This window comes from Winogradskyella sp. 4-2091 (assembly GCF_045765065.1).
Classification (GTDB): Bacteria; Bacteroidota; Bacteroidia; order Flavobacteriales; family Flavobacteriaceae; genus Winogradskyella.
In genome coordinates this window covers 1-80,799 of record NZ_JBJKOD010000014.1, presented here as the reverse complement: position 1 = coordinate 80,799, position 80,799 = coordinate 1, and the positions used below count along the sequence as shown (strand labels likewise).

The 80,799-nt window shown below is 32.3% G+C and carries 70 protein-coding genes, 5 tRNA genes and 1 other RNA gene; 51 read left to right on the top strand and 25 right to left on the bottom strand.

The genetic code is table 11. The features are described from left to right. Window positions 1-61: 61 nt before the first annotated feature. Window positions 62-458: a transfer-messenger RNA gene (ssrA, locus tag ACJBCC_RS15145) on the bottom strand. Between the two features lie 481 nt (window positions 459-939). On the opposite strand from ssrA, the gene ACJBCC_RS15140 reads away from it, so the two are divergent. From ACJBCC_RS15140 to ACJBCC_RS15130, 3 genes are all read left to right on the top strand, one after another. After that, window positions 940-5,199: a LamG-like jellyroll fold domain-containing protein gene (locus ACJBCC_RS15140; protein ID WP_407557645.1), complete on the top strand. Its 4,260-nt coding sequence runs from the start codon at window positions 940-942 to the stop codon at window positions 5,197-5,199. Between the two features lie 164 nt (window positions 5,200-5,363). Beyond that, window positions 5,364-6,566 carry an NAD(P)-dependent oxidoreductase gene (locus ACJBCC_RS15135; RefSeq protein ID WP_299102961.1) on the top strand — a complete coding sequence of 401 codons (1,203 nt, stop codon included), beginning with the start codon at window positions 5,364-5,366 and terminating at the stop codon, window positions 6,564-6,566. After that, window positions 6,556-7,353: an SDR family oxidoreductase gene (locus ACJBCC_RS15130; protein ID WP_299102964.1), complete on the top strand. Its 798-nt coding sequence runs from the start codon at window positions 6,556-6,558 to the stop codon at window positions 7,351-7,353. Before ACJBCC_RS15135 ends, ACJBCC_RS15130 begins: the two co-directional genes overlap by 11 nt. Window positions 7,354-7,358: 5 nt before the next feature. Here the strand turns inward: ACJBCC_RS15130 and ACJBCC_RS15125 are convergent, their stop codons facing one another. The 11 genes from ACJBCC_RS15125 to ACJBCC_RS15075 all read right to left on the bottom strand — a co-directional run bounded on the left by ACJBCC_RS15125 (window position 7,359) and on the right by ACJBCC_RS15075 (window position 14,196). Then, window positions 7,359-8,060, bottom strand: coding sequence for a hypothetical protein (locus ACJBCC_RS15125; protein WP_299102966.1), 702 nt, complete (start codon window positions 8,058-8,060; stop codon window positions 7,359-7,361). An 11-nt stretch (window positions 8,061-8,071) separates the two neighbouring features. Next, complete coding sequence (locus tag ACJBCC_RS15120; RefSeq protein ID WP_407557644.1) at window positions 8,072-8,737, bottom strand: DUF1361 domain-containing protein; 666 nt, start codon at window positions 8,735-8,737, stop codon at window positions 8,072-8,074. Further along, the gene (locus tag ACJBCC_RS15115; protein WP_299102970.1) at window positions 8,734-9,132 is read right to left on the bottom strand and encodes a DUF2809 domain-containing protein; all 399 of its coding nucleotides are present in this window, start codon (window positions 9,130-9,132) and stop codon (window positions 8,734-8,736) included. Before ACJBCC_RS15115 ends, ACJBCC_RS15120 begins: the two co-directional genes overlap by 4 nt. Window positions 9,133-9,147: 15 nt before the next feature. Next, a complete protein-coding gene (locus ACJBCC_RS15110) occupies window positions 9,148-9,762 on the bottom strand; it encodes a vancomycin high temperature exclusion protein (RefSeq protein WP_299102972.1) in 615 nt (204 codons plus the stop codon). After that, window positions 9,759-10,277 (bottom strand): Coq4 family protein, encoded by a 519-nt coding sequence (locus tag ACJBCC_RS15105; RefSeq protein ID WP_299102975.1) that lies wholly within the window; start codon window positions 10,275-10,277, stop codon window positions 9,759-9,761. The genes ACJBCC_RS15110 and ACJBCC_RS15105 overlap by 4 nt, the downstream gene beginning before the upstream one ends. Beyond that, window positions 10,274-10,606: a hypothetical protein gene (locus tag ACJBCC_RS15100; RefSeq protein ID WP_299102977.1), complete on the bottom strand. Its 333-nt coding sequence runs from the start codon at window positions 10,604-10,606 to the stop codon at window positions 10,274-10,276. Before ACJBCC_RS15100 ends, ACJBCC_RS15105 begins: the two co-directional genes overlap by 4 nt. A 1-nt stretch (window position 10,607) precedes the next feature. Then, a complete protein-coding gene (locus tag ACJBCC_RS15095; protein WP_299102979.1) occupies window positions 10,608-12,002 on the bottom strand; it encodes a DUF4173 domain-containing protein in 1,395 nt (464 codons plus the stop codon). A 92-nt stretch (window positions 12,003-12,094) separates the two neighbouring features. After that, window positions 12,095-12,859, bottom strand: coding sequence for an oxygenase MpaB family protein (locus tag ACJBCC_RS15090; RefSeq protein WP_299102981.1), 765 nt, complete (start codon window positions 12,857-12,859; stop codon window positions 12,095-12,097). Window positions 12,860-12,874: 15 nt separating this feature from the next. Then, window positions 12,875-13,168 carry a transcriptional regulator gene (locus ACJBCC_RS15085; protein WP_299102983.1) on the bottom strand — a complete coding sequence of 98 codons (294 nt, stop codon included), beginning with the start codon at window positions 13,166-13,168 and terminating at the stop codon, window positions 12,875-12,877. A gap of 29 nt (window positions 13,169-13,197) precedes the next feature. Then, entirely contained in the window at window positions 13,198-13,572 is a 375-nt protein-coding gene (locus tag ACJBCC_RS15080) for a hypothetical protein (protein WP_299102985.1), read from the bottom strand. A gap of 12 nt (window positions 13,573-13,584) precedes the next feature. Continuing rightward, window positions 13,585-14,196, bottom strand: coding sequence for a hypothetical protein (locus tag ACJBCC_RS15075; RefSeq protein ID WP_407557643.1), 612 nt, complete (start codon window positions 14,194-14,196; stop codon window positions 13,585-13,587). Window positions 14,197-14,303: 107 nt separating this feature from the next. Between ACJBCC_RS15075 and ACJBCC_RS15070 the strand changes: the two genes are divergently transcribed. After that, a complete protein-coding gene (locus ACJBCC_RS15070) occupies window positions 14,304-14,657 on the top strand; it encodes a hypothetical protein (protein ID WP_299102989.1) in 354 nt (117 codons plus the stop codon). 11 nt (window positions 14,658-14,668) lie between these two features. Then, on the top strand, window positions 14,669-15,043 hold the full coding sequence (locus tag ACJBCC_RS15065) for a DUF1801 domain-containing protein (protein WP_407557642.1): 375 nt from the start codon (window positions 14,669-14,671) through the stop codon (window positions 15,041-15,043). A 5-nt stretch (window positions 15,044-15,048) separates the two neighbouring features. On the opposite strand, the gene ACJBCC_RS15060 is transcribed toward ACJBCC_RS15065, so the two are convergent. The 4 genes from ACJBCC_RS15060 to ACJBCC_RS15045 form a co-directional block, all read right to left on the bottom strand. Then, on the bottom strand, window positions 15,049-15,273 hold the full coding sequence (locus tag ACJBCC_RS15060) for a hypothetical protein (protein ID WP_299102993.1): 225 nt from the start codon (window positions 15,271-15,273) through the stop codon (window positions 15,049-15,051). A gap of 6 nt (window positions 15,274-15,279) precedes the next feature. Then, entirely contained in the window at window positions 15,280-16,098 is an 819-nt protein-coding gene (gene kdsA / locus ACJBCC_RS15055) for a 3-deoxy-8-phosphooctulonate synthase (RefSeq protein WP_407557641.1), read from the bottom strand. An 88-nt stretch (window positions 16,099-16,186) separates the two neighbouring features. Further along, window positions 16,187-16,660 (bottom strand): hypothetical protein, encoded by a 474-nt coding sequence (locus ACJBCC_RS15050; RefSeq protein ID WP_407557640.1) that lies wholly within the window; start codon window positions 16,658-16,660, stop codon window positions 16,187-16,189. Between the two features lie 249 nt (window positions 16,661-16,909). Further along, complete coding sequence (locus tag ACJBCC_RS15045) at window positions 16,910-17,269, bottom strand: hypothetical protein (RefSeq protein WP_299102999.1); 360 nt, start codon at window positions 17,267-17,269, stop codon at window positions 16,910-16,912. Between the two features lie 211 nt (window positions 17,270-17,480). Between ACJBCC_RS15045 and typA the strand changes: the two genes are divergently transcribed. From typA to ACJBCC_RS15010, 7 genes are all read left to right on the top strand, one after another. Beyond that, window positions 17,481-19,280: a translational GTPase TypA gene (gene typA, locus ACJBCC_RS15040; RefSeq protein WP_299103001.1), complete on the top strand. Its 1,800-nt coding sequence runs from the start codon at window positions 17,481-17,483 to the stop codon at window positions 19,278-19,280. Between the two features lie 148 nt (window positions 19,281-19,428). Further along, window positions 19,429-20,424 carry a GNAT family N-acetyltransferase gene (locus ACJBCC_RS15035; RefSeq protein WP_407557639.1) on the top strand — a complete coding sequence of 332 codons (996 nt, stop codon included), beginning with the start codon at window positions 19,429-19,431 and terminating at the stop codon, window positions 20,422-20,424. Between the two features lie 31 nt (window positions 20,425-20,455). Further along, window positions 20,456-21,901, top strand: a complete 1,446-nt coding sequence (locus tag ACJBCC_RS15030; RefSeq protein ID WP_407557638.1) for an MBOAT family O-acyltransferase — start codon at window positions 20,456-20,458, stop codon at window positions 21,899-21,901. A 2-nt stretch (window positions 21,902-21,903) separates the two neighbouring features. Continuing rightward, complete coding sequence (locus ACJBCC_RS15025) at window positions 21,904-22,821, top strand: hypothetical protein (protein ID WP_407557637.1); 918 nt, start codon at window positions 21,904-21,906, stop codon at window positions 22,819-22,821. 12 nt (window positions 22,822-22,833) lie between these two features. After that, window positions 22,834-23,928 (top strand): DegT/DnrJ/EryC1/StrS family aminotransferase, encoded by a 1,095-nt coding sequence (locus ACJBCC_RS15020; protein WP_407557636.1) that lies wholly within the window; start codon window positions 22,834-22,836, stop codon window positions 23,926-23,928. Then, complete coding sequence (locus ACJBCC_RS15015) at window positions 23,929-25,239, top strand: O-antigen translocase (protein ID WP_407557635.1); 1,311 nt, start codon at window positions 23,929-23,931, stop codon at window positions 25,237-25,239. It abuts the gene before it with no gap. Between the two features lie 3 nt (window positions 25,240-25,242). Continuing rightward, window positions 25,243-26,532, top strand: a complete 1,290-nt coding sequence (locus tag ACJBCC_RS15010; protein ID WP_407557634.1) for an O-antigen translocase — start codon at window positions 25,243-25,245, stop codon at window positions 26,530-26,532. Window positions 26,533-26,538: 6 nt separating this feature from the next. On the opposite strand, the gene ACJBCC_RS15005 is transcribed toward ACJBCC_RS15010, so the two are convergent. Further along, the gene (locus tag ACJBCC_RS15005) at window positions 26,539-27,681 is read right to left on the bottom strand and encodes a glycosyltransferase (protein ID WP_407557633.1); all 1,143 of its coding nucleotides are present in this window, start codon (window positions 27,679-27,681) and stop codon (window positions 26,539-26,541) included. A 44-nt stretch (window positions 27,682-27,725) separates the two neighbouring features. Between ACJBCC_RS15005 and ACJBCC_RS15000 the strand changes: the two genes are divergently transcribed. Both ACJBCC_RS15000 and ACJBCC_RS14995 read left to right on the top strand, forming a co-directional pair. Further along, window positions 27,726-28,820: a glycosyltransferase gene (locus ACJBCC_RS15000; RefSeq protein WP_407557632.1), complete on the top strand. Its 1,095-nt coding sequence runs from the start codon at window positions 27,726-27,728 to the stop codon at window positions 28,818-28,820. After that, on the top strand, window positions 28,820-29,230 hold the full coding sequence (locus ACJBCC_RS14995; RefSeq protein ID WP_299103018.1) for an FdtA/QdtA family cupin domain-containing protein: 411 nt from the start codon (window positions 28,820-28,822) through the stop codon (window positions 29,228-29,230). The genes ACJBCC_RS15000 and ACJBCC_RS14995 overlap by 1 nt, the downstream gene beginning before the upstream one ends. Here the strand turns inward: ACJBCC_RS14995 and ACJBCC_RS14990 are convergent. Both ACJBCC_RS14990 and ACJBCC_RS14985 read right to left on the bottom strand, forming a co-directional pair. Beyond that, the gene (locus ACJBCC_RS14990) at window positions 29,210-30,151 is read right to left on the bottom strand and encodes a glycosyltransferase family 2 protein (protein WP_299103020.1); all 942 of its coding nucleotides are present in this window, start codon (window positions 30,149-30,151) and stop codon (window positions 29,210-29,212) included. The genes ACJBCC_RS14995 and ACJBCC_RS14990 overlap by 21 nt on opposite strands. A gap of 1 nt (window position 30,152) precedes the next feature. Next, on the bottom strand, window positions 30,153-31,445 hold the full coding sequence (locus ACJBCC_RS14985; protein WP_407557631.1) for a hypothetical protein: 1,293 nt from the start codon (window positions 31,443-31,445) through the stop codon (window positions 30,153-30,155). 122 nt (window positions 31,446-31,567) lie between these two features. Between ACJBCC_RS14985 and ACJBCC_RS14980 the strand changes: the two genes are divergently transcribed. Next, window positions 31,568-32,401, top strand: coding sequence for a 2OG-Fe(II) oxygenase (locus ACJBCC_RS14980; protein WP_407557630.1), 834 nt, complete (start codon window positions 31,568-31,570; stop codon window positions 32,399-32,401). Here ACJBCC_RS14980 and ACJBCC_RS14975 read toward each other — a convergent pair. Beyond that, window positions 32,398-33,267, bottom strand: coding sequence for a hypothetical protein (locus tag ACJBCC_RS14975; protein WP_407557629.1), 870 nt, complete (start codon window positions 33,265-33,267; stop codon window positions 32,398-32,400). The genes ACJBCC_RS14980 and ACJBCC_RS14975 overlap by 4 nt on opposite strands. Before the next feature lie 3 nt (window positions 33,268-33,270). Continuing rightward, on the bottom strand, window positions 33,271-33,954 hold the full coding sequence (locus ACJBCC_RS14970; RefSeq protein WP_407557628.1) for a cell division ATP-binding protein FtsE: 684 nt from the start codon (window positions 33,952-33,954) through the stop codon (window positions 33,271-33,273). A 238-nt stretch (window positions 33,955-34,192) separates the two neighbouring features. On the opposite strand from ACJBCC_RS14970, the gene ACJBCC_RS14965 reads away from it, so the two are divergent. The 3 genes from ACJBCC_RS14965 to ACJBCC_RS14955 all read left to right on the top strand — a co-directional run bounded on the left by ACJBCC_RS14965 (window position 34,193) and on the right by ACJBCC_RS14955 (window position 40,782). Further along, the gene (locus ACJBCC_RS14965) at window positions 34,193-37,213 is read left to right on the top strand and encodes a tetratricopeptide repeat protein (protein WP_407557627.1); all 3,021 of its coding nucleotides are present in this window, start codon (window positions 34,193-34,195) and stop codon (window positions 37,211-37,213) included. A 60-nt stretch (window positions 37,214-37,273) separates the two neighbouring features. Beyond that, window positions 37,274-38,995: a TonB-dependent receptor gene (locus ACJBCC_RS14960; protein WP_407557626.1), complete on the top strand. Its 1,722-nt coding sequence runs from the start codon at window positions 37,274-37,276 to the stop codon at window positions 38,993-38,995. Between the two features lie 167 nt (window positions 38,996-39,162). Then, window positions 39,163-40,782, top strand: coding sequence for an amidohydrolase (locus ACJBCC_RS14955; protein WP_407557625.1), 1,620 nt, complete (start codon window positions 39,163-39,165; stop codon window positions 40,780-40,782). A gap of 177 nt (window positions 40,783-40,959) precedes the next feature. Here ACJBCC_RS14955 and ACJBCC_RS14950 read toward each other — a convergent pair whose 3' ends face one another. Beyond that, window positions 40,960-41,658, bottom strand: a complete 699-nt coding sequence (locus ACJBCC_RS14950; protein ID WP_407557624.1) for a class I SAM-dependent methyltransferase — start codon at window positions 41,656-41,658, stop codon at window positions 40,960-40,962. 70 nt (window positions 41,659-41,728) lie between these two features. Between ACJBCC_RS14950 and ACJBCC_RS14945 the strand changes: the two genes are divergently transcribed. From ACJBCC_RS14945 to ACJBCC_RS14925, 5 genes are all read left to right on the top strand, one after another. Beyond that, a complete protein-coding gene (locus ACJBCC_RS14945; protein WP_407557623.1) occupies window positions 41,729-42,223 on the top strand; it encodes a YkgJ family cysteine cluster protein in 495 nt (164 codons plus the stop codon). Between the two features lie 50 nt (window positions 42,224-42,273). Beyond that, window positions 42,274-43,170, top strand: a complete 897-nt coding sequence (locus tag ACJBCC_RS14940) for a hypothetical protein (RefSeq protein ID WP_407557622.1) — start codon at window positions 42,274-42,276, stop codon at window positions 43,168-43,170. Beyond that, the gene (locus ACJBCC_RS14935; protein WP_407557621.1) at window positions 43,171-44,013 is read left to right on the top strand and encodes a sterol desaturase family protein; all 843 of its coding nucleotides are present in this window, start codon (window positions 43,171-43,173) and stop codon (window positions 44,011-44,013) included. Window positions 44,014-44,041: 28 nt separating this feature from the next. Further along, a complete protein-coding gene (locus ACJBCC_RS14930) occupies window positions 44,042-44,875 on the top strand; it encodes a glycerophosphodiester phosphodiesterase (protein WP_407557620.1) in 834 nt (277 codons plus the stop codon). A 162-nt stretch (window positions 44,876-45,037) separates the two neighbouring features. Beyond that, window positions 45,038-45,205, top strand: coding sequence for a hypothetical protein (locus ACJBCC_RS14925; protein WP_299103042.1), 168 nt, complete (start codon window positions 45,038-45,040; stop codon window positions 45,203-45,205). On the opposite strand, the gene ACJBCC_RS14920 is transcribed toward ACJBCC_RS14925, so the two are convergent. Next, on the bottom strand, window positions 45,191-46,540 hold the full coding sequence (locus ACJBCC_RS14920; protein ID WP_407557619.1) for an exo-beta-N-acetylmuramidase NamZ domain-containing protein: 1,350 nt from the start codon (window positions 46,538-46,540) through the stop codon (window positions 45,191-45,193). The two genes, ACJBCC_RS14925 and ACJBCC_RS14920, sit on opposite strands and share 15 nt — an antisense overlap. Window positions 46,541-46,549: 9 nt before the next feature. Here ACJBCC_RS14920 and ACJBCC_RS14915 point away from each other — a divergent pair, with 9 nt between their 5' ends. From ACJBCC_RS14915 to ACJBCC_RS14785, 27 genes are all read left to right on the top strand, one after another. Beyond that, window positions 46,550-47,782 (top strand): ABC transporter permease, encoded by a 1,233-nt coding sequence (locus tag ACJBCC_RS14915; RefSeq protein ID WP_299103045.1) that lies wholly within the window; start codon window positions 46,550-46,552, stop codon window positions 47,780-47,782. A 156-nt stretch (window positions 47,783-47,938) separates the two neighbouring features. Continuing rightward, window positions 47,939-48,919 (top strand): PLP-dependent cysteine synthase family protein, encoded by a 981-nt coding sequence (locus ACJBCC_RS14910; protein ID WP_407557618.1) that lies wholly within the window; start codon window positions 47,939-47,941, stop codon window positions 48,917-48,919. Between the two features lie 204 nt (window positions 48,920-49,123). Then, a complete protein-coding gene (locus ACJBCC_RS14905) occupies window positions 49,124-49,999 on the top strand; it encodes a T9SS type A sorting domain-containing protein (protein WP_407557617.1) in 876 nt (291 codons plus the stop codon). A 28-nt stretch (window positions 50,000-50,027) separates the two neighbouring features. Continuing rightward, a complete protein-coding gene (locus ACJBCC_RS14900; RefSeq protein ID WP_407557616.1) occupies window positions 50,028-51,302 on the top strand; it encodes a DUF2851 family protein in 1,275 nt (424 codons plus the stop codon). A gap of 14 nt (window positions 51,303-51,316) precedes the next feature. Continuing rightward, window positions 51,317-51,544 carry a PspC domain-containing protein gene (locus ACJBCC_RS14895; RefSeq protein WP_299103051.1) on the top strand — a complete coding sequence of 76 codons (228 nt, stop codon included), beginning with the start codon at window positions 51,317-51,319 and terminating at the stop codon, window positions 51,542-51,544. Between the two features lie 6 nt (window positions 51,545-51,550). Further along, complete coding sequence (locus ACJBCC_RS14890) at window positions 51,551-52,576, top strand: TrkA family potassium uptake protein (protein WP_299103053.1); 1,026 nt, start codon at window positions 51,551-51,553, stop codon at window positions 52,574-52,576. Window positions 52,577-52,669: 93 nt separating this feature from the next. Then, a complete protein-coding gene (locus tag ACJBCC_RS14885) occupies window positions 52,670-54,265 on the top strand; it encodes a sodium:alanine symporter family protein (protein ID WP_299103055.1) in 1,596 nt (531 codons plus the stop codon). A 22-nt stretch (window positions 54,266-54,287) separates the two neighbouring features. Beyond that, entirely contained in the window at window positions 54,288-55,175 is an 888-nt protein-coding gene (locus ACJBCC_RS14880) for a ComEA family DNA-binding protein (RefSeq protein ID WP_407557615.1), read from the top strand. 12 nt (window positions 55,176-55,187) lie between these two features. Then, complete coding sequence (locus tag ACJBCC_RS14875; protein ID WP_407557614.1) at window positions 55,188-56,354, top strand: acyl-CoA dehydrogenase family protein; 1,167 nt, start codon at window positions 55,188-55,190, stop codon at window positions 56,352-56,354. A gap of 227 nt (window positions 56,355-56,581) precedes the next feature. Next, a complete protein-coding gene (locus ACJBCC_RS14870; protein WP_407557613.1) occupies window positions 56,582-57,958 on the top strand; it encodes an alpha-amylase in 1,377 nt (458 codons plus the stop codon). 110 nt (window positions 57,959-58,068) lie between these two features. Beyond that, entirely contained in the window at window positions 58,069-58,959 is an 891-nt protein-coding gene (locus ACJBCC_RS14865) for a tyrosine-type recombinase/integrase (RefSeq protein WP_407557612.1), read from the top strand. An 84-nt stretch (window positions 58,960-59,043) separates the two neighbouring features. Beyond that, entirely contained in the window at window positions 59,044-59,346 is a 303-nt protein-coding gene (hpf, locus tag ACJBCC_RS14860) for a ribosome hibernation-promoting factor, HPF/YfiA family (RefSeq protein WP_299103065.1), read from the top strand. Window positions 59,347-59,461: 115 nt separating this feature from the next. Beyond that, window positions 59,462-59,535: transfer RNA gene (locus ACJBCC_RS14855), tRNA-Thr, on the top strand. A gap of 73 nt (window positions 59,536-59,608) precedes the next feature. Then, a tRNA-Tyr gene (locus ACJBCC_RS14850) sits at window positions 59,609-59,690 on the top strand. Between the two features lie 135 nt (window positions 59,691-59,825). Then, window positions 59,826-59,898: transfer RNA gene (locus ACJBCC_RS14845), tRNA-Gly, on the top strand. Window positions 59,899-59,965: 67 nt separating this feature from the next. Next, window positions 59,966-60,037, top strand: a tRNA-Thr gene (locus ACJBCC_RS14840). Between the two features lie 69 nt (window positions 60,038-60,106). Then, window positions 60,107-61,294, top strand: coding sequence for an elongation factor Tu (gene tuf / locus ACJBCC_RS14835; protein ID WP_299103067.1), 1,188 nt, complete (start codon window positions 60,107-60,109; stop codon window positions 61,292-61,294). A 62-nt stretch (window positions 61,295-61,356) separates the two neighbouring features. Next, a tRNA-Trp gene (locus ACJBCC_RS14830) sits at window positions 61,357-61,429 on the top strand. A gap of 47 nt (window positions 61,430-61,476) precedes the next feature. Beyond that, the gene (secE, locus tag ACJBCC_RS14825) at window positions 61,477-61,671 is read left to right on the top strand and encodes a preprotein translocase subunit SecE (protein ID WP_407557611.1); all 195 of its coding nucleotides are present in this window, start codon (window positions 61,477-61,479) and stop codon (window positions 61,669-61,671) included. An 18-nt stretch (window positions 61,672-61,689) separates the two neighbouring features. After that, window positions 61,690-62,235, top strand: a complete 546-nt coding sequence (gene nusG / locus ACJBCC_RS14820) for a transcription termination/antitermination protein NusG (protein WP_299103071.1) — start codon at window positions 61,690-61,692, stop codon at window positions 62,233-62,235. A gap of 66 nt (window positions 62,236-62,301) precedes the next feature. Then, window positions 62,302-62,742 carry a 50S ribosomal protein L11 gene (gene rplK / locus ACJBCC_RS14815; protein ID WP_299103073.1) on the top strand — a complete coding sequence of 147 codons (441 nt, stop codon included), beginning with the start codon at window positions 62,302-62,304 and terminating at the stop codon, window positions 62,740-62,742. Between the two features lie 11 nt (window positions 62,743-62,753). Then, window positions 62,754-63,443 (top strand): 50S ribosomal protein L1, encoded by a 690-nt coding sequence (rplA, locus tag ACJBCC_RS14810; protein ID WP_407557610.1) that lies wholly within the window; start codon window positions 62,754-62,756, stop codon window positions 63,441-63,443. 19 nt (window positions 63,444-63,462) lie between these two features. Next, the gene (gene rplJ, locus ACJBCC_RS14805; RefSeq protein ID WP_299103077.1) at window positions 63,463-63,984 is read left to right on the top strand and encodes a 50S ribosomal protein L10; all 522 of its coding nucleotides are present in this window, start codon (window positions 63,463-63,465) and stop codon (window positions 63,982-63,984) included. Between the two features lie 59 nt (window positions 63,985-64,043). After that, the gene (rplL, locus tag ACJBCC_RS14800) at window positions 64,044-64,418 is read left to right on the top strand and encodes a 50S ribosomal protein L7/L12 (protein WP_299103078.1); all 375 of its coding nucleotides are present in this window, start codon (window positions 64,044-64,046) and stop codon (window positions 64,416-64,418) included. A gap of 122 nt (window positions 64,419-64,540) precedes the next feature. Beyond that, on the top strand, window positions 64,541-68,353 hold the full coding sequence (rpoB, locus tag ACJBCC_RS14795; RefSeq protein ID WP_299103080.1) for a DNA-directed RNA polymerase subunit beta: 3,813 nt from the start codon (window positions 64,541-64,543) through the stop codon (window positions 68,351-68,353). Between the two features lie 72 nt (window positions 68,354-68,425). After that, window positions 68,426-72,727, top strand: coding sequence for a DNA-directed RNA polymerase subunit beta' (gene rpoC / locus ACJBCC_RS14790; protein ID WP_299103082.1), 4,302 nt, complete (start codon window positions 68,426-68,428; stop codon window positions 72,725-72,727). 118 nt (window positions 72,728-72,845) lie between these two features. After that, window positions 72,846-73,163, top strand: a complete 318-nt coding sequence (locus ACJBCC_RS14785; protein ID WP_299103084.1) for a DUF3467 domain-containing protein — start codon at window positions 72,846-72,848, stop codon at window positions 73,161-73,163. A 232-nt stretch (window positions 73,164-73,395) separates the two neighbouring features. Here ACJBCC_RS14785 and ACJBCC_RS14780 read toward each other — a convergent pair whose 3' ends face one another. Together ACJBCC_RS14780 and ACJBCC_RS14775 are read right to left on the bottom strand one after the other, a co-directional pair. Then, window positions 73,396-73,626 carry a (4Fe-4S)-binding protein gene (locus ACJBCC_RS14780; protein WP_299103087.1) on the bottom strand — a complete coding sequence of 77 codons (231 nt, stop codon included), beginning with the start codon at window positions 73,624-73,626 and terminating at the stop codon, window positions 73,396-73,398. A 128-nt stretch (window positions 73,627-73,754) separates the two neighbouring features. Beyond that, entirely contained in the window at window positions 73,755-75,344 is a 1,590-nt protein-coding gene (locus ACJBCC_RS14775; protein ID WP_299103089.1) for a peptide chain release factor 3, read from the bottom strand. 428 nt (window positions 75,345-75,772) lie between these two features. On the opposite strand from ACJBCC_RS14775, the gene ACJBCC_RS14770 reads away from it, so the two are divergent. Then, window positions 75,773-80,799, top strand: a 5,027-nt coding sequence (locus ACJBCC_RS14770) for a hypothetical protein (protein WP_407557609.1), incomplete at its 3' end; no start/stop codon positions are given.

Here is an 80,799-nt window from a genome sequence, read left to right as displayed (position 1 = left end):
TGACACCTATACAGCACCTCTAAAAAATAAAACCCTAATAACTAGATAGTTAAAAGGGCTTTTGTGGAGTCGGAGAGAATCGAACTCTCGTCCAAACAAGTAACCAAAGGGCTTTCTACACGTTTATTCTTTTCTTAGATTTTCGATTGCGAGCTGGTTAAAGACAACCCACTTACAACTTAGCTTCTTAATCTCGAAAGGGCATCAAAGCGCTACCCAATCTTAGTCAATTTTTACGATGCCTCAAAAAAGAACGCCACTAACCAAGGCTTTCTGGAGACATTTAGCCTTTCTACCTAGTAGAAATGAGCACGAAATCTTACTATAATTCAGATTATGCAGCTAAAGCGTAGTTATTCTCGCCGTTTAAAATTTGGTCTAGCCTTTTAGGTGTTTCAATGCCATTACACCACGTGCTTACCATTTAATTAATCTCGCTGTCAAAACCAGTCGACCCCAAAATTTTCTGCGAAAGCAGAAATCTCATAAATGATATATTATTTTTTGCGTTACCTTATCAGGTCGTGCTGTCTGCTAAATCTTTTGCTTAAAAAAGTAAAAGGATGCCGCTTCTATCCCTAACGCGCTACACCAAGAAACCTTATTAAAATTTCAAGGGCTGCAAAATTACTAAAAATACCAATGCAAATGCCATACCAAATTGGTTTTAAACGTATTTTAAGAAATAATGGCAGAATCATAAAAATCCTAAAGATTAAAAAAATAATTTTAACTCTTATAGTGACTGGTTTTGGTAAAAATAGATTTAAGGTTTATAAAATGTAAAGACTTAAACTATACTCAAATTGAGTATTTCAAATTATAAAAATCAGACTTAGTTTTACTTGCATCAAATATGCCTATTAAATGCGTATTGTTTTGTATGTAAAGATGTTATAATATTGTATGTCATACTTATACCATTCCTAACCAATTATCATGAAAAAACAAGTGCTACTTTCACTTGCCCTAATCATATCTACAACCTATCTAACGCTTAATGCCCAAAACTGGAATGAAATTATCAAAGCCACAGCTTCTGATGCTACTTTTAGTGACCAATTTGGCTATAGTGTCTCTATAGATGGTAATTATGCCATTGTTGGTGCCGCTTATGATAATACCGATTTTGGTACTGATACTGGCTCTGCCTATATTTTTGTGCGTTCAGGAGCCAATTGGATAGAACAAACTAAATTAATTGCATCTGATGCAGCTGCCGATGACCGATTTGGCTATAGTGTCTCCATAAATGGTGATTATGCCATTGTTGGTGCTCCCGTAAACGATGATAATGGTAGTTTTTCAGGCTCGACTTATGTGTTTATACGTTCAGGAAGCAGTTGGACAGAACAGGCTAAATTAATAGCTTCTGATGCTACTTCCTTTGATCAATTTGGAAATAGTGTATCAATAGATGGAGATTATGCTATTGTTGGTGCTTTCGGCAATGATGATGATGGCTCAGCTTCAGGTTCTGCATATATCTTTATGCGTTCAGGGAGTAATTGGACAGAGCAAACTAAATTAACAGCTTCTGATGCTTATGCTGATGATTGGTTTGGCTATAGTGTATCTGTAGATGATAATTATGTTATTGTTGGCGCTTCTCATGATGATGATGGAGGTAGTAACTCAGGTTCAGCTTACGTGTTTATGCGTTCAGGTGCTATTTGGACAGAACAAGCTAAATTATCGGCATCTGCTGATTCTAATGATCTTTTTGGAGATAGTGTGGGTATTGATGGAGATTATGCCATTGTCGGAGCTTTTGGAAATGATAGTGCAATTAGTAATACAGGTTCTGCATTCATTTTTATGCGTTCAGGCACCAATTGGACAATGCAAGCTGAATTAACAGCTTCTGATGCAGCAGCTTCTGATTTTTTTGGAAGAAGTGTAGCTATAGATGGTAAAACTGTTCTCATAGGAGCCACATTAAATGACGATTTAGGCAATGAGTCAGGTTCTGCATATCTATTTACACGTTCAGGTGCTATTTGGACAGAACAAGCCAAATTAACGGCATCTGATGGTTTAGCTAATGACCGATTTGGTAGCAGTGTCGCTATAAATGGTGGTAATCTAATTGTTGCTTCACGAAGTAATAGCAATAATGCAGGAGCTGCATACTTTTATGAATACGATGCAATTATTACAGATGTAGCTAACTTATCTGACATTACGGCAGAATGCGAAGCAACACCAGCAACACCTACAGCAAATAGTGGAGCAATTTCCGCAACCGCAGATGTTGCATTCCCAATTACAACACAAGGAACAACAGTTGTAACGTGGACTTATGATGATGGCAATGGGAATACTGAAAGTCAAACTCAAAATATTATTTTACAAGATGTTACAGCGCCTATTGTCAGTTGCGCTAATCAAACAATAAATTTAAATGCGTCAACATGCGACGATGAAATGATAATAATTTCACCAACACTAAATGAAAACTGTAGTGCATCAAATACAGCTTTAGATTTTGATGGTAATAATGATAGGGTCATCATTCCTACTAGTTCGTCTTTAAATTTTACAACAGAATTTTCTGTTCAAGCATGGATTTATCCAAGAGCAAATCGCTATACTAGAATTTTTACTAGATATTCTGGATCTGCAAGTGTTGCGGGTGAGATTGTCTTTGATACCTATGATGGTTCTAATCCTCCATATTTAGCAAATGGTAGAGGTTTAAGGTTGGTGTTTACAGGTACTGGTGGAGGTGGTGTTTTTAGTTCTAATGTCTTAAGTTTAAACACATGGAATCATGTAGCTGGTACTTATAATAATGGCGTCATTAAATTGTATGTCAATGGTGTTGAAATAAATTCCTCAACAACCGTATTTACTTCGATTCCTGCAAGTTCATTAGATTATGCAATTGGAGAAGATGTGAATGTCGGAGCATATGAGTTTTTTAATGGACAAATAGATGAATTAAGCATCTGGAACACCGCATTGAAGTCAACAGAAATAAACAATGGTTATAACAAACTTTTAAAAGGAACAGAGCCAGGTTTGGTTGCTTATTATAACTTTGAAGAAGATCCGCTAAGTTCTATTTTAACCGATAAATCTAGCAATGGAAATAATGGTGTTTTAACCAGTATGGATGTAAACACAGATTGGGTAACCTCTACAGCACCTATTACATCTGTAGTATTAACAAACGATATTACAGGCACTTCAGATGCATCAGGAATTTATCCGCCTGGAGATACCACTATAACTTGGACCGCTGAAGATACGCACGGCAATTCCGAGAGCTGCACGCAAATTATCACAGTCACAGGTAATGACACTTCATTGTCATTCTTATCTGGTGATAATTTAATATTAAGTCCAGCTTTTGATTCCAATATTTATAGCTACACATCAAATGTTTGTTCTAACACCAACAATACACTAGTAAGTGCAATTACAAATGATGAAAACGCTACAGTTATAGGTACAGGTAATGTAAACCTTAATATTGGTGAAAACAATATTATTGTTAGTGTAGAGAATGCTTGTGGAGAGCCAACAGATTATACTATTGTAGTAAGCCGTTCAACCACTGAAAGTGAAGTGTCTCTGTGGAATGGTTCTTTATCATCTGACTGGAATGAACCAAATAATTGGACACCAAATGTTATTCCATCAAAGTGTAGTGTGGTAACTATTCCAATTACATCTAATATTCCTATAGTTTCAGGAGTGGTCGAAATTGCAAAACTAAATTTGAATAGTGGTGCAAATATGGTTGTCCCTAATACAACAACTCTAAATATTACTGACGATTTAACGATGTACTCTCAATCCGATAGTTATTCTGGATTGGTAGTTAAGGGTTCAATATCTGTCGCAGGTAACACAAGCTATCATAGATATGTCAATTCTAATATCTTGGGTAATGATTTAATCTCACCACCACTTTCTAGTCAAACATGGTCTAGTTTTTTAAGTCCTGAAAATGCCACAACGTTATTAGATAATGGAGAATTACCAACGGTCTATGCGTTTGCACCTTTTGATAAAACGACTGGTGATTATGAAAATTACAACGAAAATACTATAGTAGATTTAATCAGTGGTAAAGGATATAGAGTGGCAACAGATTCTGGTGAAGCGTTGATTTTTACTGGGACTATTCCTAATGCTGTTAATATAAATATTTTAGATAGTGGACCATATTTTACAAAATGGAACCTTGTAGGTAATCCATATCCTTCTTATATTAATGTGCATTCTTTTTTAAATCACGAGGTCGATTTGGGCGTTTCAAACATAGATTTATTTGCTAATGCATCCGCAGCGATTTATGGTTACAATGCTTCTACAGAAAATAAATGGACTATTTATAACTTAGCGAATACAAATTCTTCGACTTTAATAGCGCCAGGTCAAGGATTTTACGTTGCTGCAGATGCTAATCATGTTACAGCCTACAATTTAGAATTTACTAAAGATATGCAAACCACAGGGACAAATGATGATTTTATTTTAGGGCGGAATACAGAATTAATTTACCTTAAGTTAGCTTTAAGTTCTAGCACAAGTACATTTAGTACTGAATTTTATTTCAACAATTATGCATCCCAAGGCTTAGATAAAGGTTTTGATGCAGAACTTTGGGGAACAGCAAATACAGGATTTAAAATTTATTCGCATTTGGTAGAAGATAATGTAGGAAAGACTATAGCATTACAGTCGCTAAACATGTCAGATCTTGCAGAGATTTCAATTCCTTTAGGCGTCAATGCTAATCAGGGTGAGCAAATTCATTTTAGTATTGCAGAAACTACGTTACCAGATTCAGTTAAAGTTTATCTAGATGATGCCCTTTTGAATACGTCAACTTTACTGAATAATGGAGCATATAGTATAGTGCCTACAACGAATATTTTTGGAACAGGTAGATTCTTTTTACGCACAACTGAAGAATCTTTGTCACTAGCAGAAATAGAATTAGATGAATTAAAGGTGTATTTTATAAAGGACTTTAGTTCTCTCATTATAGAAGGAAAATTAGCAAATAATACCGAAGTTGATATTTACGATTTACAAGGTCGAAAAGTATTAACAATGCCGCTCGACTCTGATAAACTCGAAAATCGAATCAATCTGTCTTTATTCACAACAGGTGTGTATATGGTTAAGATTAGAAGTAAATCACAGCAGAAATTATATAAGATTATAATTCATAATGACTAGATAAGTTCAATATATTTTATTTTTTAGTTGAACAATATTGGTGTTGAGATATTTTAAAGTGTCTTGTAAATAATCGCGGTTTAAATTGACAAATAATTTAAATCACACTATTTTCGTAAAAACTATAATTGTCCCACCTTTTAGGGATTAATAATTCTATTTACATGACATTCGCCATTATAAAAGAACGTAAAAACCCACCAGATAGACGTGTCGTTTTTTCGCCACAACATTTAGCAGAAGCAAGAACTCAATTTCCTGAAGCTACCTTTATTGTAGAATCTTCTGATATTAGAATTTTTCCAGATGAGGCTTATGCAAAATTAGGTTTCGAAGTTTTAGAAGATGTATCCCATGCAGATGTTATGATTGGTGTTAAGGAAGTGCCAATTGAAAAATTAATCCCAAATAAAAAATACTTTTATTTCTCTCATACCATAAAAAAGCAGCCTTATAACAGAAAGCTTTTAATTGCCATGTTAGAAAAAAATATAGAAATGTACGACCATGAAACTATCGTTAAAAAAAATAATGCCAGACTTATAGGGTTTGGTCGTTATGCAGGTTTAGTTGGTGCTTATAATGGTTTTAGAGTATTAGGATTAAGGGATAATTTATTCACTTTGCCTAAAGTTGAAACTTTAGCTGATTTAGATGAAGTAAAAGCAGAATTAGATAAAATTACCATCCCAAATATTAAAATATTATTAACAGGAACAGGTAAAGTAGCCCATGGTGCAAAAGAAATTTTGGATCATTTAGGCATTAAGCAAATTAGTGATGCGTTGTATTTAACAAGTCAATTTACAGAACCGGTTTATGTTATGGCAGATGTTATGGAATATGCTAAACGAAAAGATGGTATAGTAGGTGAGAGGTCAAAATTTTATAAAGACCCAACAGGTTACGTAAGCAACTTTATGCCATACGCAAAAGAAACAGATTACTTTATTGCAGGTCATTTTTATGGTAATAATGCACCTTATTTATTTACAAGAGAAGATGCTAAACATCCTGATTTTAGAATTAATCTCGTAGCAGACGTATCTTGTGATATCGATGGTCCTGTGGCAAGTACTATTAGACCTTCGACTATTGCAGACCCATTTTATGGTTATGATGCAATGACGGAAAAAGAAGTTGCTTTTAACGCTGATAATGCTATTACAGTAATGGCAGTGGATAATTTACCATGCGAATTGCCAAAGGATGCGAGTGAAGGTTTTGGGGAAACGTTTTTAAAATATGTGATACCTGCCTTCTATAATAATGATGTAGACGAAGTTTTAAAACGTGCTAAGATTACCGAAAATGGTAAATTAACTGAGCGTTTTAATTACTTGCAGGATTATATTAATGAAGAGTAAAAAAACAAAAATAGCTCTAGTTACAGGAGCGGCTTCGGGTTTAGGGTTTGAGTTAGCATTGTTACTAGCTAAAGATGCTTATACATTAATATTAATAGATATTGATGAGGATCGACTAAATGATGCAAAGAATAAAATACTCGATACTTATAATGCGACAAAAACAACTCTGATCCTTAAGGATTTAAGCTTACCAAATGCGGCAACTGAAATTTACAATGCTGTAAAAAATATAGAAATAGATGTCGTCATTAATAATGCAGGTTTTGGATTGTTTGGAACATTCTGCGATACAGATTGGGAACGTGAATCACAAATGTTGAATCTTCACATCATAACTACAACACATCTTTTAAAACTTATTTTACCAGATATGGTAAAACGTGGTTCTGGTAAAATCCTCAATCTATCTTCATTAGCAGCATTTCAGCCTGGTCCATTAATGGCATTATATTATGCCTCTAAAGGTTACATATTATCATTTTCAGAAGCAATATCTAATGAATTAAAAGGAACAGGTGTTACTGTAACGGCTTTGTGTCCTGGCCCTACGAAAACATCCTTTCAGAGTGTAGTGTCTGAGGACGCAGCAGAGAATAAAATAGCTTTTAATATGGCTTGTCCAAAAGAAGTCGCTTTGTATGGTTATAATGCTATGCAAAAAGGTAAAGTTGTTGCAATTCCTGGTACTATCAATAAATTTTTATCTGTGTTGCCTAGAATACTAACACGTAACAGAACAACGAAAATTGTTCGAAAAATTCAAGATAAGAATAGAGCCTCTTAATTTTTTTATAACGGTTGATAATCTATTACACTTAGGTTTCCATCTTTTAAATTGATATACTGATAATTAACGCGGTCGTGTTTATCAAATCCTCCGTTTTTATTAGTGTCCGAAATACTTTTAAAATATAATCTATTTAATTCTGGTATAACTTTCCAATACGCAATTTTAGCCAAATCTGGTGTTAGTTTTTTTAAATTTTTGCCATCAATAGTACTGATATAGAGTGCTTCAACATCTTCGGTGTTTATTTTAGAATCTTTATTAGTATCTGTGTCTCTAATTGTATAAATTAAATACTGAAGTCCGGTTTGTTCTTTAATATCTTTAAGAAATCTTACCGAAGTAATTTCAACTATTTCATCAGTTAAAGGTGTTAGTTTTTTAGAATTTAAGTGCTGGAATTTTAAATTGCTGAATTCGCCTCTAATAGAAAAATCATTATAATTTGAGACAGAAAATGAGTTATATCCTCGTTTACCAGAATAACTAGAAAATCTCGACTTGTATTCTGTAATATGTCCTATAGGGTGAATTAAATAGTCTGTACTATCGATTAAGATAGGTAAATCTGCAATTTCAATCTTAGAACTATCTTTTTTTACTTCAGTTTCTATAGTGGCATCATGATTGATTCTATTCGTTCGTCGTTCATCGCAATTAGACAGAGTTATAGCCAGTATGACGATTAAAATTATTGATTTCATGTTTTCGTTTTTTAATTGTTTTCTAAGGTATTTAAATTCTTAAACATCCAAAAGCCTACCACTAAGAATAGTCCAAATCCTATAGTAAAGAGCCAAGCTTCATAATGTTGAAAAGGTGCAATAATTATATTTATGATATCTATAAACAGTATTTGCGGACCACTTATAATTTCCCAAGAATTGTATCTTAAAAAACGACCTAGGTAAACACCAAATCCACATAAAAATAAAATAATAGTTGTAATTGTTTTTACTGGAAGTTTTTCAAATTTAGACGACATAAGATTTTGCATATCAATTAGCGATAAGTAAAATAAAAACAAGCCACTTAAAGCAAAAGATAAAACCACTAAGATATCTAACCATAAAAAAGTATTGTTGGCAGTTCTTAAATGTATTAAGTCGGTAATAATATATGGCGCATTTGGTAAGAAGGCTAACCAAACTAAAAAGCCAAATCCAAGCGTAACTTTACTTATATTTTTTTTGGTGCTGAGATACATGGTTATAGCATAAGGAATAATCGCTAAGAAGACATTCCAAATTAAAAATAAGTAGAAAAAAGACTTGTTCAATTTTATTCTTACCAATAAAGAGATACCACTAAATAATAAGGCAACACTAATTAATGATAAGGTTTTAAATTGCGATTGAATAACGTTTTTTATCAGATTCATAAGGTAATATTTTGAAGTGAATTATATCTTGTAATTGATTTCTCAACGATTAAAACAGTTACAATTCCTAAGGTATAAGCTACCAAATCTGTAAATTGAAATGTACTGCCAAAAATGAGTTTTGCAGTATAACTATCTTGTAAATTAAAGTAGGCTAAGAAGGGTGTGAGTTGGAGGAATTCAATACCAAAAGCAATTATGAGGACGACTAAACTAGAGGCCCAAACACTCATGTTAGTGCATCCTCTAATAATTGCATATAATAAAATAACCACGAGATAATCGCCAAACGTATGACGAATAAATCCTGTTTTTAGTGTGAAGGCAATAGCCAATTCTACCAGAAAAAGAAAGTGGGCTAGGCCTAAATAGTATTTGTTAAATTGAATTTTCATGATGTGATGTGTGTTTTATTTAATGGCTATTTTATCGCCTAAAAATTTTGGTTCTACATTAAATAATAAATCTAAACTCGCTTTTGCACGCGCTAAATATTCTCTCGCTGGTCGTTTAAAAACATCCTTTGCGTTATAAGCGATAGCATTAACATCAAAATGTTGTGCGATATAAATAGCACGTTCGTTATGAAATTTTTGAGAAATAATGGTAAGCGAATCTTGGCCAAATATTTCTTTGGCTCTCACTATCGAATCTAGCGTTCTAAAACCTGCATAATCTAAAAATATGCGCTCAGCCGGAATTCCTTTTTCAATTAAATCGTTTTTAAAATCTGTTGGCTCATCATAGTCTTTAAGGCTATTGTCTCCACTGACTAATATGTATTCAATTTTTCCTGCTTTGTAGAGTGCAACGGCTGCATCAACTCTGTGTTTATAAAACAGATTTATGTTACCACTAGGCGCCAAACGACTAGCACCAAGTACGAGTCCGACTTTGTTTTTTGGAATGCTGTCTACATCATCATAACTAAGTCCTTTAGCTTTGTAACCAACCCAATGAAAGGTGGTTAAAACACCAATAGTCATAATAATACCTGCTAGAATTAATAGTTTTAATTTTTTCATGCTGTACTTAGATTAAGATTGAATAGTTCGCTTTTTGAGAAAATGGCATCTCTAAAATCTGAAATTGAAACCTTTAATAATTTCTGATAATCGTAATGATGAAATGCATTTGCTGTCTTTCCTGTTTTAAAAGATGTGTAGTAATATTTATAATAATCAGGAAGAATAGCAATACCCAAAATTATGGCACCATACAAATACGGACTGCGTTTTCCGTTGCCATAGCAGAGGCATTGAAGTGCAATTTCATCTTCTACTTTGGTACTGTAGCCACACAGTACGTGGTAGCAGTCGTGTCGCTCTACTTTTGGGATGAGTTCAAAATTATTTTCATCTAAAAAATCGCCTAAATGTCTTCCAAACGAAGACATCGGATAGTTAAGTAAATCGGCTTTTGAGACCTTCCAAGGCTTATGGCTTTTAAACATTGAAGTATAGATACGTTGCGAATGTTCAAATAACCAAATGATGAGTTGCTTTCGTTTTTCTTTAAATATTTGGAATAGGTTGTTCATGGTAATTTGGGTTGATGCTGTTCTGTTAAATGTGTTGTGTTGTTGTATGTTTTTTTACAATGTTTCAACTTAAAATTCCATATCAAAAGCGCAAGACAGTAAACACCTAAAACGTAGTACATAGCAAAATAGGCGAAACCTGAACTGATAAGTATTGCGGTCAATATTGTGGTTAAAACTATGATGTAATACGGAAATTGATTTTTAAAAACATACTGTTTATCATTCGGTTTTTTTGAAAACCAAAACATACTAGAGATACTTATTCTAAGTATAACAAACGTAAATCCACCGCCAAATAAAATGGCAACTATTATTAATCCTGCCATATCACTTAGAATTGAGTTTAATATTGTCGTATTGTAATTCTTGCCAATTATTGTTTCTTAATTGATAGACATAGTTGTAGTATTTAGATTTTATCTGTTCTATTGAATCTTGGTCTAACGATTGAGAATTTAATTGTTCATTTAGTATAAACGTATTGTTGTTAGAGAGGTTTAATACATATTTAAAGTCCATAGATTTGGCGTGATTAAAATTGTAATCCGTAATGTGATAATCCCAATTTATAGTGCTAGAAACTATGAGAATAATAAAGGCAGCTTGCGTATTAACTCTAAACAAATACCAATTGTTTTTTATAGCACTTATTTTTAGTAGTGTGGTTACAAGACCTATAGTAGCAAGAATTAGATACACTAAAACGCCAATTCTTTTGTAGGTTAATCCAAAGTAGTAGATGTACTGACTGTTTTTAAATGTGATACTGAATACAAGAAGAATATTGAGGATAATCCAAGTGTAGGCTAAACGTTTTAGAGTTTGGTTTTGTTGATAGAAGTTGAGGTTTCCTCTAAAAACGTACAATAGAATCATAATGGCAATAAAAATGGATGCAATTAATGCATTAATGCCACTATGCACTTGTGCTGAAAAAAGCGAGGCTTTTATTTCGAAATCTGAAGTAATAAATGCAATATCAGTGATGAGATAGAGCACTATAAGAGCGTTTAATAATGAAATAAGAATAACACCAAGCTGATTTTCTTGCTTAAGTTTAGGAACAGAAAACGCGTTGGTTTTATGTAGATTGTTTTCTGTATTTAAATCTAATTCGGTAGCTGGTTCTACTTCAATGGGTGCATAGATATTATTGAATAAATAGTAACCCAAACCAGCAACTAACAACCATTGAATGTTGACGAAACTAAAATCTATCTTGTCAATAATGTTACTAAAAACAGGATTTCCTTCTTTATATAATCCAATAAATGTGATAAGAATTACAGCAGGAATCAGTATGATTTTTGCCCAATGTAAATAGTCTATCGGTTCTTTTTCTGCGTTATCATCGTCGTTTGATTTGGTTTCAGATATGGCAAAATTTCTATGAAAGAAACCGGCAATAGTGGTATACAATCCATTAAGCCAATTGATATAAATGGACGATTTAGTTTCAGAAAGATGGCCAATTAAAGTAAAGAATGAAACCACATTGGCAATAATAGAAAGTGTAGAACTATGAAAAAATATAGTTAAACCTGTAATAAGATACGCAACCGAATAGATTTGGGTTTTTCTGTTTTTAAAATGCGATTGATTATTAATAAACAGAATTACAACGGTAAGAATACTAAATAGAAAAAGGTTAAGTCCTATGGATTGGTCATAGAAGAAGGTGCTAAATAATAAGGCTGCGATAAAGAGTGCTAATTTTTTCATGTTTAATTATTTTAAAGTACTTTGTATTTCAAAGTAAATGATTAAAAAAAAGCGACATACTAATTGTAGTCGAAATATTGGGTTTCGTTAATTTATGTGGTTGTAATATTTAATCGTTTTATATCTTGTTTATAGGCTGTTGGTAAAATGATGTCCTTTAAAATCCAATCGAGTTTAAGACTTCTAAAAATTTTATAAACTGAAATTAATGGTTTCAATACGGATACTTTTCTCAATCTTAGTAAAACTCTAACAACATTAGGTAATAGTAATATTTGTGATTCTAATAATAAACGATACCTAAAAAGGCCTAAATGTTTTCGGTATTGTTGGTATAAGTCTTTAGTATAGTTTCCGTTTTTTAAATTTTCGTTTAAATGATTTTGTCTTTCAATTTTAAAATCGGAATAGGTTAGTGGTAGGTTTTTAATTCCCATTCTAGAACCAACATTGCCAAAAACGTTTAAAACTTCTTGTTTTTCTTCAAGTTGAAGTTCTCTTTCTAAAATTTCATAAGAACGAATCGAGTAATCAATCAGCATATATAAAACATCTTTATAAGCCCATTCTGGAATCTTTGTACCTCGTTTATTTTCAACTGAAGTGTGAATTGCCGTAATATGATTTATCGCTTTAATAGCATCATCTTTCTCAGAAAAAACAATGGCTTTGGCATAATTAACCGTAGAAAATAATCGCCCCAAAGGGTCAGATGGTAATTTGCCAGTAAAGTAGAGCCAATCGACTGCTTTGTTAGTGGCAAACTCAGCAGATGCACCAGCAAAGACCAAAAGAATGGTGTCGCTAGTTCCCCAGATTTCTCTGACTATTGAGTTTTTATGTACAAAGTTTTCCATCTAAATTTCTAAGAATTAGGTCTTGTTAATCAATTTTTCAAGCGCTTCAATGTGTTTTTTAAATTCTAATTTGCCAAGTTTAGTAGCACTATATCTTGTGTTTGGTTTTCTTCCAATAAATTGTTTTTCAACCAAAATATAGTCTGCTTTTTCTAATGCTTTGGTGTGGCTCGCTAAGTTACCATCTGTGGCGCCTAACAATTCCTTCAGCATTTTAAAATCGGCATGCTCATTAACCATAAGTACAGACATAATGCCTAGTCGTATTCTGTGGTCAAAAAGTTTATTTATGTTAGTAATTATACTCATAGTGTTTCCTGTAACTTCAGGAATAATTCTTAATTGTACGGTTTATCAAATTTACTTTCAATTAAAATAGTATCATTTAAAACGGTAATTTTTATTTCATCTTCAATCTGATAACCATTGGTATAATAGCCAAATGATTTAGAGATAATGGTATTGTTTTCAGTGTTTTTAAAGGCAATGAAATAACTACCATCTGTTTTTGCTTCGGTCATTGAGATGCTATATGCAATACTATTTCCTTTGTCTAGACTTATCGTTTCGTGATTAGCGTTTGGATTAATACTTAATGAATCAATTTTAAAATCACTCGCATTAGTAATAACAAATTTTCCTTTATTAAAATGACAAGATGTACAAAGTATTAATAGCACCACAGAAACAGAAAGTGTTTTAATTGATTTCATGTGTGTCCGATTTTAGTTGACATCATATTTAAAATGCATCCAAGTGCCATAAATAATATGCATTACACCAAAGCCAATTGCCCAAAGCCAAAATCCATAACCAGGATAATAACTCGCTATTAAGCCTAATATAATCTGAATATAACCTAAATATTGAATGTCGCCTATGCTATATTTTGAAGCACTAACTAATGCTAAACCATAAAAAATGAGCATTAAACCACCAGTTTGTCCATATCTACCTTGAGTTAAAATAATTAAACAATAAATACCACCAACGGTTAGCGGAATTAAAAAATTTAATAATAGACGCTTAGAGGAGCTGTCCCACATTTTGTCACCAGTTTTTTTAGCTTTTCTTGTGGTAAGAATTATACCAGTAACTGCACTCAAAATGGCTATCATCATTAAAACAGCCATGCAAGCCCAAAATACCCAACCATGAAATATATACAAAGTGCCACCACTTTCCGTCATTACTAACCAATAGGCAACAGCTGCACCAATAAGGGCATAAATGCCAGCGAGTACGCCAGATAAACCACTTAAAGAAATAAATCGCGACGATTTATTCATAAGATTTTTAATCTCACTAATGTCTTTTAGATAATCTTTATCGTTCATATTTAAAGTACTTTGAAATACAAAGTAAAATAAATAATTCGGTTTGAGCAAATTTATTTTGCAGTTTTAGCTAAATTTATAATCTAACTAATAACAAAAAACACGAAATGATCGGATTACTCTTAACAATAGCAAACATCTCTGGTGGTATTTTACTTGGTCTTGCAACACTAGATAAATGGGATGGTGAAAGCAATTTTTTTAATAACATAGCAGGCAAATTAGTACCATTTCAAACCGTAATAGGTGGTGCGCTTATTATTTTATCTATACTCACTTTTAGGGGAAGTTTACTTTTTAGCATTGTAAGCATTTTAGGAGGAATTCTTCTATTAACACATGTGTTTAGTAAAGTGCCCTCGTTAGAAACAAGTTTAAGAAAATTATCTGCAACGCTTATGCCCTTTAAAGCGGTAATTGGTATTGCATTACTTGTGATAGGAATTTTACGAATTTTTTAATCGAAATTAATTTGAATCCTGCTGAAGCGCACATTTTAAAACAACCAGAACCTTACAGGTCTATTTATTTGCATTTGCAAGTATTAATAGAGCATACGTTGCCAGAAGCAAACTTATTATACAAATGGCGATTGCCTTGTTATTATATTGATAAACGACCAATCTGTTATATAAATCAAAGTAAAGACTATGTAGACGTTGGGTTTTGGCATTCTGCACACTTATCTAAAAAATGGGATTCTTATTTGGTCACGGAAAAACGAAAAGTTGTGAAATCACTTCGTTATAAAACACAAGACGATATAGATGATTCTATATTTATTTCAATTTTAAAAGAAGTTGAAGGTATAAAACAGAAAGGTTTTTATAAGAAAGATGATTTATAGTGTGATTACATTTCGGCAGGAAAAAATAATAGTCGGAAAAATATGGCACCTACAAAAACTAATAGCAAAATTAACAAACTAGCAGCAACTATTTTTAATGGCCATTCCACTCCAGCTGTTACGTAAGAGCCATCATAAACGTCTTGAAGTATTTTATCACGCTCACTTTTCTTAGGATATTTTATTCTTAATATAATCCATCCTAAAATGTGATATAAAATATCTGCCAATGTTAATTATAGTCTGTTTATTGTTTTTCTAATAGCCACTAAGTTAGAAAGAAGTCCTTCTAAATTATCTAAGTGTAGCATGTTAGCTCCATCACTTTTTGCATTTGCAGGATCAAAGTGGGTTTCAATAAATAGACCATCTACATTATTTACAATGCCTGCTCTAGCAATGGTTTCAATCATATCTGGTCGTCCACCAGTCACGCCAATACTTTGATTAGGTTGTTGTAGCGAATGTGTAACATCTAAAACAGTAGGAGCAAATTCACGCATAGTAGGTATACCTCTAAAATCTACGATCATGTCTTGGTAACCAAACATGGTACCTCTATCTGTAATCCAAGCTTTTTCATTACCAGCGTCTTTTACTTTTTGTACAGCATGCTTCATGGCTTCCGGACTCATAAATTGTCCTTTTTTCAAATTGACCACTTTTCCTGTATTTGCTGCAGCAACTACTAAATCTGTTTGCCTAACCAAAAATGCAGGAATTTGCAATACATCTACATATTCTGCAGCCATTGCAGCATCAGAAGCTTCGTGTATATCTGTAACCGTCGGAACATCAAAAGTTTCAGAAACCTTTCTAAGTATTTTTAAAGCTTTTTCGTTTCCAATTCCCGTAAAACTATCAATTCTACTTCTATTGGCTTTTTTAAAACTGCCTTTGAAAATATAAGGAATTTCAAGTTTATTAGTAATGTTAATTACCTTTTCTGCGATGCGTAAAGCCATGTCTTCGCCTTCTATAGCGCATGGTCCACATAGTAAAAAGAAATTGTTAGAATCTGTATGTTTTAATTTAGGTATAAGTTTTAAATCCATATCAATTTAAAGGCAATAATTAGAATGCAAATATACTATTTAACTATAACTTTTAAACCTTAAAAGGATACAACATTTTCGTTAAAGACTATTCGCTAATTGCAAGGTATTCTACATTAACGATTTGGTATGTATCTGGTGGAAGAATCCCAAGTTCTATTTCGTATTCTCTATTCATTGAAAGAATGCAACTAGAATTCGCTGAAATCTCATTACAAGGTTCATCAGCATCTGCAGAGAGGTTTCCGGAGTATTTAAAATCTCCATTGTATATAGTTAATATAGGAAAGCCAGAAACATCAAAATTATTATGATTATTAAGCTGAATCTCATATTGAACTAATGTGGTGTTATTACCTGTATCTGGTACATAATTAAAACTTAATATTTGATAAGAAAAATTCTCTAAAACTGGCGCTTCGATAATTTCAGGCACTTCTGGTACTTCAAAATCACAGGACACTTCTTGCGTTATTATATGAGTATAGCTCTGACTACCCACAAAATATATTTGAGGAATTTCGATTATTTGGGTACATTCTTCTTCAGATGGGCAACCCATCAAAATTATAAAAAGTGGTAAGCAAATAATAGATTTTAGTTTTGTTAAATTTAAATTCAGAATTATCGTCACAGTTTTAGGATTAATTGTGTTAGCCTAGAAATATACAATTTTGACGGCTGTGATGTTATCCTTTTTATGAAATTTAGTTTCAAAGTTACAAAGTTACAAAGTTTCAAAGTTTCAAAGTTTCAAAGTTTCAAAGTTTCAAAGTTGAATTTATTTTTTCCATAAGTGAATAACCAATTCTCAAAAAACCTTATTCATACTATTTCTAATCATCCAAAGTGACATCACAAAATTTCCAATTACAAGAATACCACCAAGAAACAGTAATTTTTCAATGGTTTCTGTCCAATTTAATATGTGCAATAGATTAAAAACATAGGCAAAGAATAAGTAAGATGATAAACAAACAAATACAATTCCTAAAGAGAAATTCAGTTGTCTACTTGGTTTTATAAGTTGCCAAACAAAAGGAATACCAAAGAGTAAAATAGGATAGGCAGAAATACCTTCTAGTTTATTTATTGTTGTAAACCAATATATGATTATGGCAATGAAATAGAGGTATGGGACAAATTTGGTGAATTTGTTAATGCTTTGCATGCGTTAATTATTAAGGGTTATAATTATTCAACATTTAAGCCTTCATGTTGTTAGAATGAGGATTATAAACTAAGCGATAGGCTATTTGCTGTTAATCAATTATTTAACGTAAGATACGACATCGGATTATTAGAAAATGAAATTATAACAATTTATTAACGTAATGACTAGAATAAGATGTACCTTTGCACGCTTAAAATCAGCATAAGTTATGGCTAAGATTAAAAATATTGCAATTATTGCACACGTCGATCACGGAAAGACAACATTGGTAGATAAGATTATGTATCACTGTCAATTATTTCGTGAAAACGAAAACACAGGAGACTTAATTCTAGATAATAATGATCTAGAACGTGAAAGAGGAATTACAATTACTTCTAAAAACGTTTCTGTTATTTATAAAGATACTAAAATCAATGTAATTGATACACCAGGTCACGCCGATTTTGGAGGTGAGGTAGAGCGTGTATTAAATATGGCTGATGGTGTTTTGTTATTGGTAGATGCTTTTGAAGGACCAATGCCACAAACCCGTTTTGTATTACAAAAAGCCATTGATTTAGGTTTAAAACCCTGTGTTGTTGTAAACAAAGTAGATAAAGAAAACTGTACGCCAGACGAAGTACACGAAAAAGTGTTTGACTTAATGTTTGAGCTTGGTGCAGAAGAGTGGCAATTAGATTTTCCTACCGTATATGGTTCTGCAAAGAACAACTGGATGAGTGAAGATTGGCAAGTAGAAACTGAAAATGTTGAGCCATTATTAGATATGGTTATTGAGCATATTCCTGAGCCAAAAATTGAAGAAGGAACAACTCAAATGTTAATTACATCATTAGACTTCTCTTCGTTTACAGGACGAATTGCTATTGGTCGTTTAACAAGAGGAAGCTTAAAAGTGAACCAACAAATCTCATTAGTAAAAAGAGATGGTTCTATAGTAAAAAGTAAGATTAAAGAACTTCACACTTTTGAAGGCGTAGGTCGTAAAAAAGTTGAAGAAGTACAAACAGGAGATATTTGTGCTATCGTTGGATTAGAAGGATTTGAAATTGGTGATACAGTTGCTGATATTGAAAACCCAGAAGGTTTAAAGACGATTGCTATCGATGAGCCTACAATGAGTATGTTGTTTACAATTAACGATTCGCCTTTCTTTGGTAAAGACGGAAAGTTTGTAACATCTCGTCATATAAAAGATAGATTAACTAAAGAGCTAGAAAAGAACTTAGCTTTACGTGTTGAAGAAACAGATAGTGCAGATAAATTCATGGTTTTTGGTCGTGGTGTACTACACTTATCTGTATTAATTGAAACGATGCGTCGTGAAGGTTACGAACTTCAAATTGGTCAACCACAAGTAATCATTAAAGAAATTGATGGTGTTAAATGTGAGCCGTTTGAAGAAATGACAATTGATTTACCAGAAAATGTATCTGGTAAAGCTATTGAAATGGTAACAATGCGTAAAGGAGAAATGACAAGTATGGAAGCTAAAGGCGACCGTATGGTTTGTGAATTCTTAGTACCATCTCGTGGTATTATTGGTTTGCGTAATCAGTTATTAACAGCTACAGCTGGTGAAGCAATTATGGCACACCGTTTTGTAGATTATAAGCCACTTAAAGGTGGAATTCCAGAACGTCAAAATGGATCTTTAGTATCTATGGAAAACGGACAAGCAATTCCTTACTCTATTGATAAATTACAAGATAGAGGTAAGTTTTTCGTTGATCCAGGTGAAGATATTTACGAAGGTCAGGTTATTGGAGAAAATTCTCGTGGTGATGATATGACGGTTAACGTAACTAAAACTAAAAAGTTAAGTAACGTACGTTCTTCTGGTGCAGATGATAAAGCGAAGATTGTACCAGCTATTAAATTTTCTTTAGAGGAAGCTTTAGAATATATTCAGAAAGATGAGTATGTTGAAGTAACGCCAAATCACTTAAGATTACGTAAAATCTATTTAAAAGAAGTAGATCGTAAGCGTAATAAAAATATGTAGAACATATTTGATTATAAATTGAGGAAAAGAGAAATACTGAAAAGTGTTTCTCTTTTTTTTTGCAGTAAATAGAAGGATAATTCAACTTATTTTTCAATCAATTTGAATTCATTTGGACTTAATAGAAAATTAGGATTATTTTTGATTGATGTCAGATTCTAAAATCAAAAGTAAGTTTAAGGTTGTAAAGTACGATGCGTCTTATAAAGACCGTTGGAATTCATTTATTACTGAGGCTAAGAATAGCACCTTCTTGTTTCAAAGAGATTTTATGGATTATCACAGTGATAGGTTTGTAGATTTTTCAGTTTTAATCTTTAAGGATGAAGAATTATATGCCTTACTACCTGCAAATAAAATTGGTACAAAAGTGATTTCTCATCAAGGTTTAACTTATGGAAGCTTTGTGTTAAAGGGAAGTGCTAAGTTTTTTTATGCTTTTGAAGCATTTAGTGCAATGCTAGCCTTTTATGAAGCTGAAGGCGTACAAGAATTAGAAATACGAGTAATACCAACGTTTTATAATAAAATGCCATCTGATGAACTCGATTACTTTTTGTACAAAGCCAATGCGCAGTTATTAAAGAAAGATGTGTTAATGATTATTGATTACGCTCATAAATTGCGTTTTCAAAAAAATAGAAGAGAAGGCTTCAATAAAGCTACAAGAGCAGGATTAGAACTAAAAGTAGATTCAAATTTTGCTGGTTTTTGGAATGATGTTCTTATTCCTAACCTTAAGAATAAACATAATGTTTCTCCTGTTCATTCTCTAGAGGAGATAGAATTGTTAGCATCTCGTTTCCCTAATAATATTAAACAAATCAATATTTATAAGGATAATAAAGTGGTTGCGGGTACAACCGTTTTCTTAACCGAAACCACAGTGCATCCACAATATGTCTCTGGTAATGTAGATAAAAATTCTTTTGGAAGTTTAGATTTGGCATACGATTATATTATTAATAAAATGTGTGAGGATAAACGCTATTTCGATTTTAATATATCTAGTGAGGATAATGGCAATAAAATAAACGAGGGTCTTATTTTCTGGAAAGAAAGCTGTGGTGCTCGCAGTCATACTGCAAACACTTATCGTATTGAAACTGCAGCTCACAAGTCGCTTCAAATTATAAAAGTATGATTTTAACTTTCACTACACTGACCAATTAATAATGCTATTTAATTCTATAGATTTTGCAATTTTTGTACCTATTGTATTTATACTTTATTGGTTTGTTTTTAAGTCTTTAAAATCTCAAAATGTCTTATTAATAATTGCCAGTTATGTATTTTATGCCTGGTGGGATTGGCGTTTTTTAGGATTAATAATAGTAAGTACACTTATAGATTATAGTATTGGTTTAGCTATTGATAAACAGACCAGCTTAAAATCTAAAAAGGCATTTTTAACTTTAAGTATTTTACTTAACTTAAGTATTCTCGGTTTCTTTAAATATTTTAACTTCTTTATAGAAAACTTCAATGCTGCTTTTCAGCTCCTTGGAAGAGATTTAGACCTTAATTATCTCAATATTCTTTTACCAGTTGGTATTAGTTTTTACACGTTTCAAACGATGAGTTATTCTATAGATATCTATAGAAATAAGATAAAACCAACGACTAATCTTGTGGCTTTTGCGTCATTTATATGTTTCTTTCCTCAATTGGTTGCTGGTCCTATAGAACGTGCTTCAAGTTTTTTACCACAAGTGCAAAAGCGACGTGTTTTTGATTATGCAAAAGCTTCAGATGGATTAAAACAAATACTTTGGGGACTTTTCAAAAAGATGGTCATAGCAGATAATTGTGCGGTTTTTGTAAATGATATTTTTGAAAATTATGCCAACTATTCAGGCAGCACATTATTGTTTGGTGCTTTTTTGTTTACCATTCAGATTTATTGTGATTTTTCAGGATATTCAGATATTGCCATTGGTGTGTCGAGATTATTTGGTTTTAATTTAAAGAAGAATTTCGCATTTCCATATTTCTCTAGAAACATAGCAGAATTTTGGAGACGTTGGCACATCTCATTAACCACATGGTTTAAGGATTATTTTTATATTCCTATTGGTGGAAGTAGAGGTAGTAAATGGATGCAATTACGCAATACCTTTGCTATATTTTTAGTCATTGGTCTTTGGCATGGCGCACACTGGAAATTTGTTGTTTACGGATTTATAAATGCCTTACATTTTGTACCTTATATTATTAGAGGTAAAAACACTAAGTACACATCTATAATAGCAAATAATCGATGGTTGCCAAATATAAAAGAGCTGTTCGGAGTGTTTCATACGTTTCTATTTTTAGTTTTTGCCAGGATATTTTTTAGAGCAGATTCTTTGACTAGTGCAGTAGAGTTTTTGTCTGGGATATTCTCGTTTTCAGTGTTTAGTCTTCCAGATTTGTCTAATACTAGTGAGGCTTTTGTTTTATTAATCTTAATAGCTTTCTTTTTCATTATTGAATGGATTGGTAGAGCTAAAGAACATGCTTTGGAAACTGTTTTTTCAAACTATAAAATTCACTATCGTATTGCGTTTTATTATGTTTTGGTGTTTCTTATTTTCTATTTCAATGGTGAAGAACAACAATTTATCTATTTTCAGTTTTAGACATGAAAAAATTCATAACATATACGGTTTATTTTATCTGTCCTGTGATAATTCTAATGATTGTTATGGAGTTTGCATTACGACAAATACCTAATGATTATAAATTTAAGAACGAACAAATAGAATTAAAAAAAGAAGCTGTTGAGCTACTAATTCTTGGAAGTTCTCATAGTCTGTATGGCATTAATCCAAAATATTTTACAAACGAAGCCTACAATTTAGCACATGTTTCACAAACAATAGATTTAGATTATTTATTACTGAATAAATATATAAACGAATTGCCTAAACTAAAAACGGTTGTAATACGTTTGTCATATACCACATTGCATGAGCAATTAGATGAGAGCGCAGAAGCCTGGAGGCAAAAAGATTACAATTTGTATTACAATTTGGACGTATCAAATAAGCTGAAATTTAATAGTGAAGTACTAAGCCTAAAGCTAAAAAACAACCTTAAACGATTAAAGAATTATTATATAGATAACGAAGATCCTATTTCGGTAACTAACTCAGGTTGGGCAAATTTTAAGACGTCTCACGCTGATAAATCTTTAGAGGAACTTGGATTCATTGTGGCAAAAAAGCATACCGCTAAAAATGATGATTTTGTAAAAGAAAATATTGAGTATATAAAGAAAATAGCCAATCTTGGTAAAGAAAACAACCTAAAGGTGATATTTGTTACCTTACCAGCATATAAAAGTTATAGGACGCATTTAGATAAATCACAATATGAAATTGTGAGTTCAGCTGGTAAAAAATTAGAAAAGCAATTTCAAAATTGTAGCTATTTAAATTTAATGTCGGCTAAAAATTTTAATGAAGATGATTTTTATGATCCTGACCATTTAAAAGCAACAGGCGCAAAGAAGCTTAGTAATTATATTAATGATTTTATTATAAATTCTAATAATTGATTAATTTGAAACATGATTAAATTTCTAGACCTAAATAAAATTAATAACCGATTCAGAAGTGAGTTTGAAGTATCCTTTAGTAAATCTTTAGATGATGCGCATTTTATTTTAGGTAAAAACGTAATAAATTTTGAAAACGAATTTGCTTCTTATTGCGGAGCACAGTTTTGTGTCGGTACTGCAAATGGATTAGATGCGTTGACTTTAATTTTAAAGGGCTACATTCAATTAGGTAAACTGCAAAAAGGAGATAAAGTAATAGTGCCTGCAAATACATTTATAGCTACAATTTTATCAGTTCTACATGCAGATTTAGTGCCGGTTTTAGTAGAACCTAATCCAGACAGTTATAATATTACTATAGATTCAATAAAAGAAAGTAAAGCTGATGCTAAAGCTATAATAATGGTTCATCTTTATGGACAGTTATGTGATGTTGAAGACATCTTAGAATTTGCAGAAACCAATGACTTACTTCTAATAGAAGATGCAGCGCAAGCACATGGAGCAGAATGCAAATTGGGTATGGCTGGTAATGTTTCTAATGCAGCAGCCTTTAGTTTTTATCCTAGTAAAAATTTGGGTGCTTTAGGAGATGGAGGTGCAATTACTACAAATAATGAGGATTTAGCTAGAGTTATACGACAGCTGCGTAATTATGGCAGTACAAAAAAATATACAAATAAAATACTTGGTTATAATAGCAGATTAGATGATATGCAAGCTGCGTTTTTAAGTATTAAACTAGGAGAATTGAATGCAGATAATAAAAGACGACGAGAAATAGCTAAAGTATATCTAAGCGAAATTAACAATCCTAAAATTAAACTGCCATTTTATAATGGTACTAAGAATCATGTGTTTTATGCATTTGTAGTAGAAGTGGACGACAGAAATGATTTTACAGAATATCTAAATAATCATAATATAGAGTGGTTAATTCATTATCCGATTCCGCCTCACAAGCAAGAAGCGTTAAGTGCGTTTTCTAATTTAGAATTTCCTGTAACTGAAAATATTCATAAAAAGATAATAAGTCTTCCTATTAGTCCTGTACTAGAAAATAATGAAGTTCAGAAGGTTGTTGAAATATTAAATTCTTATTAATTGAAGAAGTTTTTTAATTACATAAATGGCGAAAATTCAGTAAAAACTTTTGGATTAAATAGTGCAAATGTTGGACTTAAAATCTTATCAGGTATTATTATTTCAAAATTTATAGCCATTTATATTGGTCCTTATGGCATGGCATTGATAGGGAATTTGAAAAACTTTTTAAGTGCTATTCAATCTATTGCTATTTCCGGTCTTTATAAAGGTGTAGTAAAATTTATAAGTCAAGTGAAATCGGATGCTTTAGAACTTTCTAAAACATTGTCTACTGTATTCTATTTTGGCTTCTTTTCTTCCTTTTTCCTAGCATTATTATGTTATTATAATGCAGAATTTATTAGTGATGTATTGTTTTCTGAAGATTATAAATACACTAATATTATTGAAACCATGGCTATTGTTCTACCATTTTATGCGTTGAATATGTTTGCCTTTTCAATTATGAATGGGTTTTCTAAGCAGAAATACTTATTAGTCATTAATATGCTATGTCAAGTTTTAGGACTTGCTGTTACTTTGTTATTAATATTTAGAGAAAATATAAATGGTGCATTGTTAGCTATTGTGATAACACCAGCATTAAACCTACTTATTACTATCGTTGGTATTGCTTTTAGAAAGAGTTTAATTACTACTATAAAGATAAAGCATATCAGTCTCTCGGTAATTAACAGGCTTAGTCCTTATATGATTATGGCATTGGTAAGTGCTATAGCCATACCAATTGTAATGGTCATTATTAGAAACTACATTATTACAGCGCTTGGCATAGAATCTGCAGGATATTGGACAGCCATGACACGAGTTTCGGACTATTATCTTATGTTTATAAATTCGTTGATGGTTCTTTATATTTTACCTCGATTTTCGGCAATCAATTCTAAAAGTAAATTTAAAAAAGAAGTATTCAGTTTTTATAAAATTGTAATGCCAGTGTTTTTAATTCTACTATTTGTTATTTATTTAGGTAGATCGATATTAGTACCTTTATTTTTTTCTGAAGAGTTTGAACCAGTAGTAGATTTGTTTGGATTTCAAATATTAGGCGATATAATGCGTGTTTTAGCAATGGTAATTGTCTATAAGTTTTTGGCAAAGAAAATGTTTGGTCATTATATTATTTTAGAAATTTTTCTATTTTTAATTATGTATGCTTCTAGTGTTTTTCTAATAGATGAATTCGGATTAAAAGGCGCAGTAATGGGACACTTTTTTAGTTATTCAATGTATTTCGCATTAATCTTATTAATTTTTAATAGTTCTTTGTTTGGCATCTTGCCAAGTGATAATTTAGAAGAAAACTAAAACGTGAAATTACCTAAGTTTATTAGTAACAATACTGTGCTTAAGATTACATCTCTTAACGCAATTGTTATATCTATTAGATTAGTTGTTTCTGTTTTTATTCAAAGAATGTTAGCCATAGCAGTTGGAGAATCTGGTATTGCAAGCATTGGGCAAGTTAGAAATGTATTGGCAATGTTAACCACCACTTCTACACTTGGTGTTTTTTCAGGCGTTGTAAAATATGTGTCTCAGTTTAAAGCAGATCAACCAGAATTATCTAAACTGTTTTCTACAGTTACACTTTTTACATTAGTAGGCAGTGTTCTGTCTTCGGCTATATTGTTTTTTGGTGCTTCATTCTTTTCAGATTATCTGTTTTATAATCAAGAGTATATCTATGTATTTCATCTCTTAGCTGTAATTATTCCTTTCATTGCAGTTAATAGAATTGTAAATGGTGTCATAAGTGGACTTTCAGATTACAAGCGTTATGCAAAAATTGAATTAATTAGTTATTTATTAGGTGCAGTAGCTTTAGTTTACGGATTGTATAATTCAGATTTAAAAGGTGTAATAATAGCCATTGCGTTAACACCAATAATTCAGTTGATAGTATTAGTTTTTGTCTTCGGTAAAACCTTGAAACAATATGTCAACTTTAGAACGTTAAACTTTAGTATTGTATATAAAAACAAGCTATTAGCTTTTACGCTAATGTCTTTTATTTCCTCGTTTTTAATTAATTATATTGAATTAGATATTAGATTCTTAGTCACAAAAGAGATTAATATTAATGAAGCTGGTTATTGGACAGCAATGACCTTTATTTCTAAAAATTACATGGTGTTTGCAACTGGTTTATTTACATTATATGTATTGCCAAAATTTGCAAACATTACAGGCAAACAAGAATTTGTAAAGGAAGTTATCAATATCTATAAAACCATTTTACCAATCTTTGCATTGGGCATGTTATTAGTATACCTGCTTAGAAATCTAATAATTCAAATAATTTATCCTGAATTTACAGGAATGGAGCCACTTTTTAAATGGCAACTATTAGGAGATTTTGTGCGTTTGAGTTCTGTGGTTTTGGCACATCAATTTTTAGCAAAGCGTTTGGTAAAAAGTTTTGTGATAACAGAATTAATATCTCTGATATTGTTTTTCGTTTTAAGTAAAATATTTATTTCATATTACGGAACAGAAGGCGTTGTATTAGCACATTTTGTGAGATACGTTATCTATTTTGTGGTTGTAATTTTTGTTATAAAACACTACTACAATAATTCGACTTTACAAAAGGAATAATAAACACTAGTGTTGTACTTGCCATTTGTCTAAATATTGCTGAGCACATTTTATATGATCGTGATGAGTCTCTACAAATTGCCTAGCATTTACTGAAATTTCAATGATTTTTTCAGGATTTAAGATTAACCATTCTAATTTTTTTGCAATGGCTTCTGCATCTGGTAAAGCATTAATAGCAATGGTATCTTCTTCAATATTATAGTAGTCTAGCCATTCCTTTTCTGCACCAGTAAAAACGACTTTGCCTTTAGCCATAGCTTCTAAAGCATTGTATCCTTGGTCGTATGCATAAACTTGGTCTAATAGTATATGTGCTTTATCAAAACTTTTAATGTAGTCTTTGTAGGGTAGATCTCGTGTAATTAGGATTTCTACTTTATTGGGTAGTTTTTTTGCAAGAAGTTTTAATGCGTCATCAAAAATATCGTTACCTTTTTTTATGTAATTAAGTGTGTTGATGCCATGAAAAATTACTATCTTATTTTCTATGATGGGTAAACTATATTCAAGTTGACTTAAATCAATAGCATGCGGAATCATGCCTAAATATTTTTTATATCCAATTAAAGGAATGTGATAGTCTAAATCGTTAGAAACAACGCCTTTAATGGTATTAAAAATATGTTTATGTAAATCTATATGAGATTCCGTTAAATAACTTAGTGCAGGCGAAAAGTCTTTCTTAGTGCCTTTGTTTTCAAAATAGGGTGTTAAAATAGAATATCTAAATTTCTTATCGAAAGCATAATTAACACTTGGATAATCTAGACCAGCTGATAATAAAAAAACATTCTTATTCCAATCAGATAGCCAATTGAATATGATACGTTGGTCTTTTCTTTCGAAATCAAATATTGCTTCGTTAATAAATTGAACAACGTCATGATTTGACAATAAATGTTTTTTAGACTTTATTTGGCGCTTAATGGAGACTGCAGTTATATCAATTCCTGAAAACTTTTTAATAATTATTCTCAATTTTTTTAGAAAATAAGAATTGTAAGGATCTCTTATTTCAATGTCTACATCTACTTTTTTAAAACCATCTCTTGTACTAACTAGAATAGCATCATGTCCAAAGCTTTTTAATCCTTGTTTTATATTCCATTGCGCTCTATTATATTCACCAAAGAGTAAAACTTTCATTTATTGAGGTTTCATTTAATATCTTTATCCTTTATTTAAAGGTTATGCAAAGTAAACATAAAAAAAGAATTTGTATTGTAGCGCGTTCACTAAGTGAAGGTGGTGCGGACAGAGTTGCAGCAATGCAGTCTATTTTTCTTTCAGACTTAGGTTATGATGTTTACATAATTACTATATTAAATAGTATTGGATATCCATTTAAAGGAAAGTTATTTAACCTTGGAGCTATTAAAGAGCAAAATGATACTGTTTATGGAAGGTTTAATCGTTTTCTTTTATTCAAAAACTTTTTATCATCAAATAATATCGATGTTGTTATAGATCATCGTGTACGCAGTAAACGTTTTTCTGAATATATGATTTCAGGTTTAATTTATCCGAAATCTACTATATATGTGGTTCATAATTTTACAATAGAACTTTATTTTCCTCCAAATCAATTTTTAACAAAGTACTTTTATAAAAAAGTGAAATCAATTGTTTCAGTATCAAATGGTATTGAGAAAAAAGTTGGCGAATTATATAAGTTTAAAAATTTAAAAACCATATATAATCCTATTGATTTTGAATACATAGATCGTTTAAAAGTTAAAAGTACAGAACCATTAAGCCATTATATTTTTTGGTATGGACGTTTTGAAGAAAAACAAAAAAATCTGTCACTTTTAATAGATGCATATTCAAAATCTCAACTTCCTAGTAAAAATATAAAGTTGATTCTAATGGGAGACGGTAAAGACAAAACGTTGATACATGATAAGATTGTAAATTTAGAGCTTAGTGATTTTGTTGAAATTAAACCGTTTTCAGAAAATCCATTCAAATATATAAATGCTTCAAAATTTACAGTTTTAACAAGTGAATTTGAAGGTTTTCCAATGACCGTTTTAGAATCATTAGCATGCGGAATTCCTGTAATTAGTGTAGAATACAAAAACTTTGAAGATGGTGTTGTGGATAATGAATACAACGGTTTATTGGTAGAAAATCATAATCCTGAAGTGTTGGCTAATGCATTTAATCGTTTTATTAATGACGAAAAATTATATCTTCGTTGTAAAGCCAATGCTAAAAAGAGTTTAGCATCTTTTTCTGTTGAAAAGATATCTAAAGAGTGGCAAATCTTAATTGATAATTAATGAATACTAAAATAACCGATGTTACGATTATAGAAATTCCAAGAGTACATGATGAGCGTGGCTTATTGGCTGTTATAGAAAAAGAAACTATTCCATTTAAAATTGAGCGCGTATACTATTTATATGATGTGCCTTCTGATGCTTTTAGAGGAGGACATGCTCATAAGAAACTCTATCAGCTTATTATTCCCTTATCTGGTAGTTTCAATGTGCTATTAAAGGATGGAAAAGAAAGTAAAACGGTTTATCTCAATAAGCCACACAAAGGCTTATTAATTGTGCCTGGTATTTGGCGAGAAATTGATAATTTCTCTTCAGGTTGTGTGTGTTTGGTATTAGCATCTTCAGTGTATAATGAGGATGATTATATTAGAGATTTCAATGAGTTTTTAGCTTTTAAAAAGGTATAGATAGATTTTACTCCTAATGATATAGGGTCTAATTTTATTTAGCGATTGTAATAAGAACGTCGGTGTCTTTAATAAGGTTTTTTGTTTGAAATTTAAATTATTATAATTTATAGTTGTTAAAGTGTCTTTGTAAATATTAGTTTCTCCATTGATTTTTGTTCTCAGAGCTAATCCATAGCGCTTTATATCCAAATATTTTTTTAAATATAAATTGTCTTTTTCATATGCTGTAAAGGAATTAAATAATATAAATCGAGCTGCATTGTCCTCAAACTTTCCTAAACTCCCATCAATAGATTTATCGTAAATCATTGTAATTTCCGGATTAAAAACTATTGGTTCGTTTAACGCGATTCTAATCCATAAATCGAGATCTTGACTACTTAAGTAAATAGGATTGAACATGCCGTAATCTATAAATTTAGATTTTTCCATTGCTGCAGCAGATGTCCAAACAATTGTGTCACAAAGGCTTGCCTTGAAAAAATCTTCTATAATAATTGGCTGCTTTGTATTATTTACAATATTTATTTTTGCGGGAACAATATGATCCTTATTATGCTTTATACAGTAGTTATTAGCGTAAAGACCGGCTTTTGGATGTAGTGATATACTTGCTTTTAAGCAATTTAGATGGTTGTTTTTCCATATGTCATCTGCGTCTAAAAACGCTACGTATTTAGCCGTCGCAAAATTTACACCATTATTTCTCGCTGCACTAGCTCCTGAATTTTTCTGATGAAAAATCTTAATTTTAGATGATAAAAATGTCTTTATTATACGGACGCTATTATCCGTTGAACCATCATCTATAATGATAATTTCATAATCATCAAAATCTTGATTTAAGGCGCTTTTAAGGCAGTCAGATATATAATCTTCCTTATTATACAAAGGAATTACAATCGAAAAAAATGGCATATTATTCATTTGCTAGTAATTGATTAGCAATCGTTTTGGAGGACTTTAAATTTTTGTCCGTTATAGCACCTTGCAGTAAAACAGTATTGAATAGTTCGTTTTTAAAAGTATCAATTTTTAATTTGTTAGGTTCATGGTTTAAAGCCTTTTCTAAAAGTTTTGATAGCTCCTTTTTATCTTCAACCTTAAAGCAAAGGTCTTTGTGATCATAAAAGGCATTGCCTAAAACAACAACAGGTTTATATTTAAATATGGCTTCAATACCAACTGTAGAATTATTAACTAAAACAATTTTTGCAGTATCTAAGGCAGTATTCAAACTCATTTCGTTATCAATTTGAATGTTATTGCTATTGATAAATTGATATAAACTGGAGTCGTATTTGTTTTTATAAAGAGGATGCTCTCTCACTATTAATTTTACCTTATTTGGCAAGTTAGTATAGACGTCTTTTAGTATTTCTGTATGAGATTTATAATTAGGACTGTGATTAATCATATTAACATCTAAGGGTACTTGCAAAATCAGTAATACAAAATTTTGATGTTGAGTGTGTTTATCATTTATGTTAGAAGCCTTAGGTTTGTAACTGTTTAAATCACTGTATTTTAAATCTGGCGGATACAATGACGTGTTTTCAAACAAAGTCATTAGAACGATATCTAAACCACGATATATTGGTGATCTCTTATATTTTTTGGTGTTAGTTCTGTAACTATCTGAATAATCTGTGTAGTCGGTATTTATAGTAATCGTTTTCTTGCGTATACTGATATTTGCATTTACACCTTTGTCATCAAAAAAGGTGGTGTTAAAAGGACCTTGTTCAATGTAAAAGACTTTTATGTTTTTACTTTTTGCTACAGCAATTGCAATTTCTATACAAAGTCTTGAGTCGCCAATGGTAATTAAATAGTCAGGTTGTTCTGTTGTGAATTGAGCATCAAATATGTCAATATACGCTAAGGTCTGTAGCTGTAATGATGTGGTTGATATCTTGTTACTTAAAGCTGTGTGGAATTTATAATATTTATGAAACTGAATAGACTTATAATGGTCTTGGGAAGAAATAATTTTAAAGTAATGTTTTCGTTTGCGCTTTGCCAATATCCAAGCTTTTGCAGTAATCCAAGTACTCGGTTTTAGCCGCAAAAATGTATAAAGAAAACCACTAACATAGAGGCTGTAAACTTTTAAACTAATTTTTGAATTGTTTTTAGCTTTTAGTTGACGCTCAATATCAAGATAAAATCTAGAAAATTTATCTAATGTACTAAGGCAAATGACTTTCATGTATGGCTAAGACCTCTAGTTTTGTAATTGGAGTACAATGTAATTAAATTATAAATGAAGGTCAAAGACTTTAGCATTAAACGAATTTAATTTATCTTGCAATAGCTTTAAATTAGTGACCATTGAATTACACTTCCGAAGAAATAATTAATCATATTTGTGATAAAATCGTAGCTCAAAAAGCAGAGGTTTTAGCCACTTACAATGGGTCAAAATCTAGCATTGGTTATTTTTATATCGATGATTTATTGCAAGAAGATATTGCAAAAGCATGTTATAAAGTGTTTCCTAATAAAAGCGACATGCGCTGTTTAAATACCATAAGGGAATATAAATATGTATCTGCCCAAATGAACAATCACAACCCTTTGTTAGAAAAAGTGATTTATGCTTTTCAAGATGAGCGTGTGGTTAAATTAATTGGTGGTATTTGTGAAATTAAAACCTTATATGCAGATAACTCACTATATGCAGGAGGATTGTCACTTATGGCAGATCAGAATTTTTTAAATCCACATTTAGATAATTCTCATGATGCTGAACGCGAACGTTGGCGCGTTTTAAATCTGCTATATTATGTTACGCCAAATTGGGAGTTAAAAAATGGAGGACATTTAGAGCTTTGGCCAAATGGACCAAAGAATAAGCCTGTTGTCGTAGAAAGTAAATTCAATCGGTTAGTAGTAATGGCTACGCATGATGCATCTTGGCATTCTGTAAATAAGGTTAACTCTTTAGATGTGGCGAGATGTTGTATTTCTAATTATTATTTTAGTCCAAATGCCTTAAAGGAATCCGATAAATTTCATGTTACTAAATATAAAGGAAGACCAGACGAGACTATCAAAAACATTATTCTTGATACGGATGCCAAATTAAGAACTTTAGTACGAAAAGTGTTTAAAAAAGGCGTCCGAAAAAATCCTCACATTTATAAAAAGGATTCTGATTCTTAGATATTAAGATAAGGATTATCTAATACGCGTTTAGCATCGTTTCTTTTCGTTTCAAATCTATATGGATGGTCTAACACATGAAAATAGTAGATCTGCTTAGTCCAATTAGAATTCTTGAATAAACGTTTGTTTACTAAAAATTTATGGTAAGAGATGTTTCTTAGTTTTTGCGTTTCATTAAACTCTTTTATAGCCAATAACTCTCCAGATTTGTCATTATGGTTTTCCATAAAGATATCATCAAAATATATATAAGTTAGAGGTAAAAACAGATTAGGGTCTTCCTTGAATAATTCTAGAACTTCCATGGTAGAACTATAATAATCGACATCAATAGACACAAATCCTATCGGTGTTTTTGAAGATGTAGACGTTAAAAATTCTTTTAAAGTTTCCTTTATTGGTCCTAAGAATAATTGCGCTTTCCCTTTTATTCTTTCTTCAAGTAGATCTCTATTCATAGGGAAATCTCCTGTATTATAATACTCAGGATGATCTCTGTAATCTATAGGTTCTGGCATACCTTTACCAGTATCAAAACCATAAATATTTATTTTAATTCCGGTAGTATTAGTTACTTTTTCAGCAACTTTAATCATGTTCATTAATCCACTACCATGAGCAACTCCAAACTCTAAAATACTAATCTCTGTAAAACCGCGCGCTTTGGCTTGATCTGCAGCTTTTAAAATACTATAAGCATGATGAGGTCTTAAAACCAAATCATACAATACTTTACTTCTAAAAGAACCAAATAGAAATACAAAAAAGCTTATGATGTTTAAATGTAAAGGTTCTGATAATCGTTCTTTGTAGATCCTTGTCCAGATGCGTTTTTGAGTTAATCGTTTTAATAAAAAACTCATATTTTAACTCTTACGTTGTACTACCTCAAAAACTTTGTTTTCGTCGCATTTTAAGGTTTTACTTGGGTATTTTAATAGTAAAGCATAATCATGAGTAGCCATTAAAATAGTGTTCCCATTTTTATTAATGTCTTGCAGAACTTCCATAACCTCAATACTAGTTTGAGGATCTAAGTTTCCTGTTGGTTCATCTGCCAAAATAAGTTCTGGATCATTCAGTAACGCACGTGCAATGGCAATACGCTGTTGTTCGCCACCAGAAAGTTCATGAGGATATTTAAACCCTTTTGTTTTCATAGCAACTTTATCTAAAACTGTATCAATTCTGTCTTTAATACGTTCCTTATCTTTCCAACCTGTGGCTTTTAAAACAAATTCTAAATTACCCATTATTGTTCTGTCTGGTAATAATTTAAAATCCTGAAATACGATACCTAATTTTCGTCTTAGAAAAGGGATATCCTTTTCCTTCATAGTTTTTAAGTTAAAATCTACTACAGAACCTTCGCCTTCTGTTAATTGCAAATCGCCATAAAGGGTTTGCATGAAGCTACTTTTTCCACTTCCTGTTTTTCCTATGAGGTAAACAAAGTCGCCTTTTTGCATTTCAAAGTTAACCTTAGAAAGTACCATGCTTTCGCCTTGGTAAATGGTAGCATCTTTTAGTTCTAAAACCGTTTCAGACATAGTGTTGATATAAAAATTTTGGTAAGTGTAAATGTATTGCTTAAAATTTCAAATGCCAAAAGCTGCAAGTTAATTTATGAAACTAAAACGAAAGCATCAACCTAAAAGTACCTGAGCAAAGAACTCTTGAGTAAATATTAATAACTCCGTGTATAATTATAAGCAAATTCTATCGTTATAGATTTGGTATTGAATTATATTTGATGCTAAATTAAATCATTCAAAAAATTGTAAAATAATGGTGTTACTCAAAAAACAGTTAATCATCGTTTTTCTAGTTTTTACATCACTTTTAATGGCGCAAAAATCTGCTGTTTACACTAGTGATTTACAAGACTATCAAAAGGCTTTAACCTTATATAATAATAAACAGTATAACGCATCTCAATCTTTATTTCGGGATATAAAAAATGATACAGATGATATTACAATTCAATCGGATTGTGCGTATTATATCGCCAACTGCGCTGTACGTTTAAACCAGAAAAATGCTGACGATTTAATTACCGATTTTGTAGATGAATATCCTACAAGTACTAAAAGAAATACGGCCTTTTTAGATGTTGCAGATTATTATTTTAACAATGGTAAATATGCATACGCCAGGAAATGGTACGAGCGTGTAGATGAACGTAGTATTGCTCGTTCAGAAAAAGAACGTTTCAATTTTAATTATGGCTATTCACTATACTCTACTAAAGAAGAAAAGAAAGCTACTAAATATTTAAACCGCGTTGTAAATTCTAAAGAATACGGATCACAAGCCAAATATTATATTGGATTTTTGGCTTACCAAGGGGATGATTATGACACAGCTAACGAATATTTTGATCAAGTAAGCGATAATGAAAAGTATAAAGAGAAGTTATCTTATTATCAAGCAGATTTAAATTTTAAACTAGGTAAGTTTGAAAAAGCCATTGAGCTAGCAGAGGCGCAATTACCTAAAAGTAATGCAGCTGAGAAATCTGAACTTTCTAAGATTATTGGTGAAAGCTATTTTAATCTAGAAAAATACACAGAAGCAATTCCTTATTTGAAAGAATACAAAGGCAAAAAACGTAAATGGAATAATACGGATTATTACCAATTGGGTTACGCGTATTACAAGCAAAATGATTTTGAAAGTGCTATTTCAGAATTCAATAAAATTATTGGAGGCGACAATTCTGTTGCACAAAATGCTTATTACCATTTAGGTGAAAGCTATATCAATTTAGATAAAAAACAAGAAGCTTTAAATGCGTTTAGAAATGCATCTCAAATGGATTATGATTTAAAAATTCAGGAAGATGCATGGTTAAATTATGCAAAGATTAGTTATGAAATTGGCAATCCTTATCAGTCAGTACCTCAAGTTTTAACAGGTTACTTAGAGCAATATCCAAATTCTGGTTATAAAGAAGAGATCGAAACACTTTTAATAGATTCTTACATTACGTCTAAAAACTATAAGGAAGCTTTAGTGTTGTTAAAAGGAAAAAATAGCTTTGAGAATAAAGCTGCGTATCAAAAGGTAGCCTTTTTTAGAGCTGTAGAATTGTATAATGAAAATAAATTCAATGAGGCTTTAGATTTGTTTAAAGGATCTTTAAAAGAATCAATTGACCCAGTTTATGTCGCTAGAGCTACGTTTTGGAAAGCCGAAACGGAATACAACCTTACGGATTATAATAAAGCTTTAATTGGTTTTAAGCAGTTTGCAGGATTAACTGAAGGGTCAAGTTTAGAGGAAAATGAAAACCTTAATTACAACTTAGCTTACACGTATTTTAAGTTGAAAGAATATACAAATGCATCTAGTTATTTTGACAAATTTATAAAAGCTAACGCATCAGATTTATTAAGAAAAAACGATGCTTATTTAAGATTAGCAGATGGTTACTTTGTCTCTAGCAATTATAATGATGCTATTTCGGCATACAAAAAAGCGATTCAGATTAATAAAATAGAATCTGATTATGCGGCATTTCAAATTGCAATGAGTCAAGGGTATTTGGGTAAAGGGTCTTCAAAAATTTCAGAATTAAAATCTTTTATTAATGATTATCCTAAGTCGGCTTTGCGAGATGATGCTATGTACGAGTTGGCTAATTCTTATGTAAAGGCAAGCGATACAGATAAGGCGATGCAAATGTATGATCGTTTAAATTCTGAGTATAGTAGAAGTGCGTTTACATCTAAGGCATTGTTGCGTCAAGGGTTAGTGTATTATAACGGAAATGATAATGAGCGTGCTTTAAGTAAGTTTAAGAAAGTAGCGACAGATTTTCCTGGTTCTGGTGAGGCAGTACAAGCGGTTTCAACAGTACGATTAATTTATATTGATTTAGGTCGTGTAGATGAATATGCAACTTGGGTTAGAACATTAGATTATGTTGAGGTTACTGATGTAGACTTAGATAATGCAACATATTTAGCAGCAGAAAAGCCATATTTAGATAACGAAACGGATAAAGCAATTCGTCAGTTCAATACCTATTTAAATGAGTTTCCAAAAGGGATTCACAGTTTGAAAGCTCATTTTTACTTAGCGCAATTGTATTATAAAGAGGATCTTTTAGAAAATGCACAGCCACATTATAAGGCTGTGGTACAAGCTTCAAAATCTGAATATACAGAGCAAGCAACCGTTAAGCTTTGTGAGATTTATTTAGATGATTCTAATTGGAGTGAAGCCATACCTGTTTTAAAAAGCTTAGAGTTAGAAGCAGATTATCCACAAAATGTCATCTATGCGCAGTCTAACCTGATGAATGCTTATTACCAAACGGAAGATTATTCAAAAGCAGAAAGTTATGCTGATAAAGTGCTGAGCAATTCAAATTTAGATAACAAAATAAAAAGCGATGCTAAATTAATCATAGCTCGATCTGCCATAAAAACAGGAAACGAAACTAAAGCAAAAACGGCATATGCTGAGGTTGAAAAAATTGCAACTGGTAGTGTGGCAGCAGAAGCTTTATTTTACAATGGTTATTTTAAAAACAAAGCTGGTGAATATGAAGCATCCAATACTGTTATTCAGAGATTAGCTAAGGATTATGGAAGCTACAAATTGTATAGTGCAAAAGGCTTAGTAGTTATGGCTAAGAATTTCTATGCTTTAGGAGATGCATTTCAAGCCACATACATACTAGAAAGTGTGATTAGTAACTTTCCAGATTTTATAGAGGTTGTAAATGAAGCGCAACAAGAATTAAACAAAATAAAAGCAGAAGAAGCAAAAACGAATTCATCAATTGAGACTGAAGACTAACAAATTCCTTTGAAAAAGGGAATCTCTTAGTTGAAGCATATTCAAATCAAAACATATAAAATGAAAATCAAGTTTTTAATTTTTATTATAACCATTACAAGTAGTCTTTCTTTTGTCGTAGCTCAAGAAAAGGATACAATTGCAGACCAAACGGTTAACGTTATTAAACCATATCAACCAACAATTTCAGATGCCTTTAAAATTAAAGATAATCCTAAATTGAATGACTCAAATGCTGTAAAGAAGAAAGAAATAAAGTATAATATTTTCTCAATTCCTGTGGCGTCAACATTTACACCTGCAAAAGGTAAAGCAGCAACGGTAGATAAAGCTAAAGCTGTAAAGTTATATGACAATTATGCCTCTTTAGGTATTGGTACGTATACCACGATTTTAGGTGAAGTTTATCTCAACCATGAGTTAAGTAGAGATGAGAATGTTGGTGGTTACTTTAGTCATCATTCATCGCAAGGCGGAATAGACAATTTATTATTAGACGATAATTTTTCTAAAACAAAATTGAATGCACATTACTCAAAAAGTTTAAGAGAATTTACATGGAAAGTAGATGGAGGATTTGATTTACAAACTTATAATTGGTATGGATTACCTCAAGATTTTTTTGGAGAAGCAGAAGCTGATGTCATAGATTCTAAGCATACATATACAAGCTTTAATATTGGTGGAAAAATTGATTTTGATGATGCACTCGTAAAAGATGCAAGTATTCGGTTTAGACGATTTGGAGATGATAGAGGTTCTGGAGAGAACTTGTTTAATGCTAGTACTAATTTTGAAGTATCTATACGTGATGCAGATATTGATGCTGAAGTGTTTTTAGACGGAATCTCTGGAAGTTTTGATGCTGATTATGATGGGATAGGAGAACTTAACTATGGGAATTTTATGATTGGTTTGGCACCTTCTTATCAATTAAATAAAGATGATTTAACCATTAATTTAGGTGTAAGATTAACGTTCCTTAATGACACAGAATTGAGTAAAAGTAAATTCTATATTCATCCTAATGTTGATGCTTCTTACCGTTTGGTAGACGAACTTTTAATCGCTTATGGCGGATTAAAGGGGTCAGTTAATCAAAATTCATATTATAGCTTTGCTAATGTTAATCCGTTTGTAGCACCAACACTTGCTATAGCACCAACCAATCAGCAATTTAACGCATTTGTAGGTGTAAAAGGTAAGTTAACAAATAACTTAAGTTATAATGTGAAAGGTAGTTATGGATCTGAGAAAGGAAAAACTCTATTTAAATCTAATGCTGCGCCAGAAATAGCTTCTGAAGACTATCATTTCGGAAATTCATTTGGAGTTGTTTACGATAATATCACTACATTTTCAATAGCAGGAGAATTGAATGTTGATGTCAACAGAAATTTTTCTTTGGGTATCAAAGGAGAATATTTTGCATATGATACAAAAGATCAAGCGCAAGCATGGAATTTGCCAGATTTGGAAGCATCTTTATTTGTAGATTATCAAATCACAGAACAATGGTTTGCAGGTGCTAGTGGTTATTTTGTTGGAGAACGTAAAGATGAAAGAATTGTAAATATGTTGTTTTCACAACCTAGCGTGACAAGAGTAAGTTTAGATAGTTATTTTGATTTAAATGCGCACGTTGGATATAAAATCAATGAGCAATTATCTGTATTTGCTAAAGCGAATAACATTTTTAATCAAGATTATGATCGTTGGTTAGATTATCCAGTTCAAGGGATTCAAATTTTGGCAGGAGCAACGTATCAGTTCGATTTTTAATCAGGAATTATTTGAGATTCTATTATAAAGTAAAAAAGATCTATTTAGATATTTCAAAAAGCGTTTCAGTTCCGAAACGCTTTTCTTATTTTTACAACAGTCTGCCGTATTGCTTATAATTTTATTCAACTAATAGCGTAGATTACCAACCACCAAAACAAAATACGATGATTAAAAAAATTCTTCCCATTGTAATCCTATTTACACTATTTGCTTGTGAAAAAGATAAGCTTCAAGCGGATTTAATAGTTACAAATGCTAATATTTACACGGTAGATAAAAACTTTAATAAAGCGGAATCTTTTGCTGTAAAGGATGGTAAAATCATTGCAGTCGGTTCAATTTCAGAAATTAACGATACGTATAAAGCTATTGATACGTTAAATGCTAATGGTAATACTTTAGTACCAGGATTCATTGATGCGCATTGTCATTTTCTAGGATTAGGTTTTAATCAGCAAGCGGTTGATTTAGTTGGTACTAAAAGTTTTGAAGAAGTTGTGAAGCGTGTTTTAGTTTTTCAGAATGTAAAACGACAAAAATTTATTTTAGGTCGAGGTTGGGATCAGAATGATTGGGAAGATAAAAGATATCCTAATAAAAAATTATTAGACAAGTTGTTTCCTAATACACCAATAGCATTAACACGTATAGATGGCCATGCGATTTTAGCCAACCAAGCTGCTTTAGATTTAGGTAAAGTAACAAAGCAAAGTAAAATTGATGGAGGAGAAGTTGTTTTAGAAAACGGAGAATTAACAGGTGTTTTAATTGACAATGCAGAATCTTTGGTAATGGAATTTTGGCCTGAATCAACAAAACTGGAAGCAGCCAAAGCGTTATTGGAGGCGCAAAAAATATGTTTTGAACTTGGTTTAACAACCGTAGACGATGCAGGTTTAAATAAAGAATCTATTGGGCTAATTGAAGACCTTCAAGCATCTGGTAAATTAAAAATGCGCATTTATGCTATGGTATCTTATTCTGAAGAGAATGTAGACTACTTTTTAAATAAAGGGATCATAAAAACAGACCGACTAAATGTACGGTCGTTTAAATTTTATGCAGATGGTGCATTAGGTTCTAGAGGTGCATTATTAAAAGAACCTTATAGTGATAAGCCAAAGCATTTAGGTTTAATGGTTACGGATTTAGAAACTCTAAAAAAATCTGCAGAGCGAATTGCAAATTCTGAGTTTCAAATGAACACACATGCCATTGGAGATTCTGCTAATAGTGCTGTTTTAGAAACGTACACTAAGGTTTTAAAAGGGAAGAAAGATAGACGTTGGCGTGTAGAACATGCACAAATTGTATCGGATGAAGATTTTAAAATGTATAAAAATATCATGCCATCAATTCAACCAACGCACGCAACGAGTGATATGTATTGGGCAGAAGATAGAGTAGGAGAAGAACGAATTAAAGGTGCTTATGCTTACAAAAAATTATTAGACGCTTATGGAAAAGTAGCCTTAGGAACTGATTTTCCGGTAGAACGCGTTAGTCCATTTTTAACGTTTTACGCGGCAGTTGGTAGACAAGATTTAGAGCAATATCCAGAAGGCGGTTTTCAAATGGAAAATGCTTTAACCAGAGAAGAAGCTTTAAGAGGAATGACCATTTGGGCAGCATATTCTAATTTTGAAGAGGATGAAAAAGGTAGTATCGAAGTAGGGAAATTTGCAGATTTTATCATCTTAGATAAAGATATTATGACGGTTGAGACTAAGGAGATTCCTAATATTAAGGTGCTGAATACTGTTGTTGGTGGAGAGGTGCAGTAAAAGTGACTAGTTTAGAAAATTTACAAAGTTGTAAAGTTTAAGAGAATCAAAGCTTCAGAGTTATACAGTAGCACAGTTCCTAATAATCATAGATTTAATTATTAAGATATAATCTATGCATTTATTAAACTTTGCGCCTTAATGTCTTTGCGAGAAATTAATTTAAACAGAAGCAGCTCAAAACAAGCGTGCCAAATAATCAAAATGCTCACCATCCATAACTTTCTCACAATTTAATCCAACCGTTAAACAAGCCGTTTTTAAAGTTTCAAAATCTAGATATAACCATTTCATAGCGGTTTCTTTTTCGCCTTTATAAGATAGAAAATAATCGAGTTCTCCAGGATAACCTTGATTTAAATCTAACCATTGTCCACCATCTTCATCTTCATACATATAAGAAATATCAGAAGAATCGATGAGAATTTGACCTCCTGGTTTTAATATAGATTTTAAATGCTTCAAGTTTTGGGAAACAAGGGACAATTCCTGAAAAATTCCTGTGCCATTCATTAATAACAAAATTGTATCAAACGTTTCAGTTTCTTCTAAAATTGGTTTTAGTTCAGCATTAATTACACCTCGTTTTTTAGCAACTTCTACAGCACCTTCAGAGTTATCAATAGCTTTTACGTTTAGTCCTTTATTTTGTAACCACAGTGAATGGCTTCCGGATCCACAACCGACATCCAAAATATTTCCTTTGGATAATTGCAAAGCCTTTTGCTCTAGTTGAGGCATGTCTGCATAGGGTCTAAATAAGTAAGGAAGAGGTAAGGTATCTTCATCAGAAATATTAGTGGATGTAATTATATCTTCAGAATAATTTCCGTTTTGGAAATCTAATAATGCTTTTCCAAAAATATCTTTTTTCATAATTTCTGTCAGTTCGAGTGATTTCGGTTTTTCTCAAAATTGTATCGAGAACTTTACTTAAATTTGTTGTATGCAAGACCAAATCAATAACCTTCCAAAGCTCGCCAAAGATAAACATAAGGAGAATAAAACCTTTTTTGCGAAGCTAAAAAAGAAACCACCAAAACAACTCGATTATTTAATGCAAGAATTGCACGAAGATGAGTTTGAGCGCACTGACTGTTTAGAATGTGCTAATTGCTGTAAAACAACAGGTCCTTTATTTACAGATAAGGATATTCAACGTATTGCGAAATCTTTTAAAATGAAAGAGCAACAGTTTATAAAAAGTTATTTGCGCCTAGATGAAGAAAATGATTATGTGTTGCAATCCGTACCATGTACTTTTTTGGGAGCTGATAATTATTGCTCAATTTATGATGTGAGACCAAAGGCCTGTAGAGAATTTCCGCATACTGATAGAAAGAAATTTCAGCAAATTTCTAATTTAACTTTAAAGAATGTAGCCATTTGTCCGGCAGCTTTTAATATCGTTGAGGAAATGAAAAAAAGAATTCAACACTAATTTTTCATTTAGGAATAATTATTGATGACTAAAGTTTTAAAAAAATGTTTATGAGAAATTTTATTTTAAGAGCAGCATGTGTTCTTTTCGCGGTGAACTGTTCATTTTCGCAGGCTTGGATGACTAATTTAGAAATTGCTCAAAGTTTAGCATCTGTGGAGAATAAAATGATATTGATGGTTTGGGAAGAAACTACAAAATTTCAATATCCTGTTTTTGTAAATGATGATTATGGTAATGTTGTTTTAATAAGTAACTTGTTTGAAGATGAAAATGTAAGTCCATTAATTTGGGAAAACTTTGTGCCAGTTATTGTTAATGAGTATGAATATTCAGATTTATATGCAGAGATAAAAGGTAAGAGAAGTCAAGCCTATATTGATAAGTTTAACGATGATTCTATTAAGATATTAGATGTTAACGGAAACATTTTAAATGTAGATAGCAACTCAGAAGATTATGAAAATATTTCTGTTTTTATTCAGAGATATGCATTAAATACAGAGTTTTTAGCATTAGAACTGAGTGGCTATCGTCAAAAGAAAGATTTTTATTCGGCATATTATTTAGCTTCAAAATATTTAGATTTTTCTATGTATTTAGATAAGAGTGTAAGACGTGATGTAATAAAACTTTCTGAAATATACTTAGAAGAAGCGAAAGCCTTTTTAGATGGTAAAAGCGATCAGAAACCCTTAACTCAACGTGTGGCTCTTTTAAAAATTCAATATAGTTTAATTAATAAGCGGCCTAAAAAAGTTTTAAGGCTATTAAAAAAGGTGGAGTCAGAATCTGTAGAGGCTAATAACGAGACGTTTGTGGCTTTTTTATATTATACAGCATATATGATTTTAGACGATAAATCAAATGCAGAAAAATGGGATTCTAAGATTTCTTCTGTAAATTTGAAGAAGGCACAAAAGATTATCAACTTAAATAAAAACTAATTGGAGAACATTATTAATTACTTCGAAACGATTCCATCTCTACACAGGAGTCTTATTTTAATTGGAGGATTAACTTTTTTTTGGGTATTAGAAGGAGGCTTACCTTTATTTAAATTTAAATACAAAAAATGGAAACATGCATTGCCAAATCTGTTTTTTACTTTAACAACAATTATTATAAATTTTGCCTTAGCATTTTTACTATTAGGCTCTGCTGATTGGGTAAAAGCTAATGATTTCGGAATTATAAACTGGCTTCCGCAAATGCCATTATGGTTATATGCTTTACTCGGAGTTTTATTGCTAGATTTTTTTTGTGCTTATTTAGCACATTACGTAGAGCACAAGGTAAAACCATTATGGATGGTGCATCTCGTTCATCACACAGACCACAATGTAGATACTACAACAGCAAATAGGCATCATCCTGTAGAGAGTTTAATTCGATTCTCGTTTACTTTATTAGGTGTTTTTGTAGTAGGTACACCAATTGCTTTAGTAATGTTATACCAAGCGATGTCATTAATATTTACGCAATTTACACATGCTAATATAAAGTTGCCAAAAGGTTTAGATAAAGCATTAAGCTATTTTATTATCTCTCCAGATATGCACAAAACTCATCATCATTATAGATTGCCATATACAGATTCTAATTACGGAAACATTTTTAGTGTTTGGGATCGTATTTTTGGAACTTACATGTATATGGATCGCGAAAAATTAATTTATGGTGTAGACGTCTTTCCAGATGAAGTAAAAAACAGTAATATAAAAGAGTTGCTTAAACAACCATTTCAGAGTTATGAAAAAGCAACACTGTCTGCAGATCTCGAAGATTAATATAATATTAATTATTTCGCTGTTATTTATGAGCTGTAGTAAAAACCATAAAAAATTTGATGTTCAAGGACACAGAGGTTGCAGAGGATTAATGCCAGAAAACACATTGCCTGCTTTTAATAAAGCAATGGATTTAGGTGTTAATACTTTAGAGTTAGATATTGTTATTTCTAAGGATAATAAAGTTGTAGTATCGCATGAACCTTTTATGAATCCTTTGATATGTTTAGATGCAATTGGTAACGAAATTCCTGATGCATTAGAAAAATATTATAATTTATTTGAAATGAATTATAATGAAATCAAAAAGTTTGATTGTGGCACAAAATTTCATCCTACTTACCCATATCAAGAAAAATTAAAAGTGTATAAGCCGCTGTTATCTGAGGTTTTTGAGCTTGTAAAACAAAAAAAATCTAATGTTACTTATAATATTGAGATTAAATCAGAGGAAGAATATTACAATACTTTTACGCCACAACCAGATCGATATGTAAAACTGGTTTTAGATGTTATTAATAAGCATCATGTAGAATCTCATGTCGTTCTTCAATCATTTGATATTAGAATCTTAAGAGAAATTAGAAAACAATCGCCCAATATAGTAATTGCTTTATTGGTAGAAGAAGACGAAGAAATTTGGAGAAAAATTTCAATGCTTGATATTGTAAAGTTACCTGAAATTATTAGCCCTTATTACAAATTATTAGATGCAACTATAGTTAGAAATTTAAAGGCAGAGAACTTTAAAGTTATTCCTTGGACAGTGAATGAAGAGCAAGACATGAAGCAATTAATATCTTGGGACGTCGATGGTATTATAAGTGATTATCCAGATCGTTTAATTAAGGTAATACAGTAATAATATCAATATAAAAGTATAAAACACTACACTTCTTCTCTTTTTTATGCATTTTGTAGGATTTTTAAGTGGTTAACCAGTTTAAATACTTAGGTTTAGAATTGAGGGAAATTATTTTAAACATGTTATCACTGCTATAGTGATGCTTATTATATTTTTATTTTGAAAAACTTTATACGCATTTTCCTTGTAGTTGTCCTTACCTTCTTATTAGGATATACATTAAATTACGAAAACGCTAAACTTAAAAACGAGACTGAAAACAGAGCTGCAGAATTAATAGACAATTCAAATTCTAACATCTATAACAATAAATTAGTTATAGATTAAATATGCACTTCGGGTTTTTTTATAAGATTCTAAGCCGTCTTTCCATGTGGCTCGAATGGCCTCTTCTGTTAAACCAGATTCAATTTGTTGCTGTAAAATTTTTGTGCCAGCATGTGCAGTAAAATTACTAGTGTTGAAAAATTTAGATTTATCCTTAGCATTATTGTAAGCATCTAAAACATATTTCAAAGTAAAATGACGTTCCGCTTTTATTTTAGATAAGTCAGCGCCATAGCAAACTTCATTTTGATGTTTTGGATACTTTGAACCAAAATTTGCGATTGGTGTATACGAAAACTCGTAATAATTCTTGTCTAAAAACGGCGCACCATAACGTTGAAACTGAAATTCGGTACCTCTACCAGCATTAATGTTTGTACCTTCAAATAAACCTAAATTAGGATATAATAGTATAGATTGATTATTTGGTAAGTTTGGAGAAGGCCTTATAGGTAGATTATAAGAACTAGAATGACTGTAGTTTTTTAATTCTACAATAATAATATTACATTTAATACCATTTTTTAGCCACCCTTCGCCATTGATCATTTTCGCATATTCACCAATGGTCATGCCATGTACTAATGGAATAGGATGCATTCCTAAAAAACTACTGTGTTTTTTTTCTAAAATAGGACCATCTATATAATTTCCATTCGGGTTTGGACGATCTAATATTAATAAAGGAATGTTTTGCTCTGCACAAGCTTCCATAACATAATGCAAGGTAGAAATATAAGTGTAAAAACGTACACCAACATCTTGAATGTCAAAGATCATAAGATCTATATCTTTTAAATGAGATTCTGTAGGTTTTTTGTGCTTTCCATGTAAAGAAATTATTGGTAAACTTGTTTTGGTGTCAACACCATCTTTTACGAGTTCGCCAGCATCTGCAGTTCCTCTAAAACCATGTTCAGGAGAAAATACTTTTTTAATATTAATCTGATGTTTTAATAGTGAATCTACTAAATGTATGTATAAGTTCGTAGTATTATGCAGACTAGAGTTTCCAGATGTAACGTCAATAACACTTGTTAGATTTGCTACAATACCAACACGTTTTCCTTTTAAAATTGGGATATATAATTCAGTTCTATTTGCGCCAACTATAATAGAATGGTCCGTTGGAGTTACATCATTAACTTGTTTAGATTCAGTGGTCATAACTTCTTCTAACGCACTATTACCATGAGATGAATCTTTTTTTATGGAAAAATTTTCTATTGCACTACCAGTTTCAGACTTCACTTTGTTTCCACAAGAAAACGTAATGAATAAAATCCCAATAATTATCGAGAATAAAACTGTATTTTTGACAACCTTTAAAAGCATAGAGTAGGTTTGAATTTCGAGTTATTTATAGCTAAACGTATAATTGGCAATAAAACGTATAAAAGTAGTGTTTCGGCACCAATTATTAAAATTGGTATCGCGGCAATTGCAATTGGTATTATTGTAATGCTTATTGCTATCGCGACTGGCTTAGGTTTACAACAAAAAATCAGAGATAAGGTAGTCGCTTTTAATGGCCATATTGAAATTACTAATTATGACTCTAATGCATCCGATGAGTCACAAATTCCTATTTCAATAAATCAAGATTTTTACCCAGATTTTGAGAGCGTAGAAGGAATAAAACATGTTCAGGCAGTTGCTACAAAATTCGGAATTATTAGAACCGAAACTGATTTTGAAGGTGTAGTGGTAAAAGGTGTTGGAGCAGATTATAATTGGGATTATTTCGAAGAATTTTTGGTAGATGGTAAACTCCCAGACTATTCTCAAAAGCGTAATGAGCAAGTTTTGATCTCATCTTATTTAGCTAAAAGATTAGGTTTTGTGGTTGGTGGTAAGTTTCAAACTGTTTTTGCTGAACAAATAGATAAATTGCCTAGAATAATGAATTTTGAAATCGTCGGAATTTATAATTCTGGTTTTCAAGAACTCGACGAAAAATTTCTTCTCGCAGATTTAAGACATGTGCAGCGATTGAATAGATGGGAATCGGATCAAGTTGGGAATTTTGAAGTTTTTATTGATGATTTTTCAGAAATTGAATCCATCAGTCAACACGTATATAAAAATACGGATTCGCATTTAAATGCTATATCTATTACTCAAAAATACTATACTATTTTCGAGTGGATTAAAATTTTCGATAACAATACTTATGGTATTATAGCCATAATGATTATCGTAGCTGGTATAAATATGATAACAGCCTTACTTGTATTAATACTAGAACGTACACAAATGATTGGGATTTTAAAAGCCTTGGGAAGTTCTAATTGGACGATAAGAAAAGTGTTTTTGTATAATGCGTCTTACTTAATTGGATTAGGCCTGTTTTGGGGAAATCTTATTGGTTTAGGCTTGCTATTTGCCCAGAAATATCTGAAGCTTTTTCCTTTAAATCCTGACACCTATTATGTAAGCACAGCACCAGTTTATATCAGTTGGGATTATATTCTTTTATTAAATATTGGCACATTTGTAGCCTGTCTGTTAATGTTATTAATACCTTCTGTGATTATCTCAAAAATTTCGCCAGTGAAAGCGATGAGGTTCGATTAATAATAACTAGCAATTAACTTTATGTAAATAACTTTTCAGTTATTTTTGCACTTTTAAAAGTATAACGCTATATAAAGTCTTTGGGAAAGCTTCAATAATTACAAGTATATAATTAAGACGCAAAAATTTTACCGTTATAAATACTAATAAATAGAAATGGATTACGTAGATAATATATTAGGAACGATAGGTAATACACCTATGGTTAAAATGAATAAATTAGTAGAAGAATTACCATGTTTAGTACTCGCTAAATATGAAACTTTTAACCCAGGAAATTCTGTAAAAGACCGAATGGCTTTGCAGATGATTGAAGATGCCGAAGCAGATGGAAGATTAAAACCTGGAGGAACTATCATAGAAGGTACTTCTGGTAATACAGGAATGGGATTGGCCTTAGCCGCTATTGTTAAGGGTTACAAATGTATATTTGTAATGGCAGATAAACAATCTAAAGAGAAGGTAGATATTATGCGTGCTGTTGGCGCGGAAGTCATTGTATGTCCTACAGATGTTGAGCCAACGGATCCGCGCAGTTATTATTCGGTTTCAAAACGTTTAGGAGAAGAAACGCCAAACGCATGGTATGTTAACCAATATGATAACCCAAGTAATACCAAAGCGCATTACCAAAGTACAGGACCTGAGATTTGGAAACAAACCGAAGGTAAAATCACGCACTTTGTGGTTGGTGTAGGTACAGGTGGAACTATTTCTGGTGTTGCTAAATATTTAAAGGAACAAAATCCTGATATTAAAGTTTGGGGAGTTGATACCTATGGATCAGTATTTAAAAAATATCACGAAACAGGAATCTTTGACGAAGACGAAATCTATCCTTATGTTACAGAAGGAATTGGTGAAGATATTTTGCCAAAGAATGTAAACTTTGATCTTATTGATGGCTTCACCAAAGTAACAGATAAAGATGCATGTGTTTATACGCAACGTTTGGCAAAAGAAGAAGGTATGTTTTTAGGGAATTCTGCCGGTTCAGCTATAAAAGGTGTGTTGCAATTAAAAGAACATTTTAAACCCGAGGATGTTGTTGTGGTTTTGTTTCACGATCATGGAAGTCGTTATGTTGGAAAAATGTTCAATGACGATTGGATGCGTGAGATGGGCTATATTGATTAAATTTTTCTTGTAACAACATGAAAATAATATATATATAATTGAAAATCCTGATTAGTAGTCAGGATTTTTTTTATTTATATCATTGTCAATAAGTTATATAGGGCAGTTTTTATGGATTGAGAGGTGTTCATAATTGTTTTTAATTGAGTGTTTTGAGATGAATAATCTTTATTTTGTTATTTTTATACAACTAAACAATTTATCATGAGGCAATTATACATTTTTATACTAGTTATTCTTTTTGGTAATTTTGGGTTTGCTCAGATTACTTATGTTCAAATAGAGCTGGTTAATCCACAAATGGGTGAACCAATTTTTATGGGCAATGCTGTGCCAGTTTCAACTTCAACAGATGATGGTTTGAATGCTATATTTAGTTTACACGAAACATCTTTTTATGAATCACTTTATCCCAGTTCATCAAATGGGTTTTACAATAATAGTTACTCTTTGTACGCTAAAATTAGGTGTAATAGTTGTGATGAAAGTGAATTGATTTCAGATTTATTAGAATATAATACGGTTGTGGCTTATGCAGGTTTAGAAACAGAAAATTTTTTGATAAATGGGTTGTATATTCATTTAGTAGATGATACCATAGGAATACCAACTGGAGTAAGTTCTAATGGTATAATTGAAACTAATGATACTCTGCTTAACCAGTTGTTTTTAGATTATAATGTTGTAACTTTTGAATTAAATGATAGCAATTGGGGTGGAAACACATATAATCTTAAGTGCAGATGTGATTCTAGTATATTAAAAGCTGAATTAGATAATTATGTTTCATTAATTTCAACAGCGACACCTGTTGATTATGGTATGCTCCTATCTACTGAAGACAGCATACAATTTGAGGCTAAAATTTATCCTCAACCTTTCAAGGATAAAGTTAATATTGATATTAATCAACCAATAAAATCATTGGTTTTATTCGACGTGTTAGGAAAACAAGTATACAAATCGTCTTCGATTATAGGTTTTGAAAATTTCTCATCAACTCTTAAATCAGGAGTTTATCTTTTAAAAATTTTAACTTCCGAAGGTGAATCCATAACAAAAAAACTAATAAAGTCATAAGTTAAAATCGAATTCTCTATTTTAGAGCATGCAAGAAGATTTCCTTCACTACATCTGGAAACATAAAGCTTTTGATTCATCTGTTTTAAAAACTACGAAAGGAGAATTAATTAGTATTACTAATTTAGGACAACACAACCATAATTCTGGACCAGATTTCTTTAATGCGCAACTTAGTATTGAAAATCAACTTTGGGCTGGTAATGTGGAGATTCATATAAAATCTTCAGATTGGTATGTTCATAATCACGAAACGGATAAGGCCTATGATAATGTAATTCTTCACGTTGTTTGGGAACATGATACCGAAATTTACAGAAAGAATAATTCTGAAATACCAACTTTAGAATTAAAACACTACGTGGATTTAAGCTTAATTCATAAGTATAAACAACTTATGGAGTCTAAGTCTTGGATTAATTGTGAATCTAGTTTTGCAGATGTTGATGATTTTTTATTTAATAATTGGTTAGAACGTTTGTATATAGATAGATTAGAACGGAAATCACAAACTATTCATCAATTGTTAAAGGAGTCCAATAACGATTGGGAAGCTGTATTGTTTAAAATGTTATTAAAAAACTTTGGATTAAAAGTGAATGGAGAACCATTCTTCAGCTTGGCCAATTCTATTGACTTTTCAATAATTAGAAAATTACAAAGTGATGTTTTAGATATAGAGGCATTACTATTTGGCCAATCAAACCTATTGCGAGATTCTAATGTTGAAGAGGTCTACTTTAACGATTTAAAAAAAAGTTATGAATTCCTGAAACAAAAATTTAATCTAATTAATCTTGGTGTATTACCATTGCAATTCTTTAGATTAAGACCTCCTAATTTTCCTACCATTCGTTTATCTCAATTTGCAAATTTGTATGGTAAAGAACAAGGTCTGTTTTCTAAATTACTACAACTTAAATCTAAAGAAGCTATTTACGAGTTTTTCAATTTAGGCGTAACGGATTTTTGGAAAACCCATTATACATTTCAAAAGCCTTCTACATCTTCAAAGAAGCAATTATCCAAATCATTTATAGATTTAGTAATTATAAATACCTTAATTCCTATTCAGTTTAGCTATGCTCAATCTCAAGGAAAATCTATAGACGATGATGTTTTTCAACTTATCAAAGAACTGAAAATAGAGAGTAACAGTGTGGTGTCAAAATTTTTAGATTTAAAGACTATAGATAAAAACGCGCTAAATTCTCAAGCGTTAATTCAATTAAAACAAAATTATTGCGATAAAAATAAGTGTTTACAATGTGCAATTGGTAATAGCTTAATCGTTAAAAATTAGGTAACTTGCATATCATGAATAAATCTCACAGTTTATTATTATATTTTCAAAAACGAGGCTATTACGTGTGTCAACGTATTGCAGATCGTCTGGGAATACGTGCAAAAATTGTAAGAACTTCATTTATGTATCTCACATTTGTAACCGTTGGTTTTGGTTTTGCGCTTTATGTTTTTTTGGCATTTTGGATGCGAATTAAAGATATCATCTACACTAAACGCTCTTCGGTTTTCGATTTATAATTCACAATGGATAATCCGCTAATAAGACTATATAGATCAAAGATTTACACGGCAATAATGATGCTAGTGTTTTTGCTCACTGTTGGGATCTGTGGTTATAGGTTTATCTCAGATTACGACTGGTTAGATGCTATTTACATGACGGTAATAACTATTACCACTGTTGGGTTTGCAGAAGTAAATCCATTAGACACCCAATCTAAAATATTTACTATATTTCTAATTTTAGCAAGCGTAGTTATTGTAGGTTATGCAATTTCTATTATTACTGAATTTATACTTAGTAAAAATAACTTTGAAGACATAAAAAAACGAAAAATGCAAAAGAAAATTGATGCCATGACTAATCATATTATCATTTGTGGTTTTGGTCGAAACGGAAAACAAGCAGCAAGAAAGCTAGAAGATTACAATAAACCTTATGTCGTTATTGAACGCGATAAGGATATTATAGAAAAACTACAAGAAGACTCTATTCCTTATGTTTTTGGAAATGCAAATGAAGATGAAGTATTAAATGAAGCTGGTATAGATAAAGCAAATACTTTAATTAGTGCGTTACCAAGCGATGCAGATAACTTGTTTGTGGTTTTGTCTGCTAGACAGATAAACAAACAATTAAAAATTATAAGTAGAGCATCTCAAGAAACATCATATAATAAATTAAAGTTAGCAGGTGCCAATAATGTTATCTTACCAGATAAAATTGGTGGAGACCATATGGCTTCATTAGTTGTAATTCCAGATTTAGTAGAATTTATAGATAACCTTGGAATTGTAGGTGAACGAAATATTAATATTGAAGAAGTACAAGTAGAGCAACTTTATAATATTAGTGAGGTTAAGACCATTAGGGAATTAGATCTTCGTAAAAAATCAGGTTGTACAGTAATAGGGTTTAAAGACGATAAAGGCGAATATATAGTAAACCCAGAAGCTGATACTAAGCTAATTCCGGGCTCTAAAGTAATTGTTTTAGGACGACCAGAACAAATAAGAAAATTGAATTTAGAATTCAATATTGGTCAGTAGAAGCAGCCATTTTAACGTAATTGACTTTAAAAACTCAATATTTTTTAGCATCTTGTCATCTTTAATAATAAAACTAACTAAGAACCCTTACTCATGAAGAAATATCTTCTATCAATTTTTGCCCTTTTATTACCTTTATTAAACTTTGCTCAAGATGCCCAAGAGGTAGGTATTGACCAAAAAATAGACGAAGCTTTTGGTAATGCAACAGGCTGGTTTGTAAAAGCTATTTTTTATCAAATAGATTTTGGAGGAGGAATAAAAGTCTTTTGGGTATTGTTTCCATTAATTTTAGGAGCATTATACTTTACTGTTTATTTTAAGTTTATAAATTTTAAAGGCTTTTTTACATCAGTAAATATAGTAAGAGGAAAATATGATGATATAGATCATCATGAATCTTTAGTTGCCGCAGGTGATTCAACTCCAGGAGGTGATAATATAGAAACTATAGCAATTGAAGACCATGAAGGTGAGGTGTCACATTTCCAAGCACTAACAGCTGCTTTATCTGCAACCGTAGGTTTAGGAAATATTGCAGGTGTCGCTATTGCAGTATCAATTGGTGGAGCTGGTGCAACATTTTGGATGATAGTTGCAGGTTTTCTAGGTATGGCCTCTAAATTTGTGGAATGTACATTAGGTGTGAAATATCGAGATATTGATGAAAACGGAACCGTATTTGGCGGACCAATGTATTATTTAACAAAAGGTTTAAACTCTAAGGGATTAGGTGGTTTAGGAAAAGTATTAGCCGCAGTTTTCGCAGTATTTGTAATTGGTGGCTCTTTTGGAGGTGGAAACATGTTTCAAGTCAACCAAGCTGCTCAATTATTTGAGCATATGACAGGAGGTGAAGAATCGTTTATAAATGGATATCGTTGGGTATTTGGTTTGGTAATGTCGATTCTTGTTGGTATCGTAATTATTGGTGGTATCAAAAAAATCGCGAAAGTTACGGATAAGATCGTACCATTTATGGTTGCCATCTATGTAGCTGCTTCACTTTTTGTAATCTTTGCTAACTTCAGCATGGTTGGTGACGCATTCGTACAAATATTTAATGGAGCATTTAGTCCAGAAGGTGTAGCAGGTGGAGCAATTGGTGTTTTAGTACAAGGATTTAGAAGAGCAGCCTTTTCAAATGAAGCAGGTGTTGGGTCAGCGTCTATTGCACATTCAGCCGTAAAAACTAAATATGCAGCATCAGAAGGTATGGTCGCTTTATTAGAACCTTTTATAGATACTGTTGTGGTATGTACAATGACAGCTTTAGTATTAGTGATAACAGGTAACGTAACTTCTGCTAATGCAGGTTTAAATGATGCAGATGCTATATTACTAACATCTGGAGCATTTGAGTCTGTTATCTCTTGGTTTCCTTATGTTTTAACAGTTGCTGTAGTATTATTTGCTTTTAGTACTATGATTTCTTGGTCGTACTATGGTTATCAAGGTTGGGCTTACTTATTCGGAAGATCTAAAAATACAGAGTATATCTATAAAATTTTATTCTGCTTGTTTGTAATTGTAGGGGCTTCAATTAGTTTAGGTTCTGTGATAGGATTTTCAGATGCCATGATTTTTGCAATGATGGTACCAAACATGATTGGTTTAGTTATTCTTGCTCCTAAGGTAAAAGAAGAACTCAATAAATTTATGAAGGCCATTAAAGCAAAAAAAGCATAACATATTTTAATTACTTAATCATATGAAATCCCATTTCCAGTTTTCTAACCAACAACGGAATGGGATTTTTTTATTGTTAGCACTTATTGTTATTATTCAATGTCTTTATTGGTTTGTCCCTAACCTTTACATTAATTCAAAAGAAGAATTACCTGAAAATATAAATGAGATAGAAGCTTTTAGAAATGAAATAGATTCTTTGCGTTTAGTCGAAATAGAAAACAAGAAACCAAAAATTTATCCTTTTAATCCTAATTATATTACAGACTATAAAGGGTATAGTTTAGGAATGTCTAATGAAGAAATAGATAGATTACATAAATTTAGATCAACTAATCAATGGGTAAATTCAGCTAAAGATTTTCAGAATGTTACTAAAGTTTCAGATTCCTTTTTAGCAAAAATTTCGCCGTATTTTAAATTCCCAGAATGGGTTACCAACCCAAAACCAAAGTCACGAGGTTATAATAATTCATATTCAAAATCCTCAACATCGAAATCATATAATCAAAAGATTGATTTAAATATTGCTACAGCGAATCAACTAAGAATAGTTTATGGTGTTGGTGAAAAACTATCAGAACGGATTATAAAATATCGAAATAAATTTAGTGGAGGATTTATTTCAGATATTCAGCTAAACGAAATATATGGTTTAGAGCAAGAAGTAATAGAACGTATTAAAAATGATTTTACAGTAAAGACGCCAAGATCCATCCAAACCTATAATTTAAATACAGCAACACGAGATCAGTTGGTCACTATTCAATATATAGATTACGAGATTGCGAATAATATTATAGAAGAAAGAACACTTAGAGATGGCTTTAGTTCAATTGATGATTTACGAATGGTAGAAGATTTTCCGTTGAAAAAATTCGAGATAATTAAGCTATATTTGCACCTCTAAAAACAACTATTTATGTCAAATTTATATTTTACAGAAGAACACAATTTATTTAGAACTAGCCTTAGGGATTTTTTAAATAAAGAAGTTGTGCCACATATTGATAAATGGGAAGAAACTGGCCACATTGAGCGTTTCATCTGGAAAAAATTTGGTGATATGGGTTACTTTGGATTGGCGACTCCAGAAGCGTATGGTGGATTAGATTTAGATTTGTTTTACACTGTAATTTTTCTTGAAGAATTACAGCGCATTAACTCTGGTGGTTTTGCAGCTGCAATGTGGGCACATGCTTATTTGGCAATGACCCATTTAAATAAGGAAGGTAATCATGAGCAAAAAGAAAAATTTTTAACACCAAGTGCTCTAGGTGATGCAATAGGGTGTCTTTGTATTACAGAACCGTTCGGCGGAAGTGATGTTGCAGGTATGAAAACTACTGCAGTAAAAAAAGGAGATAGTTATGTAATAAATGGATCAAAAACATTTATTACAAATGGCGTCTATAGTGATTATTTGGTTGTTGCGGCAAAAACAAGTCCTGAGCTAGGTAATAAAGGGATTAGCATATTTGTAATGGATAGAGATACGCCAGGTATATCGGCAACTAAATTAGATAAACTAGGTTGGAGAGCTTCTGATACTGGAGAAATTGCTTTTGATAATGTTGAAATTCCAATAAATAATTTAATGGGAGAAGAAGGTCAAGGGTTTCCATATATAATGCAGCATTTTGCATTAGAAAGATTAATAATGGGAGTGAATTCTCATGCTAGAGCAGAGTATGCATTAGAATATGCGAAGCAATATATGTCCGAAAGAACAGCATTTGGAAGAACAATTGATAAATTTCAGGCCTTAAGACATACATATGCAGATTGTGAAACTCAGATGGAAATATGTAAACAGTTTAATTATTATGTAGCTAAGCGTTTAGATATGGGAGATTATGTGGTAAAAGAGGCAACAATGTCTAAGCTACAATCTACAAAAATGGCTGATGATGTAATTTATCAATGCCTTCAGTTTTTAGGTGGTTATGGTTATATGGAAGAATATCCATTAGCACGTATGGCTAGAGATAGTCGTTTAGGCCCAATTGGTGGTGGAACATCCGAAATTCTGAAAGAGATTATTGCAAAAATGGTAATTGATAATAAAGATTACAAGCCTGCAACCTAATTGTTTCAATTAAGAACAATTAGAATTCGATAACAAAAGTTAAAAACACGGAAGTAAATACTTACTAAAATTAAAACCTATCAATTTTTTGATAGGTTTTTTGTTGATGTCATATTTTTTGGTGTAATATTTTGGTTATTTATCAACACGAAAACGTTTTCGTATAGATTTTGGTTTTGTGCTAGGTTAATATTTTACTAGTTTTAGGTACAACCAAATTAAATATTATGAAATATTTTAAATTTTACGTATTAGCATTTATAATGCTATTATTTTTTAATTGTAGTCAGGATGAAATTGTTACAGAAGATCAAAGCATCCAACCAACCAAACCAATTATATCTAATGCTAAAAATGGATTAAAACCTATAGGCTCTGGTGTAATGATGCAAGCTTTCTATTGGGATGTACCTGCAGGTGGTACATGGTGGAACACCGTAAACTCAAAAGTAGCTGATTGGAGTAATGCAGGAATTGATGCAATTTGGGTGCCTCCAGCTTCAAAAGCACAGAATGGCCCATTTTCTATGGGTTATGATCCTTTTGATTATTATGATTTTGGAGAATACAACCAAATGGGAAGTGTTGAAACACGTTTTGGCTCTAGAACAGAGTTGATTAATATGATAAATACGGCACATCAAAACGGGCTTAGCGTTATAGCAGATATTGTAATTAACCATAATAGTGGAGGAGCTAGCGAGTCCAATCCGTATTCTGGAGGAAATACTTGGACAGATTTTAATCCAATGTCAGGAAAATTCTATCGATCAGCAACTGATTTTCATCCAAATAATATTCAAAATAATGATAGTGGTGCTTTTGGTGGTTTTCCAGATTTATCTCATAACCAAACCTATGTTCAAGATTGGTTATGGAAAAACTCTAATAGTGTAGCGAAATATTACAGAGATGTTATTGGCTTTGATGGATGGCGTTTTGATTATGTAAAAGGTTTTGATCCATGGGTAGTAAAAGCATGGAAGGATGAAGTAGGTGGATTTTCGGTTGGTGAATTATGGGATAGTAATGTGTCATTGTTAAATTCATGGACGAGTTCAGCTGAAGCGAGTGCTTTTGACTTTGCGTGTTATTATAAAATGAAAGATGCTTTTATGGGAAATAATTTAGCAGCTTTAAATGATAATATGTTGTGGAAACAAAACGCGTCTAGAGCAGTGACATTTGTTACTAATCATGATACAGACGAAATAACAAATAATAAAATTTTAGCGTATGCTTATATTTTAACACATGAAGGCTATCCAACTATTTTTTACAAGGATTACGAAGAATGGTTAAATAAAGAGCGTTTAAATAACTTAATATGGATACATAATAATCTTGCAGGAGGCTCTACTAATATTTTGCATGCAGATAACGATGAATATATTGCAAAAAGGAATGGGTACAATAATAATGGCTTAGTGGTTTATATAAATAACTCAAATTCTTGGCAAGAAAGATGGGTAGAAACCAATTGGTCTAGTACTGTAATAAAGGATTATACTGGTCATTCTAGTTGGGAACTTACTACTCAATCTGGTAAATGGGTAAAAATTCAAGCACCACCAAAGAGTTATTCGGTTTGGTCAATAAAGTAATAACTTATATTAGTAAAGATAAAATCCTGCAACATGCAGGATTTTTTATTTAAAGAAATGACTATTAACCATAACTATTAGTTATATTTATTTTCATCAAATAAATCAAAATGAGTATTAAAGCATTTTCAGAATATTTATTATTAGAAAAGAAATATTCTGAACATACGGTTATGGCTTACACAAGAGATATAATTAATTTTCAAGAATTTTTGATTCAACATCATGATACGGAACATTTATTAAACGCCAACTATTCTGTGATCAGACAATGGATAGTAGAGTTAGTAGATAAAAATATATCCAATAGATCAATTAACCGAAAGGTATCCTCATTAAATAGTTACTATAAGTTTTTATTAAAGACCGAAGAATTAGAATCAAATCCCCTCAAACAACATAAAGCGTTAAAGGTTGGGAAGAAGTTACAATTACCTTTTTCCGAGCAAGAGTTAAAATTAGTTTTAGAAAATTCTATTGAAATTATAGATTTTGAAACTGCTAGAAACCATTTCATAATAGAGTTGTTGTATGCCACAGGTATTAGACGAATAGAGCTCGTCAATTTAAAATTAAATGATATAAATAGTGGTAATGATCAAATAAAAGTATTGGGTAAGCGCAATAAAGAACGCTATATTCCTTTAATTAATTCATTAAAAAAATCTTTAAATCGGTATTTAGAGTTTCGTAAAGACTTGCCGGAGATTATAGATGGTGATATGCTTTTTTTAACAAAAAATGGTCTTAAAATTTACGAAAAACTTGTTTACAGAATAATAAATAAGTATTTTAGTGAAGCATCTTCGAAATCAAAATGCAGCCCTCATGTATTAAGACATTCGTTTGCTACGCACTTATTAAATAAAGGTGCTGATTTAAATACGGTTAAAGAACTATTAGGTCATACTAGTTTAGCTGCAACACAAGTTTACACCCACAGCAGCATAACTGAATTAAAAAAGGTACATGCTAATGCACATCCAAGAAATAGAGAATAAACTTTGACTTAATAGTATTAAGACCACCAAAAATTTTTAGTTACAAATAAAATAACATTACATGTTTAATTTAAAATAAGATTTATGAAAGTAAACACCCAATCCGTTAATTTTACGGCAGATAGCTCATTGATAGATTTCATTCAAAAACGAATGGACAAATTAGATATGTATTATGATAAAATAATTCAGTCTGATGTGTATCTCAAAGTTGAGAACACAAGTGATAAAGAAAATAAAATTTTTGAAGTAAAAGTAAGCGTTCCAGGAGATAGTTTTGTTGTAAAAAAACAATGCAAATCGTTTGAAGAAGGCGCAGATGCTGCGATTGCGTCCTTAGGGAGACAAATTAAAAAACGAAAAGAAAAATTAAGGGCACATAGTTGATTAAATTTTTTTCAAAAAATGTTTTGAATAATTAAATAAAGTCTTACATTTGCAGTCCGTTAGAAATAGCGGGCTTTTTTTAAGCTTAATTATAGTAGTAAAAAAGTAAGAAAAAGCCGATGTAGCTCAGCTGGCTAGAGCAGCTGATTTGTAATCAGCAGGTCGTGGGTTCGAGTCCCTCCATCGGCTCTTTGAAAGTTTAATTTTTTAAATTTAAAAAGAATTAGATTTTTATTAAATTGATATATTGAATTTAAGTTTTGGGGAGATACTCAAGCGGCCAACGAGGGCAGACTGTAAATCTGCTGACTACGTCTTCGCAGGTTCGAATCCTGCTCTCCCCACAAAAATTTTCACGTAAAGGTTTAAAAGTGTATTTTTGCAAAACTATTTACGGAGAATGTAAGATAAATTTCTTAGGGAATTTGTTTTAGATTGAAATAATGAATACCAATCAAAGTGTAAAAATTTTGATAAATGCGAGAGTAGCTCAGTTGGTAGAGCGTCAGCCTTCCAAGCTGAATGTCGCCGGTTCGAACCCGGTCTCTCGCTCTAAAATTTACGAGTTAGGATTTATACTTATATATCGTAATTCGAAATCGGCTATTTATAGTAGTATGCCGGTGTAGCTCAGGGGTAGAGCGTTTCCTTGGTAAGGAAGAGGTCACGAGTTCAAATCTCGTCATTGGCTCTTTTTTCTAAGCGGATTAGAATAAAAAAATTGAACACTAATATTAAATAAGAATAAAATAAATTAAACATGGCAAAGGCAACTTTCGATCGTTCAAAACCACACTTAAACATAGGTACTATTGGACACGTAGATCACGGTAAAACAACTTTAACTGCTGCTATTACTAAAGTATTAGCTGATGCAGGTTTATCTGAAGCAAGATCATTTGATCAAATTGATAATGCACCAGAAGAAAAAGAAAGAGGTATAACAATTAATACTTCTCACGTTGAATATGCAACTGCTAATCGTCACTACGCTCACGTTGACTGTCCAGGTCACGCGGATTACGTAAAGAACATGGTTACAGGTGCTGCACAAATGGATGGTGCTATTTTAGTTGTTGCTGCAACAGATGGTCCTATGCCACAAACTCGTGAGCACATCTTACTTGGTCGTCAGGTAGGTATTCCTCGTATCGTTGTATTCATGAATAAAGTGGATATGGTTGATGATGAAGAGTTATTAGAATTAGTTGAAATGGAAATCAGAGATTTATTATCATTCTACGAGTATGATGGTGATAATGGTCCTGTAGTAGCAGGTTCTGCTTTAGGTGCACTTAATGGTGAGCAAAAGTGGGTTGATACTGTAATGGAATTAATGAAAGAAGTTGATGCATGGATTGAAGAGCCAGTTCGTGATATGGACAAGCCTTTCTTAATGCCTATTGAAGATGTATTTTCAATTACAGGTCGTGGTACAGTAGCAACTGGTCGTATTGAGACTGGTGTTGCAAACACTGGAGATCCTGTTGAAATTATTGGTATGGGTGCTGAGAAATTAACATCTACTATTACTGGTATTGAAATGTTCCGTCAAATCTTAGATAGAGGTGAAGCTGGTGATAACGCTGGTATCTTATTAAGAGGTATTGAGAAATCTCAAATCTCAAGAGGTATGGTAATTACTAAGCCAGGTTCTGTAACTCCTCACTCTAAGTTTAAAGCAGAGGTTTATATCCTTAAGAAAGAAGAAGGTGGACGTCACACTCCATTTCATAACAACTATCGTCCACAGTTCTACGTGCGTACAACTGATGTAACTGGAAACATTGCACTTCCTGATGGAGTTGAAATGGTAATGCCAGGTGATAACTTGACAATTACTGTAGATTTGATTAACACAATTGCAATGAACGTAGGTTTACGTTTCGCTATCCGTGAAGGTGGTAGAACAGTTGGTGCTGGTCAGGTTACTGAAATTTTAGACTAAACAATATAGTTAAATAATTAATTAAGGTGTCTCGAGATTTCGGGATGCCTTGATTATTGTTTACGGGTTTAGCTCAGTTGGTAGAGCACTGGTCTCCAAAACCAGGTGTCGTGAGTTCGAGTCTCTCAACCCGTGCAAAATGCAAATAGGTCATCTGTGACCTCAATAAAATTTTAAATCAAATGGCAGGATTAGTAAAATATATAAAAGAATCGTTTGAAGAGTTAAAGAACAATGTGTCTTGGACACCATGGCCTGAAGCTCAAAAACTTACAGTAATTGTAGCTGTTTTTTCAATTATTTTTTCTTTAGCTATTTGGGGAGTTGATACTGTGTTTAGTAAAGCGGTAAAGGCTTATTTTGAAATGATACACTAACAATTATACAATAAGAAGATGTCTGAAAAAAAGTGGTATGTTGTTAGAGCAGTAAGTGGTCAGGAAAATAAAATTAAAACTTATATAGAGAATGAAATCTCGAGATTAGGTTTAAATGATTTTGTTGATCAAGTTTTAGTTCCAACGGAAAAGGTTATTCAAATCCGTAACGGTAAAAAAATACAAAAGGAGAAGGTTTATTTTCCTGGTTATATAATGGTTCAAGCTAATTTAAGTGGAGAGATTCCACATATAATTAAATCAATAACAAATGTAATTGGTTTTTTAGGTGAAACTAAAGGTGGTGATCCAGTTCCATTAAGGCAATCTGAAGTAAACAGAATGTTAGGTAAAGTGGATGAATTATCTGTAGAAGCTGATGCTAATGTAGCAATACCATTTACAAAAGGAGAAACTGTTAAAGTTATTGATGGTCCTTTTAATGGGTTCGATGGTACTATAGAGAAAATAAATGAAGAAAAGCGTAAACTTGAAGTAATGGTCAAAATTTTTGGAAGAAAAACACCATTAGAGTTAAGTTATATGCAAGTAGAAAAAGTATAATAATTGTTACAGTAAAGAGCGTTTATCTATGCTTCCAATGTAGATATTCGTAATAAATTTTAAGAAATGGCAAAAGAAATAGACAAAGTAGTTAAGCTACAAGTTCGGGGAGGTGCTGCGAATCCATCGCCACCGGTAGGACCCGCTTTAGGTGCCGCTGGAGTTAATATCATGGAGTTTTGTAAGCAATTTAATGCTAGAACTCAAGATAAAGCAGGTAAAGTTTTACCTGTGGTAATATCTGTTTACAAAGACAAATCGTTTGAATTTGTAATTAAGACACCACCAGCAGCAGTACAATTATTAGAAGCGGCCAAAGTAAAGAAAGGATCAGGAGAACCAAACCGACGTAAAGTAGCAAAAGTAACTTGGGATCAAGTTAAAGCAATTGCTGAAGACAAAATGGTAGATTTAAATGCCTTTGAAATCGGATCAGCTATGAAAATGGTTGCCGGTACAGCAAGATCGATGGGTATCACTGTAAAAGGAGGAGAAGCTCCAAACTAAATTTTTTAGAAATGGCAAGATTAACAAAAAAGAAAAAAGAAGCACAAGCAAAGGTAGATAGCAATAAAATCTATTCTTTAGAAGAGGCTTCTGCATTACTAAAAGAAATTACATATACTAAGTTTGATGCTTCAGTAGATTTAGCAATCAGATTAGGTGTTGATCCACGTAAGGCTAATCAAATGGTTCGTGGTGTAGTTTCATTACCACACGGAACAGGTAAAGACATGAAGGTTCTTGCGCTTGTGACTCCAGATAAAGAAGCAGAGGCAAAAGAAGCCGGTGCTGATTATGTTGGATTAGATGAGTACTTACAGAAAATTAAAGATGGTTGGACAGATGTTGACGTTATCGTTACTATGCCAAGCATAATGGGTAAGTTAGGACCATTAGGTAGAGTATTAGGGCCAAGAGGTCTTATGCCAAACCCTAAAACAGGAACAGTTACTATGGATGTTGCAAAAGCAGTTTCTGAAGTAAAAGCTGGTAAAATTGATTTTAAAGTAGATAAAACTGGTATTATTCATGCACCAATAGGTAAAGCATCGTTTAGTACAGATAAAATTATTGGGAATGCTCAAGAATTATTATCTACAATAATGAAGTTAAAGCCTACTGCGTCAAAAGGAACTTATGTAAAAAGCATTTACATGTCTAGTACAATGAGTCCAAGTATTGCAGTTGATACAAAAATAGGATAGTAGTTAAACTTAGAATATTATGACAAGAGAAGAAAAATCCCAAGTAATTGAAGAGTTGACTGCACAGTTAGCAGATAATACAAATATCTATTTAACAGATATTTCTGGATTAGATGCAGCAACAACTTCAAATTTAAGAAGAGCGTGTTTCAAGTCTAACATAAAGTTAGCAGTTGTAAAAAATACACTTTTAGAGAAAGCAATGGATGCATCGGAGAAAGATTTCGGTGACTTACCAACAACTTTAAAAGGTAATACATCTGTAATGTACTCTGAAACAGGAAACGCACCTGCCAAAGTAATTAAAGAATTCCGTAAAAAATCTGAAAAACCTTTATTAAAAGGAGCTTTTATTGAGGAGTCTATTTACATTGGAGACGAATTACTAGATGCATTAGTTGATATTAAGTCTAGAGAAGAACTTATCGGTGAGATTGTAGGATTATTACAGTCACCTGCTAAGAACGTTATCTCTGCTCTTAAATCAAGTGGTGGTACTATCGCAGGTATCGTAAAAACATTATCTGAAAGAGAAGGATAATTTTTAAGAATACACAATAGAAAATTAAATTATAACACACATTATTAAACATTAGAAAAATGGCAGATTTAAAAGATTTCGCAGAACAATTAGTTAACTTAACAGTAAAAGAAGTTAACGAATTAGCAACTATATTAAAAGATGAGTACGGTATTGAGCCTGCTGCTGCTGCAGTTGCAGTTGCTGCTGGTGGTGCTGCTGGTGGTGATGCCGCTGAAGAGCAAACTGAATTCGATGTTATCTTAAAAGCGGCAGGTGGTTCTAAACTAGCTGTAGTAAAATTAGTTAAGGAATTAACTGGTTTAGGTTTAAAAGAAGCAAAAGGATTAGTTGATGATGCACCAAGTGCAATCAAAGAAGGTGTAGCTAAAGACGAAGCTGAAGCATTAAAATCTCAGTTAGAAGAGGCTGGTGCTGAAGTTGAGCTTAAGTAAGCTTAACCCATCTACAATACAAGGTTTAGGTCTAGAGTAATACTCTAAGACCTAGACCATTTTGTGTATATAAACGTTATATACATTTTTTAGTTTTTATTTAATAAAAATCTCGTTCATCAATGTTAGCAAAAAAGGCTGAAAGAATTAATTTCTCTTCTATTGTAAATAGGACAGATTACCCAGACTTTTTGGATATCCAAATTAAATCCTTCCAGGATTTTTTCCAATTAGAAACAAAGTCAGAAGAAAGAGGTACTGAAGGTTTATACAACACCTTCATGGAGAACTTCCCAATAACAGATACACGTAATCAATTCGTATTAGAATTTTTAGATTACTTTATTGATCCACCAAGATATTCTATAGAAGAATGTATTGAAAGAGGATTAACTTACAGTGTGCCTTTAAAAGCAAGATTGAAGTTGTATTGTACAGATCCAGAACATGAGGATTTCGAAACAATCGTTCAAGATGTTTATTTAGGTACTATACCTTATATGACTCCAAGTGGTACATTTTGTATTAATGGAGCAGAGCGTGTAGTCGTATCTCAATTACATAGATCACCAGGTGTATTCTTTAGTCAATCATTCCATGCTAATGGAACAAAATTATATTCAGCTAGAGTAATACCTTTTAAGGGATCTTGGATTGAATTTGCTACTGATATCAATCAAGTAATGTATGCCTATATTGATAGAAAGAAGAAGTTACCTGTAACAACTTTATTCAGAGCTATTGGTTTTGAACGTGATAAAGATATTTTAGAGATTTTTGACTTAGCAGAAGAAGTTAAGGTTTCAAAATCTGGATTAAAAAAAGTTATCGGTCGTAAACTTGCGGCTCGTGTACTTAATACTTGGCATGAAGATTTCGTTGATGAAGATACTGGTGAAGTAGTATCTATTGAGCGTAACGAAATTGTATTAGATCGTGACACCATAATAGACAAAGACAATATTGAAGAAATTCTTGAGGCAGAAGTAAAAACTATTCTTTTACACAAAGAAAGTGCGCAACAAGGAGATTATGCAATAATCCACAATACATTACAAAAAGATCCAACAAATTCTGAAAAAGAAGCTGTTGAGCATATCTACCGTCAATTACGTAATGCCGAGCCGCCAGATGAAGAGACTGCTCGTGGTATTATTGACAAATTATTCTTTTCTGACCAACGTTACTCTTTAGGTGAAGTAGGTCGTTACAGAATGAATAAGAAATTACAGTTAGATATCGGAATGGATAAGCAAGTGCTTACTAAAGAAGATATTATAACTATTATAAAATATTTAATTGAGTTAATTAATTCTAAAGCAGAGATTGATGATATCGATCACTTATCTAACCGTCGTGTACGTACAGTAGGTGAACAATTATCTTCTCAATTTGGAGTTGGTTTAGCTCGTATGGCACGTACTATTCGTGAGCGTATGAATGTGCGTGATAACGAAGTATTTACACCTATTGATTTGATTAATGCTAAGACCTTATCTTCAGTTATTAATTCTTTCTTTGGTACAAACCAGTTATCACAATTTATGGACCAAACGAATCCTCTTGCAGAGATTACGCATAAGCGTCGTCTTTCAGCACTTGGACCAGGTGGTTTATCAAGAGAGAGAGCAGGTTTCGAGGTACGTGATGTTCACTATACTCACTACGGACGTTTATGTCCTATTGAAACACCAGAAGGACCAAATATTGGTTTAATTTCTTCTTTATCTGTATTTGCTAAAGTGAATTCTATGGGATTCATTGAAACACCATATAGAAAAGTGGAAGAAGGTGTTGTAGATATACAAAATGCACCAACATATTTAAGTGCAGAAGAGGAAGAAAATATGTTAATTGCTCAAGCAACAATTAAAGTTGATGAGAAAGGAACAATATTAGCAGACAAAATCATTTCTCGTCAAGAAGGTGATTTCCCTGTAATTGAGCCATCACAAGTAGATTATACTGATGTAGCTCCAAACCAAATTACATCAATATCTGCTTCGTTAATCCCGTTCTTAGAACATGATGATGCCAACCGTGCATTAATGGGATCTAACATGATGCGTCAGGCTGTACCATTATTAAGACCTGAAGCACCAATTGTAGGAACAGGTTTAGAGCGTCAAGTAGCTTCAGATTCTAGAGTATTGATAAATGCGGAAGGAGCTGGTACTGTTGAATACGTTGATGCAGAAAAAATAACTATTAGATACGAACGTACAGAAGAAGAAGCTATGGTTAGCTTTGAAAGTGATACAAAAACATATCCTTTAGTTAAATTTAGAAAAACAAATCAAGGCACGTCTATCAACTTAAAGCCAATCGTTGAGAAAGGTGATAAAGTTGCAAAAGGGCAAGTTCTTTGTCAAGGTTATGCGACGGAAAATGGTGAATTAGCACTTGGTAGAAATATGAAAGTAGCCTTTATGCCTTGGAAAGGGTATAACTTTGAGGATGCGATTGTAATTTCTGAAAAAGTAGTTAGAGAGGATGTATTTACATCTATTCATATTGATGAATATTCTTTAGAGGTTAGAGATACTAAATTAGGTAATGAAGAATTAACTAATGACATTCCTAATGTTTCTGAAGAAGCTACCAAAGATCTAGATGAAAATGGTATGATTCGCATTGGTGCAGAAATCAAACCAGGAGATATCTTAATAGGTAAGATTACACCTAAAGGAGAATCTGATCCAACTCCAGAAGAAAAACTTCTTAGAGCTATCTTTGGTGATAAAGCAGGTGATGTAAAAGATGCTTCTTTAAAAGCTTCTCCATCGCTTAATGGTGTAGTAATTAATAAAAAATTATTTGCTAGAGCCGTTAAAGATAAACGTAAGAGAGCACAAGATAAAGAGGATATCGAAGCATTAGAAAATGCTTACGATAATAGATTTGATGAGCTTAAAAATATCGTGGTTGAAAAATTATTCAACATTGTAAACGGTAAAACTGCTCAAGGAATTTATAATGATTTAGGGGAAGAAATTATTCCAAAAGGTAAGAAGTATACCTTAAAAATGTTAAACGCTGTTGATGATTATACGCATTTAACTTCTGGAAAATGGACAACTGATGATCATACAAATGAATTAGTTGCAGATTTAATCCATAATTATAAGATTAAGGAAAACGATCTTCAAGGTTCATTAAGACGTGAGAAGTTTACAGTTTCTGTAGGAGATGAATTACCAGCAGGTATTATTAAATTAGCTAAGGTTTATATTGCTAAAAAGCGTAAACTAAAAGTTGGTGATAAAATGGCAGGTCGTCACGGTAACAAAGGTATTGTTGCACGTATTGTACGTCAAGAAGATATGCCTTTCTTAGAGGATGGAACGCCTGTTGATATCGTATTAAATCCACTTGGTGTACCTTCTCGTATGAACATCGGTCAGATCTATGAAACAGTATTAGGTTGGGCTGGTCAAGATTTAGGTAGAAAGTATGCAACACCAATTTTTGATGGTGCTACTTTAGACCAAATTAACGAGTATACAGATGAAGCTGGTATTCCAAGATTTGGACATACATATCTTTATGATGGTGGAACAGGAGATCGTTTTGATCAACCAGCAACAGTTGGTGTAATCTATATGATTAAACTTGGTCACATGATTGATGATAAAATGCACGCTCGTTCTATTGGACCTTACTCATTAATTACGCAACAACCATTAGGTGGTAAAGCGCAATTTGGTGGACAACGTTTTGGAGAAATGGAAGTTTGGGCACTTGAGGCGTATGGTGCATCTAGTACTTTACGTGAGATCTTAACTGTAAAATCAGATGATGTTATTGGTAGAGCAAAAACTTACGAAGCAATCGTTAAGGGAGAGCCAATGCCAGAACCAGGACTACCAGAATCATTCAACGTACTTATGCACGAATTGAAAGGTTTAGGATTAGATATTAGATTAGAGGAATAAAAAATAGTAGGCAGTCGTCAGTATGCAGTCAATCTGTATACTGAAGACTGAAGACTGAATACTATAAAGAACATGGCAAGAAAACAAGATAAGAATACAGTACAGAAATTTAATAAAATTTCTATTGGTTTAGCATCACCTGAGTCTGTTTTAGCAGCATCTCGTGGAGAGGTATTAAAGCCAGAAACTATTAATTATCGAACTCACAAACCAGAAAGAGATGGTTTGTTCTGTGAGCGAATTTTTGGTCCTGTAAAGGATTTTGAATGTGCTTGTGGTAAATATAAAAGAATACGTTACAAGGGTATTGTATGTGACCGTTGTGGTGTAGAAGTTACAGAAAAGAAAGTACGTAGAGATAGAGTAGGGCACATTAATTTAGTGGTACCTGTTGCTCATATTTGGTACTTCCGTTCGTTACCAAACAAAATAGGTTACCTTCTTGGATTACCATCTAAGAAATTAGATATGATCATTTATTATGAGCGTTACGTGGTTATTCAACCAGGTATTGCGATGAATGCTGAAGGTGAACCAATTCAAAAAATGGATTTCTTAACTGAAGAAGAGTATTTAAATATCTTAGATACTATTCCTCAAGAAAATCAATATTTAGACGATACAGATCCAAACAAATTCATCGCTAAGATGGGTGCTGAGTGTCTTATCGATTTATTAGCAAGAATTGATTTAGATCAATTATCTTATGATTTAAGACATAAAGCTAATAACGAAACGTCTAAGCAACGTAAAACAGAAGCTTTAAAGCGTTTACAAGTAGTAGAAGCGTTTAGAGATTCTAATGAAAACAGAGAAAACAGACCAGAATGGATGATCATGAAGGCTGTACCTGTAATTCCACCAGAATTAAGACCTTTAGTACCTTTAGATGGTGGTCGTTTTGCGACTTCAGATTTAAATGATTTATACCGTCGTGTAATTATCCGTAACAACCGTCTTAAGAGATTGGTTGAGATAAAAGCACCAGAAGTAATTTTACGTAATGAAAAACGTATGTTACAAGAATCTGTAGATTCTTTATTTGATAACACGCGTAAATCATCTGCAGTAAAAACGGATTCTAATAGACCATTAAAATCATTATCAGATTCACTTAAAGGTAAGCAAGGACGTTTCCGTCAAAACTTATTGGGTAAGCGTGTTGATTATTCTGCACGTTCTGTAATTGTTGTAGGACCAGAATTAAGATTATTTGAATGTGGATTGCCAAAAGGAATGGCAGCAGAGCTTTACAAACCTTTTATTATTAGAAAATTAATAGAAAGAGGAATTGTAAAAACTGTAAAATCTGCAAAGAAAATTATAGATAGAAAAGAGCCTGTAGTTTGGGATATATTAGAGAATGTTTTAAAAGGACATCCAGTTCTTTTAAATCGTGCTCCTACGTTACACAGACTTGGTATACAAGCATTCCAACCTAAGCTTATTGAAGGTAAAGCAATTCAGTTACACCCATTAGTGTGTACTGCATTTAATGCCGATTTTGATGGTGACCAGATGGCTGTGCATTTACCATTAGGACCAGAAGCTATTTTAGAATGTCAATTATTAATGTTGGCTTCACATAATATACTAAATCCAGCTAATGGATCGCCAGTGACCGTACCTTCTCAGGATATGGTACTTGGTTTATATTATATGACTAAGCTTCGTAAATCTACACCAGAGGTTCCAATAAAAGGAGAAGGTTTAACTTTTTATTCACCACAAGAAGTGACAATTGCTTACAATGAAAAGCAAGTGGACTTAAACGCTGGTATTAAAGTTAGAACAATGGATTTTAACGAAGAAGGTGAATTAACTCAACAAATTATAGAGACTACAGTTGGTCGTGTACTTTTCAACGAAAAAGTGCCTGCTGCTGCTGGTTATATAAATGAGGTATTAACTAAAAAGTCGTTAAGAGAAATTATTCACGGTATTCTTAAAAAAACTAGCGTACCTGAAACGGCTGATTTCTTAGATGAAATAAAAACACAAGGTTATAAGTTTGCATTCCAAGGTGGATTATCATTTAGTTTAGGTGATATTATTATTCCACAAGAAAAGCATACAATGATCGCTGCTGCTAATAAACAAGTTGATGGTATTATGGGTAACTATAATATGGGACTTATTACTAACAATGAGCGTTATAACCAAGTTATTGATATTTGGACTTCAACAAATGCAGAATTGACTGAATTGTCTATGAAGCGTATTCGTGAAGATCAACAAGGATTTAACTCAGTATTTATGATGCTAGATTCTGGTGCAAGGGGTTCTAAAGAGCAAATTCGTCAGTTAACTGGTATGCGTGGATTAATGGCGAAACCTAAAAAATCTAATGCAGGTGGAGGAGAAATTATTGAAAATCCAATTCTTTCTAACTTTAAAGAAGGTCTTTCAATTTTAGAGTACTTTATCTCTACTCACGGTGCACGTAAAGGTCTTGCCGATACAGCTCTTAAAACGGCCGATGCTGGTTACTTAACGCGTCGTTTAGTAGATGTGTCTCAAGATGTTATTGTATATGAAGAAGATTGTGGAACATTAAGAGGTATTGAGGTTGCTGCACTTAAGAAGAATGAAGAAATCGTTGAGAGTTTAGAAGCTAGAATTGTAGGTAGAACATCTTTAAACGATGTTTACGATCCATTAACTGAAGAGTTATTGGTTGAAGCTGGTGGACATATTGATGATATTATCGCCAAGAAAATCGGTAATTCTCCATTAGAGTCTATCGAAGTGCGTTCTCCATTATCTTGTGAAGCTAAGAAAGGAATTTGTGTTAAATGTTATGGTCGTAACCTAGCTACTGGTAAAATGGTACAACGAGGTGAAGCTGTAGGTGTTGTTGCTGCTCAATCAATTGGAGAGCCAGGTACACAGTTAACATTACGTACGTTCCACGTAGGTGGTATTGCAGGTAACATTTCAGAGGATAACAAATTAACTGTGAAGTTTGATGGTATTGCTGAAATTGAAGATCTTAAAACTGTAAAATCTAAGGATAACGAAGGAAACGAAGTTGACGTTGTAATCTCTAGAACTTCAGAATTGAAATTAATGGATGCTAAAACAGGAATTGTTTTAAGTACTAATAATATTCAGTATGGTTCTCATATTTTTGTTAAGCCAGGTGCTAAACTTAAGAAAGGTGACGTAGTCTCTCAATGGGATCCTTATAATGGTGTAATTATTTCAGAATTTGCTGGTAAAGTAAAATATGAAAATATTGAGCAAGGTATTACATACCAAGTTGAAATTGATGAGCAAACCGGTTTCCAAGAAAAAGTAATTTCAGAATCTAGAAACAAAAAATTAATACCAACGTTATTAATTGAAGATTCTAAAGGAGAAACTATTCGTTCTTACAACTTACCAGTAGGTGCCCACATAATGATTGACGATGGTGATAAAATTGAAATTGGTAAGATTTTAGTTAAGATTCCTCGTAAATCTGCTAAAGCTGGTGATATTACTGGTGGTCTTCCTCGTGTAACTGAGTTGTTTGAAGCTCGTAACCCTTCTAATCCTGCTGTTGTAAGTGCGATTGATGGTGTAGTTTCATTTGGTAAAATTAAGCGTGGTAACCGCGAAATTATTATCGAATCTAAGCAAGGTGATATTAGAAAATACTTGGTAAAATTATCTAATCAGATTCTTGTACAAGAGAATGATTACGTGAAAGCAGGTATGCCATTATCAGATGGTTCTATTACACCTAACGATATCCTTAATATTAAAGGCCCTTCTGCTGTACAGCAATACTTAGTGAATGAAGTTCAAGAAGTATACCGTTTACAAGGTGTGAAGATTAATGATAAACACTTCGAAGTTGTTGTGAGACAAATGATGCGTAAAGTTAGAATTATTGATTCTGGCGATACGATTTTCTTAGAAAATCAATTAGTTCATAAATCAGATTTCATTGAAGAAAACGATAAAATTTTCGGAATGAAAGTGGTTGAAGATGCTGGTGATTCACAGAACTTAAAGTCTGGTCAAATCGTGACTGTTAGAGATCTTAGAGATGAGAATTCTAGCTTAAGAAGAGAAGATAAAAATCTTGTAACAGCAAGAGATGCTAGTCCAGCGACTGCAACTCCAATTTTACAAGGTATTACAAGAGCTTCATTACAGACTAAATCGTTTATCTCTGCGGCATCGTTCCAAGAAACAACAAAAGTTCTTAACGAAGCAGCTGTAAATGGTAAAGTAGATTCTCTTGAAGGACTTAAGGAAAATGTAATAGTTGGTCATAGAATACCAGCAGGAACAGGTGTAAGAGAATACGAAAACATCATAGTAGGTTCTAAACAAGAATTTAATGAAATGATGAAGGCTAAAGAAGAAATGAATTTTAATTAATTCGGAGTTTCTTTAATATATTAAAATAATAAAAGCCTTCTTGTAGTTTACTTGAAGGCTTTTTTAATTAAAAATAAATGAATCTCAGATTAAAGAGATTCAATTAAACCTATTTAAAATGGCAGACGAAAAAAATAACCCTAAGAAGGGACAAATTAATATAGAATTAGACGAAAAAATAGCAGAAGGTACTTATTCTAACTTAGCAATCATAAACCACTCGGTTTCAGAATTTGTTGTGGACTTTGTGAGTATAATGCCGGGAACACCAAAGAGTAAGGTAAAATCTAGAATCATTTTAACACCACAACATGCAAAACGTTTATTAAAGGCCTTAGCAGATAACGTTACAAGATTTGAAAAAGCCCATGGAGAAATTAAGGATTATGAACAACCACCTATCCCATTAAACTTTGGACCAACAGGTCAAGCTTAAAATATTGTGTTATTGATTTTGTTAATGAATGCAATAAAAATAATTGATTTTATTAATGAAAAACAATCGATTTAAATATAGTTTTTACGAATAATTTTATTTCTTGCCTATAGTTTTATAGTTTTTCATAAATAACTCCTAAAAACATATTTAAAATAAGAATTTGTATTCTGTATAGTCATATTCATAAAAAAAGCCTTTAATTTTTATTTAAAGGCTTTTTTTATTTTGGTTAAGCAACATCTTTTTGATTTAAATGATATTGTAATGCACCAGATGGACATTTTTTGATTTGATTAATAATGTCATCCGTTTGAGCTCCTTCTAAATTAATCCAAGGAATAACTGAACTTCTAAATACAGTTGAAAGCTGTTTTGCACATAATTCAGCATTAGAGCAACAGCGTGGTTTGTAGGTAACAGTAATTTCTGCGTTACTGAAAACGTTTTCGTTTATTTCCATAATAAGTAGATTAGTTGGGTTTAATCTTAATTTTTAAACAATCAAAAGATAATTTAACGTGGGTAATATACTGATTAAATGCACATTATAACGATGAACGGTATTATTTTCGATGAAATGCATGATTTTTATTCAAATTCTGAAGTCATATGAAATGTTATACTTGGGTACTTTTGCTGTGACATTTGTAATGAAAACATAGAATCTGCTAAGAAAACCAACTGATTCTGTTTGTCTCTAGCTAAATAGCGTTGCTTAACTCTAATGAACTCTTTGTATTCCTCGCTCTTTTCATTTTCAGTTTTAATCCAACAGGCCTTGTGTACATTTAAATTTTCGTAAGTACACTTGGCACCATATTCGTGCTCGAGCCTATATTGTATCACCTCATATTGTAATGCTCCAACAGTTCCTATTACTTTTCTACCGTTAAAATCTAGTGTAAATAATTGGGCTACACCTTCGTCCATTAATTGGTCTATGCCTTTATATAACTGCTTGGCTTTCATTGGGTCAGCATTATTAATATACCTAAAATGTTCTGGTGAAAAACTAGGAACTCCTTTGTAGTTTAAGACTTCACCTTCAGTAAGTGTGTCTCCAATCTTAAAGCTACCAGTGTCTTGTAAACCGACAATATCTCCTGGATATGATATATCTACGATTTCCTTTTTTTCAGCAAAAAATGCATTAGGGCTAGAAAACTTTAATTTTTTATTATGTCTTACATGTAAATAAGGTGTATTTCTTTTAAATTCTCCAGAAACTATTTTTATAAACGCGAGTCTATTTCTGTGATTAGGATCCATATTGGCATGGATTTTAAATACAAAACCACTAAATTGCTTCTCGTCTGGATCAACCAAACGCTCTTCACTTTGTTTAGGTCTTGGTTTTGGAGCGATTTCAATAAAACAATCGAGTAGTTCACGTACTCCAAAATTGTTTAAGGCAGAGCCAAAAAAGACAGGCTGTTGGTTACCAACAAGGTATTCATCTTTATTAAATTCAGGATATATGCCAGAGACGAGTTCAATCTCATCTCGTAAAGTATTTGCTGCTGTTTCTCCGACAAGTTTGTCTAGTTCTGTAGATGATAAATCTGAAATTTCAATAGTTTCTTCTATATCTTTTCTACTGTTACCTGAGAAAAGATTGATATTTTTCTCCCATATATTATAGATTCCTTTAAAGTCATATCCCATTCCAATAGGAAAACTTAGTGGCACAACTTTTAAGCCTAATTTTTGTTCAATTTCATCTAAAAGGTCAAAAGCATCTTTACCTTCTCTATCCATTTTATTGATAAATACGATAATCGGTATATTTCGCATTCTACAAACTTCAACTAACTTTTCTGTTTGTTCCTCTACACCTTTTGCTACATCAATTACCACAATCACACTATCTACAGCGGTTAGAGTTCTAAAAGTATCTTCAGCAAAATCCTTGTGACCTGGTGTATCTAAAATGTTTATTTTAATACCGTTATATTCAAAAGCCAAGACAGAGGTTGCAACAGATATACCACGCTGACGTTCAATTTCCATGAAATCACTGGTAGCTCCTTTTTTTATTTTATTACTTTTTACTGCTCCAGCTTCTTGTATAGCGCCACCAAATAGTAATAATTTTTCTGTAAGGGTTGTCTTTCCGGCATCAGGATGCGATATGATTCCAAACGTACGTCGTCTGTTTATTTCTTTTATAAAACTCATAAGATTTTCTTCAATAGATTTGCAAATATAATAGTATTAAGGTATTTATCTGAAGAAAGAAAAACCAAATGAATTCTTAATTCGTATATATGTAAAAACTGTCATTTTTTTTGTAGTTTTACTTATGTTAATTGGGGATTAATTTTTTGAAGTTGATTAATAGCTAGAATCTCTTCGCTTTTAATACTTAAAATTTTTTAGGATGTCCTAATCTGTCCGTATAAATAATTCTATGATTTAATAATATTTAGAAATATGGATTTATCTTACAATATATTTTGTTTATCACACCTTGTCGAATATATTTGTCTTTTTAGCGATAGCTATGTTCGATTTATCAATAAAACTGAATTATACATCAACCATCTAACTATATGAAAATCTCTACTCGATTCTCGTTTACAAAATTTATTGGGCTCAAATTAAAATTGTCTTTAATATTAAGTAATATTTACTACTCTAAGTTTATCATTATTTTCTTATGCGCCTTCATAGGTTCTTTTAAGATTAGTGCTCAGCAGGAGGTTACAACTATTTATGGTGATCAAAGCGGATTTTTTACATCATCCATTATAACCAATACAACCGCAACAGATTCCAATAACTTAATTGGATTTGAAGCAGATGGTCAAACCTATTCAACGGGTGTTGATGATTCAATTTTAACTGCAAATGGAGTGTCTTTTACAGCATTAAATTTCCATGCTTTTCCGGCTCCTGGATCTATTAACTATTCAACCCAAGAGTTATTAGGAGTTGCCTATAATTGGGGAGGTACTCTTCAGACAAATGCTCCAACGGATTATATTAATAATTTTTCGCCAATTATACCCGCAAATTTTATTCGAGATGGTGCTAACGGATTAGAATTAGGTACAAATTTTTTCAATATTAATAGTCAAGATATTTCATACGATTATTTAACTGTACCATCTGCTGCGGCAATAACAGATAATATTCCTGATATAATTGTTAATCAAACGGGTGCTCCAGGAGGAAGTGATACGTTTAGTTTTGTAGATAGTTCTGGCACTGTTGTGGGTAACATCGTAGTCGTCGATTTTACTTCTACATCTGTGGTCTCTGGCATGGATTGGACTATTTATAGAGTCAATACAGTCACAGGAGTAGTTGATAATACATTTGGTATAAATACATATAGAGACTTGAGAGTTTTATCTTTTAAGTTAAGTGATTTTGGGATAACTCTAGCTAACGCAAGCCAAATAACAGGTTTCGTTCATAATTTATCGGGAAATACTGATATTGCATTTACTGCCTACAATACAGATAGCATTATATTTAATTCAATTGATTTGAGCGTTGAATCTCAAATATTTTCTCCGGAGAGTTATTGTACAACAAATACTGTAGAGTTAATTAATGTTATATCAAATAATAGTAATAATGGGACTGCTGCTAGTTTTGAAGTAGATGCACCAATACCGCCTGGGCTCAACTATGTTTCAAGTACTGCAGTTTTTTCTGCTGGTTCTAATGCATCTGCGAGTTATGATATAAATTCTGACAATTGGCTAATCTTTGGCCTAGAGGATGGTGAGAACGTAGTTTTAACTGTTGAAACGTCTTTTGCATCCCTCCCTTTTCCATTAACATATAATTCGGAAATTATTGAATTAAATCAGACAGACACTGATCTAAATAATAATACTGATACTGTAACAATTTCTTATAATGACTCGGATAATGATGGTTATTTTGATGTTTGTGACAAAGATGATGACAATGATGGTATTTTAGATGTAGTAGAATGTCAAAATTATGCTCCAATGCAATTTGTAGGATTGTCGAGTACAGTGCAAAGCTATACTGTTTTAAATACAACTTTAATGCAAAGTACTACTGGTTTTGTTGATGTTGCGGATACAGACAATAATGGTAACGTGGCACTGCGAGATAACGGTAATACAATGAGCCTTAATGCGTCTAATCCTTCTACTTTCCTTATTTCTCCTGCAACAAATACAGGTGTTAATTTTGACGGAATTGATCAATGGACTTTGTCGGCTACAGGTTCTACATTTGTAGTAAATGATCCATTGAACGGCTTAAACATTATGTCTAACGCAGTAGGCTCAATTACATTTGGTCCTGCAACTAGTAACCCTCAGGGTTGGACTATCGAGGTTTACGATATCAACGATCTTACTATTATTATGGATTTTGGCAACGCACGTTCTGATTTGAACGTAGCCGTTATTGTACCATGTGTGGATAGGGATGGTGATGGTGTAAGTGATGATTTAGATTTAGATTCTGATAATGATGGAATTTATGATATTGATGAAGTAGGAGGAACAGACATTGATAACGACGGAATTGCTGATGGCACAGTAAGTACTGAAGGTATTCCGTCTTCAGCGAGTACTGGGATTGTTCCAATTGACACTTTAAGCGATGGAAGTTTCGATTTTCAAAATACAGATAGTGATGGAGATGGTTGTTCAGATGCAAACGAAGCTTATAGTGATAACAATGCAGACGGGAGCGATGGCGGACAGTTTGGAGTAAGTGATCCTGCAACAGTTGATCTTAATACTGGTTTGGTAACAGAAACCGGAGTTGATTATTCTTTAGGGACCAATGCAGCTGTGACTGATGAAACAGATTTTTCTGGTTGTAGTGCTTGTATTGACGTTATTCCAAGTGATAATCCTACTGCTGCAATAGTCGCAGGAGATGTAACTTTTGATATTGATAGTGGCTTAAGTGCAGGATTTCCAGCAGAATTAAATTCAATAACAATAGCTGGTCAACCTAATCCATTTTCAGCTATATATGCACCAAATAACTTAAATTATCAATATGCTAATCCAGCGGCTGGTAGCCAGTTTATTAGAGATCAGTTAACAACAACGGCCACAATTGCAGATGGACCAGAAATTTATAACGAAGCGTTATTAGCAGCTAATGCAGAGAACGACTTAAGGCATTATGTATCCATGGATAACACCATTGATCCTACTGATTTTAATGAGTATATTTACAATTCGCCAATTGCCGCTGCTTCAAACAGATATGTAGTAATTACTGAGCGAAATGGAAATAACGAATTAAGTTTACAAGCATTAGATGATAATTTGAATCCAATTGGAAATATTATTATAGCTGATGCTACTAACTATATTGATACAGGTGTTGGTACCGATTTTAATCAAAATGTTTTTGTTACTATTTATCCTTTAACGGCGTTTTTGCCTTCAGGTACAGATATCCAAGGAATTAGAGTGACTCAAACTGGGGCATCAGGTGGTGATGGTGGTGACGGTAAAGCTTTTATAATTTATGATCCAAGTTTCTTGGTACTTCCACCAACTATTGATATAACAACTTCTAGTATACAACCAGATTGTACGACTTTACAAGGTTCAATATCTGTTGATGCTACAGATAATGGTGGTGGAGCTATAGAATATAGTGTTAATGGATTAACAGGTCCTTTTCAATCAAACCCTAATTTTACAGGTTTAGTTCCGGGTTCTTATACTGTTGCCGTTAGGTATGTTAATTCTCCTAGTTGTACAGAAGAAGCTTTGAATCCAATAGTTTTAAATGTACCAGACATATGTGATATTGAGTCTAATAACGAATCAACATGTAATGATAATGGTACACCATTAGATACTACAGATGACACATTTACAGCTGATATTACTGTATATTTTAATAACCCACCAGCAACCGGAAATCTTGTATTATCTGGAGATGGTTCAGATTCAGTCCCAGTTTCTAGTTTAAGTGCACCTTCATATACCTTTGTAGGGGTTATGTTGCCAGCGAACGGTAATGATATTTCGTTAACGGCAACTTATTCTGCCGATCCAGCAAGAACATTAACTGTCAATGATGTAGTTGTAGCGCCATATGAGTGTAGCGATGATGCTTGTCCTGATACGATTCCTGGAGGTAACCCAACGGCTGCATTATTGGCGAGTGAAGTTAGCTTTAATATAACAAGTGGACCAAATGCAGGATTTCCGGCAGTCTTGAATTCTATCACCGTTTCTGGTCAAGCAAACCCATTCACCCAAATATATGCGCCTAATAATGTAAATTATCAGTATGCTAATCCAGGAGGAACTAGTCAGTATATTAGAGATCAATTATCAACAACAGCTACAATTGATGATGGTGTCGAAATTTATAACTCAGCATTATTAGCTGCAAACTTTGAAAACGATTTAAGACATTATGGATCAATGGATGACACTATAGATCCTACAGATTTTAATGAATTTATATATAACACTTCAATTGCAGCAGCCTCTAATCGTTATGTGGTAATTTCTGAGCGTGACGGAAATAATGTATTAAGTATTCAGGCTTTAGATAATTCATTAAACCCAATAGGAAATGTCATAATTGCTGATCCTTCAAATTATATAAGTACAGGTATAGGCACTGATTTTAATCAGACTATCTATTTAGCTATTTACCCATTAACAGCTTTAGTGCCTTCAGGTACTGATGTACAGGGAATTAGGGTTACACAAACTGGCGCAGCAGATGTTGGTCCTAACTTTGAGGATGGTGGTGATGGAAAAGCATTCATTATGTATGATAATGCGTTTTTAACGCCTCCACCAACTATTAGTCCTGCGACATCAGCTGTTCAACCAACATGTTTAACAAGCACTGGGGCAATTAGTGTAGTTGCTGTAGATAATGGTGGTGGAGCAATAGAATATAGTGTTAATGGATTAGCTGGTCCTTTTCAAACTGACCCTAATTTTACAGGTTTAACAGCAGGTTCTTATTCTGTCGCTGTAAGATATGTAGGTAATACGGACTGTGCTGAAGTTGCTTTGGAGCCTATTGTTTTATCTGATGCTAATTGTAGTATTAGTCTAATTAAGAGCGTAACAGGAGTTACGTCTTTAGGTAATGCAGGTATTATTGATGATGAAATAACTTATGAATTTACTGTTACAAATACAAGTGATGAAGTTTTATCAGACATAGTTATAACAGACCCTTTAATAGGAACTATAACTTGTTCTTCTACAAGTTTAGCCGTTGGAGCAAGTACTACTTGTAGTGGTACTTATGTAATTACACAGACTGATATAGATGCTGGTGGTGTAGAAAATTCAGCAACTGTAAGAGCGGAAGTACCAGGAGGAAATACATCAGATCCAAATGATGATATTATTGATGTGTCAGATACAGGAACTACAGGTGATGGTACTATTGTAACTGATCCAGAAACTGTAGAGACAGACGATATAGATAGTGTTAATGGAAATAATAATGATGGTGATACAACAAATGACGTTACGCCATTCGAAATTACACAAACTCCTGAACTTACAGTTACAAAGTCAACAAACGGAACTGTTACTCCGGCTGGTTTACCAGGTTTAATAGATGACACTATAGATTACACGATTACGGTAAGCAACACAGGAAACGTAACCTTAACTGACATTGATTT

Bases quoted from the DNA above. Each gene is read 5' to 3' on its own strand.
- ACJBCC_RS14885 (WP_299103055.1), top strand. From the start codon at position 52,670: ATGAAGAAATATCTTCTATCAATTTTTGCCCTTTTATTACCTTTATTA.
- ACJBCC_RS14960 (WP_407557626.1), top strand. From the start codon at position 37,274: ATGAAAATCAAGTTTTTAATTTTTATTATAACCATTACAAGTAGTCTT.
- ACJBCC_RS15115 (WP_299102970.1), bottom strand. From the start codon at position 9,132: ATGAAAATTCAATTTAACAAATACTATTTAGGCCTAGCCCACTTTCTT.
- nusG (WP_299103071.1), top strand. From the start codon at position 61,690: ATGTCTGAAAAAAAGTGGTATGTTGTTAGAGCAGTAAGTGGTCAGGAA.
- ACJBCC_RS14985 (WP_407557631.1), bottom strand. From the start codon at position 31,445: ATGAAAGTCATTTGCCTTAGTACATTAGATAAATTTTCTAGATTTTAT.
- ACJBCC_RS14940 (WP_407557622.1), top strand. From the start codon at position 42,274: ATGAGAAATTTTATTTTAAGAGCAGCATGTGTTCTTTTCGCGGTGAAC.
- ACJBCC_RS15045 (WP_299102999.1), bottom strand. From the start codon at position 17,269: ATGCAAAGCATTAACAAATTCACCAAATTTGTCCCATACCTCTATTTC.
- ACJBCC_RS14880 (WP_407557615.1), top strand. From the start codon at position 54,288: ATGAAATCCCATTTCCAGTTTTCTAACCAACAACGGAATGGGATTTTT.
- ACJBCC_RS15030 (WP_407557638.1), top strand. From the start codon at position 20,456: ATGCTATTTAATTCTATAGATTTTGCAATTTTTGTACCTATTGTATTT.
- rpoC (WP_299103082.1), top strand. From the start codon at position 68,426: ATGGCAAGAAAACAAGATAAGAATACAGTACAGAAATTTAATAAAATT.
- ACJBCC_RS15085 (WP_299102983.1), bottom strand. From the start codon at position 13,168: ATGAGTATAATTACTAACATAAATAAACTTTTTGACCACAGAATACGA.
- ACJBCC_RS15120 (WP_407557644.1), bottom strand. From the start codon at position 8,737: ATGAATCTGATAAAAAACGTTATTCAATCGCAATTTAAAACCTTATCA.
- secE (WP_407557611.1), top strand. From the start codon at position 61,477: ATGGCAGGATTAGTAAAATATATAAAAGAATCGTTTGAAGAGTTAAAG.
- ACJBCC_RS14900 (WP_407557616.1), top strand. From the start codon at position 50,028: ATGCAAGAAGATTTCCTTCACTACATCTGGAAACATAAAGCTTTTGAT.
- ACJBCC_RS15000 (WP_407557632.1), top strand. From the start codon at position 27,726: ATGCAAAGTAAACATAAAAAAAGAATTTGTATTGTAGCGCGTTCACTA.
- ACJBCC_RS14780 (WP_299103087.1), bottom strand. From the start codon at position 73,626: ATGGAAATAAACGAAAACGTTTTCAGTAACGCAGAAATTACTGTTACC.
- ACJBCC_RS15025 (WP_407557637.1), top strand. From the start codon at position 21,904: ATGAAAAAATTCATAACATATACGGTTTATTTTATCTGTCCTGTGATA.
- ACJBCC_RS14955 (WP_407557625.1), top strand. From the start codon at position 39,163: ATGATTAAAAAAATTCTTCCCATTGTAATCCTATTTACACTATTTGCT.
- ACJBCC_RS15035 (WP_407557639.1), top strand. From the start codon at position 19,429: ATGTCAGATTCTAAAATCAAAAGTAAGTTTAAGGTTGTAAAGTACGAT.
- typA (WP_299103001.1), top strand. From the start codon at position 17,481: ATGGCTAAGATTAAAAATATTGCAATTATTGCACACGTCGATCACGGA.
- ACJBCC_RS15130 (WP_299102964.1), top strand. From the start codon at position 6,556: ATGAAGAGTAAAAAAACAAAAATAGCTCTAGTTACAGGAGCGGCTTCG.
- ACJBCC_RS14905 (WP_407557617.1), top strand. From the start codon at position 49,124: ATGAGGCAATTATACATTTTTATACTAGTTATTCTTTTTGGTAATTTT.
- ACJBCC_RS15105 (WP_299102975.1), bottom strand. From the start codon at position 10,277: ATGAACAACCTATTCCAAATATTTAAAGAAAAACGAAAGCAACTCATC.
- ACJBCC_RS14945 (WP_407557623.1), top strand. From the start codon at position 41,729: ATGCAAGACCAAATCAATAACCTTCCAAAGCTCGCCAAAGATAAACAT.
- ACJBCC_RS14870 (WP_407557613.1), top strand. From the start codon at position 56,582: ATGAAATATTTTAAATTTTACGTATTAGCATTTATAATGCTATTATTT.
- ACJBCC_RS15090 (WP_299102981.1), bottom strand. From the start codon at position 12,859: ATGGAAAACTTTGTACATAAAAACTCAATAGTCAGAGAAATCTGGGGA.
- ACJBCC_RS14775 (WP_299103089.1), bottom strand. From the start codon at position 75,344: ATGAGTTTTATAAAAGAAATAAACAGACGACGTACGTTTGGAATCATA.
- ACJBCC_RS15070 (WP_299102989.1), top strand. From the start codon at position 14,304: ATGATCGGATTACTCTTAACAATAGCAAACATCTCTGGTGGTATTTTA.
- ACJBCC_RS15100 (WP_299102977.1), bottom strand. From the start codon at position 10,606: ATGGCAGGATTAATAATAGTTGCCATTTTATTTGGCGGTGGATTTACG.
- rplJ (WP_299103077.1), top strand. From the start codon at position 63,463: ATGACAAGAGAAGAAAAATCCCAAGTAATTGAAGAGTTGACTGCACAG.
- ACJBCC_RS15075 (WP_407557643.1), bottom strand. From the start codon at position 14,196: ATGAACGATAAAGATTATCTAAAAGACATTAGTGAGATTAAAAATCTT.
- ACJBCC_RS14970 (WP_407557628.1), bottom strand. From the start codon at position 33,954: ATGTCTGAAACGGTTTTAGAACTAAAAGATGCTACCATTTACCAAGGC.
- ACJBCC_RS15140 (WP_407557645.1), top strand. From the start codon at position 940: ATGAAAAAACAAGTGCTACTTTCACTTGCCCTAATCATATCTACAACC.
- ACJBCC_RS14890 (WP_299103053.1), top strand. From the start codon at position 51,551: ATGGATAATCCGCTAATAAGACTATATAGATCAAAGATTTACACGGCA.
- tuf (WP_299103067.1), top strand. From the start codon at position 60,107: ATGGCAAAGGCAACTTTCGATCGTTCAAAACCACACTTAAACATAGGT.
- kdsA (WP_407557641.1), bottom strand. From the start codon at position 16,098: ATGGATTTAAAACTTATACCTAAATTAAAACATACAGATTCTAACAAT.
- ACJBCC_RS14865 (WP_407557612.1), top strand. From the start codon at position 58,069: ATGAGTATTAAAGCATTTTCAGAATATTTATTATTAGAAAAGAAATAT.
- ACJBCC_RS15110 (WP_299102972.1), bottom strand. From the start codon at position 9,762: ATGAAAAAATTAAAACTATTAATTCTAGCAGGTATTATTATGACTATT.
- rpoB (WP_299103080.1), top strand. From the start codon at position 64,541: ATGTTAGCAAAAAAGGCTGAAAGAATTAATTTCTCTTCTATTGTAAAT.
- ACJBCC_RS15095 (WP_299102979.1), bottom strand. From the start codon at position 12,002: ATGAAAAAATTAGCACTCTTTATCGCAGCCTTATTATTTAGCACCTTC.
- rplL (WP_299103078.1), top strand. From the start codon at position 64,044: ATGGCAGATTTAAAAGATTTCGCAGAACAATTAGTTAACTTAACAGTA.
- rplK (WP_299103073.1), top strand. From the start codon at position 62,302: ATGGCAAAAGAAATAGACAAAGTAGTTAAGCTACAAGTTCGGGGAGGT.
- ACJBCC_RS14910 (WP_407557618.1), top strand. From the start codon at position 47,939: ATGGATTACGTAGATAATATATTAGGAACGATAGGTAATACACCTATG.
- hpf (WP_299103065.1), top strand. From the start codon at position 59,044: ATGAAAGTAAACACCCAATCCGTTAATTTTACGGCAGATAGCTCATTG.
- ACJBCC_RS14990 (WP_299103020.1), bottom strand. From the start codon at position 30,151: ATGCCATTTTTTTCGATTGTAATTCCTTTGTATAATAAGGAAGATTAT.
- rplA (WP_407557610.1), top strand. From the start codon at position 62,754: ATGGCAAGATTAACAAAAAAGAAAAAAGAAGCACAAGCAAAGGTAGAT.
- ACJBCC_RS14785 (WP_299103084.1), top strand. From the start codon at position 72,846: ATGGCAGACGAAAAAAATAACCCTAAGAAGGGACAAATTAATATAGAA.
- ACJBCC_RS15050 (WP_407557640.1), bottom strand. From the start codon at position 16,660: ATGGGTTGCCCATCTGAAGAAGAATGTACCCAAATAATCGAAATTCCT.
- ACJBCC_RS15125 (WP_299102966.1), bottom strand. From the start codon at position 8,060: ATGAAATCAATAATTTTAATCGTCATACTGGCTATAACTCTGTCTAAT.
- ACJBCC_RS14895 (WP_299103051.1), top strand. From the start codon at position 51,317: ATGAATAAATCTCACAGTTTATTATTATATTTTCAAAAACGAGGCTAT.
- ACJBCC_RS14920 (WP_407557619.1), bottom strand. From the start codon at position 46,540: ATGCTTTTAAAGGTTGTCAAAAATACAGTTTTATTCTCGATAATTATT.
- ACJBCC_RS15020 (WP_407557636.1), top strand. From the start codon at position 22,834: ATGATTAAATTTCTAGACCTAAATAAAATTAATAACCGATTCAGAAGT.
- ACJBCC_RS14965 (WP_407557627.1), top strand. From the start codon at position 34,193: ATGGTGTTACTCAAAAAACAGTTAATCATCGTTTTTCTAGTTTTTACA.
- ACJBCC_RS15005 (WP_407557633.1), bottom strand. From the start codon at position 27,681: ATGAAAGTTTTACTCTTTGGTGAATATAATAGAGCGCAATGGAATATA.
- ACJBCC_RS15080 (WP_299102985.1), bottom strand. From the start codon at position 13,572: ATGAAATCAATTAAAACACTTTCTGTTTCTGTGGTGCTATTAATACTT.
- ACJBCC_RS14975 (WP_407557629.1), bottom strand. From the start codon at position 33,267: ATGAGTTTTTTATTAAAACGATTAACTCAAAAACGCATCTGGACAAGG.
- ACJBCC_RS14995 (WP_299103018.1), top strand. From the start codon at position 28,820: ATGAATACTAAAATAACCGATGTTACGATTATAGAAATTCCAAGAGTA.
- ACJBCC_RS14950 (WP_407557624.1), bottom strand. From the start codon at position 41,658: ATGAAAAAAGATATTTTTGGAAAAGCATTATTAGATTTCCAAAACGGA.
- ACJBCC_RS15135 (WP_299102961.1), top strand. From the start codon at position 5,364: ATGACATTCGCCATTATAAAAGAACGTAAAAACCCACCAGATAGACGT.
- ACJBCC_RS14930 (WP_407557620.1), top strand. From the start codon at position 44,042: ATGAGCTGTAGTAAAAACCATAAAAAATTTGATGTTCAAGGACACAGA.
- ACJBCC_RS14875 (WP_407557614.1), top strand. From the start codon at position 55,188: ATGTCAAATTTATATTTTACAGAAGAACACAATTTATTTAGAACTAGC.